Source organism: Sphingobium scionense, assembly GCF_014197035.1.
In the GTDB taxonomy this organism is placed as follows: Bacteria; Pseudomonadota; Alphaproteobacteria; order Sphingomonadales; family Sphingomonadaceae; genus Sphingobium; species Sphingobium scionense.
The window spans coordinates 170266-280946 of record NZ_JACIEU010000002.1 but is presented as its reverse complement, the minus strand read 5'-3'; the positions used below and the strand labels follow the sequence as shown (position 1 = coordinate 280946).

Genomic DNA, 110681 nt, shown 5'->3' with positions numbered 1-110681 from the left:
CTGGGAACGCAGTTGGCTCGCCTATGCCTGGATGGCGCCGCTGTTCGGCCGGGCCGTGTCGGAATGGACCCATGTGCCGGTCAATTTGATCGCCGCGATCGCGGTGCTGGCGCTGGCGATGCGGCGCGCCATCCTGCTGGACGGCGCGCTCGCTTATAGTCTGCCCGGCCGGACGAAGATCGCCTGACCGGGCCGTCGGTCAGATCATCGCCATGCCGCCGTTGACGTGCAGGGTCTGGCCGTTGACATAGCCCGCTTCCTTGCTCGCCAGATAGGCGACCGCCGCGCCGATATCGTCGCCATCGCCCAGGTCCCCGACCGGGATCTTGGCCAGGATCGTGCCCTTCTGCGCATCGTTCAGCGCATCGGTCATGGCCGAACGGATGAAGCCCGGCGCCACGCAGTTGACGGTGATGCCGCGGCTCGCCAGTTCCTGGCCCAGCGACTTGGACATGCCGATGATGCCCGCCTTCGACGCGCAATAGTTGGACTGGCCCGGATTGCCGGTAACACCCACGACCGAGGTGATCGAAATGATGCGGCCAAAGCGCGCCTTCATCATCGGCTTGGCGGCGGCGCGGCACAGGCGGAAGGCGGCTTCCAGATTGACCGCGATCACCTGCGACCATTCCTCGTCCTTCATGCGCAGGATCAAATTGTCGCGGGTGATGCCCGCATTATTGACCAGGATGTCGAGCTTGCCGCCCAGCGCTTCCACCGCCTGTGGCACCAGCGCATCGACGGCGGCCGGATCGGACAGGTTGCACGGCAGAATCGGATGTTCGATTGAGCTTCCATCGAACCCATCAACAGAAAAGTGGACCGCCTCCCCATCGCGCAACACCTGCGTCCGTTCCCGCGCAGCAGAGAGCTTTTCCTCACTAGTGCCAGAAAGCGCGACTTTTGCGCCCTGTCGCATAAGAGCGCGCGCAATTTCAAAACCAATGCCCCCCGAAGCGCCAGTCACCAGCGCGGTCATTCCCGTCAGATCGAACATTCTAATCTCCCTTGAAGTGTGGCGGCCGGCGGTCGAAGAAGGCGGTGATCGCCTCGTCATGATCCGCGGTCGCATGGGCCAGTGCCTGCATGGCGCCCGCCATTTCCAATATTTGTGAAAGTTCGGCCGTCTGCGCCGCACGTAGCAGCCGCTTGGTCATCCGCGTCGCATGCGGCGGATTGGCGGCGATGGCATCGGCCTGCGCCCGCGCCACCGTCATCAAGTCCGCGTCGGGCACGACATCGCCGACCAGCCCGATCCGCAGTGCCTCGCCCGCGCCGATCGTTTCGCCGGTCAGCGAGAGTTGCGATGCCTTGGAAAAGCCGATGATGCGCGGCAGCAGCCAGGCCCCGCCATCCCCGGAGACGAGGCCGAGCTTCACGAAGCTTTCGGCAAAGCGCGCGCTCTCGCCCGCGATGCGCAGGTCGCACATGCAGGCCAGGTCCAGCCCCGCGCCGATCGCCGGGCCATTGACCGCCGCGATCACCGGCAGTTCGATCGCCTGGAACAACAGAGGCAGGCGCTGGATGCCCGCGCGATAATTGCGCCGCGTCTGCGCCGGCAGACTGGCGCGCAGCCCCCCGGCATCCGGCCGCATCGCGTTGAGATCGCCGCCCGAGGAAAAGGCACTGCCCGCCCCGGTCAGGATCGCGACATGGATGCTCGCGTCCCGGTCTGCCGCCTCGAGCACTTCGCACAGCGCATCCACCATCGCCGGATCGGAGATGGGGTTGCGCCGGTCGGGCAGGTTCAGCGTGACCGTCAGGACGGCCCCGTCGCGGTGAGTAAGGACCGGACTCTCGCTCACAGCGCGCCCAGCACCGCCTCGATATCGTCCATCGTCACCACGCTGCGCACGGTGGCGTCCGGCGCGATGCGCTTGACCATCGGGCCGAGCACCTTGCCGCCCAGTTCGACGAAATCGGTGACACCCGCATCCCACATCGCACCGATCGACTCGCGCCAGCGGACGCGGCCGGTGACCTGCTCAACCAGACGCTCGCGAATGTCGGCGGGGTCGCTGATCGGCGCGGCCAGCACATTGGCATAGACCGGCAGCAGCGGCGCGTTGATCGTCGCCTTTGCCAGTGCTTGCGCCATCACGTCGGCGGCGGGCTGCATCAGCGGGCAGTGGAAGGGCGCCGACACCGGCAGCAGCACGCCGCGCTTGATGCCATAATCCTTGACCAGCGCGACGGCGCGCTCGATCGCACCCTTGTGGCCGGAAATGACGACCTGGCTCGGATCATTGTCGTTGGCGACGGTGCAGACTTCGCCTTCGGCGGCGGCATCGGCCAGCGCCTGCGCCTTTTCGATGTCGGCGCCCAGCAGCGCGGCCATCGCGCCCTCGCCCACCGGCACGGCGGCCTGCATCGCCTGACCGCGCAATTTCAGCAGGCGGGCGGTGGTGCCAAGGTCGAACGCCTCGACAGCGCAGAGCGCGCTATATTCGCCAAGGCTGTGGCCCGCGACATAATCGCCCTTGTCGGCCAGGCTGAAACCGCCTTCACGCTGCATCACGCGCAGCGTGGCGAGCGCATTGGCCATGATCGCCGGCTGGGCGTTCTCGGTCAGGGTCAGGTCGCTTTCCGGGCCTTCCACCATGATGCGGAACAAGTTCTGCTTCAGGGCGTCATCGACTTCCTGGAACAGTTCCTTCGCCGCCGGGCTTGCCTCGGCCAGCGCCTTGCCCATGCCGACCGACTGGCTACCCTGGCCCGGGAAAAGAAATGCCCTCATCTTCCATCCTCTGATCTACTGGTGCTTTTTCAAGGAAAAACACGGGAATTCACGCACGTTACACTTTGAGACATATATGGCATTGAGGCGTACATGGCTTTTCGGCACGTAACGACCTGACATAGCTGCCCCCTGTCTCTCCGGGGGAATATTGCTGGCCCCTTTAACGACGACGGAGTGCAAGGAAAAGGTGCGATATCGCATTGCATGGCTCACGGGATCGGTACTCGCCCTGTCCGCCTGCGCGGCGGGGCCGAACTATCACGCGCCGCAATCCGCTGCGCTGGGCGTGCCTGCCGGCTATAGCCAGGGCAGCGGCACCGCGCTGGACGACGCCACCCTCGCCACCTGGTGGACGCGGCTCAATGACCCGACCCTGAGCGGCCTGATCGACCAGGCGATCGCCGGCAATCTGGATATCGTCCAGGCGCAGGCCCGGCTGCGACAGGCGCGGGAGTCGCTGCGCCAGGCCAATGCGTCCTTCCTGCCGCAGGTGAGCGGATCGGCCAGCGGCGGCAAGAATTATCGCAGCCAGGCCGGCGGCACCCGTGTCGACGACAGCGGCAATGTCATCAGCACCGGTGCCAGCAACTGGTCCAGCAGCTATTCGGCCGGCGCCAATGCCAGCTGGCAGATCGACCTGTTCGGCGAATTGTCGCGCTCGGCCGAAGCCGCGCGAGCCGATCTCGCCGCGTCGGGCTATGACCTCGCCAATGTGCGGATGACCATCATTTCCGAACTGGTCACCAACTATGTCCAGGCCCGCGCATCGCAAGAGCAGCTGCGCATCGCCCGCGAGACGCAGAAGGTGCAGCAGGACAATTACGACATCGCCCGCTGGCGGCTGCAGGCCGGACTGGTGTCCTCCCTCGACGAGCAGCAGGCCAAGGCCCAGCTCGCCCAGACCAACGCCACCATCCCGCAGCTCGAAGCCAGCCTGAAGGGCAGCCTCAACCGCATCGCCGTGCTGACCGGCCAGGCGCCGGGCGACGCAACCCGCGCGCTCGAAACGCCGGCGCCGATCCCGACCGCCGCAACCGACATCGCGACCGGCATTCCCGCAGATACGCTGCGTCAGCGGCCCGATGTGCGGTCGGCCGAACGGGCGCTGGCCGCCGCCACCGCGCGGATCGGCGTCGCCCAGGCGCAGCTCTATCCCTCGCTCGGCATCAGCGGCAATATCGGCACAACCTCGAACGCCTTCAAAAACCTGTTCGACCTCATCACCGGCGGCGTCTTTGCCAATGTCGCCCAGACCATCTTCGATGGTGGCCGCCTCGCCTCGCAGGTCCGCGCGCAGAAGGCGGCGACCGATGCCGCCTTCGCCGCCTACAAGCAGAGCGTGCTCGGCGCGCTGGAGGATGTCGAAAATGGCATGGCCTCGCTCGACAGCGCGCGCCGGCGCAAGGTCGAGTTCGCCACCGCTTACGAAGCGTCGAACAATGCCGCGATCCTGGCGCGCAGCCAGTATCAGTCCGGCCTGATCGACTTCCAGACCCTGTCCAGCAGCGAAACCACGTTGCTGAACGCCCGCAACAGCCTTGCCAGCGCCCGATCGGACGAGATCCTGGCCATCGCCCAGCTCTACAATGCACTGGGCGGCGGCTGGCAGAATATGGATGACCGCCCCAATGAGCAATGACGCCAGCCCCGATCAGAACCTTAACGATTTTCTGGGCGCCCCGCCGGAAAAGCCGCATCGCAAATGGGTGATGCGCGGCATTATCGGCGTCGTGCTGCTGATCCTGGTGCTGCTTGTCGCCCGCTGCTTTGCCGGCGACGACAAGCCCAATTATGCCACGCGGGAGGCGCGTCAGGGCGATCTGACGGTCAGCGTGTCGGCCACCGGCAACCTGAAACCCATCAACCAGGTCGATGTGGGGTCCGAACAGTCGGGCAAGATCACCGCCGTCTATGTCGACGTCAATGATCGCGTGACCAAGGGGCAGAAGCTCGCTGAACTGGACACCCGCCGTCTGGTAGACACGATCAACCAGAACAAGGCTCAGGTCGCGTCGTCCCAGGCGGGCGTTGCCCAGGCCCAGGCCCAAGTCGCGCTGGCCAAGGCGACGCTCGATCGTCAGCTCAACGTCTTCCAGCTTTCCGGCGGCCGCGTGCCGGCCAAGACCGAACTGGATGCCGCCCGCGCCGATTATAATCAGGCGCTTGCCACGCTGCGATCGTCGCAGGCCCAGGTCGATGTGTCCCGCGCCCAGCTGTCGACCGCCCAGACCAACCTGTCGATCGCCCAGATCGTCTCGCCGGTCACCGGGGTCGTCCTGTCACGCGATATCGAGCCGGGCCAGACCGTCGCCGCTTCGCTGAACGCGCCCGTCCTCTTCACCATCGCCGAAGACCTGACCCAGATGGAGGTCGAGGTATCGGTGGACGAAGCGGATGTCGGCCAGGTCAAGGAAGGCCAGAGCGCCAATTTCGCCGTCGACGCCTTCCCCGGCCGTACCTTCCCGGCGAAGGTCACGCGGGTCAATGTCGGATCGAACAGTTCCAGCAGCAGTTCATCCTCATCGACCAGCACGACCACCAGCACCACCGGCACGGTCGTCGCCTATACCGCCGTGCTGTCGGTCGACAATCAGGACGAGACGTTGCGTCCGGGCATGACCGCGACCGCCGATATCGTCACCCAGGAACTGCATGACGTGCTGCTGGTGCCCAACAGCGCGCTGCGCTTCAAGCCCGCCACCGCAGCACAGGGTGGCGGTATCACCAGCGTGCTGCCCGGCCCCGGCCGCATGCGCCGCAGCGGCGCCAACCGCCAGGTCAATTTCGGCGCGGGTAGCAGCCAGACCCTCTATGTCCTGGACGAAAAGGGCGATCCCAAGGCGGTTCAGGTGACCGTCGGTGCCAGCGACGGAACCCGCACCGTCATCACCGGCGGCGACCTCAAGCCCGGCATGAAGGTGATCACCGGGCAGCTTGCCGCCGGTGCGCAGCAGCCCGCCGAGGATCAGAAGGCCGATCCTGGCGCCGGCGGAACCAAGGACCGCCCGCGCAATCCGGCCGCTGACGGCAAGCCGGCCAGCATCAAGTCGCTCGGCAATTCAGGCGATGCAGCGCCCGAAACCGCGCCGGTCACGCCTGGCCCCGACACCCCCCAGGGCAACGGCACGGGCAGCCGGGGCACCGGCCGCCAGAGCGGAACCTGAGCCGATGGTCCCCGACCCGATCATCTCGCTGCGGGGGATCACCAAGATCTTCGGCAGTGGCCCGACGGCGTTCCAGGCGCTCAAGGGCATTGATCTCGACATTGCGCAGGGCGATTTCGTCGCCGTCATGGGGCCTTCGGGCTCGGGCAAGTCGACGACGATGAACATATTGGGCTGCCTCGACGTGCCCACCGGCGGCGAATTCCTGTTCAAGGGCCGCCATGTCGAGACGCTGGACCGCGACCAGCGCGCGCTGCTGCGCCGCCGCTATCTCGGCTTCGTGTTCCAGGGCTTCAACCTGCTGTCGCGCACGACCGCGCTGGAGAATGTCGAACTGCCCCTGCTCTATCGCGGCGAGGACAAGAAGACCCGCTACGACATGGGCATGGCCGCGCTCGACAAGGTGGGCCTGAAGGACTGGTGGGACCATACGCCGGCGGAACTGTCCGGCGGCCAGCAGCAGCGCGTCGCGATCGCCCGCGCCATCGTCACCCAGCCCGACGTGCTGCTGGCGGACGAACCGACCGGCAATCTCGACTCCGAACGGTCGGTGGAGATCATGCAATTGCTGACCGACCTCAACCAGAATAGCGGGATCACCGTCCTGATGGTCACGCACGAACCGGACATGGCCGCCTTTGCCCACACTATCGTCCATTTCAAGGACGGGCTGGTCGAACGGATCGAGGACGGCCAGGGCGCGGCGCAGAAAGGAATGATCGGCTGATGCTCGGGACGACCGTCATCCTCGCCTTCCGGGCGATCAACCGGCACAAGATGCGCAGTTTCCTGACGACGCTGGGCATCATCATCGGCGTCGCCGCGGTCGTGACCATGGTGACGCTGGGCAATGGTGCCACCGCGGCCGTGCGCGAACAGATCAGCTCGCTGGGTGCCAATGTGCTGCAACTGCGCCCCGGCCAGGGTTTCGGCCGTGGCGGCGGCGGCCCGCGCCCGCCCAATTTCAAGGAAGCCGACCTCACGGTCATCGAAAACCAGCTGACCGGCGTGCGCGCGGTCGCGCCGATCGTGCAGTCGAGCGGCACCGCCATCTATGAAGGCAATAACTGGTCGACCACCGTCTATGGCACGACATCGGCCTATTCGCAGGTCCAGTCCTGGAACGTCGCCGAAGGGCGCCTGTTCATGCCGGAGGAAGAGGAAGCCGGCAAGGCGGTGTGCATCATCGGCAATACGGTGCGCACCAACCTGTTCCAGGGCGCCGACCCCGTCGGCAAGCGGATGCGCATCAAGGGCGTATCCTGCCAGGTGATCGGCGTGCTGGCGACGCGCGGCCAGGGCGGTTTCGGCGACCAGGACGATGTCGTCGTCATGCCGATCAAGTTCGTCCAGCGCCGTTTCACCGGCGACCGCGACATCAGCCAGATCATGGTGGCGGTCGACGACGCCTATGACACCTCGACCGTCCAGAGCAGCCTGGAAGAGCTGATGCGCGAACGGCGCAAGATCAAGGCGGGCGCGGAGGATAATTTCAACGTCTTCGACACCAAGCAGATCAGCGACACGCTGACCGGCACAACCACCATCCTGACCCAGATCGTCGCGGCGGTGGCGGCGATCTCGCTGCTGGTCGGCGGCATCGGTATCATGAACATCATGCTGGTATCGGTGACCGAACGGACCCGCGAGATCGGCATTCGCCTGGCCATCGGCGCGGTCGCGCGCGAAGTGCTGATGCAATTTTTGGTGGAGGCGATCGTGCTGTCCTGCATGGGCGGCGTCATCGGTCTGGTCATCGCCCTGATCGCGTCGGTCGGCATCGCGCCGCTGATGAAGGTGCCCTTCACCTTCGATCCCCAGGTCAACCTGATCGCCTTCCTCTTCTCGGCCGCGATCGGCGTGGTGTTCGGCTATTTCCCGGCGCGCCGGGCGGCAAGCCTCAATCCGATCGACGCGCTGCGGCACGAATAGGCTGATACATTTTCCGACAAAAGGGCGGTCATCCGGGATAATGCTGCGACATCTTCTGCCTAATCCCTCCTTCCATGGCGCCGCTCTGGCGCCGTGGAAGGAATGCCTCCATGAAGATGATCGCCGCCAGCCTCATCAGCAGTGCACTGTTGCTCGGGGTCAGCCTCACCCCCTTTGCCGACGCGCAGGCACCGCAAACGGCGCAATTGCTGGAGGGCAAGGATCATCCCATCCTGCTCGCCCGCATGACCGTCACCGCCACGCCCCTGCCCGCCTCCGCCGACTGAGCCGCCGCCGCGCGCCGGAGCGGCGCGCATGAACGGCGTCATCGGCCTGCTCGGCACGCTGGCGCTGCTGCTGGCCGCAGGCGGCGCGATCGGCCTGATCGACCGGCGCCGCTTTCGCCCCGGCTGGCTGCTGGTCGCCGCCGCTTTGGTCGCTGCCAATGACGCGCTGCTGACCCGCGCCTATCGCCATATCCCCGACCTGATCCCTGCCGCCGACTGGAACTGGCAGGGCAAGTTGCTGGCTCTCATCCTCACCTTGCTGATCGCATCCCTGCCTACCTTCGGCTGGAAGCGGGTCGGCCTCACCCTTCAGCAGGCGCGCGGCAGCCTGACCGCCGCCCTGCCCGTCGCCCTGCTCTATTGCGCCTTCTTCACCGCGCTCGCCCTCTATTTCCCCGATGATCCCAGCAGTGCCGAGGAAATCGCCTTTCAACTCACCATGCCGGGGCTGGAGGAAGAACCCTTTTATCGCGGCATCCTGCTTTTCGCGCTCGATCGCGCCTTTACCCGCCGGGTCCGCTTCCTGGGCGTCGACTGGGGCTGGGGCGCCTTACTGTCCTGCGGCCTGTTCGGCCTCGCCCATGCGTTCGGCTATTCCGGCGGCCATTTCAGCTTCGATCCCGTCGTGATGGCGCTCACCGCCATCCCCTCGCTGCTCGCCGTCTGGCTGCGCCTGCGCACCGGCAGCCTGCTGCTGCCGATCCTGCTGCACAATTTCGGCAATGCCATCTCGCTGATGCTGTGAGTCGCGCAAGATATTGAAAAAGCGCCATTTATGAACCGATATTCAGGTTAAATCGGCTTTTGATACAATTTCCGACAAACTCGCCCCACCCTTGGGACAGGCTTGCGACAAGCGCGGCCTATCTCTGTCTTCGACGCCGGAAGCGGCGCCCTCGATTGAAACAAGAGGAGTGAAGACATGTTCAAGAAGATCATCCTGGCCCTGGCCGCCACCGCCGTTGCCGCCAGCCCGATCGTCACCGCCCAGGCCCAGGCCGCGCCCCATCGCGAGACCGTCCGGGTCGTGAAGCAGACGCCGCACCGCACCGTCGTCCAGAAGAAGACGGTCGTGCGCAACGACCATCGCTGGGCCAAGGGCCAGCGCTTCGACCGCCGCCAGGCAAGCAATTATCGGGTCGTCGACAATTATCGCGGCTATCGCCTGTCGGCCCCGCCGCGCGGCTATCACTGGGTCCGCTCGGGCAATGACGCAGTGCTGGTCGCCATCACCAGCGGGATCATCGGCGCAGTGGTCGCCGGCGCCATCCGCTAAGCACACCATGTCCTGAAAAGCGCCCTGGAGCCACCGCTCCGGGGCGTTTTCGCGTTCAGACCAGGCCAGTCAGATAATAAACGGCGATCACGACGAAGACGGTCATGGTCTTGATGAGCGTCAGCGCGAATATGTCCTTATAGGCCTGCCGATGGGTGAGGCCCGTCACCGCCAGCAGGGTGATGACCGCGCCATTATGCGGCAGGCTGTCCATGCCCCCCGATGCCATCGACGCGACCCGGTGCAGCACTTCGCGCGGGATACCGGCCGCATCGCCCGCCGCCACGAACTGGTCCGCCATCGCCGCCAGCGCGATCGACAACCCGCCCGACGCCGATCCGGTGATGCCGGCCAGAGTTGTCACCGTTATAGCTTCGTTGATCAGCGGGTTGGGCACCGCCTTCAGCGCGTCCTTCACCACCAGGAAACCCGGCAGCGCCGCGATCACCCCGCCAAAGCCATATTCGACCGCCGTGTTCATCCCCGCCAGCAAGGCGCCGCCGACCGCCGCCTTCGATCCTTCCGCAAAGCGCCGCGCCACGACCGGGAAAGCGAAGATCAGGATGGTGGCGATGCCCATCAGCAGCGCCCCCTCCACCGCCCAGAGTGCTGCTTGTTGTGTCACTTTCGCTGTCACCGGATCGGGCAGCCCCGCCAGCCGAATGCTCACCGTCTCCGCCCCGCCGGTGATGCGCGGGATTATCAACGTCAGCGCCAGATTGCCCAGCCCCACCACCAGCAGCGGCAGCAGTGCGACCAGCGGATGGACGGTCACCGCCGCCTCCTGCCGATCAGGTTCGTTGACCAGCGTCTCGGGCGCGCCATAGCCTTCCCCCGCGGCCGCCATCGCCCGGCGCCGCCAGTTAAGATAGGCAAGGCCCGCCGCCGCGATCACGACCGATCCGATCACGCCCAGCACCGGCGCCGCCCAGGCGGTGGTGCCAAAGAAGCTGGCCGGAATGACATTCTGAATCTGCGGCGTGCCGGGCAGCGCATCCATGGTGAAGGTCAGCGCGCCAAGGCCGATGGTCGCGGGCACCAGCCGCTTGGGGATGTCGGCGCGGCGGAACATCTCGGCGGCGAAGGGATAGACGGCAAAGACCGCGACGAACACCGACACGCCGCCATAGGTCAGCAGCGCCGTCACGATCATGATCGCCGGGATCGCCCGCCCCGCGCCGACAAAGCCGATCACGGCCGTCACGATCGCACGGGAAAAGCCCGATATCTCGACCAGCTTGCCAAACAGCGCACCCAGCAGGAAGACCGGGAAATAGAGTTTCAGGAACGTGGCGACCTTGTCCATGAACAGGCCGGAAAAGGCCGTAGGCACCGCCGCCGGATCGGTCAAAAACACCGCCAGCATCGCCAGCAATGGGGCCATCAGGATCACACTCATGCCGCGATAGGCCGCCAGCATCAGCAATATCAGCGCCAGTGCCGCAATCGCGACCGCCATCCGTCTCTCCTTCTCTTTTTCTGGAGGGCAGGATAGAGACAGGTGAAGCCTGACTGCAAGCAGGGCCGCTGCCGCCCGTATCTGCACCGATGCCGCTTGCCTTTCCCCCGCTTTTCCGTCATAGGCGCGCCTTCGCTCGGCCCCGGATTCGGACGTCGGACGATTTCGAATGCTTGAGACGACAGCCGGAGGGGCGTTCCACATGGGGTGGGCGTCAGCGATCGGCCAACAGATGAGGCAATACCCATGGCTCTTTACGAGCATGTGTTCCTTGCGCGCCAGGATCTGGCACAGGCGCAGGTGGACGCTCTGGCGGAAACCGCCACCAAGATCGTCGAGGAAAATGAAGGCAAGGTGACCAAGGTCGAGACCTGGGGCCTGCGTTCGCTCGCGTATAAGATCGCCAAGAACCGCAAGGCGCACTACGTCATGCTGAACATCGACGCCCCGGGCAACGTGATTGCCGAGCTGGAGCGTCAGACCCAGATCAACGAAGACATCATCCGCTACATGACCATCAAGGTCGAAGAGCTGGAAACCGGTCCGTCGGTGATGATGCGCAAGCAGGAGCGTTCGGAGCGCGGCGATCGTGGTGATCGCGGCCCCCGTGGTCCTCGCGAAGATCGTGGCCCGCGCCGCGACCGCGAAGAAGCCGCCCCGGCTGCCGAATAAGGAGATCTGAAACATGGCACGCCCGTTTTTCCGCCGCCGCAAGAGCTGCCCCTTCGCCGCCAAGGATGCGCCGAAGATCGATTATAAGGACGTCCGTCTGCTGCAGGGCTTCGTGTCCGAGCGCGGCAAGATCGTCCCCAGCCGCATCACGGCCGTTTCGGCCAAGAAGCAGCGTGAGCTGGCCCAGGCCATCAAGCGCGCCCGTCACCTGGGCCTCCTGCCCTACATCGTGAAGTAAGGGAGTAGATACCCATGGAAATCATCCTGCTCGAGCGTATCGAGAAGCTGGGCGCGATCGGCGACATCGTCACCGTGAAGGACGGCTATGCCCGTAACTTCCTGCTGCCCAACAAGAAGGCGCTTCGTTCGAACGCCGCCAACAAGAAGGTCTTCGAAGCCAACCGCGCGAAGATCGAAGCCGACAACGCGGCTCGCCGCTCGGACGCCGAGACGGCTGCCGAGGGCGTCAACGGCACGCAGATCGTCCTGATCCGCCAGTCGTCGAACGCCGGCGCGCTCTACGGTTCGGTTGCCGTTCGCGACATCGTCGACGCGCTGCATGCTGATGGCATCACCAACGTCTCCAAGGCGATGGTCGTGCTGGAACGCCCGATCAAGACCCTGGGCGTCTTCGACGTCAAGGTCGCGCTGCATCCGGAAGTCGCCGTCACCATCACGGTGAACGTTGCGCGCTCGCCGGAAGAAGCCGAACTGCAGTCGCAGGGCGTGGACGTGATGGCCGACCTGTTCGAAAAGGACGAGAGCGGCTTCACCGAGGATTATGATCCGAACGCCGAGCCGGGCGAAATCGCCGTCGAGGCGGAAGAAGCCCCGGCCGAAGAAGCCTGAGCCTCTTCGCTCTGAAAAACGAAAAAGCCGCCCGTCACCGGGCGGCTTTTTTGTTGCCTTGAAGAGAGCGGACGCGGCTCAGATCTGCGCGAAGCCGCCATCGACGAACAGTTCGACGCCGTTGACATAGCTGGCGTCGTCGGAGGCAAGGAAAGCCGCCGCCTTGCCGATCTCGCGCGGGTCGGCCAGCCGGCCGAGCGGGATTTGCGCCGCCAGACCACCTTCCAGCGCCTGCCATTCCGCGTCGTCAGCAGCCAGTCCCTGTAGCCCCGGCGTGCGGGTGGCGCCCGGCGCGATCGTGTTGACCCGGATATGCCGGTCCTTGAGGTCCAGTATCCAGTGGCGCGCAAAATTGCGAATCGCCGCCTTGGTCGCACCATAGACGCTGAACGCCGGCAGCGCGCGCACCGACTCCGTCGATCCGGTCAGGATGATCGAAGCCCCGTCGCGCAGCAGCGGCAGCGCCTTCTGCACCGTAAACAGCGTCGCCTTCACATTCAGGCCGAAGGTGCGATCGAACTCCTCCTCGGTAATGGCGCCGATCGGCTGGAAGCTGCCGCCGCCGGCATTGGCGACCAATATGTCGATCTGGGCGCCATGCTGCTGCACGACATCATAGAGGCGATCGAGATCGGCGAACTGGGTCACGTCGCCCTGCACCCCGACGGCGCCATGGCCAATGGTGCGGACCGCCGCGTCCAGTTCCTCCTGCCGTCGGCCGGCGATGAACAGCCTGGCCCCTGCTTCGGCCAGTTCCTGCGCGATACCCAGGCCAATGCCGGTCGTCCCGCCGGTCACCACCGCGACCTTGTTTTCCAATTTGCGTGCCATGATCATTTCCTTTCTGTCCGGCGATGCACCCTGCACTGCCTGTGTCATTGGAAATAATCCTGGAACGATTTTCGCTGTAGACAGCAAAATTGACATCCATCGTTCCATAATTAGAACAATGATATGCAGGATATGAATGATCTTCGTCTGTTCGCGGCGGTCGTGACCCATGGCGGATTTGCCGCCGCCGGCCGGGCGCTGCGCCTGCCAAAGTCGAAGCTCAGCCGACGGGTTGCGGAGCTGGAACAGCGACTGGGCGTGCGACTGATCGAACGCTCCTCCCGCCGGTTCCGGGTCACCGAGCTCGGCTTGTCGGTCTATGACCAGTGCCGCATCGCCGTGGCCGCCGCGGAACGCGCAGAAGCGCTGGTCGAATCCAGCCTCAGCGAACCCAGGGGCACTGTGCGCTTTTCCTGCCCGACCGGCCTCACCCCGTTCGTCGCCGCCATATTGCCCGATTTCCTGACGCTCTATCCCAAGGGCCATGTCCAGATCGTCGCGGTCGATCGCCCCGTCGACCTCATCGGCGAGCGGATCGACGTCGCCCTCCGCGTGCGCATCCGGCTGGACACCGATGCGGAACTGACCATGCGCACCCTGGCGCGCAGCCGCCGTATCCTGGTCGCCAGCCCCGCGCTGGCCAATCAGATGGCAGGACAGGACATCGATGCCCTGCCAACCCTGCCGACGCTCAGTTCATCGGGGGAGGATGGCGCGGTGAGCTGGCATCTCGAAGGCCCCGATGGTGCGGCACGGGTGATCGAGCATCATCCGCGCCTGAGCTGCGGCGATTTCGAGACCATCCGCCGCGCCGCCATTGCCGGACTGGGCGTGGCATTGCTGCCCGATCATGTCTGCATGGCCGACCTGCGCTCGGGCGCCTTGGCACTGCCTTTCCCCGAATGGCAGGCGCAGGAGGGGATCGTCCACCTCGTCTTCACCACCCGCACCGGGCTGCCGCCGCTGGTGCGGGCCTGGATCGATCATCTCGCCGCCCATTTCAGCAACGGCGATATCTTCTCGCCCTGATTTCAGCCCTGCGCCCGGTGGCGGCGCGTTTCCCAGCCCTTCTTCGCCGCGGCCGATCGATCCGCAGCCTTGCGCCGCTCGGCGGCATGGCTGTCGGGCTTGCCCCGCCCCGATCCCGACAGGTTTCCGCCGCCCGAATCCTTGTTCACCGTCGCCCAGGCCCGCGCCTCCGCCTCGTCATGCGACACACCACGCCCTTCATAGCTTTCGGCGATATGCGCAGCCTTGCGTTTCTGCTTGTCGGTGTAACGGCCCTTGTCGCCTCGTGGCATGCCTGCCTCCTTTTTCTGCGCCATATCGGTTCAAATCCCGAGGGGCATTTCCGTTCGATCGCCATTAGGTTGCGACACGAGAAGATGAGGAACGGAGAGTCGCCATGAACGTTCCGGACGTCATGGATCAACGCACCCTGCTTGAGCGCCTCGCCCGGCATCTGGCCGCCGGCGCAACGCATAACTGGCCCTATTGGGTAGAGGATGCCGCCAGCATATTGGCGCTGCTCAAGGAACCCGATCCGGCGATGCGCGAGACAGGGGACGTTACCGCCTGGCAGGCGATGATCGATACTGCCCTGCAGCAACGCTGGACCATCTTCCCACCCGGCATGACCGGCGCCGACGAGGATCATTCCGGCAGTGCAGACGAGGAGGGCGAAATTCGCCTGCCCCCCGAAGCCATCGACCAAGACGCTGCCAAATGGGTCCATCTGCACAGCCCGCCAAAGGAAGCACCATGAAGGGATTGTTGAAACTGGCCTTTCTGACCGGACTGGGCGCCGTCGCCTGGAAAAGCCTGAAGGACCGGTCCGCGACGGATTGCAACGCCGATCCCAAGGATGTGGACGATCGCGGCCCGGTCGGCTCATCGGGCATCGTTCGCGACGCCGGCCCGCAGACGGGAGACAGCGATTGGGACATGATCGACGAACAGTCCGACGAATCCTTCCCCGCGAGTGATCCGCCGGGCAATTACTGATATAGCCGACGCCCGGTCACGAACCGGCAATCATCGCTCCATTGCCCATACCCTGCCCGCGCATTAAGAAGCGCGCACGGACGATATCCGTCCGTTTCAACAGGGGAATTATTCAACCATGCCTTCGGGTCTGATCGCGTTGCTCGACGACGTCGCCGGTATCGCCAAGATGGCGGCCACGTCGCTGGATGACGTCGCCGCTGCGGCCGGCAAGGCCGGTACCAAGGCCGCCGGCGTCGTCATCGACGATACTGCCGTCACGCCCAATTATGTCATGGGCCTGACACCCGACCGCGAACTGCCGATCATCTGGAAGATCGCGCGGGGATCGCTGCGCAACAAGCTGCTGTTCTTGCTGCCAGCCGCGCTGGCGCTCAGCGCCTTTGCCCCCTGGCTACTGCCGCCGCTGCTGATGCTGGGCGGTGCATTCCTCTGCTTCGAGGCCGCAGAAAAGCTGCTGGAAGCGATCCAGGGTGGCCATGACGAAGTGGCAGATGCCGCCGCGACATTGACGTCCAAGGAACTGGAGGACCAGAAAGTCGCCAGCGCGATCCGCACCGATTTCATCCTGTCGGGTGAAATCATGGCGATCGCGCTCGGCACGGTGGCCAGCGAGCCGATCTGGGAACAGGCGATCATCCTGGTCGTCGTCGCCATCGGCATCACGGCGGGCGTCTATGGCGTCGTCGGCCTGATCGTGAAGATGGATGATATCGGCCTGCACCTTGCGGAGCGCAGTGCGGCCGTCACCCGCGCCATCGGCCGCGGCATGGTGAAGGCGATGCCGGTCGTGATGAGCGTGCTGGGCGTCGTTGGCACGGCGGCGATGCTGTGGGTCGGCGGCGGCCTGATCGTTCATGGCCTGCACGAATTTCATTGGGATCTGATCCCCGGCACCATCCATCATCTGGCGCAAGGTGCAGCCCATGCCGTGCCTGCGATCGCCCCGGTGGTCGACTGGCTGGTGAATGCGATCGGCGCAGGCATCGTCGGGCTGGTGATCGGCGGCATCATCGTTGCCGTGCTGCATCTGTTCAAGAAGCATTGAGGCGATTAAGGGGAGCGCCCGCCCCCTTGCCGGCGCCTCCCTCGTTCCGGACCTTCCAAGTGACCCAATCTTCCCCCTGGCGCATCGAGGCGCGCGCGCTCGTCACGCTCGCCATTCCCATGATCGCGGGCAATGTCGCCTGGTCGGGGATCGCCGCGACCGACCTGCTGCTGGTCGGACGACTGGGGGCGGAAGCGGTCGCCGCCGGCGCTCTTGCGATCAACCTCTTCAACGCGCTGCTGATCTTTGGCCTCGGCCTCGTCACCGCTGCCGCGCCGCTGATCGCCAGTGAGCGCGGCCGTCGCCGCCATTCGGTGCGCGACGTGCGCCGCACCGTCCACCAGACACTGCGCGCCGCCGCCTTCTTCGTGCTGCCGGCATGGCTGATCCTGTGGCATTGCGAGGCGATCCTGCGCGCCATGGGCCAGGAGCCCGATCTGGCGCGCGAAGCTGGCCACCTGATGCGCGGGATGCAATGGGCGCTGCTGCCCTTCCTCTGCTTCACGACGCTGCGCAATTTCATCTCGGCACTGGAACGGCCGCTCTGGGGCCTGATCATCATGCTGCTCGCCATCCCATTCAATGTGCTGGTCGGCTGGGTGCTGATCTTTGGTCATCTGGGGTTCCCCGCCCTCGGCCTTCTGGGCGCCGGCATCGCCAGCACCCTGTCCTCGACCTTCCTGTTCCTGGGCCTGCTGACCGTCATATTGGTCGACCGCCGCTTCCGCCGCTATCGCCTGATGGGCCGCTTCTGGACGCGTGATCGCGAGCGGCAGCGGGCGGTGTGGACGCTGGGCCTGCCGATCGCGATTACGCTGGGGCTGGAAGTCACGGTGTTCAACGCCTCAGCCTTCCTGATGGGGCTGATCGACCGGGAATCGCTCGCCGCCCATGCCGTGGCGATCCAGATCGCCTCGCTGGTGTTCATGGTGCCGATGGGCATCGGCCAGGCTGCGACCGTGCGTGTCGGTGTAGCCCATGGCCGGGCCGATCCCGCCGCGATCGGCCGCGCAGGCTGGCTGGCGCTGATCGTCGGCACCGGTTTCGCCATGGCGGCCGCTCTGATGCTCGTGCTCATCCCGCGTCCGCTTGTGTCGATCTTCCTCGACGTCCATGATCCGGCCAATCTCGCCACGGCTAATCTGGCGGTCAGCTTCCTGGCGGTCGCCGCGCTGTTCCAACTGGTGGATGCCGCGCAGGCCGTGGGCGCTGGCGTGCTGCGCGGGATTCAGGACACCAAGGTGCCGATGATCTTCGCCCTGGTCGGCTACTGGATTATCGGTATCGGTGTCGGTGCCCTGCTCGCCTTCCCGCTCGGCCTGCGCGGGGTCGGCATCTGGTTCGGTCTGGCTGCCGGCCTGGGCACCGTAGCCGTCCTCCTGATCGCGCGCTGGTCGCTACGAGACCGACTGAACCTCGTCTCGCATGACCGCAAATAGCACACACGATTCGTCGTAAAAATCCGGCTGGTTGCGTCGCGGGCATATGCTGCGACGCACAAAGCAATTGAAACGAGTCCCGGTTTTTTGATATGGGCGGCTCATCATGGACTCCCCGACCCCTATCTTCGAAGCAATCGCGCTTCAGAAGTGCCTCAAGGCGACCTATAACAAGATGGTCGTCACGCTGGCCCCGCACATTCTCTACACGCGCCATGACGAGATGTTCATGGACGCCGTGACCGTCGACCGCGATGGCCGCCCGCCGCGCGAGTTGAAGCTGGGCACCTTCAAGCTGGCGGGCCTGAGCGATGTCGAAACCCTGGACGAGACGTTCGAGGCGATGCACGGCCTCTACGATCAGGGCGACGACAAATATAAGGGCGTGACACTGTTCGCGATCGATCCGCAGAGCGCGGCCGCCTGATCGACAGCAACATCGCATCGACCGGAATGAAGAAGGGCGGCCAATGGCCGCCCTTTTCTTGTACCGTTACTTCTTGAGCCTATAGCCGGTGCGGAACACCCAGGCGATGATGCCTAGGCAAACTGCCAGCATGCCCCCTACGAACAGCAAGCTGAATTCGATCCCGACATCACCCTTGCCGAAGAAGGTCCAGCGGAAGCCCGAAATCAGATAGACGATCGGGTTGAACAGGGTGATCGTCCGCCACGGCTCGGCCAGCATGTGAATCGAGTAGAAGGCGCCGCCCAGAAATGTCATCGGCGTGATGATGAGCAGCGGGATCACCTGCAACTGCTCGAACCCCTGCGCCCAGATGCCCAGGATGAAGCCGAACAGGCAGAAACTCACCGCGATCAGCAGCATGAAGCCGACCATCGCGAACGGGTGCGCAACCTGGAGATCGACGAACAGATGCGCCGTCGCAAAGATGATGAAGCCGACGATCAGCGCCTTGGTCGCCGCAGCACCGACATAGGCAATCACCGTCTCCATCGCCGATACCGGCGCCGACAGCAGTTCATAGATGGTCCCCGTAAATTTGGGCATGTAGATGCCGAAACTCGCGTTGAAGATGCTTTCGGTGAACATCGACATCATGATTAGGCCAGGGACGATGAAGGCTCCATAGGGGATGCCGTCAATCTCCGTCATGCGCGACCCGATCGCCCCGCCGAACACGATGAAATAGAGCGAGGTAGTGATGACCGGCACCAGCAGACCGGTCAGCCAGGTGCGCCGGAACCGGTGCAGCTCGAACTTGTAGATGGCGGCGATGGCGCGCAGATTGGGGCCGTTCATGCCGCCTTCTCCTGATGAACCAGGCTCACGAAAATATCCTCCAGGCTGCTCTGCCGCGTGTTGAGATCCTTGTAGCCGATGCCCAGGTCGCCAAGCTTGCGCAACAGCGAGGAAACGCCGGTGCGTTCGGCGCGGGTGTCGAACAGATATTCGATCTCCTGCCCTTCCGCCTTCAGGGCCACATCCCAGTCGGCCAGTTCGGGCGGCAGCGCCTCGATCGGCTCCGCCAGCATGATCGACAGCGTCTTCTTGCCCAGCTTCTCCATCAGCGCGGTCTTGTCCTCGACCAGCATCAGCTGACCATGGTTGATGACGCCCACCCGGTCGGCCATCTCCTCGGCTTCCTCGATATAATGGGTGGTGAGGATGATGGTCACGCCGGTCTGCCGCAGTTCGCCGATCAGCTTCCACATGTCGCGACGCAGTTCCACATCAACACCGGCGGTCGGTTCGTCGAGGAACAACACGCGTGGTTCATGGCTCAGCGCCTTGGCGATCATCACGCGGCGCTTCATCCCGCCGGACAGCTCGCGGATCTTGTTGTTGCGTTTGTCCCACAGCGACAGGTCGCGCAATATCTTTTCGACATAGGCATCGTTGCGCGGCTTGCCGAACAGGCCGCGGCTGAAGGTGACGGTGTCGATCACCCGCTCGAACTGATCGGTATTGAGTTCCTGCGGCACCAGCCCGATCGCCGAACGCGCACCGCGATAGTCGCGGATGATGTCATGGCCGGCGACCGTCACGGTGCCGCCAGAGGGGCGGACATTGGCGCAGATGATCGAGATCATCGTCGTCTTGCCCGCGCCATTGGGACCGAGCAGCGCGAAAATCTCGCCCTCCTCGATATTCAGGTCGACGCCCTTGAGCGCCTGAAAGCCCGACGCATAGCTTTTCGTCAGGCCCTTGATTTCGATGATGGATGCCATGCGGCAGCGCCCCCTTTCCTTGTGCCGGGAAGATAGGAGGCAGACCGCGCCATGCAACCGGCGACGTGGCAAATAGCGAAGCGGGGCAACATATTGGAAAAAGATTGAAGCGGACCAGCGCCGGGCATAGGCTTTACGCCCCACCATGTGGAGAAGGCTATGAAAAAGGCAGTTCTCTATCTTTCGATCGCGTTGATCGTCGTTCCCGATATCGCCATCGCCCAGCAGGGCAACAGGCCGCCATCCGGCAATGGCGGCGCACGACCTGCGCCTTCGACGCGGCCTGCCCCCGCCCCGTCACGCCCCGGCGGATCGGCACAGCCTTCCCGCCCACCTCGTCCCTCGCCCCAGCCCACGCGCCCTGGCGGTCCCTCAACCCAGCCATCCCGACCCGGCGGTTCCCATCCGCAGCCGCCCCGTCCCGGATCTGGACAGCCAGGTGGGCCGGCAATCCAGCCACCGCGGCCGGGCGGTCCTTCGCCTCAACCGCCGCGCCCCGGTGGTCCCGGCGTGCAGCCGCCACGGCCCGGCCAGCCCCATCGTCCGGGTGCCGGCCGTCCACCCAATTTCCGCCCACTCCCTGGCCCCGCCTATCGCTATCCGCACGGCTATCGTTATCGGCGCTGGACGGTCGGCCTGTTCCTGCCGGCGGTCTTCTTCTCCAGCTATTATTATTACAATGATTATTGGCGCCTGGGCCTGGGCGCGCCGCCCTACGGCTATCGCTGGGTGCGCTATGGCCCCGACCTGCTGCTGGTCGAGGTCCGGTCGCGCCGCGTGGTCGATGTCGTCTATGGCGCCTTCTACTGAGGCAGAAACAGGAAGGGCCGCATCCTGCGATGCGGCCCTTTCCTCTTGTCCCGACTATTCGCCGCGCCGGGTGAAGCGAAAGACCGTTGCCGGCGGGAAATTGCGGACCGTATGGCCGGCGCGGACAACCTCCAGGCCTAGCTGATCCAGCACCGCACGGCTGACTGGCGGCCGCGTCGAATAGGTGAACTGCACCAGGCTGCCGCCCGGCTTCAGCATGCGGAAGGCTTCGGACAATATGTCGATGTGCATCGCGCGGTCCATCGCCAGCAGCGGCAGGCCGCTGACCACGGTCTGATAATCGCCAGGGCCACCGGCGGCGGCGACCGAGACGATCTGTGCCGGCGTCTCCAGGATCGACACATGAGGAAAATGGCGACGCAGCCCGCGCGCGAAGGCGGGGTTGATCTCCACCACCTCCAGCATGTCGGCCGGCAGGCCGGTCTCCAGGATGGCGCGGGTGAAGACACCAGTGCCGCCGCCCAGTTCCAGCACGCGGCCGCCCTGCGGATCAATGTTGGCCACCATCAGCCGCGCCAGATAGCGGCTGCTCGGCACGACAGACGCAGTCTGCCGGGGCTTCTTCACCCAGGCGGCGAGGAAATCGAGATATTCGGTGGCGCGGGCGCGAAACTCGCTGTTCGGCAGGGCGATTGCCCGGCTGCGCTTCGGCTTGTGCTGCATGGGCGAAATGCGACCGCTCCTTTCTGGTGCCGACTCCCCTTAGCGGGCCGGAACGCCCCCGTCGATTGGCTTAACAAGATTTCATGCCGGACCAGCAACGTCCGGTCCGGCATATGTCGTTATTTTTGCTTGGCAGCCTCGGCTGCGGCCAGCACCCGCAACACGTTGCCGGACCAGATTTTCTGTACGTCAGCCTCGCCATAGCCGGCCTTCAGCAAAGCGTCGGTGATCTTGGGAAGATCGACCACATCCTCCATGCCGACGACACCGCCGCCGCCATCCCAGTCAAGGCCAATGCCGACATGATCAGGGCCGACCACCTTCAGCGCGTGCAGCATATGCGCCATGAAATCGTCGAAGGTCGGCCGGTCGGTGTCGGGATAGAGCCTGTCGATCTCCTGCCGCTTGGCGAGCATCGCCGCCCGCGCCTCGGGCGAAATCTTCGCGTCCTCCCGCATCTGACTGTAAAGCGCCATCAGCGCTTTCTGCCGTTCCGGATTGGGCTTGGATGCGCGCAGATAGGCGCCATAGGCGTTCATCTGGATGACGCCACCCTTGGCCGCCAGGGCTTTCAAGTGGTCATCATCGATGTTGCGCGGATGATCATAGACCGCCTTGCAGCCCGAATGGGTCAGCAGCACCGGCGTGGTCGACAATGCCAGCAGATCGTCCAGCACCTGGTCACTGCTGTGCGAGGCGTCGGGCACCACGCCCAGCCGGTTCATTTCCTTCAGCAATTCCTTGCCGAGCGGACTGAGCCCACCATAGCGCGGCTTCTTCGACGGATCGGTCGAGCTGTCGGCGAACTGGTTGTGCGCGAAATGGGCAAAGCCCGACACGCGCACGCCCATGTCGTAGAATGTCTTGATCAGCGAAACATCCTCGCCGAGCGGATAGGCATTTTCGATCGACATATAGACGATACGCTTGCCCGCCGCGGCGATCGGCGCGGCGTCCTTCGCCTCCAGCGCCAGCGTGAAATTGTCGGGATCGGCCGCCACCATCGACCGGATCGACATGCCGCGCAGCAACGCGAAGTCGCGCGCCTTGCGGAATCCCTCGATCGTCAGCGGCCCCTGCCCGGTGTAGATCGCCCAGAAACCGCCATCCAGGCCGCCCTTCTTCATGCGCGGCAGGTCGACCTGGGTATAGTCGCTATGGACGCCATGCTCCTCGTCGATCGACCAGTCGGGCAGGTCGAGCGAGGCCGGCGTGTCGAGATGGCTGTCGAGCGTGATCAGCTTCTGGTGCAGCTGATAGACTTGTTTCGACACGCCCCCAGACGCAGATTTTGACTGGGCCTGCGCGGTGATCGGGAGCAGCGCGACCAGCGCTGCCCCCATCAGATAATAGTTGCGCATCAGATCTCGCCCGAGATGGTGAACTGGAAGGTGCGAGGGGACAGCGGCCGGAAATTGCCGTCACCCGTCACCGAGGAGGAGATGTAGGACAGCGTATCCTTGTCGAAGATATTGTCGATGTTGAAGCGCGCCTTCACCCCCTTGACCGGACCCAGGCTGATGCCGTCGCCAATATCCACATAGGCGCTGAACACGGTATAGCCCTTCACGCTCGACCCGGCAGAATTGTCGAAAGTCGACCAGCGCCGCGACGTATATTTGCCGCTGAAATTGCCCACCAGCCAGCTTGCCGGCTCGATCGTGACGCCGCCACTGACGATCCACTTGGCGCTGTCGGGAATATATTTGCCGTCGGTCTGGTAGGTGGTCGTCGCGGTTACGATGTCATCCTTGAACTTGGCGATATTATAGGTGGCGTTGAGGTTGAAATAGGCCAACCCATCCAGATAGCCCGGCTTGTAGGTGCCGCTGAATTCCGCGCCATAGGCCGTAACCCGGCCGACATTCTGGTAGAAGGTTTCGATGACGTTGGTCGTGCCGGGCAGGATCGACCCGATCGACTGGATGCGGTTCTTGAACTTGGTGTAATAGACGGCATAGGACGCGTAGAATTCGCCCTGATTGGTGCGGATGCCTGCCTCGAAATTCTGCGACCGCTCTGGTGCGGGTGCAGGTACGCCTGCCGCCGTGCTGGCGAGCGAAACCGAGAAGATATCGTCCATCCCCTTGGGCAGCGCCATATTCTCTGCATAGGAAGCGAAGATCTGGCTCTGATTGTCCAGCTTGTAGAGGACGCCCGCCTGCGGCAGGAAGCCGTCGCTGTAACTGGCGCGCAGCGTCTGCGGCCCCCAGCCGGCAACCCAGACGGGTGCCGCCGTCGTGCCGGCATTGCGATAATAATCGTTGAAGTCGCGATAGCCGCTGTATCGATAATCGATGTTCAGCGCCTTGATACCAAGATCGAAAATCAGGCTGTCATCCAGCAGGGAAATCCGGTCCTTGACGAACGCCTGCGTCGTATTACGCTGGCTCTGATAGTCGCGGCGAACATAGACGAGTTCGTCCAGATTGGGAGTGCTGGCGGGCGAACCGTCGGTCGTGTTGTAGCGTGCCTGGGTCCGGTTATAAGTATCGACCTCGCCCCACAGGCCCACTTCCAGCGTCTGCGCACCGATTTCCCAATGCAGCTTGCTGGTCAGACCATAGCGATCGCCACCGACTGTAGAGAGGCCATATTGAGTGCCCTTGGGTGCGGTGAGCGCGATGCCGGCCGCCGTCTCCCGCGTATAATAAAGCAGGCTATTGGCATAGGTGTCGGGCGAGACGCCATATCCTCCCTTGTCCTCATAATAGGCGGTCGCTTCAGCCCAGACACCGTCGGCAATACCGGCATGAATCGTGCCACCATAGAGCTTGTCGTCGCGCACGTTGATGGCGAGGGTGTTGGTATAGGCGTAATTGGCGTTGCTGTAGGCGGGGCCGCCCGCGACCGGCGCGAAGCCCGGCGTGGTGTTGGGCACGACCGAGATATAGCCGCGATCCCGGCCGCTCTTGCCGCCGACATCGGTGCCGGTCAGATACTGGCTGCGGCTGAGCGAAGGCGAGTCGAAGTCGTTGAACTTGTTCGAGACGAACTTGAAGCGAGCCCAGCTGTCGCCGCCCAGATCGGCATGGACCATGCCTTCCCAATGTTCACGATCAACCGTACCATCACCGCGCCACAGGTCGGTGTCCAGCTTGGTGCGGCTGACATAGGCGCGGAACGGTCCGACTTGGCCGGTGCTGGCACGGATGAAGGTGCGCTTCATGTTGAAGTCGCCGAAGCTCTGCGACACGAACAGGCCCATCTCTTCCTGGGGCTGGATGCTGTTGTATTGCACCACCGGGCCAAGCGTCGAATAGCTGGGCAGGCCGACATCGCCCGCGCCGACCGCAGCCTCCACCACGCCCAGATTTTCATTATCGACATAGCGGAAGACCGGGCTGCCGCCGAAGGCATCGCTGCGGCCGGTGGGAATGCCGTCGACCACGAAGCCGATCTGGTCGAGGTTGAAGGCGCGGGTCTGAACGCTGTTGCCGAATTCATAGAGGCCCAGCGCACCATCGGTCTGGACGTTGAAGCCGGGCAACTGCTCCAGCATCTTCAGGCCCGAAATGCCCGACGGCGCGGACAGCAGCGCCTCGCGCGTGACCGCCACGACGTTGGTGACCCTGTCTTCTCCGATCGCTTCCGACGATTGCGAGATACGGCGACCGGTTACGGTGATGCCGTCATTTTCGTCCGTTGGAGCGACCTCCTGCGCCCAGGCAGCAGTAGATAAGGCACCCGCGCAGCAGGCAATCAGCAGGGCAGCGCGAGACACGCGATGAACAGACGAAATCGAAGGCATAGAGGCTCCCTGTAGGCCCTTAAATAGGGGCAGTGCGCGCCAATCAGGAGCGCCCGCTCCTTCGAACTATCGCGCCGTTCCTCCCCGGACCCCGCCCTGTCGATCATCCCTTCGGGCGACCGCAGATCATGTCATCCATTTGTCATCTGAAACGAGCCCTTCGGGAAAATCCACCACGCGCTTATGATGATTTCCTAACCAGAACGAGACATCTCAAAGTATTGAGATTGCTCAATCAATGCCCGCTTCCTCGCACACGCGCACAAAAAATCCTCCCCAGGCCTGGCCTGGAGAGGATCGAAAAATCGCATACCCTCTCCTTTCCGGAGAGGATCGTTTTTTAGGTCTTTATCGCCCTTTCCAGACGCCCGGACGCTTCTCGACGAAGGCGGTCATGCCTTCCTTCTTGTCCTGCGTGGCGGTCAGTATCTGGAACAGGCGGCGTTCGGTCAGGATGCCCTGGGCCAGGTTGGTCTCGAAGGCTATGTTGACCATTTCCTTGTTCACCATCGCCGCCATCGGCGGCATCGCGGCAATCGCCGCTGCCGTCTTGAGCGCATCATCGAGCAACTCGGCCGCCGGCACGATCCGCGCCACCAGCCCCGCACGCTCGGCTTCTTCAGCCCCCATCATCCGACCGGTCAGGCACATTTCCATCGCCTTGGCCTTGCCGACGGCACGGGTCAGGCGCTGCGACCCACCCATGCCCGGCGCCACGCCCAGCTTCACCTCGGGCTGGCCGAACCTGGCGGTATCGGCTGCCAGGATGAAGTCGGCCATCATCGCCAGCTCGCACCCGCCGCCCAGCGCAAAGCCGGCCACCGCCGCGATCCACGGCTTGCGGGTGGCGACCACCTTGGTCTGCCAGTCGGAGAAGAAATCCTGCAGGAAGAAGTCGGCCGCTTCCTTGTCGACCATCTCCTTGATGTCGGCGCCGGCGGCAAAGGCCTTCTCGCTGCCGGTCAGCACCGCGCAATGCTGGGTCGGGTCGGCATCATAGGCGGCAAAGGCCGCTCCCAAATCCGCCAGCACCTGGCTGTTGAGCGCGTTGAGCGCCTGCGGCCGGTTGAGCGTGATCAGCGTCACCGCGTCCCGCTGTTCCACCAGGATCGTTTCATATGCCATTGCCGTCTCCCTAAGCTGTCAGCGCCGATCTATGTCGGCCAAAAACGGATCGCCAGTCATTGCGACGCGGCGATTTTGCCGATCCTATCGTCAAAGATGCATGAAATCCTGATCATAGCTGCGCATATGGGCGCCGCCATCGACATAGAGGGTCTGGCCCGTCACCGCCGTCGCCCCGGCCAGATAGAGCACCGCCTGCGCGATCTGCTCTGCCTGCGGCAGCCGGCCGAGCGGCATCAGCTGCTCCAGCCGCGCCATCTGATCCGCATCATAATCGGGCGTGGCGATGGTGAGGCCCGGCGCCACTGCATTGACGCGCACCTGCGGCGCCAGGCTGCTGGCCGCCGTTTTCGTCAGGCCGGCGAGCGCCAGCTTGGACAGGGTATAGGCCAACTGGTCGCCATGGGGATGGTCGATCCGCTGGTCGAGGATATTGACGATGCAGCGATCGCCCGTCCCGGCCGGCACAGTCGCGAACGCCTTGGTCAGCATCGTGGGCGCGGCGCAATTGACCGCATAATGGCGCATCAGATCGTCGGCTGTCACGCTGTCGATCCGGTCCTGACCAAAGATCGCGGCGCTGTTGACCAGCAGGTCGGGCGGCCGGCCAAAGCGCTCGGCAACCTGCGCGACCAGTTCCTCGGCCGCTTCGGGATCAGCGAAATCGACGACGAAGCCTTCCCATTCCGCGCCATTTTCCTCCAGCGCAAGCGCCAGATGGGAATCGAGCCGCGTGTCATGGCTACCGTGGATGGCAAGCGAATAGCCGGCCTTCGCCAGCGCTGCCGAAATGATGCCGCCCAGCCGCCGATGACCGCCGGTCACCAGCGCCAGCCGGCGCGAGGCGAGCGGCAAGGGGCCGGTCGCCCCCCCATCCTTCTTAGTGCCGCCGATCGGGCGATAGGCGGGCTCCGCGACTTCCTCCTGTTCGCTCACCCCTTCACTCACGAGGCGATGAGCTTCAGCACTTCCTCGCGCGACTTCTCGTCGTCGCGGAAGACGCCGAGCATGCGGCTGGTCTTCATGATGACGTTCGGAGTGCGCACGCCACGCCCGGTCATGCAGCCATGGGTCGCCTCGATCACCACGGCGACGCCTTGGGGCTTGAGGTTTTCCCAGATGCAGTTGGCAACTTCGGAGGTCAGTCGTTCCTGCACCTGCAGCCGGTTGGCATAGGCGTGCAGCACACGGGCCAGCTTGGAAATGCCGACCACATAGTCGCCGGGCAGATAGGCAATATGCGCGCGACCGACGATCGGCGCCATATGATGTTCGCAATGCGACTGGAACGGGATGTCCTTCAAGAGCACGACATCGTCATAGCCCCCCACCTCGTGGAAGATACGCGAGAGGTGATAGGCCGGATCGTCATTATAGCCGCGGCAATATTCGCGCCAGGCGCGCGCCACACGCTCGGGCGTTTCCATCAGCCCTTCGCGCTCCGGCGCATCGCCCGACCAGCGGATGAGGGTGCGGATCGCCTCCGACACTTCGGCCGGGACCGGCTCCTTCGAGCCTTCGCCTACGGTTTCCGCATCGGGATCATATGCCATGAACTGGGCCACTCCATAATTGTTGGCCCCGGCATATGGCGACTGCGGGTCCGTCTGACCAGCCCTTTTGCCCCGGCTGGACACAACATCGCTGTGGTGGCAAATCACAGGGCAACGGGAACGCACCACAGAAAAATGTCATTACAATCGCACGATCATGCGCACTGAACGCATCGCCGCCGTCCTGCTGGCAGCCGGCATGTCCACACGCTTCGGCGAGGAAGACAAGCTGATGGCCGACCTGCGCGGCAAGCCGGTCGCCGCGCACACGCTGGAAACGGTCGCGTCCATGGCCTTTGCCGAACTGGTCGCCGTCGTCCGGCCGATCGAATTTGCGCCGGTGCTGCACCGCAAGCTCGATCGGCGCGGCTATGACATCCTGGTCAATGCCCATCCCGAGGAAGGGATTTCGAGCAGCATCCGCCTGGCGGTCGAGCATCTCATGGACAAGCGCAAGGTACGCGGCATCCTGATCTGCCTGGCCGACATGCCCGACGTGCCGCAGACCCATTATAACCATATCTGCATGGCGGCGGAGGATATCCGCTCGGTCGTCGCCAGCACCGATGGCTTTTCCTCAACCCCGCCCGCCTTCATCGGGCGCAAGCATTTCCCCGAACTGCTGGCGCTCAAAGGCGACCAGGGCGCGCGCGCGCTGCTGAGCCACGGCATCCAGATCGAAACGATCGGCAATGTGCTGCACGACATCGACACGCCGGAGGATCTTGGCCGCCCCCCGGTGACACCGACCTGAGGCACAAAAAGAGCAGGCGAAGCCGCTTTGCCTTGCCCCGCTTCAGGTCGATCGCGTCGGATCGGTCAGACCGTCGCCCATTTCTCGCGGATCAGGAGCACGACTGAGCGGCAGCGATCCGGTCTGGCGTTCCAGCATGCGATGCACCACCGGCGCCTTGCCCCCGCTGTGCAGCGCGTGGATCGTCTCACTATTGGTGACGTCGGCGATGGTGCGCCGCTGGTTATGGCGGACATAGTCGAGCCAGGTCGACACATGATAGCGCTCGACCCAGAGTTCCGGATCGCCCAAGTCGCGCATCAGCGACCAGCCATGTGCGCCGTCCCGCTTGCGGATGCGGCGGCGCTCGCTCATCGCGCTCAGGAACGGCACGACCGATCCGGCCGGAATGCGATATTCGATCGTCACGACCACCGGGCCGCTGCGCGGCTCTACCGGCACCGCCGTTTCCGGCTCGCGCCAGCGGTTCTGCAGGTCCAGATTATCCTCGCCGATCTGCGGCAGCGGTCGGACCAGGCCGATCATGGCGGCAAAAAACTGGACGGCGGCCGAGACGTAAAGCGCGACATCGACGCCATGGCCTTCGGCCAGATTGCCGAACAGCCAGGCGCCGATCGCCATGCCGCCGAAAGCGGTCATCTGGTAAATGGCGACGGCGCGGGCGACGACCCAGCGCGGCGCCGACATCTGCACGGAGACGTTGAAGGTCGACAGCGCCATGACCCAGCCAGCGCCCGCCAGCAAATAGCCCAGCAGCGCCAGCGCCAGATAGCCGGACATGGCGGTGATAGCCGTACCCGCCGCCAGCGACAGCGCTGCCGACCGAACGATCGTCTCGATCGAAAAGCGCGTCCGCAATCGCCGGGTCGACAAAGCCCCTGCCACCGCCCCGACGCCAAAGGCGCCGCTGGTTAAACCGAAGGTCAGTGCGCCGCCGCCGAGCACATCGCGCGCCACCAGTGGCATCAGCGCCGACACCGCACTCGCCCCGATGCCAAAGGCCCCGCCACGCAGCAGCACCAACTGGATATTGGGCGACATGGAGACATAACCGAGTCCGGCCCACATCGCGACGCCCAGCCGCTCGCGCGGAAGCAGCTTGGGTGGCAATTCCGGCCGCCAACGCGCCAGCACCGCGACCAGGCCGATATAGCTGACCGCATTGGCGAGAAACGCCGCTGCCGCCCCCGCCGCCGCGACGATCACGCCGCCCAGCGCTGGGCCGGTGCTGCGCGCCAGATTGAAACCCATGCTGTTCATCGCGACGGCACTGGGCAGCACGGCGCGCGGCACCATGTCGCCGACCGACGCCTGCCAGGCCGGACCGTTGACCGCCGTTGCGCAGCCGATGAGGAAGGTGAAGCCCAACAAGGTCCAGGGCGTCAGCGCGCCGAGCCAGGCGACCAGCGCAAGCGCCGTCGACACCAGCAGCATGACGATCTGGCAGGCCATCATAACCTTGCGCCGATCCAGATTGTCGGCGACCGCGCCGGCCCAGAGCGAGAGCAGCATGATCGGCAGCGTCGTCGACGCCGGCACCAGCGCCACCAGCACCGGTGAGGCGGACAGAGAGGTCATCATCCAGGCCGCACCGACCGACTGGATCAACCCGCCGAAATTGGACGCCAGGCTCGCGATCCAGATCGCGCGAAAGATGGGAATGGCAAAGGGCGAGGAAGGCTGGGGGGACTCGGTGTCAGGCACGCAAACCATCAAGCGGATTTAGGAACGTCGGTCAAACCCGCGACTCGACCTTTGGTTCATATCCGTCCGGTGCGCAGCGCCCGGCCCCAGTCGGGCCGTCCCCGTGCATCGGCCGTGACGGCGGCACGTTCGACGTCATAGGTGACCAGGACGATCTCCGCATGCCAATCGTCAGCCGTCCGCTCGACCAGCGCATAGCGGGCCTCGGGCGATCCGGTCTCCACCTTGTGCGGCCAGGGACGATCATCGTCATAGGCCGGCAGGCCGACGCTGCCCGGATTGACGATCAGCCCACCATCGGCGCGACGATGGATGCGCGGCACATGGGTATGGCCGCACAGGATCAGCGGCGCGACAACGCCCCCTGCCCGCGCCTCGACCTCCGCCTCGGTCGCGCCGCGTAAGCCGGTCGGCTCGATCGTTTCGAGCCAATAGTCGAGGTCGCTGCCCGGCGTGCCATGGACCATCAGCACCTCGTCGGTCAGCCACAATGTCTCGGGCAAGGCGGCGATCCAGTCGCGATGGCGCGGCGCCAGCCGATCATGAGTCGCCCGGTCCGACGCGCCCATCCGGTCGGGCGCCAGCGTCAGCAATTGCCGCTCATGATTGCCCCGGATCGTCGGCAGGTCCATCGCCATCAGCCGATCGGCGGTCTCGCAGGGGAAGAGCGGCCCCGACAGGATGTCACCGAGATTGACACATAGATCGACATTGCGTGCGGCCACGTCCGCCAGCACGGCGTCGAGCGCATCGATATTGCCGTGGATGTCGGAAATAACCGCAATCTTCATCTGGCGCTTGCCCCGCTGAAATCCGGCCCCACATCAGGTCCGCACCTGACCTTACGGCAAGGCCATGTCGGCGGAAACCGACCATTTCGGGCTTGCACTTTACGTAAACGTAAATACATTCAGGGCCACTTCCGGTGCGCCAAAAGCCGCCAACGGAGAGGGAAAAGGAACCATGGAAGCCTATATCTACGACGCCGTCCGCACGCCCCGTGGCCGGGGCAAGAGCGACGGTTCGCTCCACGACATCACCCCCATCCAGCTTGCGACGCAGATGCTCGAAGCGGTGCGCGACCGCACCCAGATCGACACCGCCGACGTCGACGACGTGATCCTGGGCTGCGTCAGTCCGGTCGGTGAACAGGGCGCGGATATCGCGCGCGTCGCCGTGCTCAATGCCGATTATGCCCAGACCGTGCCGGGCGTGCAGATCAACCGTTTCTGCGCATCGGGGCTGGAAGCGGTGAACATGGCGGCGGCCAAGGTCTATTCGGGCGAAGCGATGTTCGCGATCGGCGGCGGCGTCGAATCGATGAGCCGCGTGCCGATGGCATCGGACGGCGGCGCCTGGGCAATGGACCCGGCGGTCGCCTACAAGACCTATTTCGCGCCCCAGGGCATCGGCGCCGACGTGATCGCCACCAAGTTCGGCATCAGTCGCGACGATGTCGACGCCTATGCCGTCGAGAGCCAGCGCCGCGCCAAGGCCGCCTGGGACGAAGGCCGCTTCAAGAAGTCGATCGTGCCGGTCCGCGACGTGATCGGCGGCATCGCGCTCGACCATGACGAACATATGCGCCCCGACGCGACGATGCAGTCGCTCGGCAGCCTGAAGCCCAGCTTCCAGGCGCTGGGCGAGGACATGCCCGGCTTCGACACGGTCGCCCTGCTGCGCTATCCCGAGCTGGAAAAGGTCAACCATGTCCATCATGCCGGCAACAGCAGCGGCATCGTCGATGGCGCCGCCGCCGTGCTGGTCGGCAACAGGGAAATCGGCGAGAAATACGGCCTGAAGCCGCGCGCGAAGATCAAGGCGATGGCCTCGATCGGCTCCGAACCGCTGATCATGCTGACCGGCCCGGAATTTGTCGCCGGCAAGCTGCTGGCCCGTGCCGGCATGACCACCGCCGACATCGACCTGTGGGAACTGAACGAAGCCTTCGCCTCGGTCGTGCTGCGCTACATGCAGGCGATGAACCTCGACCACGGCAAGATCAACGTCAATGGCGGCGCGATCGCCATGGGCCATCCACTGGGCGCCACCGGCGCCATGGTGCTGGGCACCGCGCTCGATGAGCTGGAACGCTCGGGCAAGGGCACCGCGCTCATCAACCTGTGCGTCGGCGCGGGCATGGGCACCGGCATCATCATCGAGCGCGTGTAAGCGGCGGATTTAGGAGAGACACATATGGAAACCATCCGCTTCGACATCGATGCCGACGGCATCGCCACCCTGACGATCGACGTGCCCGGCCAGTCGATGAACGTCATCGGCCCCGACTTCCTGGCCGATCTCGACGCCGCCATCACCCGCATCGCGTCGGAAGAAGGCATCAAGGGCGCGGTCATCGCATCGGGCAAGGACAGCGGCTTCATGGCCGGCATGGACCTGAAATATTTCGGGTCGATGCTTGCCAGCGCCGATGGACAGCGCCCCGCCCCCACCGCGATCTTCGACAATGTGTTCGTGCTGAACCAGCTGTTCCGTCGCCTGGAAACCGCCGGCAAGCCGGTCGCCTGCGCGATCGAGGGCACCTGCGTCGGCGGCGGCTTCGAACTGGCGCTGGCCTGCCATCGCCGCTTCGTCGGTGACAGCCCCAAGACCCAGCTCGGTCTGCCCGAGATCCTGATCGGCCTGTTCCCCGGCGGCGGCGGTTCGCAGCGCCTGCCGCGCATCATGGGCGTGCAGGCGTCGCTGATGTATATGCTGCAGGGCAAGTTGTTCCGCCCGGCCGAAGCCGCGATGCTGAAGGTCGTGGACGGCGTGGTGCCGCAGGGCACGGCGCTCGCCGCTGCCAAGGACTGGGTCAAGGCCAACCCGACCGCCAGCACCCAACCCTGGGACGTCAAGGGCTTCAAGGTGCCCGGCGGGGCCGGCGGCTTCAACCCCGCCTTCGTCCAGACCATGGCCGGCGCCCTGCCGATGACGCTCAAGCAGACCCAGCGCAACATGAACGCGCCGATCGCTTTGCTGTCGGCGGTCTATGAGGGCATCACCTTGCCGATGGACCGGGCGATCCGGATCGAAAGCAAATATTTCGCCAAGGTCGCCGCCGATCCTCAGGCGTCGAACATGATCCGCACCCTGTTCGTCAACAAGCAGGCGGCCGAACGCGGCGCGCGTCGTCCCAAGGACGAGGCCAAGGCGCCGACCACCAAGCTCGCCATGCTGGGTGCCGGCATGATGGGCGCGGGCATCGCCACCGTCGCGGCGCAGGCCGGGATGGACGTGGTGCTGTTCGACCGCGACCAGGCCTATGCGGAAAAAGGCAAGGCCCATGTCGAGGCGGTCCTCTCCAAGCGTCTGGGCCGTGGCATGACGCCCGAGAAGATGGCCGCCACCCTGGCCCGCGTCACCCCGACCACCGACTATGCCGCGCTTGCCGGCGCTGACTTCGTGATCGAGGCGGTGTTCGAGGATGTCGCGATCAAGGCGGAAGTCACCAAGCAGGTCGAAGCCGTGCTCGGCGCCGACACCATCTTCGGTTCCAACACCTCGACCCTGCCGATCACCAAGCTGGCCAATGCCTGGTCCAAGCCCGAGAATTTCATCGGCGTCCATTTCTTCTCGCCGGTCGAGAAGATGCCGCTGGTCGAAATCATCCTGGGTGAGAAGACCGGCCCGGCGGCGATCGCCAAGGCGCTCGACTTCGTTGCCCAGATCAAGAAGACGCCGATCGTCGTCCATGACAGCCGCGGCTTCTACACCTCGCGCAGCTTCGGCACCTATGTCCAGGAAGGCGCGGAGCTGGTCGGCGAAGGCATCAACCCGGCGCTCATCGAAAATGCCGGCAAGCAGCTTGGCATGCCGACCGGCCCGCTGGCGGTCAGCGACGAGGTATCGATCGAACTGGGCGTCAAGATCATGACCGCGGCCAAGAAGGAACTGGGCGATGCCTATGTTCCCCAGGGGTCGGACGACATCATGCTCAAGATGGTCGAGGCCGATCGCCTGGGCCGCAAGAATGGCAAGGGCTGGTACGACTATCCCGAAGGCGGCAAGAAGCATCTCTCGCCGGTGCTGGGCGATCTGTTCCCGCGCGCCGACGCCCAGCCGGACGTCGAGGAAGTCAAGGAACGCCTCCTCTATCGCCAGCTGATCGAATGCGCCCGCTGCTTCGAGGAAGGCGTGCTGGAAACGCCGGAAGATGGCGATATCGGCGCGATCTTCGGCTGGGGCTTCGCGCCCTATACCGGCGGTCCGTTCAGCCATATGGACACGGTCGGCATCGCCCATGTCGTGGCCGTGCTGGACCGGCTGGCCGCCGCCCATGGCCCGCGCTTCGCCCCCACGGCGCAACTGCGGGAAATGGCGGCCAACGGCGCGACCTTCTATCGCCCCGTTCCGTCTCGCGCTGCAGCATGAGCGATTTGTAAATCGTAACGCTTCTGTATTAGGTCTCCTTGGACATATTCGGGGAGACCTTTTTCTTATGAGCAAGCCAACGGTTCTGGTCACGGGCGGCGCCGGCTATATCGGCAGCCATGCGGTGCTGGCGCTGAAGGATGCCGGCTATGGCGTGGTGGTGATCGACAATCTGGTCACCGGCTTCCGTTGGGCCGTGCCGCAGGATGTCCCCTTCGTGCAGGGTGATATCGCCGACCAGGTGCTGGTGCAGGCGACGCTGCGTGAGCATGGCGTCCAGGCGATCATGCATTTCGCCGGATCGGTAGTGGTGCCGGAATCGGTCGAAAACCCGCTCAAATATTATAACAATAACAGCGCCAAGACCCGCGACCTGCTGGAGAGCGTGGTCGCCGTCGGCGTGCCCCATTTCATCTTCTCCTCGACCGCTGCCACCTATGGCATCCCCGAGGAAAGCCCGGTCAGGGAAACGACGCCGCAGCGGCCGATCAATCCCTATGGCATGTCGAAGCTGATGACGGAGTATATGCTGCGCGACGTCGCCGCCGCCCACGCCATGAACTTCTGCGCGCTACGCTATTTCAACGTCGCCGGCGCCGATCCGCAGGGTCGCACCGGCCAGTCGACGGCGGGCGCCACCCACCTGATCAAGGTCGCGGTCGAGGCGGCGCTGGGCAAGCGCAGCCATGTCAGCGTCTTCGGCACCGATTTCGCCACGCCCGACGGCACCGGCGTGCGCGACTATATCCATGTCAGCGATCTGGCCGCCGCCCATGTGCTGGCGCTCGAAGCGCTGATCGCCCATCCCGATCGCAACTATATGCTCAATTGCGGCTATGGCCGGGGCTTCTCCGTGCTCGAAGTGCTGGACGCGGTCGACAGGGTCACCAACATGACGATCGAGCGCCGACTGGAAGGGCGCCGTGCGGGCGACCCCGATGCGCTGATTTCCGACAATAGCGCGCTCATGGCCGAATTTCCCTGGCAGCCGCGTTATGCCGATCTCACCCAGATCGTCGATCATGCGCTCGCCTGGGAACGCAAGCTCAGCGACATTCAAAAGGGATGAGGCAGAAGGCATGAGCGAAGCCAGCGTCCGCGCCTTCTTCGCCGCGCAGGCCCCCGATGTCGTCATCATCGATCAGGGCGTCAGCACCGCAACGGTGATCGAGGCGGCGGCCGCGCTCGGCGTCGAACCCGCGCGCATTGCCAAGACCTTGTCGCTGCGCGTCGGCGACAGCGTCGTGCTGGTCTGCGCGCGCGGCGACGCGCGCCTGTCCAATGGCAAGGCGAAGGCCGCGCTGGGCGCCAAGCCGCGCATGCTGGGCGCGCATGAGGTGGAGGAGATTACCGGCCATCCGGTCGGCGGCGTCTGCCCCTTCGGCCTCGCCAGCGCCCTGCCCGTCTATTGCGATGCCTCCTTGCAGGCGTTCGACACCGTATTTCCGGCGGCGGGATCGCGCACCGCCTCGGTCGAACTGACGCCCGACCGGCTTGCCGCCTTGACCGGGGCGCAATGGATCGACATCTGCACCCTTCCAGAAATCGTCGAGTGAGAGCCATGCCGACCGAACATCTTTTCGCCACCGGGGCGCAGGCCGCCACCGATATCGCCGCCCGGATCGCCACCCTGTTGTCGGACGCGATCGCCCAGCGCGGTGTCGCGACGCTGGCCGTGTCGGGCGGCCGCTCGCCCCGCCCGGTGCTGGAAGCGCTGTCGAAAGTGCCGCTCGACTGGACCAGGCTGATCGTCACTCTGGTCGACGAACGCTGGGTCGATCCGGTCAGCGCCGACAGCAATGAACGGCTGGTGCGCGAAACCCTGCTTCAGGGTCCGGCCGCCGCCGCCCGCTTCGTGCCGATGAAGAACAGCGCCGCCGACGCCTATGCCGGCCAGAGCGCGGTCGAGGCGGACGTCGCCGCTTTGCCCTGGCCATTCGACATCATCCTGCTGGGCATGGGCGATGACGGCCACACCGCATCGCTCTTCCCGGAGGGCGAGGAACTGGCCGAGGGGCTTTCCACTCAGGCTTATACCATCGCCGCCACCCCGCCGGTCGCGCCGCACCAGCGCCTGTCGCTGACCGCGCACGCGATCCTGCAAAGCCGCCACATCTTCCTGCAGATCGGCGGCGCGGGCAAGAAGGCCATCTATGACCAGGCTCTCGCCGGCGGCCCGGTCGAGCAACTGCCGATCCGCCTTGCCCTGCTGCAGGACAAGGTGCCGGTCGAGGTCTGGATCGCCGAAGCCTAAAAACATCCTCCCCTGCAAGGGGAGGGGGACCATTTGCGCAGCAAATGGTGGAGGGGTATCCCGTTTGCGATAGGGCGACACCCCTCCGTCACGCGCTACGCGCGCGCCACCTCCCCTTGCAGGGGAGGATTATCGGTCGCGCAGCGCATGTTTCGAGATCAGATAGCGCCACACGCCAACCCCGTTGATCGCCAATAGAGCAACATTCTGCCAGCCGATGCCCTCGCTATCCTTGTCGAGGAAGCCCCAGCCGATCAGCGCGATGGAGCTGGTGACGAACAGCACAAAGGCCCAGCCGGTGATCCGCCTTCCCAGGTTCAGCGACACCAGCAGCGCCGCGAGCGTGGCGGCGCCAGCACCATAATATTGCAGGGCGGTGAGCAGCGCTTGGTTCATGCCAGACAGAACGTAGCGGCCATGGACATGGTTGCCCGCACAGAATAGGCACCCCGCATGATTGCCCAGATCGATCCCTTCCACGCCATCGCCATCAGCCGCGAAGCCCATGCCCTCAAGGCTGCGGGCCGCTCCATCCTGCACATGGAATTCGGCCAGCCCTCGACCGGCGCGCCCGCCGCCGCCATCGCGCTGGCGCACGAGGTGCTCGACACCGATCCGATGGGCTATTGGGAAAGCCCGGCGCTCAAGGAACGGATCGCCCGCCTCTATGCCGATCGGCACAATGTCGCCGTCGATCCTGAACAGGTGCTGCTGACCTGCGGCGCCTCGCCCGGTCTGGTGCTGGCGCTCACCAGCCTGTTCGCGCCCGGCGCCCGCGTCGCCACCGCGCGGCCGGGCTATGTCGCCTATCGCAATACGCTCAAGGCACTCTATCTGGAGCCGGTCGAGATCGCCTGCGGTCCGGCCGAACGCTATCAGATCAGCGCCGACGCGCTGGCCGCGCTCGATCCAGCGCCAGACGGCCTGATCCTTGCCAGCCCGGCCAACCCGACCGGCACGATCATCCCGGCCGACGAACTGGCGGCGATCGCCAGGGTCTGCGCCGACCGCGGTATCCGCATCATCTCCGACGAAATCTATCATGGCCTCAGCTTCGGCGAGCCGGCCCGGTCGATGCTGGAATTTGCCCCCGACGCGGTGATCGTAAACAGCTTCTCCAAATATTTCAGCATGGCCGGCTGGCGGCTGGGCTGGATCGTCGTGCCCACCGACCTGATCGGCGCGGCGCGGGCGCGGATGGGCAATCTGTTCCTCACCCCCCCGGTGCTGGCGCAGCAGGCCGGCCTTGCCGCCTTCGACTGCACCGATGAGCTTGAAGGCCATGTCGACACCTATCGCCGCAACCGGCAATTGCTGCTCGACGCCCTGCCCGCGCTCGGCCTCGCCAGCATCGCCCCACCCGACGGCGCCTTCTACATCTATGCCGATATCAGCCATCTCACCAATGACAGCCTGGCCTTCTGCCAGAAGCTGCTGCGCGAAACCGGCGTCGCCACCGCGCCGGGGATCGATTTCGATCCGGTCGACGGCCACCGCTTCATCCGCTTCAGTTTTGCCGTCTCGACCGACCGGGTCGAGGACGCGATCGCGCGAATGATCCCCTGGTTCCAGGCCCAGCCAAACCGCTGATCAAAGAAAAGAGAAATAACGGATCCGAAAGGGTCCGCAAGGGCGCCAAAATGATTATGGCGGCCGCCCGAGCTTATGCGAGGAAAGCCAAGCGGGCGGATGCCCGCGCCGGCGCCTGAGGCTAATCAAAGATGGTGCGGGCGGTCGGAATCGAACCGACACTCCTTGCGGAACCGGATTTTGAGTCCGGCGCGTCTACCAGTTTCACCACGCCCGCATCTGATCGTGGAAGGGGGCACCTAGCAGGTCGCGAACCGGCTGCAAAGCCCCCAAAATCACTCCCGCAACAAAGCCGCCAGGCAGGCGAAACAAGGGCCTAGCGGCGGGCGCGCAGCCGGGCGCGCAGAGAGAGGCCGTAGCCGATCGTCACGGCCATCCCCGCCCCCACCGCGATGCAGCCGCCGACGACCGCCACCGGTATCGGCGCGAACGCCCAGAAGCCGGCATAGACGATGCCGCTGAGCGCCATCGACCAGCCGCCGACCCGCGCCATCTGCCGCGCGCAGGCGTCCGGCAGGAAAGCCTTGGGCATGCGATTGCCATACCAAGCGATCATCACCCCGTTGGCGCCGATCACCAGCCGCGTGACCATGTCACCGTCCAGCCAGTCGAGCTTGCGCCCCTGGCTGGCGGCCAGCGCCAGCAGCAAGATACCGCCACCCCAGAGCAGGCCCGCCTTCAATTCCCTGTCCATCCTGCCTTCTCCCGTTGCTGATCCGGCGCCCCCACACCGATGCCGAACGACTGGGCGAAGCCCAGCAGCGCCTCTTCCAGCACCGACAGCTTGAGATGATAGATGACCGACTTGCCGGCCTTTTCCGCATGGACCAGGTCAGCCTCCTTCAGCACCGCGAAATGCGCCGACATGGTCGGTTTGGAGACATCGAACTGGTCACTCAGGTCTCCCGCGCTCATCGGCCCCTGCCGCAGCAATTGCAGCACCCGGCGACGGGTCGGATCGGACAAGGCGCGGAAGACCTGGCTCATGATGAGATAATTAGCTAAATATCGAAATGAGTCAAGCGGCCATGACGATCCCCGTGGCGCTCCCGCGCCGGCTGCGATAGGGAGCGGCCAAAGTTTCCTTCAATCCAGGCAGAGATATGGCCCGCAAATATTCCAAACATGGCCCCTATGAAGATGTGCATCGCGAGGAAGAGGAAGCGCCGCCTCCGCCGCCCTGCTGGCTGTGCGGGCGTCCAACGGGCACGACCATCGTGTGGCACCATCCCGTTCCCAAGAGCCGGGGAGGCCGCGACGTCGTGCCGATGCATGGCATCTGTCAGCAGACGCTGATCGCCAATTTCACCAATTCCGAATTGCAGCGCCACGGCATGGACGTGGAGGGCCTGCTGCTCCATCCGCCGATCCGCAAGTTCGTCGACTGGGTGGCGAACAAGGATCCCGATTTCACCGCGACCATCACCAAGAAGCAGCGCTGAGCGAAGTCAGCGCTGCCGCCTGATCGGCCAGTCGGTCAAAACAGACCCGGCACCTCGCGCTGGGCCGGATTGGGCCGCTGCGGCGCCAGCAATTCGCGCGGAGCGGAAACCGGCGACGTCACTGCCTTTCGGCTGAGCGTCGCCACCGCGCCGCCGATCGGCGTGCAGCTACGCCCGGCGATGAAGTCCAGCGCCTGGCGGGTCGCCGCCTCGCGCGGATCGCCCAGCGGATAGCTGATATCGTCCCACGCCTGGCAACTGGCCTTCATGCTGCTCGCCAGCCCATCATAATAATCGGCGTTGCCCGCGCCATTCTGGGTCGCAAAGGCAACCACCCGCAACCGGTCGTCACAGGCCTCGCGATCGATCGCGATCTGCCCGACCGGCTTGCCATAGGTGTTGGCGCCGATCAGCGCCGCCTGCGTGCCGAGCAAGGGGATGAAGGCGTTGATGACGCCTTCGCTGGCCGATGCCGTGCCGCCGCTGCCGATGAAGGCGATGCGGGTGGGCGCAACGGACTGCGCCAGCGGTTCGAAATAATGGGTCTGGTTCTGGCCGCTCTTTTCCGTGCGATAGGTCATGCGCATGAAGATGTCGGTGGGCGCCCGGTTCGCGCCGAGCAGATCGCCCAGCACCTTGGCGGTCGAGACAAGGCCGCCGCCATTATAGCGCAGGTCGAGGATGATGTCAGTCACGCCCTGCGCCTTGAAACCGGCGAAGGCGTCGCGCAGCGGCTGTTCGGCCGACAGGATGAAGGTGCGCAGATTGACATAGCCGACACGGCGGCCGCCATCGTCGATCACCCGCGCGCCATAGCGGTTCGATACCGGCATCAGGTCGAAGTCGCGCTTGGTCACGGATACGGTGCGGGTGCTGTTCGCGTCGGCGATGCGCAGCAGCCGCGTGGTTCCGGCACTGTCCGGCCCCATCGCATCGGCCACGGCATTGGCGCCGCCCGACGCGAACAGCGACGACACGCTGCGCATGTTGGTGATGCTGGTGCCGATCTCCAATATCTCCGCGCCGCGATCGATGCCGGCGGCCAGCGCCGGGCCGTTCTCGAACGATTCGATGACGAACAGGCGGGTCGCCCCGCTGTCGGTCGCGAAGCGAAGGCCGAAACCGGCACTCGACCCCGACTGATAATAGGCATCCTCCGCCTTGATGGAGGTGAGATAGGTGAAATAGCGATCCCGCCGCTGCGACCGCGCGCCCTGCGTCAGCGCGTCGATATAGCTGTCGACGCTGGCATAGCCGGCCGGGCTGAGCGCAGACGGCAGGGTTTCGGGGAAAAGATACCATTCCTTGAGCGTCGCCGCCGCCCAATCCTGCCGCTCCCGCACCGAACAGCTTGCGGTCGGCGTGGGCGTTGGCGTCGCCGTCGGCGGTGCAGTGCCCGCGCTGTCGGACCCGCCACCGCCGCAAGCCGCCAACATCGCCAGCCCACCCGCCAGCAACGCCAGCCGCGCAACTCCATGCTTCATCGATATTCCCCCCAAAGACCGCGGACGGGATAATCGGCGCGCCGTGGCGCGGCAAGACAGCCTTGAAACAAAAGAGCTTTCCGGGCCGGAAACCAATGGCTCCGACAGCGTATTCCGCCCTCGCCCTTGACTTCCCATGTCCCCATATCGATATGCGGGGAATAAATGTAATATTATATCATTCAGGAAAAATCATGCCCCATTGCGAAGCGCCGGACCACGGCCCGGCCGGCCGCCCCCGCTCCTGGCTCGACGGCTTCGCCGTCTGCGCCTCCGCGCTCTGCACCGTCCATTGCCTCGGCCTGCCGCTGCTCTTCGCCTTGCTGCCGACCATCGCTGCGCGGATTGATCCGGGCGAATCCTTCCACCTACTGATGCTCGCCATCGCCGTGCCGACCAGCCTGTTCGCGCTGTTGCAGGGCTGGCGCCGCCACCGCGCCGCCCTGCCATTCGGCATCGGCCTGACTGGCCTGTCGCTGATGGCGGTCGGCGCACTGGTCGCCCGTACCCCGCTCGGCGAAGCGATCTGGACCGTCGGCGGCAGTGCCCTGCTGGCCGGCGCACACATCCTCAACTGGCGCCGGGGCCTGCGCACCGCCTGTTGATCGCGGCTCTCGGCCGCCCGACCCCACCGCGAGTCGTTCGCAGTTGCAGCATCATTTTCCTGCCTATAGCCTGCTTGCGTAACAAAGCACGGCCGGTATAAGGACCGCATCGTGCAGATATAGATAACTAACGGAGAAGGACTGTCCTTTGACCGAACCGTCTGCCACGTTCCTGTTGTTCGGTGCCACCGGCGATCTCGCCCGGCGCATGATTTTCCCATCGCTCTACAATCTTCTGTCGGACGACTTGCTGCCCGACGACTTCCTGATCATCGCATCGGGCCGGACCGAGATGGCGGACGAGGCGTTCCGCGACGAAGTGTGCGCCGCGCTCAAGCAGTTCCTGCCTGCCGACCGCTATGATAGCGACATCGCCACGCGGTTCCGCACAATGATCATCTATCAACCTGTGGACTCCAGCAACGGCGCCCATTTCGCCGAACTGGCCGAGCGGGTAGACGGACGCCTGGAACGCGGCATCTCCGTCTATCTCTCGACCCCGCCCTCACTGTTCGGCCCGACCGCTCAGGGACTGGCCGACGCCGGCCTCATCACGCCCAAGACGCGGATCGCGATGGAAAAACCGATCGGCAAGGATCTCGAATCCTCGAAGGTGGTGAACGACAGTATCGGCCACCTCTTCGCCGAAGAACAGATTTTCCGCGTCGACCATTATCTGGGCAAGGAGACCGTCCAGAATCTGCTCGCCCTGCGCTTTGGCAATCTCATGTTCGAACCGCTGTGGAACGCGACCGGCATCGACCATGTCCAGATCACCGTCGCCGAAACCGTCGGGCTGGAGGGCCGCGTCTCCTATTATGACGGTGTCGGCGCGCTGCGCGACATGGTGCAGAACCATATCCTCCAGATCCTGTCGATCATCACCATGGAGCCGCCCGCGCGGATGGACCCGACCGCGGTGCGCGACGAAAAGGTGAAGGCACTGCGTTCGCTGCGCCCGATGACGGCCGAAACGGTCAAGACCCACAGCGTGCGCGGCCAATATACGCCCGGCGCCGTCGGCGGCCAGATCGTCACCGGCTATGCCGACGAACTGGGCCAGCCGTCCGACACCGAAACCTTCGTCGCATTGAAGGCCTATATCGACAATTGGCGCTGGCAGGGCGTGCCCTTCTACCTGCGCACCGGCAAGCGGCTGCCCGCGCGCCAGTCGGAAATCATGATCCAGTTCAAGCCGGTCCGTCATTCGATCTTCGGCCGCGACGGCCAGCATTCTGGTGGGGGATCGGGCCTCGAACCCAATACGCTGATCATCCGCCTGCAGCCGGAGGAATATATCCGCCTGCTCATCATGTCGAAGCGGCCGGGCCTGGAACAGCAGGTCCATCTGGAGGAAGTGACGCTAGACGTGTCGCTGACCGCCGCCTTTGCCGGCCAGCGTCGCCGTATCGCCTATGAACGGCTGATCCTCGACCTGCTCGCCGGCAACCAGACCCTGTTCGTCCGCCGCGACGAGGTGGAAGCCCAATGGGCCTGGATCGATTCCATTATCGACGGATGGAAGGAGGCCCACATGAAGGTGTCGCCCTATTCCTCCGGGAACTGGGGGCCGTCCTCGGCCATTGCCCTTATCGAACGCGACGGAGCCAGCTGGCATGACTGATCTTCACCCCGTGATCGCCAAGGTCACAGACCGCATCACCGAACGCAGTGCGGCGACGCGCCTCAAATATCTCGACCTGATCGAACGGGGCCGCAATGCGGGCACCAACCGCGACCAGCTGTCGTGCGGCAACCTCGCCCATGGCTTTGCCGCCAGCGGCGAGGACAAGGCTGTCATCCGCACTGGCCGGGCGATGAACATCGGCATCATCACGGCCTATAACGACATGCTTTCGGCGCATCAGCCCTATGGCCGCTACCCCGAGCAGATCAAGATCGCCGCGCGCGAGATCGGCGCCACGGCGCAGGTGGCAGGCGGCGTGCCCGCCATGTGCGACGGCGTGACCCAGGGCCAGGCCGGCATGGACCTTTCCCTGTTCAGCCGCGACACCATCGCGCTCTCCACCGCCGTATCGCTCAGCCATGCGATGTTCGAAGGCAATCTGATGCTCGGCATCTGCGACAAGATCGTGCCGGGCCTGTTGATCGGCGCGCTGCGCTTTGGCCATCTGCCGACCATCCTGATCCCCGCCGGACCGATGCCCTCGGGCCTCGCCAACAAGGAAAAGGTCCGCATCCGCCAGCTCTATGCCGAGGGCAAGGTGGGGCGCGACGAACTGCTCGAAAGCGAAAGCGCCTCCTATCATGGCGCGGGCACCTGCACCTTCTACGGCACCGCCAATTCCAACCAGATGATGATGGAAGTCATGGGCCTGCACATGCCCGGCGCCGCCTTCGTCAATCCGGGCACGAAACTGCGCAGCGAACTGACCCGCGCCGCCACCCATCGCATCGCCGACATCGGCTGGGACGGCAATGACTATCGCCCGCTCGGCCACTGCGTCGATGAAAAGGCGATCGTCAACGCGATCATCGGCCTGATGGCCACCGGCGGTTCGACCAACCATGCGATCCACCTACCCGCTATCGCGCGCGCGGCCGGCATCCATATCGACTGGACCGACTTTGCCGAACTGTCGGACGTGGTGCCGCTGCTGGCGCGCGTCTATCCCAACGGATCGGGCGACGTGAACCATTTCCACGCGGCCGGCGGCATGGCCGTCATCATCCGGGAACTGCTCGACGCCGGCCTGCTCCACCGCGACATCATGACCGTCGCGCGCCAGGATCTGACCGACTATGGCAAGGAACCGGTGCTACAGGATGAGGCGCTGGTGTGGCAGGACGTCCCCGCCAGCCGCGACGAGGCGATGCTGCGCCCGGCCTCCAACCCGTTCCAGCCTGACGGCGGCATGAAGCTGCTCCAGGGCAATCTTGGCCGCTGCGTGATGAAGGTCAGCGCGGTCGACAAGGAACGCTGGACGATCGAGGCGCCGGCCGCGGTCTTCCACGATCAGGACGATGTGCTGCGCGCCTTCAAGGCGGGCGAACTGGAACGCGACGTGATCGTCGTCGTCCGCTTCCAGGGCCCGCGCGCCAACGGCATGCCCGAACTGCACAAGCTGACCCCGGCGCTGGGCGTGCTGCAGGATCGCGGCTTCAAGGTCGCGCTGCTGACCGACGGCCGCATGTCGGGCGCCTCGGGCAAGGTGCCCGCCGCCATCCACCTGTCGCCCGAGGCGCTGGGTGGTGGTCCGATCGGCAAGCTGCGCGATGGCGATCTCGTCCGCGTCTGTGCGGAGAGTGGCCAGGTCGAGGCGCTGGTCGATGCCGCCACCTGGGACGCGCGCGACATTCCCGCCGCCCCGCCGCCGCCCTATGACACCGGCCGCGAACTCTTCGCGCTGTTCCGCCACAATAGCGACCTCGCCGAACAGGGCGCTTCCCCGATCCTCGCCGCGATGGACGCAGAACTCGCGATATAAGCACAGCCATTCGCGCTGCGCTCGCCTGTCCGATGCGCCGGCGCGGATGTCCGGAGAGAGAGACATATGACCGACATCATCGCCGCCGACATTGGCGGCACCAATGCGCGCTTCACCCGCGCCTCGCTGGACGACAAGGGCGTGCCGACGCTCGGCACCGTCCGCAAGTACAAGGTCGCCGACTATCCCAGCCTCCAGGCCTGCTGGGAGGCCTTTGCCGATGATGAAGCGAAGGCCGGCGCAGGCCCGTTGCCCGACGCCGCCTCGATCGCCTTCGCCACCGCCATCGGCCGCGAAGTCATCAAGCTGACCAACAGCAACTGGGTGATCCGCGCCGATACGCTGGCGGAGGATCTGGGCCTGCGCACGGTGCGCCTGGTCAATGATTTCGAGGCCGTCGCCCATGCCGTCTCGCGCCTGCCCGACGAAAATCTGCCCCTGCTGTTCGGCGAGGACCGCCCCTTCCCGCGCGACGGCGGCGTCACCGTGGTCGGCCCCGGCACCGGCCTTGGCGTCGCGATGATCGCCTATGACGATGGCCATCCCCATGTCATCGCGACCGAGGGCGGCCATCTCGACTTCGCCCCGCTCGACCAGATCGAGGTGAAGATCCTCGACTATCTGCGCGACAAGTTCCTGCGCGTCTCGACTGAACGGATCGTGTCGGGGCCGGGCCTCAACTATATCTACAAGGCGCTGGCCACCATCGGCCATGACCGGGTGATGCTGATGGAAGACCCCGAACTGTGGCAGGCCGCGCTCGACGGCAGCGACGAGTTCGCCCGCCGCGCGCTCGACCGCTTCTGCCTCTGCTATGGCTCGGTCGCGGGCGATCTGGCACTGGCGCATGGCCCCCATGCGGTGGTACTGGCCGGCGGCCTCACCCAGCGGATGAAGGATTTTCTCGAACAAAGCGGCTTCCACACCCGCTTCAAGGCCAAGGGCCGGTTTGAGAGCCTGATGGCGACCGTGCCGATCCGCTGCGCGATCCATGAAGAAATCGGCCTGTTCGGCGCTGCCGCGGCCTTTAGGGAGAAGAATGCATGAGCTTGACCGTCGAACAGGTGATGGAACTGGCCCCGGTGATCCCGGTGCTGGTGGTCGATCGGGTCGAGGATGCGCTCCCCATTGCCCAGGCGCTGGTGAAGGGCGGCCTGCCCGCCCTTGAAGTCACGCTGCGTACCCCCGCCGCGCTCGACGTCATCCGCGAGATGGCGAAGGTCGAAGGCGCGGTCGTCGGCGCCGGCACGGTGCTGAACCCGGCCCAGCTCGACGCCGCGATGGAAGCGGGCGCCCGCTTCATCGTCAGCCCGGGCCTCACCGAACCGCTGGGCAAGGCCGCGATCGCCGCCAACATTCCCTTCCTGCCGGGCACCGCCACAGCCGGCGACATCATGCGCGGCATGGACATGGGCCTTTCCCACTTCAAATTCTTCCCCGCCGAAACCTCGGGCGGCCTGCCGGCGCTCAAGGCGCTGGCCGCGCCGCTCCACACTGCCCGCTTCTGCCCGACCGGCGGCATCACCGCCCAGAGCGCGCCCGAATGGCTGGCCCAGCCCTTCATCAAATGCGTCGGCGGCAGCTGGGTCGTGCCCAAGGGGCCGATCGATCCCGCGGTGATCGAGGCACTGGCGCGCGAAGCCGCCGCCCTGCCCCGCTAATCTATAGCCGGGACGGGGTTACGCCATTGCGCCTCCCCCCGTCCCGCCCTAGATGCAGATCATGATCACGCGCCGCTTCCTTCCCACCATCGCCCTGATCCTGTCGGGCTGCGCCGGCGCGCATGAAAGCTATCCCTCGCTCGCCAAGCGCCCGGTCGAAAGCGCGCCGATGGCAGAGGCGCCCGCCGCGCCGATCCCGCAGCCGGCCGACGACAAGCTCAAGGCCCAGATCGGCCAGCTCACCAGCCAGGCACAGAGCGGCGGCGCCCATTTCGACAAGGCCTATGCCAGCGCCGACCGCGCCGTGAACAGCGCCGGCCGCGCATCGGTATCGAGCGACGCCTGGGTCGCCGCGCAGGTCGCGATCAGTGCCGCCGAAGCCGCCCGCAACGACAGCGTCTCCGCCCTCGCCAGCCTCGACACCCTGTTCATCGAACGCTCCAACGCGGTCGCCGATGGATCGGAAAAGGGCGGCGTCGCGGATATCGACGCAGCGCGCGCCAGCGTCCTGTCGATGGTCGACAGCCAGAATGACCGCATCGACGCCCTGAAAAATCGCCTGCCCCAGCCTTAAGCCTTCACTGACCATTTGGGCGCATAGCGAATATGTGTCCGGAGACCATCCGCGCGATGGCAGGGGGTGATGATGCAACGATTTTTGCTGGCTGCGCTCATGAGCGCCATATGCGGATCGACATCCGCCCATGCGCAAATATCAGTTGCCACCCCCCTGCCGCCGCCACCGGAGAATATGACCATCAATTCTGAAGGGCGCGGCAGCAGTCTGGGCTATGTCGTCAGCCTGGGCTATTTTACCGAGGCGGAGATGCAAGATCCGGAATGGGAATTTGCCCGGGCGAAAACCGCAAACATATGGTGGTGCCGGTCGGAGGCGCGTCTGAGGCGGCGTGACATACGATGGGTTCCCGCCAATGACGGCTCCGGCAAGCAATGCGCGATGGCGATTTACACCTCGGAGTGCCTGGAACCGCGCGACATGGCGGAAAATGTCGATCCCGGATTTTCAGACAGGCTGGAACAGGACAGGCATGAACTGATGACCAAGCCCGTTCCGGGACCATCGGGTGTGGGCTGCGGCGAGAAGGATCGCGCATTGCGGCATGATCCACCTTCCAAATAGAGCCTTAGACTTTCGCATCCGGAAGTGACTGTCGGATAAGACAAGGCCTCACGCCTGTAGGGCATAGGCCACGACTGTCCCGCCTTCACCCCATCTGTCGCACCGCGCCCTTATGCGCTTTCCCGTTATGGACATAATGGTCCACGCCTTCCCGCATGGTGATGATCGCCTCGTCGGTCAGGTCGCGCATATATTTGGCCGGGCGCCCGGCCCATAGCTGCCGATGCAGCACCGTCTTGCCGGGCGAGAGCAGCGCGCCCGCCGCCAGCATCGCGTCGCTTTCCACCGTGCAGCCGCTCATCACGATCGCCCCCAGCCCGACGAACGCCCGGTCCTGCAGCACGCAGCCATGGACCATCGCCATATGGCCGATCAGCACATCCTCGCCGATGATGGTGGGATAGCCCTCCGCCGGATAGCCCGGACGGCCGTCGCCGGGGCTGTCGCAATGGACGACCGCGCCGTCCTGGATGTTGGTACGCGCGCCGATACGGATATGGTTCACATCGCCCCGGATCACGCAATTATACCAGATACTGGCGTCCGCGCCGATCTCGACATCGCCGATGATCCGGCATCCCGGCGCGATGAAGGCGCTGGGGTGGATCAGCGGCGCCTTGCCGTTCAGCGGGATGATCGAAACATCAGGATGGTCGGCGGGATGATCGGTCATCTACGCCTCAACCGTTCAGCAGTCGCGCCGCGTGCAGCGCATGATAGGTCAGCACGCCCGAACAGCCCGCCCGCTTGAACGCCATCAGCGTCTCCAGGATCAGCGCATCGCGATCGCCCGAGCCGGCGGCGGCGCCATGTTCGATCATCGCATATTCGCCCGACACCTGATAGGCGAAGACCGGCACGGAGAAACGGTCGCGCACCCGCGCGACGATATCCAGATAGGGCAGGCCCGGCTTCACCATCACACTGTCCGCGCCCTCGGCCAGGTCCAGCGCAACCTCACGCAGCGCTTCCTCGCCATTGGCCGGGTCCATCTGGTAATTTTTCTTGTCGCCCTTCAGCAGCCCGCGCGATCCCACCGCGTCGCGGAACGGACCATAGAAGGCGCTGGCATATTTGGCGGCATAGGCCATGATCTGGACATTGGCGTGGCCGGTTTCCTCCAGCGCCTCGCGGATCGCGCCGATCCGGCCGTCCATCATGTCGCTGGGCGCGATGATATCGGCGCCCGCCGCCGCCTGATTGAGCGACTGGCCGATCAGCATGTCGATCGTCGCGTCATTGATCACATAGCCGGTCTCGTCGAGCAGCCCGTCCTGACCATGGGCGGTATAGGGGTCGAGCGCCACATCGGTCAGCACGCCGATGTCGGGCACCGCATCCTTGATCGCACGGATCGCCCGGCACATCAGGTTGTCGGGGTTCAGCGCCTCGGCGCCATCGTCGCTACGGCGATCGGCCTGGGTATTGGGGAACAGCGCCAGGCAGGGAATGCCGGCGTCGCGCGCCTCCTTCGCCCGCGCCACCATCAGGTCGACCGACCAGCGCGACACGCCGGGCAACGCCGCGATCGGTTCTTCGACGCCATCCCCTTCGGTGACGAACAGGGGCCAGATGAAATCGCTGGGCGACAGGCGGTTTTCGGCATGCATCGCCCGGCTCCAGGCGGTGGCACGGGTGCGGCGCATACGCAACGCCGGATAGGAGGCAAGTGTCATGGCCCGGGTGTAGGCCGCTGCCCCAAGGGGATCAAGCCGGACCGATTGTCCTGCCCTGGCGGGATTGGGTGGTTTCCTGCCATTCCCCTCCCGCTGGCGGGAGGGGCAGCGAGACTTGCGCGCGCAGCGCGTTAGTCGCAGCGGGGTGGGCTGGACGTTTCTTGTCGGTCACAGCCGGCGTCATCCTGACGAAAGTCAGGATTCATTCTGCGCTACGACGGGTGGGACGCGCTGAATGGATCCCGGATCAAGTCCGGGATGACGACGATGGAGAGGGCAGCTTCTGAGCGCTACCCGACCTCCGGCACCTCAACGCCCGTCGTCATCCGCGCCGGCGCTGCCACCAATAACCGTTCGGGTATAATCGATGCGGATGCGCACCCAGGCGCCGACCTGGGGCTTGCCGTCGACGCGGGGCGGGCGCACCAGGAATTGCCAGGCGGCCAGGCGCACGGCACGGCCAAAGCCCGATCCGGTCGGATATTCGCTGATCATCTGGCAATTTTCGACATGATAATGGTCGATCGTCTTGCACGCGACCAGGCCATAGCCCTGCGCCGGCGCATTGGCGGGCAGGTAGCTCGACAATTCGGCATGGGTCGGCCGGCGATACCATTCCGCCTCGAACAATTGCACGCCGCCCGGTCCCTCGCCCGGCCCGACGATCGCCTTGGCATTGCCGGTGCCACTGTCGCCGACGCCCGCGGTTTTCTTTTCCATCTTGCCGATGTCGGCCGCCGCCATCTGGCGGCTGTCGAGCGTGATGAAGGGGAAAGGCGATGGCGGCTGCACGCTCGGCGTCTCGACCGGCCGGGGTGGCGTCACCACCGGCTCGCTCTTCTGCTTGGGCGCGGCGGTATCCCGCTCGCGCTTTTCCGCCTTCTGCGCCTTGGACTTTTCCTTGTTCGCCTGCTTGGCCGGCTCGATGTCGAAGCTCACCGGGTTGCGGTCATCGACCTTCTTGGGGTCCAGATGCGGTGCCATCGTCAGCAATGCGAGCAGCAGGATCGCGTTCAGCACCAGCGCGAACGCCAGGCCGCCGGCCCGCTGCCGCAACTTGTCCCAGGGAATATGCGAAATTATCAAGCGTGCCGACCGGTCTCTATGCGTTGCGCGTCATGCCCAGACGGCACCGCACAGTCAACGCCGTGGCGACTGACAAATCGGTAATGTGGTGGGATTGGCCGGCCGATGGCCTGCCCGTCAGCAGACATCCTCTTCGCGCACCACCGGCCGGCTCTCGCGCGTTGCCCGCATCCGGCTGGCCTTGTCATCGACATCGGAAGTCAGCACGACATGATCGTCATGCACTTCCAGCAGTACCCCGGCGAAGGGAAAGCCCTCCAGACTGCCGGTCACGCGATAACTGACCGAATCGCCGACCTTGAAGCTGGCCGGGTCCATGTTGAAGCTGAAAGGGCAGCTGCCCTCCCCCATATCCTGCATCGCACTCTCCTGTTTGCGCCGATCCTATCGCGGCCGGAGCATCCCGATCAAGCATCGCCGCGTCCATTCTTCAGGGCTTTTGCAGCCATCGCCGGCCCGTTAAAGGCGAGTCCATGGATATCTGCCTTGCCGCCCCCGCCGACCTGCCCCTGCTCCACCGCGTGATCGAGCGCGCCTATCGCGGCGATGAGGCGCGGGCCGGCTGGACCTTCGAATCCGACCTGCTGACGGGCGCCCGCACCGATATCGAGGAATTGCAGGCCATCCTCGCCAGTCCGACCGACCGGCTGCTGGTCGCGATCGACGACAAGGGCGCACCGATCGGCTGCGTCCAGATCAGCAAGCGCGACGAAGGCGTTGCCTATCTCGGCCTGCTCTGCATCGATCCGCAGCTTCAGGCCGCCGGGCTTGGCCGCCGCATGATCGCCGCCGCCGAAGACCAGGCCGCGCGCGATTTCGGCGCCACGACGATCGAGATGACGGTGATCGACCAGCGTCCCGAACTGATCGCTTATTATCAGCGACGCGGCTATGCGCTGACTGACGAGAAGCGCCCCTTCCCAGTGCCGTTCGTTCCGCCGCTGGAAATGGTCGTCCTGGCAAAAGCGCTGGCGGCTCCCGTGCAACTGGGCTAGGCCCGCTCGCGATGCTCACCAAGCTCTATCAGTGGATGCTGGCCAAGGCCGCTCACCCGCACGCCGAACGTTGGCTTTTCGCCTTCAGCTTCATGGAATCCAGCTTCTTTCCGATCCCGCCGCATCCGCTGCTGGGCCTGATGTGCCTGGCGCGGCCGGAAAAGGCGATCCGCTATGGCCTCATCTGCACCATCGCCTCGGTGCTGGGCGGCCTGCTCGGCTATGGCATCGGCCATTTCCTCTACCAGGCGGTCGGCGCGCAGATCCTGCACTTCCTGGGCCTGTCGGCGAAATTCCCGGTCGCGGCCTGCTATCTGCGCGACTATGGCGCGGAGATCATCCTGATCAAGGGCGCGACCCCGATCCCGTTCAAGCTGATCACCATCACCGCCGGTTTCATCGGCCTGTCGCTGTTCACTTTCCTGTGGGCCAGCATCCTGTCCCGCGCCTTCCAGTTCATGATCGTCGGCTTCCTGTTCTGGAAGTTCGGCCGCCCGATCAAGGCGTTCATCGAGAAATATCTGGCGCCGCTCTCGGCCCTGTTCCTGGTGCTGGTAGTCGGCGGCTTCATCGCGGCATCGATGCTGTCGGGCGGCGGGCAGAAGAGCGATCGCTGCTCCAACGCCACCTTGTCCAGCGTCTCCTGATCCCCCGCACGTGACCGTTCTCTCCATGAACGCCCTGCTCGCACGCCGTCCCCGGCTTGCAGCCCTGCTCGTTGGCTTCCTCTCGGCCGTCGGCTTTGAGCCGCTGAAACTCTGGCCGGTCACGATCGGCTGCTTCGCGCTGCTGATCCTGCTGATCGAGCGCGCGCCTGATCGCCGCGCCGCCTTCTTGCGCGGCTGGCTGTTCGGGGTCGGGCATTTCACCCTGGGCCTCAACTGGATCGCCCATGCCTTCACCTATCAGGACGCGATGCCGCACTGGTTCGGCTATGGCGCGGTGATCCTGCTCTCGCTCTATCTCGCCGTCTATCCCGGCCTCGCCATATTGGGCGCATGGTGGGCCGGGCGCCGTTTCGCCTTGTCCGGCACCGCTTTCCTGCTGCTGTTCGCCGCATGCTGGATCGCGAGCGAATATGTGCGTGCGACCCTGTTCACGGGCTTTGCATGGAACCCGCTGGGCGTCACCCTGCTGCCGACCGGAGCGGCCATCGCCGCGACGCTGATCGGCACCTATGGCCTGGGCGCGCTCGTGCTGCTCGCTGCCGGCGCCTGCCTGCTGGCCGTGCGCCGCCAGTATCGCCACGCCGCCGCCATCGCCACGCCGCTCGTCGCCCTTGCGCTCTGGGGCCAGCTCTCGCCGGCCCCGGTGGCGCCCGCCGGCGCGCCGCTGATCCGCGTGGTTCAGCCCAATATCGGCCAGGACGAGAAATATTCGGCCGAACTGGAACAGGTGCATTTCCGCACCCTCGCCACCCTGTCGGGCAAGCCCCGTCCGGCACCGCGCCTGATCTTCTGGCCCGAAGCGGCGATCCCCGCCTATCTCGACATGGAGCCCGAATGGCGCTGGCGCCTTGCCGATCTGATGGGTCCGGGCGACCTGCTGATGACCGGCGCGACCAAGGTCTATTTCAAGGACAAGGGGCCTTATGGCACGACCGAACTGGCCGGTGCCAACAACAGCCTGTTCGTCGTCACGCCCGATGCCCAGCTTGCCGCCCGCTACGACAAGGCGCATCTCGTCCCCTATGGCGAATATCTGCCGATGCGCAGCATCCTCGAGCCTATCGGCCTGTCGCGGCTGGTGCCGGGCGATGTCGATTTCTGGCCCGGCCCCGGCCCGCAGAGCCTGACCCTGCCCGCTACCCTCGGCCGCCCCGCGCTCAAGATGGGCGTCCAGATCTGCTATGAGATCATCTTTTCAGGGCAAGTGGTCGACCGCGCCAACCGCCCGGACTTTCTGTTCAACCCGTCCAACGATGCCTGGTTCGGCAGTTGGGGGCCGGTCCAGCATCTGGCCCAGGCCCGCCTGCGCGCGCTGGAGGAAGGATTGCCGATCATCCGCGCGACCCCGACCGGCGTATCCGCCATCGTCGATGCGCGCGGCCATATTCTCCACGCCCTGTCCAGTCATCGTGCCGGCTATCTCGACAGCCGCCTGCCGCCGCCGCTGCCCGCCACGCTGTTCGCGCGGATCGGCAACTGGGCGCCCTTCGCCTTCCTCCTGATCCTGGTCGGGACGGCTCTTGCCTTGCGCAAAGGCAAAAGCTAATAACCACATAAAGTTTTCTTTATATCTATTCGTCCGCAAGCACCTTACGGGAGTCTCATGCGTAACCAATTCCTCTTCACGTCGGAATCCGTTTCCGAAGGCCACCCCGACAAGGTCGCGGACCAGATTTCCGACTCGATCGTCGATCTGTTCCTGTCCAAGGATCCCGAAGCCCGCATCGCGTGCGAAACCCTGACCACGACCCAGCTGGTCGTCCTTGCCGGCGAAATCCGCTGCAAGGGCGTCTATGAAAATGGCGAATGGGCACCGGGCGCCAAGGAAGAAATCGAAGCGACCGTCCGCGCCACCGTCAAGCGCATCGGCTATGAGCAGGATGGCTTCCACTGGGAAACCTTCCGCTTCGAAAACAACCTCCACGGCCAGTCCGCCCACATCGCGCAGGGCGTCGATGAAAGCGGCAACAAGGATGAAGGCGCCGGCGATCAGGGCATCATGTTCGGCTATGCGTCGGACGAAACTCCCGACCTCATGCCCGCCACCCTCTATTACAGCCACAAGATCCTGGAACGCATGGCGGATGATCGCCACAACAAGGTCGTGCCCTTCCTTGAGCCCGACGCCAAGAGCCAGGTGACGCTCGAATATATCGATGAAAAGCCGGTCCGCGCGACCGCCCTCGTCGTGTCGACCCAGCATGCCGCCGGCATGGACAATGACGACAGCCGCGCCGAACTGCGCGCCTACGTCAAGGGCGTGATGGCCGACATCCTGCCCGAAGGCTGGCTGCCGGGCGACGAAAGCATCTACGTCAACCCGACCGGCCTGTTCGAAATCGGCGGCCCGGACGGCGACGCCGGCCTGACCGGTCGCAAGATCATAGTCGACACCTATGGCGGCGCTTCGCCCCATGGCGGCGGCGCGTTCAGCGGCAAAGACCCCACGAAGGTCGACCGTTCGGCAGCCTATATCACCCGCTACCTCGCGAAGAACATCGTCGCCGCCGGCCTCGCCCGTCGCTGCACGATCCAGCTCAGCTACGCCATCGGCGTCGCCGAGCCGCTCTCGCTCTATGTCGACCTGCACGGCACCGGCACGGTGGAAGCGTCCGCGATTGAGGCCGTCCTGCCGACCCTCGTGCGCCTGACGCCCAAGGGCATCCGCACCCATCTCGGCCTCAACAAGCCGATCTACCAGAAGACCGCCGCCTACGGCCATTTCGGCCGCACGCCCGAAGGCGACTATTTCCCCTGGGAAAAGACCGACCTGGTCGACGCGCTCAAGGCGAAGCTGGCCTGATACCGGCCGCCGCGTGAATCACGGGAAGGGCGTCGGAGCATGGCTTCGGCGCCCTTCTTCGTTGCAGGCCTTCCTTGCCGGAACATGACGAAAAGTTCATTGGCCTGCGCCCGCCGAACCGCGCATAGAGAGGGCGTCGGGCTCGCACCCCTGTCGAGCCCGGCACCCTCCACCCAGGGCAACGCCATGACCCGTCCTCTTGCTACCGCCTTCATAAGTCTTGCATTTCTGGTTGTCAGTGCCGCTCCTGCACTGGCAGCTCCCTGCAAGGATGCGAAGGGCAAGTTCGTCAAATGTCCGCCCAAGGGCGCTCCTAAAAAAGGCCCCTGCAAGGACGCCAAAGGCCGCTTCACCCAGTGCGAGTGACCTGACGGATTGAAGACGTCGGTCGGACCTTGACCATCCGGCCAGCCTTCGGGTCGCACCATGGCTAGCCAGCTTCAAGGGCCATCCTGCCGCTCTCCCCTGTTCGGCATCCCATGGCTCTTGTCCCCTGCCCCCTTCCCGTCACCTTGCCTGCATGCATGGCGGAAGGGGGCAGATATGCCTTCCCGGCTTGCTCCATCGGCCCGCCCCCGCTATCGGCGCACCCCATGACCGCGCATAAATCGGGCGACCCGACCACCCTCAACCGCCTTTATGGCCGCCAGTCCGGCCCCAAGCTCCGCAAGGGGCAGCAGGAGCTAGTCGACACCCTCCTGCCCGCCGTGTCGGTGCCGGCCGAAGGCGACGTCACCGCCGCCGACCTGTTCGGCTATGACCGCCCGCTCCATTTCGAGATCGGCTTCGGCGGCGGCGAGCATATGGCCTATCGCGCCGACATGCTGCCCGACCATGGCTTCATCGGTTGCGAGCCGTTCCTGAACGGCGTGGTCCAGGCGCTCGGCCATATTCGCGACGGCGCGCTCGGCAATGTCCGCCTGCACATGGGCGATGCGCTCGACGTGTTGTCGCGCATCCCCGACGGATCGCTCAGCTTCGTCTATCTGCTCCATCCCGATCCCTGGCCCAAGGCCCGTCATGCCAAGCGCCGGATGATGAACCCCGGCCCGGTCGAGATGATCGCGAAGAAGCTCAAGCCCGGCGGCGAATTCCGCTTCGGCACCGATCATCCCGTCTATCTGCGCTGGGCGCTGATGGTGATGAACGGCCATCCCGAATTTGACTGGCTGGCGAGCGAGCCGAAGGACTTCCTGACCCGTCCGGGCGGCTGGCCCGAAACCCGCTATGAGGCAAAGGCCCGGCGCCTGGGTCATGAGGTCTGGTATTTCCGCTATCGCCGGAAATGAGGCGCGGGCCGTTTCGCGCGGCCCGTTCCTGTGCCATGGTGGCCGACCCTGTATAGAGGCCCCATGACCGATATCGACCAATTCATCGCCGGACTGCCCAAGGCAGAGCTTCACCTCCATATCGAAGGGACGCTGGAGCCCGAACTGATGTTCGCGCTGGCCCGGCGCAACGACGTGACGCTGCCCTACGGCTCGATCGACGAGATCCGCCAGGCCTATGATTTCGGCAATCTCCAGGATTTCCTGGACATCTATTATGCCGGCACCAATGTGCTGCGCACGCCGCAGGATTTTCACGACCTGGCCGCCGCCTATTTCGATCGCGCAGCGCAGGACAATATCGTCCATGCCGAAATCATGTTCGATCCGCAGGCGCATACATCGCGCGGCGTGCCCTTCGTCCATGTGATCGAAGGGCTGCTATCAGCCATGCGGGACGCGGAAGAACGCCATGGCATCACCAGCGACCTGATCCTGAGCTTCCTGCGCCACCTCAGCGAGGAAGAGGCGTTCGAGACGCTGCGCGCCGCCACCCCCTGGCTGCCGCAGATCAAGGCGGTGGGACTGGACTCCTCCGAAGTTGGCCATCCGCCCGAGAAATTCGCCCGCGTCTTCGCGGCCGCGGCCGACGCCGGCCTCAAGCTGTGCGCCCATGCGGGTGAGGAAGGCCCGCCCGCCTATGTCTGGGAAGCGCTCGACCTGCTCAAGGTCGACCGGATCGACCATGGCAATCGCGCGCTGGAAGAGGATGCCCTGGTCAAACGGCTGGTGGACGAGCAGATGGTGCTCACCGTCTGCCCGCTCTCCAACCTCAAATTATGCGTGATCGACGATATCGCCAGCCATCCACTCGACCGGATGCTGGACATGGGCCTGCGCGCGACGGTCAATTCCGACGATCCCGCCTATTTCGGCGGCTATCTCAACGACAATTATCGCGCCGTTGCCGCAGCCAGAAACCTGACCCGCGAGCAGATCGCCCTGCTGGCGCGCAACAGCATCACCGGCTCCTTCCTGCCTCAGGAGGCCAAGGACGCCCATCTGGCGACCATCGACGCCTATATCGCCCAGGCGCATTGAGGCCCTGATTTACCGGCCCCTTCCCCGATGATATAGCCTGTCTCACAGGATGGCAGGCTTTTGGGAAAGGGCCGGACGCATGGCTGACTGGGTGAAGGCGGCGAGCGCGCTGGGCATCGGCCTGTCGCTCGCCTCGCTTTCGATCGAACCCGCCTTTTCGCCCGCGACGCTCGCCGCGCTCGATCCCGTCCGCCTCGCCCGCAGCCTGTGCAGCGGCCCACGGGTAGGCTCCGCGCTCGCCCGCGAATTGCTGATCGCGGCCGCCGCTGCCCAGCCGATCGCCGACGCCCCACCGATCCCGTTGTTCGACGACCTCACCCGGTCCCCCTTCCCGTTGACCACCGCAAATCCGCAGGCGCGCCGCTATTTCAGCCAGGGCCTGCTGCTCATGTATGGCTTCAACCATGCCGGCGCGGTCCGTTCCTTCCGGATGGCACAGCGGCTCGATCCCGCCTGCGCGCTGTGCTGGTGGGGTGAGGCGGTGGCGCTCGGCCCCAATATCAACGCACCGATGGACGCCGGCGACCGGGGCGCCACGCTCGCCGCGATGGACCGGGCGATGGCGCTGCGCGATCGGGCGTCGCCGATGGAGCGCGGCCTGATCGCGGCGGCGGCGCTGCGCTATGCCCGTGATCCCGATGCCGACCGCGCCGCGCTCGACGGCGCCTATGCCGATGCGATGCTGGCGCTCGCGGCGCGCTTCCCGGCCGATGACGATGTCGCCGTGCTGGCGGCCGAAGCGGCAATGGACACCAGCCCGTGGAATTATTGGGAGGCCGACCGCAAGACCCCGATCGGGCGTGCCGGCGCGGCCATCCACCTGGTCGAAACGGTGCAGGCGCGCAATCCCGCCCATGTCCAGGCCGCGCATCTGATGATCCACCTGCTCGAAGCGAGCGATGCAAAACGCGCCGAAGCGGCGGCCGATCGCCTCTCCGCGGATGGCGCGCCCAGCGCCGCCCATCTCGTCCATATGCCGAGCCACATCTATCAGGTCGTCGGCCGCTATCGCGACTCGATCCGCGTCAACATCGCCGCCGCCCGCGCCGACGAAGCCTTCATCCGCGCCACCGACGACCGCAGCCTGGTGCGCTACGGCTATTATCCGCACAATGTCCATTTCATCGTCGCCTCCGCCCAGATGGCGGGCGACATGGATAGCGCCGTGCGGGAGGCGCGGCGGCTGCGCACCATCCTCGATCCCGCGACCTCGGCCGCCATCGCCTGGATTCAGGCGATCGACGCCGCCCCCTATCTGGCCATGGCGCAATTCGCCGCGCCCGCCGACATCCTCGCCCTGCCCGCGCTCGATCCGCGCCTGCCCTACGCCATCGCCATGCGTCATTATGCCCGCGCCGTCGCCTTCGCCCAGCAGCGCGACCAGCGCGGCTTCGATGCGGAGATCGCAGCGATGAGCGCGCTCGCCCGCTCCGACGCTCTGGCCCCGATGATCGCGCAGGGCGTCCCCGCCCCCGACCTGATCGCGCTCGCCATCGCGGTCGCGCGCGGTCGTCTCGCCACCGCCCAGCGCCGCTACGCCCAGGCTGCCGATCATTATCGTGCCGCCATCGCGCTGGAGGGCAAGATACCCTATCAGGAACCGGCCTATTGGTATTATCCGGTGCATCAATCGCTCGGCGCCGCCCTCTTCCTTGCCGGCCGCCCCGACGAAGCCGCCGCCGCCTTCCGCCAGGCGCTGATCCAGGCCCCCAACAATGGCTGGGCGCTCTACGGCCTCGCCCGCGCCGAAGCCGCCCAGGGACACAAGGCAGAGGCCGCCGCCGCCCGGAACGCGTTCGACAGGGCCTGGTCCGGCAACCCGGACTGGCTGCGCATCGATCGGCTCTAAGGGCCTCCCCCGCACAAACCCCGATTGACGCCACGGTCCTGCACGATGCAGCCAGAAGCCATCGGATCGATGGCCGTGGAGTGTCCCGCATGCGCAAGCCCACCCTGTTGCTCGCCGCCGCGCTGGCCCTTGCCAGCAGTCCCGCCCGCGCCGACGAGGCCTATATCGAATTGACCGGCGGCCTCAGTTGGAATGGCGAAGGCACCGATGCCATCAGCGGCATCGCCGGCGGCTATGATGTCGATCTGGACGAACGCTTCTTCGTCGGCGTCGAGGCGGTCGCGGAAAAGCTGCTGGTCCGCGACACGCGGGTCGCCTGGGGCATTGGTGGCCGTATCGGCGTCGAACTGGTGCGCGAGAACAAGCTGTTCGTCGGCGCCAACTGGCAATCGAAGGATTGTCGCGAATGCAGCGACGCCATCGGCATCGGCACCGGCTGGGAACATAATCTGACAGAGAAGCTCTATCTCAAGGTGGAATATAAGAGGCTGCTGATCGGCAATGGCGAGCCCGACGCCAATGTCGGCATCCTCGGCATCGGCGTGATGTTCTGACCACGGCCCGGCTTTATCCGCGAAAATAGCCCGGAAAATACTGGCCATCGCCCATTTTGCTGGTAGGGACGGCGCGTCCAGCCCACCGGGATCGATATTTCGCGCCATGGCATCCGCGCCGCCCCCTTTCCGCGTCCTGCGTCAATCGCGCCCCAGCGCGCAGCGTCCGTCATGAGCCGTCAGAGCCAGCGCTGGAGCCGCCGCCGCGCCCGCGCGCTTCTGCGCCATAGCGGGCCGACGTCATTGCTGTTCCGCCGGCGCCTCGCCCTGATCGGCGGCGCCGTGCTGGTCGGCCTCGCTGCCCTCGCCTTCGCCTGGGCCGCGGACGAGGCGACCGAGGCTTTCCATCGCCTGGCCACCGCCAATCGCTGGCTGCCGCTGCTGCTGACCCCGCTCGGCTTTGCCGCCCTGGCCTGGATCACCCGCAGCGTCGCGCCCTTTGCCGGCGGATCGGGCATCCCGCAGGTGATCGCCGCCACGCAATTGCCCGAAAAGGTCGGCCGCTGCCTCGTTGACCTGCGCATGGCCCTGCTGAAGGTGGTGCTGACCATCGCCGGCCTGCTGGTCGGCGCCTCGGTCGGCCGCGAAGGCCCCACCGTCCAGATTTCCGCCGCCATCCTGGCCCGTGTCCATGCGCTGCTGAACGTGCCGTTGCGCGCATCCGTCATGGTCGCGGGCGGCGCGGCCGGCGTCGCCGCCGCCTTCAACACGCCGCTCGCCGGCATTGCCTTCGCGATCGAGGAACTTGCCTCCGCCTATGAGCAGCGCATGACCCTGCTGGTCATCACCGCCGTCATCATCTCGGGCATGGTCAGCCTCGGCCTCGCCGGCGACTATGTCTATTTTGGCGCCGTCGCCGCGCATTTGCCGCTGCAATCGGCTGTGCCGATCGCGCTGCTGGCTGGGCTGCTGGGCGGCATGTCCGGCGGCCTGTTCGCCCGGCTGGCCCTCGATGCCGCCACCGCACGCAATCGCATGACCGACTGGATGCGGGCCCATCCGGTGCTGTTCGCCGGTGGCTGCGGCCTGCTGGTGTCGGCGATCGGCGTGGCCACGGGCCTCACCTGGGGCACCAGCTATGCCCCCGCCCGCACCATGATCGCGGGCGGCGACCAGCCGCTCTGGTTCGCTCCCGCCAAATTCCTCAGCACCCTCGCCACCAGCGTCTCGGGCATTCCCGGCGGCATCTTTGCCCCCTCGCTCGCCACCGGCGCGGGGTTCGGCAATCTGCTGCGCTGGGTCTTCCCCGGCGAACCGGCGAGCGCCGTCGTGCTGTTGGGCATGGTCGCCTATTTCACCGGGGTGGTGCGCGCGCCGCTGACCGCCGTCATCATCATTTCGGAAACCACCGGCAGCCGCGGCTTCATGCTGCCATTGCTCGGCGCCGCACTGGTCGCCGACGCATCGGCGCAGATCTTCTGTCGCGAGCGCCTCTATCACGGCCTGTCCCGCAACTTCCTGGAGCGGGCCAAGGCCGCCGAAACGGGCCGCTGACATGGCGGCGCTCGGCTGCCTGCTCCTGATGATATTGCCGATTATCGGCTTTCTCGCCGGCCAATATATGGCGGGGCTGGACGGCGCCTGGGTCGGCGCCGCTATCGGCCTTGTCGGCGCGATCGGCTTTTCGGCGGTGACCTTCTACGCTCTGCTCCAGGCCGGCCGCCGCCGCTAACTCAGCCCTCGGCGCGCAGCTTGTCCGCCAGTTGCTGGATTTCATCGGGATGGAGCAGCCAGGTCCGGGTCTTCTGCCCCTCGCGATGCACCGGCTGGGTCAGCAGCACCCGCGCCTGTTCCTTGGCAAAGGGCTTGAACAGGCCATAATGTATGACGCAATCGCGCACCGTCGCGATCAGCGGCGCCTTGCCATCCAGGTCGATCATGGTGGCAGGCTGGTCCCAGGGGATGGTCGAGATAATCATGGATATTCCATGACCACCCACCGCGCGCGAAATCAAACGAAAAGCATCCCGCCAGATCACAAGAGCAGATTACGCGCCCTATAGGCACCAGCCAGCTTTTCCCTTACGATAGCGCAACAAGACGTAAAGTCGGGAGGGATTGTGGCACGGCATTCGGCGTTATCCGTTTCTGCCCTGCGATGCGGCCTGTCGCTTGCCTTGTTGGCAGCTATCCCGGTCCGGTCCCAATCCACCCTGCCCGTTCCGGCCGAAAATGATATCGTCGTCATCGCCCGCAAGATGCGCCAGGTGAAGATCGACTATGCCGCGTTCGGCACCGACCTGCGCCAATGCGTCATCACCAGGTCGAGCGGCGACGCCCGGATCGACCGGATCATGTGCGCGATGCTCAGCGCCTGCGTGCGCGAGGGCGTCAGCGACCCGGCCGGTGGCAAGGCCTGCATCAACGCCAAGATCGCCAGCTTCGAGGATGAGGTCGTGCCGGTGCCTGCGCCCGTCGTCGTCACCGAACAGGTTGGACTGATTCCCAAGGAAGCGCCACCAGCCCCGCCAAAGGGGCCGCCGATCGTCGTCACCGGCCGTCCCAACCCGATCCTCGCGGGCCAATGGGCATTCAGCCAGCACCAGACCGTGATCCGTGATTACAGCGCCCATACATTGCCGATCCGAACCTGGAACCTCTGTATCCCCGATGGCACGCTCGACGCCACGATCGAGGTGATGCTGCAGGACAGCTTCGCCGGACCCGGCACGTCCAGCCATTGCTCCCGCCTGACACTGGCGGGCGACGGGCCGACCATTCGCGGCGACCAGCGTTGTTGGATCGGGCCGGGCGTGCGAATGCGGGGCAAGATCGAAGGCGAGATCGGCCCGCGCAGTGTCGAGGTCAGGCGCAACATCCGCCTGACAGAAATTCTGAGCAAGCCCATTCGGGATCTGGGCACATCCATCGACGGTGATGTGGAATTTCTGATGTCGATCACCGGCACCCGCGTCGGCAATTGCAGGCCCCAGCGCTGACCCCGCGGTCAACCGCCCCGGCCGCAACCATGATGCAACCGCGCCAGGGGCAACAGGTCATGCGCCCAATCCCATCGACCAAGCCAAGCCCATAACCAATCGATTATCGTATTTCGTCCATCTGTTCCCTGGCCGCCCTGGCTTCGGCGCAAAATAACTTCGCCTCCCGGCAGCGCCGCTCCATCTTCTCGACGGCCGCCTTCCATTGCTGCAGGACATAGGGGTCTCCCGCGATCGACGGAGAGAATATCCGTCGGCCCGATGGCGCCGATGCCGGCCCGCCCGACGACACGGCAGAAGGCGGTGCCTCCTGCCGATGCGCCGCGCGCTGCGACACCCCTATACCCAGCAGGAAACAGCCAGCCGCCCCCACCACCAGGCCGCATCCGGTCAGCATGCGCCTGGCCCGGCTCATGATCGTCTCCGCCGCTCGACCTGCGCCCTATTTCACGAACCGCCTATTTCACGAACCGCTTGAAGAAGCTGTCGCTGTTCCAGCTCGGCCGCGTGTCCGCATTGGCGACACGCAGCGTCACCGCGGTCACATAATCGTTCAGCTTCGCCGTCTCGGCCGGCATCACCGGCTGGTTCGCGTCGTCGAAGGGCGAATGATAGATATTCGCGCGCCACGCCTTCTCCACCGTCGCTTCCGGCGTCCCGGCCTTGAAACCATATTTGAAGAACAGCGCCGGTATCCCCTCGCGGATGAAGGCATATTGGTCGGACCGGATGAAGACATTGCGGTCGGGGAAGGGATCGGGCGTGATTGGCAGGCCCATCGCTTCGCTCACCGCCGCCGCATCCTGGCCCAGGCTGCTCTGGTCATAGCCGACCGGGGTCACGCTGGTCAGCTTGAAGATCGGCAGCGCCATGTCGAAATTGAGGTCGGCCACGATGCTCTTGCTCGGCACGGTCGGCCGCCGCGCGAAATAGCGCGATCCCAGCAGGCCCTTTTCCTCGCCGGTGACGATGGTGAGCAGGATGGATCGTTTCGGCTTGACCTTGCCTGCCTTCAACGCCTTCGCGATCTCGATAAGGCTCGCGACACCCGACGCATTGTCCAGCGCGCCATTATAGATGGCGTCGCCCTTGATCGGCGTGCCGACGCCATAGCCGTCCAGATGCGCCGACAGCACGACATAGTCCTTGGCCAGCTTGGGGTCGCTGCCCGGCATCACCGCCACCAGATTGGGCGAGGACAAGGCCACCCGCTTGGCCGCGACCGCCGCCTTGAGCCGCAGTGTCAGCGGGAAGCTGGCGACCGGCTTCGACGCATCGGCCGCCGCCGCGATCGCGGCGAAATCCTGGCCGGTGCCGGCGAACAGATCGGCCGACCGGGCCGGGTCGAACTGGGCATTGAGGAAGGGCGTCTGCGTGTCGCGCATCGCCACATCCTCATAATAGACCGCCGGCGCGCTCGCCAGCGCCTTGCGCCGGTCCCAGGGAATCTCGACCTGTCCCGGCGTCACCAGGCTGATCATGCCGACCGCCCCCTGCGCCGCCAGCCAGTGCCCCCGTTCCGATCGGGCATGGGATTTGAGCGCGCCGCTGATCTCCGCCGGCCCGCCCGAGACGACCACCACGATCTTGCCCTTCAGGTCCAGCCCGGCAAAATCGTCATGGCCCACTTCGGGCAGATGCAGGCCATAGCCGGCAAACACCATCGGCGCGTCGATCGCGCCGGGCACCGGGCCGCCGCTGCCGGAAAAGATGATGTCGCCCGGCACCGACAACGCCGTCTCGCCACTAGCGCCGGCCAGGCTGGCGCTGCTCTCGCTCGACAGCACCGTCTGCTCGACGAAGGCGATCGGCTGCTTGTAGCCCTCGACCCCGGCGGGTTTCAGCCCCAATGCCTGAAACTGGCCGATCACATAGTCGGCCGCCTTGTCATAGCCCGGCGTGCCGGTGCCGCGCCCCTGCATGTCGTCCGCCGCCAATATCTGGACATGGCGCCACCATGTCGCGCCGCGCGCCGCCAGATCATCCTCAGCCGGCGCGGCGCTGGCCGCCGCTCCCATCATCGCGATCAGCGGCAGGGCGGAAAACAGCTTGCGCATCGGTGGAATACCCTTCTTTTATCCTGCAGATATCATGCCTTATCCTGCCCGACGAACAAGGGGGCTTGGAACCGCCACGGCAAGAGTGTATTGTAAAGGCAATACAGCATGGAGATAATGATGCCGCGCCTGCCCCTGCCCCGCCACCTGACCCTGGCCACCCTGCTCGCCATCGGCCTTGCCACCAGCGCCTGCTCGCGCGGCAACGATCATCAGTCCGACGGCGGCAACGGCGAATCCCCGGCCTCCACCAGCACCCCGCAGGACTGGGCAAAGCTCAGCCAGTTCAGCCGCATCGACGTGACCGGACCTGACAATGTCGTCGTCACCATCGGCCCCAAATTCTCGGTCACCGCCGATGGCGATCCCAAGTCGGTCGCCCTGCTCGACATCCGGGTGAAGGCCGACACGCTCCAGATCGGCCGCAAGTCCGAAGGCATGTGGAACAAGGTCGATGGCGGCAAGGGCGCGACCATCCATGTCACCCTGCCCTCGATCAGCGCGATCGACGTCACCGGCTCGGGCGACTTCACCCTCGACAAGGCAGAAGGCGGCGACCTGGCCCTCTCGCTCACCGGCTCGGGTGACCTCGACATCGCCCAGGTAAAGCTTGGCAGCCTCAAGGCGGAAATCACCGGATCGGGCAGCATCACCCTCGCCGGCACGGCCGATCAGGGCGAATTGTCGATCACCGGCACCGGCGACATCGATGCCGCCGGGCTGAAGCTCGGCCGCGCCGAAGCCGATATCATGGGCACAGGCGACATGGACTTTGCCTCCGACGGTCCGGTCGCTATCAAGATCATGGGCACTGGCGACGTCAAGGTGAAGGGCAAGGCGCAATGCACGACGAACACGATGGGACCGGGCGAGGCGCATTGCGGCCCCTGATGCTGGCAGCGGCGGCGGCACTGGCCGGGGCTTCCCCCGCCGGCGCCGCCACCCGCGGCTATACCATCACCAGCTTCGACCAGATCCGCGTCGACGCCCCGGTCACGGTCATCATCACCACCGGCACCGGCGTTTCGGCACGGGCGGAGGGGGACCAGCGCGCGCTCGACCGGCTGCGCGTCGATGTCTCGGGCCGGCTCGCCATCATCTCGATGGAACGGCCCGAACCGGGCGAAAAGGGCCTTGGCCCCGCCACCATCCGCCTCTCCACCGGCGAAGTGAACCGCGTCGTCCTGACCGGCGGCGGCGCCGTCGCGGTCAGCGCGATGAAGGGCCTCAATGGCGAGATCGTCCAGGGCGGCAATGGCGATGTCAGCGTCGCCTCGCTCCAGCTCGACAATCTTCAGGTCACGCTCGCCGGTGGTGGCCGCACCACGCTCGCCGGCACCGCCGGCGTCGCCAATCTGCGCATCAGCGGCCCCGGCGCGATCGTCGCCGACCATCTGGTCGCGCGCCAGGCCGCGATCCTCAACGACGGTTCGGGCAATGTCGCCCTCTCCGCCAACGGCCCGGTCAGCATCCGCTCGACCGGATCGGGCGATGTCAGCGTCGCCGGCCGGCCGATCTGCACCGTCGAAAATGAAGGCACCGGCCGCATCCAGTGCGGCACCGAGGCTTTCTGACCTGCGCGGCGGCGGACCACCGCGCAGGAACATTGCCATGCTTATCGAAGTCTTTACCCTGCCAAGGCTAGTCAGGGCGACCTGACCCCAACCGGACCTTCCTCCATGCGCCCAGCCCTTGCCCTGCCCGTCCTTGCCGCCCTGTCGCTGGCCCAGCCGGCCGCGGCCCAGGTGGCGGCGCCCGACAGCGGCGATACCGGCTGGATGATCGCCTGCGCCCTGTTGCTGCTGCTCGCCGCGCTACCGGGCCTGATGCTACGTCATGCGGGGCTGGCCAATGTCCGCCACGGGCTTGCCGCCATGGCCCAGACGCTGGTCGCCAGCGCGACGATCCTGCTCGGCTGGGGCCTTGCGGGCTACAGCCTTGCCTATGCGCCGGGCAGCGACTGGCTGGGCGGCGGCAGCAATCTGCTGCTCGCCAATCTCGCGCCGCTGCGCGACGGCCTCACCGTGCCCGAATCCGCCTTCGTCCTGTTCCAGATGGGCTTTGCCGTGCTGGCCGGGGCGATCGCAGTCGGCGCGATCGCCGGCCGCGCCCGCCTTGGCTGGGTCGCCGCCTTCGCGCCGCTCTGGCTGCTGCTGGTCTTCGCGCCGATCGTCCACTGGATGTGGGGTGGTGGCTGGCTCGCACAGCTCGGCGCGATGGACTTTTCCGGCGGCCTGGTCGTCCATGTCCTGGCCGGCTTTTCCGCCCTTGCCCTGGCGCTCGTCGCCGGGCGTCCCCGCGATGCGCAGGGTGGCGGCCACGCCCATATCCTCGCCATCGCCGGTGGCGCGCTCTTCTGGGTCGGCTATGCCGGCGCGGTCGGCGGCTGGGCACTGGGCGCCACCGACGATGCCGCCACCGCCATCCTCAACCTCTTCTTCGCCGCCTGCGCCGCCAGCCTCGGCTGGGCGCTGGTCGACCGGCTGCTCGGCGCCCATGCCAGCGCCACCGGCTTTCTGTCCGGCGCCATTGCCGGCCTCGCCGCCATTTCCGCCTCGGCCGCGCTGGTCGGCACCGGCGGAGCGATGCTGATCGGCCTCGCCGCCGCGATCATCGCCCGCATCGGCGCCGGTTTCGTCAGCGCCTGGATCGACGATCCCGCCCATGTCTTCGCCGTCCATGGCCTGGGCGGCGCGACCGGCGCGCTGCTGCTGCCGCTGTTCGTCCTGCCGCTGCTGGGCGGGGTCGGGTTCGACGCCGGCATCAGCGCCACCGCCAGCCTGCTCGCCCAGGCGATCGGCCTGGTCGTGATTGCGCTGTGGGCGCTGGTCGGCACCGCCATCGCCGCGCTGATCGTCTCGATCCTGGTGCCGCTGCGCGCCACACCCCAGGCCGAAGCCGATGGCCCGGATGCAGTCGAGCATGGCCAGCAGGGCTGGGACTTCCGCTGATCCCGCCATGGTCGTCGCCGTTGCCATCTTCGCCCATCAGGAGGAACGCCGGATCGCCGGCTGCCTCGGCTCGCTGCCGCTCGACCGCCCGGACACGATCTTCCATGTGCTGGTGAACGGCACCACCGACCGCACCGTGGAGCGCGCCCGCGCCGCCGCCGCCGGCCGCGCCCATGTGATCGTCCATGACATCGTCGCGGGCGGCAAGTCACGCACCTGGAATTATTTCGTCCATCACCTGCTCACCGGCACCGAGGATGCCGTCATCTTCCTCGACGGCGATGCCCAGATCGCGCCCGGATCGATCGACGCGCTGGTGGCAGACCTTGCCGCCCATCCCCAAGCCAACGCCGCCGCCGGTATGCCGGTCAATGGCCGCGAAGTGGAAACCTATCGCCGCAACCTGCGGATCGAGCGCGGCATCTTCGGCGATCTCTATGCCCTGTCCGGCCGCTTCGTCGCCGCGATCCGGGCGAGCGGCCTGCGCCTGCCCGATGACCTGATCGGCGATGACGGGCTGGTCGCCTCCTGGGCACATACGGACCTGGCGAGCGATGCCGACTGGCAATTGGAGCGCGTGCTGGCCTGTGAGGGCGCAGGCTTTGCCTGCGAACCGGTCGGCCTCACCCGGCCGCTCACCTGGCGGATGCATTATAAGCGGCTGATCAACTATTCGGTCCGCTATTATCAGAACCGCATCGTCTCCGACATCATGAGCCGGGACGGCCCCACCGGCCTGCCGCGCGAACTGGTCAGCCTCTATCCCGACTGGCTGCCGCGCTGGCGCCCGCGCCCCGGCCCGATCGGCTGGTTCGACCGCAAGGGCCTCGCCCGGATGAAAGCACGGGTCGCCGCCACAAAAAAAGCGTGATCGGCCAGGCCGATCACGCTTCTCATTCTGGCAAGGCCGTCGGCCGGGATCAGCGATCCCGCGCCGCCAGCTCCTTGTTGACGTAGAGCGCCACCATCGTCGCGATCGCACCCGACAGCAGGTAGATGCCCGACGCGGCGAGGCCGAACTTCACCGACAGCAGCAGCGCCAGCAGCGGCGCGAAGCCGGCACCGACCAGCCAGGCCAGATCCGACGTCAGCGCCGAACTGGTATAGCGCGCTTCGGTCGCGAAGTTGGATGCCACCACGCCCGACGACTGGCCGAAGGCCAGGCCCAGCAGCATGAAGCCCAGGATCATGAAGGCAACCTCGCCCAGATCGCCGCCATTGAGCAGCAGCGGCGCGACCACCGCGAAGATCGCGATGCCCAGCGCCGACCAGCCGAGCAGCGAGCGACGGCCGATCTGGTCAGCGATGAAGCCCGACACCACAATCGCCAGCAGGCCGACCGACGCGCCGATCATCTCGATCACCAGGAAGCGTTCGATCGGCTGGTCGGTGAACAGCACCACCCAGCTCAGCGGAAACACGGTGACCATGTGGAACAGGGCGAAGCTCGCCAGCGGTGCGAAAGCACCGATGATGATGTTGCGTCCCTCCGCCTTGACCGTCGGCAGCACTTCGGACGGCACCAGATCCTTCTGCTCGAACAAACGCTCGAACTCATGCGTCACCACGATGCGCAGCCGGGCGAACAGCGCCACGACGTTGATCGCGAAGGCGACGAAGAAGGGATAGCGCCAGCCCCAGTCGAGGAAGTCCGCTTCCGACAGGGTCAGCAGGAAGAAGGCGAACAGCCCGCTCGCCACCAGCAGCGCCAGCGGCGCGCCGAGCTGCGGCACCATCGCATACCAGCCCCGCTGGTGCGGCGGCGCGTTGAGCGACAGCAGCGAAGCGAGGCCATCCCATGTGCCACCCAGCGCAATGCCCTGCGCCGCCCGCAAAACGACCAGCACGACCGCAGCATAGTGGCCAATCGTCGCATAACCGGGCATAAAGGCGATCGCCGCGGTCGATCCGCCCAGCAGGAACAGGGCGGCCGTCAATTTGGTGCCGCGGCCATAATGCCGGTCGATCGCCATGAAGATCAACGACCCGATCGGGCGCGTGATGAAGGCGACGGAAAAGATCGCGAAGGAATAGAGCGTCCCCGTGAGCGGGTCGACATAGGGGAATACCAGGCTCGGGAAAACGATCACCGAGGCAATGGCATAAACGAAGAAGTCGAAAAATTCGGAGGTGCGGCCAATGATCACACCAATGGAGATATCCCCCGGTGCAATGCTGTGGTCGCGTGCATTGATTTTGCGCGCATCATCCTCAAGCTGGCTTGAAGTGAAGGCAATGGCCTGTGAACTCATAGGCATCCGCTCCCTGGCTGGGCCGACGGTGCCTATTTTGGGTCTCCCGACGGCCAGAGGATGGCAACATAACAGAAAACCCACAGAGTCTAAGCAGTATCCCACATCCGAAACATTTTTTGCGCGCGCACAACATTGGACAAATTGCCCTCTATCCGACTCCCTGCGGAACCGGTAGGCGCGCGCCATGTCACAGCCACCCTCCCCCCTCTGGACCCGCCTCCTGCGCTGGTCCGCTCCGATCCTTGCGGCGCCGCTGGCGGGCTGCAACTGGGTCGTGATGAACCCGTCGGGCGATATTGCGGTGCAGCAGCGCGATCTGATCCTGATCTCGGTCGCGCTGATGCTCCTCATTGTCGTGCCCGTCATGGCACTGGTCGTCTATTTCGCCTGGCGCTACCGCGCGACGAACGAGGCCGCCGAGAAGGAATATGACCCCGACTGGGATCATTCCACCAAGCTGGAGCTGCTGATCTGGTCGGCCCCGCTCCTGATCATCATCTGCCTCGGCGCGCTGACCTGGGTGAGCACGCACAAGCTGGATCCCTATCGTCCGCTCGACCGGATCAACGCGACCACCGCGATCGATCCCAAGGTCAAGCCGCTGACCGTCCAGGTCGTCGCGCTCGACTGGAAGTGGCTCTTCATCTATCCGGACCTTGGCATTGCCACCGTCAATGAACTGGCGCTGCCGACCAATGTCCCGGTCCGCTTCGACATCACCGCCTCGACCGTGATGAACAGCTTCTACGTCCCCGAACTGGCCGGCCAGATCTACGCGATGCCCGGCATGCAGACGCAGCTTCACGCCGTCGCCAACAAGCCCGTCACCGGGATCGGCTTCTCGGCCAACTATTCGGGCGCGGGCTTTACCCATATGCGCTTTGGCTATCATGCCTTCGACCAGGCCGGCTTCGATGCCTGGGTCGCCAAGGTGAAGGGCAGCGGCGCGGCACTTGACCGCACCGTCTACCAGACCCTGGCCAAGCCGAGCGAGAAGGCGCCCGTCGCCTATTTCGCCACCAGCGAACCCAAGCTGTTCGACGCGATCGTCAACCTCTGCCCCAAGCCTGGTCAGCGCTGCATGAGCGAGCTGATGCACATCAACCAGATGGGCGGCGCGGGCAAGGAATCGGCCAAGGAGACCGAAGGCCTCCAGTATGACTTCCCCAACAGCCATGTGATCGACCAGGAAGACCGCAACAAGGGGCAGGAAACCGCCCCTGACGCGCCGGGCGCTGGTGCGGCTGCACCTGCGGCCGATCACTCCTCTCACAGCGGCGCTGACGCGCACGCGCAGCATCGGTAAGGCCCATGACTGGCACACTCACAACAGCACAGATGATCTTTGGTCGTCTGACATGGGACAGCTTCCCATGGCATGAACCCATCGTCGTCGCGACTTTCTGCGCGGTGATGCTGGGCGGCGCGGCGCTCGTCGCCGGGCTGACCTATTTCAAGCTCTGGGGCTATCTCTGGAAGGAATGGTTCACCAGCGTCGATCACAAGAAGATCGGCATCATGTACATGGTGCTGGGCCTCGTCATGTTCCTGCGCGGCTTTGCCGACGCCGTCATGATGCGCCTGCAACAGGCTTTGGCCTTCAACGGGTCCGAGGGTTACCTCAACGCCCACCATTATGACCAGGTGTTCACCGCGCACGGCGTGATCATGATCTTCTTCGTGGCGATGCCGTTCATCACCGGTCTGATGAACTATATCGTCCCGCTGCAGATCGGCGCCCGCGACGTCAGCTTCCCGTTCCTGAACAATTTCTCGTTCTGGATGACCACGGGCGGCGCGGTGCTGGTGATGGCTTCGCTGTTCCTGGGTGAATTCGCCCAGACCGGCTGGCTCGCCTATCCGCCGCTCTCGGGGATCGACTATAGCCCGGCCACGGGTGTCGACTATTATATCTGGGCACTACAGGTGGCCGGTGTCGGCACGACATTGTCGGGCATCAACCTGATCGCGACCATCGTCAAGATGCGCGCGCCGGGCATGTCGCTGATGAAGATGCCGGTGTTCACCTGGACCTCGCTCTGCGCGAACATCCTGATCGTCGCGTCCTTCCCGATCCTGACCGCCACCCTGGTCCTGCTCTCGCTCGACCGCTATATCGGCACCAACTTCTTCACGAACGACTTCGGCGGCAACCCGATGATGTACGTGAACCTGATCTGGATCTGGGGTCACCCGGAAGTCTACATCCTCATCCTGCCGCTGTTCGGCGTCTTCTCGGAAGTCACCTCGACCTTCTCGGGCAAGCGCCTGTTCGGCTACACCTCGATGGTCTACGCGACCTGCTGCATCATGGTGCTGTCCTACCTCGTGTGGCTGCACCACTTCTTCACGATGGGCTCGGGCGCCAGCGTCAACAGCTTCTTCGGCATCACGACGATGATCATCTCGATCCCGACGGGTGCGAAGCTCTTCAACTGGCTCTTCACCATGTATCGCGGCAAGATCCGTTTCGAACTGCCGATGATGTGGACCGTCGCCTTCATGCTGACCTTCACCATCGGTGGCATGACCGGCGTCATGCTGGCCGTTCCGCCGGCCGACTTCGTGCTGCACAACTCGCTGTTCCTGATCGCGCACTTCCATAACGTGATCATCGGCGGCGTGCTGTTCGGCCTGTTCGCCGCAATCAACTACTGGTGGCCCAAGGCCTTCGGCTTCAAGCTGAACGTGTTCTGGGGCAAGGTCAGCTTCTGGTGCTGGCAGGTCGGCTTCTGGCTTGCCTTCACGCCGCTCTACATCCTGGGCTTCATGGGCGTGACCCGCCGCATGCGCGTGTTCGACGATCCCAGCCTGCACATCTGGTTCATCATCGCCGCCGTCGGCGCCGCCATCGTTGCGGCCGGCATCGGCGCCATGCTGGTCCAGTTCGCAGTGTCGATCTGGAAGCGCGACGAACTGAAGGTGGAAGGCGATCCCTGGGATGGCCGTACCCTGGAATGGGCGACCAGCTCGCCCCCGCCGGAGTATAACTTCGCCTTCACCCCGGTCGTCTACGATGCCGACAGCTGGGCCGACATGAAGAAGAATGGCTATCAGCGTCCGCTGACCGGCTATCAGCCGATCCACATGCCCAGCAGCACCGGCACCGGTGTGATCCTCGCGGGTCTCGCTACGGTCTGTGGCTTCGCCCTGATCTGGTACATGTGGTGGCTGGCAGCCCTCAGCTTCGTCGGCATGATCGGCTTCGCCATCTTCCACACCTTCAACTACAAGCGCGACTTCTACATCCCGCAGGATGTCGTCACGCGCACCGAGGAAGAGCGCACACGCATCCTCGCGGCGGGAGTCTGACCCACATGAGCAGCACAACTGCGACCCTGGAACCTCGGGCATATCATTTGCCCGAGGAACCCCACCTCCACGAAGGCCACAGCACCATGCTGGGCTTCTGGATGTACCTGATGAGCGATTGCCTCATCTTCGCCATCCTGTTCGCCACTTACGCCGTGCTCGGCGGCAATTTTGCCGGCGGCCCCGGCCCCAAGGATCTGTTCGACCTGCCGCTCATCGCGCTCAACACCGCGATGCTGCTCTTCTCGTCGATCACCTATGGCTTCGCCATGCTGGCGATGGAAAAGAACAAGGTCAGCGCCACCCAGGGCTGGCTGTTCATCACGCTCCTCTTCGGCGGCGCGTTCCTGTTCATCGAACTCTACGAATTCTCGCACCTCATCCATGAGGGCGCGGGTCCGTGGCGTTCGGCCTTCCTGTCGGCCTTCTTCACCCTGGTCGGCACCCACGGCCTGCACGTCACCTTCGGTTCGATCTGGCTGATCACGCTGATGGTTCAGGTGGCCAAGAAGGGCCTGATCCCGGCCAACAAGCGTCGCCTGATGTGCCTCAGCATGTTCTGGCACTTCCTCGACGTCATCTGGATCGGCGTCTTCACCTTTGTCTATCTGATGGGAGTCCTGCGGTGAGCGATGCTGTCCATCCCCACGGTCATGACCATTCGCACGGGCATCACGATGACCATCATGAAGAAGGATCGCATGGCAGCTTCGGCAGCTACATGATCGGCTTCGGCCTGTCGGTGATCCTGACGGCCATCCCCTTCTGGCTGGTGATGTCGAACGTGCTGGGCAATCCCGCGCTGACCGGCGTCATCATCATGGCCTTCGCCGCGGTGCAGGTGGTCGTCCACATGATCTACTTCCTGCACATGAACACCCGCATCGAAAGCGGCTGGTCGTTCATGGCGATGATGCTGACCATCGTTCTGGTCGTCATCGTCCTCTCGGGCTCGATGTGGGTCATGTATCATATGAACAACAACATGATGCCGCACGGCGATATGAACATGAGCGCCACGCACGACATGAGCGACATGCAGAATATGAGCGAAATGCCGTGACATCACAAAAGATCGGGGGGCGCCGCCGGCGCTCCCCGGGCTTTACGATCGGCCTGACGCTGATCGCCCTCATCCTTTTCTCCGGTCTTTTTGCGCTCGGCAGCTGGCAAGTCTATCGCCTCGCCTGGAAGCGCGATCTGATCGCCCGGGTCGACGCCCGCATCCATGCCGCGCCCGTCCCCGCCCCCCGCAGCGCCACCCGTGACGACGAATATCGCCGCATCACCGCATCGGGCCATTTCCTGCATGACAAGGCGGTGCTGACCCAGGCCGTCACCGTGCGCGGCCCCGGTTTCTGGGTGATGACGCCGCTGGTGACCGATGCCGGCTTCACCCTGATGGTCAATCGCGGCTTCGTGCCGCAGGACAATCGCACCCGCTACAGCCGGCCCCAAGGCACGGTCCAGATCGTCGGCCTGCTGCGCCTCACCGAACCGAAGGGGGGATTCCTGCGCAGCAATGATCCCGCCGCGGGCCGCTGGTATTCGCGCGATGTCGCCGCGATCGCCGCCGCGCAGCATGTCGCCCCGCCGGTCGCGGACTATTTCGTCGATGCCGGCGCCAATTGCACGCCCGACACCGCGCCGGTCGGCGGCCTGACCGTCGTCCGCTTCCCCAACAACCACCTCCAATATGCCATCACCTGGTTCATACTGGCGGCGATGGTCGCAGGCGCCTACATCTTCCTCATGCGTCGGGATCCAGAAGACAGCGCGGAATGAGCGAGACCCAAGCCGTCAGGCGCCGCTGGCTGCCCAGCCAGTGGCCCGCCGATGCCGCCGGTCGCAAGAATATGGCGCTGCTGATCCAGCTGCGCTGGATCGCGATCGCCGGGCAGCTGGTAACTATCCTGATCGTCCAGTTCCTGATGGGGGTGCGCCTGCCCCTCGCCCCGATGCTGCTGGTCGCGGCCGTCGCCGTTCTGGTCAACGCCGCCAGCTTTGCGGCGCTGCGCCCCCGGACCGACATCACCCGCGCCGAACTGTCGGTATCGCTGCTGTTCGACGTGCTGCTGCTGACCGCCCAGCTCTATCTGTCGGGCGGCGCGACCAATCCCTTCGTCTCGCTCTATCTGCTCCAGGTCGCGCTCGGCGTGCTGCTGCTCGACCGGGCCAGCGCCTGGGGCATCACCGCCGTGTCGGCGCTGTGCGCCGGCCTGCTGGCGCTCGACTATCGCCCGCTCGACCTTAGCGACCGGCTGGCGGGCCGGCTGTTTGACCTGCACATCATCGGCACCTGGATCTGCTTCACCATGATCGCGGTGCTGCTGGTGCTGTTCATCACCCGGATCAACCGCAATCTTCAGGCGCGCGAAGCCTATCTGGCCAGCATGCGCCAGCATGCGGCGGAGGAAGAACATATCGTCCGCATGGGCCTGCTCGCCTCGGGCGCCGCGCATGAACTGGGCACCCCCCTCGCCCAGCTCGCCGTGGTGCTGGGCGACTGGCGCCGCATGCCCGAAATCACCGAGCATCCCGCCCTGGTCGAGGAAGTTGGCGAGATGCAGAGCGCGGTGCTGCGCTGCAAGGCGATCGTCACCGGTATCCTCCTCTCCTCGGGCGAAGCGCGCGGCGAGGCGCCGGCCGTGACCAATGTCCGCGACTTCATCGAAGGGATTGCAGCGGAATGGCGCCGCGCCAATCCGGGCATGCCGTTGCGCTGCGACTTCGGCCCGCATGACTATCCGCGAATCATCGCCGACCCGGTGATCCGCCAGGCGGTCGGCAATCTGCTCGACAATGCGCGGGAGGCCGGCGCCACCTATATCGACCTGCTGGTCGGACGCGACAGCGCCTCGCTCAACATCGCCGTGCGCGACAATGGCAGCGGTTTCTCCCAGACCATGCTCGAGGATTTCGGCAAGCCCTATCGCTCCAGCAAAGGCAAGGAAGGCCATGGCCTTGGCCTCTTTCTTGTGGTCAATGTCGTCCGCAAGCTGGGCGGCAGCGTATCGGCCAGCAATGGCGCCGATGGCGGCGCGCTGATCCTGCTGCGCCTGCCGCTGGAAACGGTGGCGCTGGAAGAAGAAGGTGACAACGAAGATGACAGCTGAACGGCTGCTGGTGATCGTGGAGGATGACGAGGCATTCGCAAAGACGCTCAAGCGCTCCTTCGAGCGGCGCGGCTACAGCGTGCTGACTGCCGCCAGTCATGGCGCGCTGGAAGAGGTGCTCAAGGACAATCGTCCCGGCTATGCCGTGGTCGACCTGAAACTCGGCCCGGAATCCGGGCTGGTCTGCGTCCAGATGCTACACGCCCATGATCCTGCCATGCTGATCGTGGTGCTGACCGGCTTTGCCAGCATCGCCACTGCGGTCGAGGCGATCAAGCTTGGCGCTACCAACTATCTCGCCAAGCCGTCCAACACCGACGATATCGAAGCCGCCTTCGCCCGCTCCGGCGGCGATCCGGGCGCGCCACTCGCGCCGCGCCCGACATCGATCAAGACGCTGGAATGGGAACATATCCACGAGGTGCTGAAGGATTGCGACTTCAACATCTCCGAAACCGCCCGGCGCCTGGGGATGCATCGCCGCACCCTCGCCCGCAAGCTGGCGAAACGCCAGGTCGGCTAATTTCGCGCGCGCCCATCAAGCCCCGTTGACCACGCGCCATGGCCATGCCATGGCCGGTCGCGACGCGGGTGTAGCTCAATGGTAGAGCAGCAGCTTCCCAAGCTGACGACGGGGGTTCGATTCCCCTCACCCGCTCCAGACAGCCCCGTCCTGTCCTACAGCGCGCCCGCGCGCTATCATCCCCACAGCCTCTTGCATCGCTTTCCGATAGGATCAGGCGGACGCAACATAATGTCAGAATGTGCGGGAAATATGCGAAGTTAAGCGCGCGATTTCCAACATTTACCCGATCACACTCGCGCCGCCCGCGTTGCATATATCTGAAGCAACAGCGTTAAAGCGCCGTTTACGTGATCGCGCTCACGGATTGATCGTTGCGAAAGCGATATTCCCTGCCCTGCAGTCGAACGGAAAAGGGCGGACGGATCAATGACCGAAGGCAAGAGTCCGGAAGATATCTGGCACATCATCAGCGAACAGCGGCGCATGATGCGCGACCATTTTCGCCGCGATCCCACCGGCTATTCGGTGCGTCGGGAAATGTCGCGCCGGCAGATGGCGCAGAAGCAGGACGATCAGACGCAGGACGTCTGAGCGCCGTCCTCGAACGCCGCGATGATCGGGCACGGCCCCTCATCGGAGGCATGGCATTGCCGGGCCAGCCGCGTCAGCGCCGCCCGCGCCGCCTCCAGTTCAGCGATCTTCAAATCCAGCGCCGCGATCCGATCGGCCGCCAGTTCACGCGCCCGCTTGCGATCCTGCCCGGCATCGAGTTGCAGCAGCTCGCCAATCTGTTCCAGCGTAAAGCCCGCCGCCTGCGCCGACCGAATGAAGCGCAGTCGGCGGATATCGCCCTCGCCATAGCGGCGCACACTGCCCTCCGGCCGATCGGGCGCATCCAGCAGGCCGCGCCGCTGGTAGAAGCGCACCGTCTCCACCCCGACATCGCCCGCGCGGGCCAGTGCGGAAATTGTCATGCTCATGCCTTGACTCCGTACCATGGTACAGACCCTATATGCGGGGCATCGCACCAGAAACAAGCCTGACAAAGGATGATGCAATGCCCACAGCCTCGGAAAATTCGGGCGCGGAAAAGACGGCCCAACTTTATCGCATGGTGATGCCCGGCCATGTCTGTCCCTATGGCCTCAAAGCGCGCTGGCTGCTGCGCCGCCATGGCTATCAGGTCGAGGACTATGCCCTCGCCAGCCGGGCCGAGACCGACGCCTTCAAGGCGCAGCATGAGGTCAAGACGACGCCGCAAATCTTCATCGATGGCCGGCGGATCGGCGGCCATGACGATCTGCGCCGCTTCCTGGGCCTCAAGGTGCCTGTGCCCGGCGCGACCAGCTATGTGCCGGTGCTGGCCGTCTTCGCCGTCGCCGCCTTGATGGCACTGGCGATCAACTGGCTGACCTTGGCACCACTGGTCGGCCTGCTGGCGCTGGAGCGGTTCATCGCCATCGCCATGATGCTGCTCGCCATGCTGAAGCTGCAGGATGTGGAGCGGTTCGCGACCATGTTCCTGAACTACGACCTGCTCGCCCGCCGCGTCATTCCCTATGGCCGTGTCTATCCCTTCCTGGAACTGGGCGCGGGCGCGCTGATGCTGACCGGCCTTGCCCCCTGGCTGTCGATCCCGGTCGCCCTGTTCATCGGCGGCATCGGCGCGATATCGGTGTTCAAGGCGGTCTATATCGAGAAGCGCGAACTCAAATGCGCCTGCGTCGGCGGCAGCAGCAACGTGCCACTCGGCTTTGTCTCGCTGACCGAGAATGTCATGATGGTCGCCATGGCCCTGTGGATGCTGGCAGGCATCCACTGATCCAACAGCGCGGATGCTGGCCGGCATCCACTAAATCGGCAGGACGGGGAGGCTACTCCCCGTCCCGTCCGTAATCGTCGGGCAGGAACTGCACCCCGTCCGCCGTCGGCACCGCCGTCAGATAGGTGAGATAGACCGGCACTGGCCGGGGCAGCGGCACATATTGTTCGGGCGCATCGCTGTCGGCCGTCGGCGTCTTGCCGAAGAACCAGCGCCCGAGCCGCTGCGCATCCTCCAGCCGGACGCAGCCATTGCTGAAATGGCGTACCGGCTTGGCGAACAGGCCCCGGTCGGGGGTGTCGTGCAGATAGATGCCCAGGTCATTTGGGAACATGAACTTGATCTTCCCCATCGCATTATTGCCGCCGGGCAACTGGCGCACGCGCAATTCGCGCTGCCCCGCTGCCACCGCCTGCCAGTCGATCTCGCTCTGGCTGAGCGTCTGCGCGTCGGCGGTCCAGTCGTTCAACGCCTCATAGCGCATCTTCCTGAGCGTCGCCCCGTCCAGGATCTTGGGAGCCACCTTGCGCTCGACCAGGTCGGGCGGGATGTTCCAATAGGGATTGAGCGTCGCATAGCGGATCATGCCCGCCATCATCGGCGTCTGGCTTTCCTTCGCACCAGCCACGACCTTCATCGATCCGTCCAGTTCGCCGCCGCTATAATAATAGAGCCGCGCCGATGCCGCATCGACCTCGACATGGCGCACCCATGGACCGGGCAACAGCCGCGCCCGCTCCAGATTGAGCGTCAATATCCGGCCATAATAGCCTGGACCACGATTGAGCGCCTCGATCGTCTGCGCGCCGGCAATGCCGTCGGCATCCAGCCCGTGATCGGCCTGGAACAGCTTGACCTTTGCCGCCAGCGCCTTGTCATAATCGACCCCGTCGGGCAGCCCCAGCCGATGCCGCAGGATCGCGATCTCGCCGCTCGATCCGCCCGGCCGCAGCTTGACGTCGGTCGGCACAATCACCGCCGGCAGACCACCCCAGCGCTTCTCATAGGCGCCACTCGCCGCGCGCAACTTCATGTAGGTCGGGCTCATCCAGCCCGCCTTCTCGACATAGGTCGCCAGCGACGGCGCCACCGCCGCCGCGCGCAGCACCTCGGCCGCATCGGGCGCCTGCGGCTCCACCTCGGGGTCGAGATAGCGCATCTTCACCGCCTTCGATGGGCGGCGGACATCGGCGACATAAGTGGCCAGCGCTTTCGACAGGGCGACATCGACCCGCGCCAGCGCCTTGGGGTCGCCCGAAGCATCAGCCTCCTTGATCGCCCGCAACAATCCCCTGGCATCATAGTCGCGCGACCGCAGCCCGTCCTGATCGGCACTGTCGAGCAGCGCCAGCAGAGCTTGCGCCGGTTCGGCCCGGACCTTGCCCTTCTCGCTCCACAGCGGCCAATAGCCGCGCGTGCCATAGAAATCGCGCAACTTGCCGCTGGCCGCCGCCCGGATTTCGGCGGCCACGCTGGATCGCGCCGCCGTATCGCTGGCGACCGGCTGCGCAGCCGCCATCCCCGGCACGGAACCGGCGATCAGCATGGCGAGGATCAGGGAAGCAGCATGTCGGGGGGCGCGGCGGAAATGCCGCGCCCGGAAAGAAAGATTGCTCAGCCGCGTTCTCCGGAACGGGGCGGTGCCGGCGGCGGCGGGGGCGGCGGACAGGGCGGTCCCTGGACCGGGTGATAGATGCCGTCCGACGTGTAATAGCCGTCGACATAGCCATCGCCATTGCGGTCTGCGGCCACCGTGCCGGCAATCGCGCCCGGCCCGAGCGGCGGCGCGCTGGTCACCGGCGCATCATTTTTCGAGCAGGCGCTCAGCGCCAGCAAGCTACCGGCGACCAGCGCCATTGTCTGGATTTTCATATCATCTCCCTGTGCGCCACGATCCTGTCGCAACGCCAATTGGACCCACTGCCGGGATGCAGTGCGGGGACAACGGTTCAGGGGCGAAATGGAATCCATTACCCTTGTGCAATGACGGCAGGACGTGCCCCAAGCACGCCCAGCCGTTAAGCATATGGGATTAGTCGCGGACCCAGTCGGCCGAAGCGATGCCCTGCGCATAGAGCAGCACCGACAGGTCGCCATGGACGATCTCGGCCGCCGCCGCTTCGCGGGTCTTGGGCTTGGCATGATAGGCGACGCCCAGCCCCGCCGCTTCGATCATCGGAATGTCATTGGCGCCGTCGCCCACCGCCAGCGTCAGCCCACGGTCGATCCCGCCGTCGATCGCGGCCTCCAGTTCGGTGCGCTTGCGCGCGGCATCGACGATCGGCACGGTAACGGTGCCGAGCAGCGCGCCGTCGGCAATTTCCAGCACATTGGCGACATGGACGTCGAAGCCGATTTCTGCCGCGACCGGCCCGGTGAAGCGAGTGAAGCCGCCAGAAACCAGCAAGGTGCGCGCGCCGCGCGCCTTCATCGTACGCACCAGTTCGCGGGCGCCGCCCATGATCACCACCCGCTCCTCGCGGCACTGGTCGATCGCGCTGTCGGGCAAGCCTTTCAACAGGGCGACGCGGCCGTGCAGCGCGCCTTCGAAATCCAGTTCGCCGCGCATCGCCCGTTCGGTGATCTCGGCAATCTGCGGCTTGATCCCGGCATAGTCGGCCAGCTCGTCGATGCACTCGACGGTGATCATGGTCGAATCCATGTCGGCGATCAGCAGCTTCTTCTCGCGGCCCGCCGCCATCTGCACGATCACGTCGACCCGATCGCCAATGTCGGTCAGCGCTGCGCGGGCGGTAACGGGATCGCTGCCGAAGAAAATATCGGCCGCCTTGCCCTCGTCCAGCCAGACGCTATCGACCGGAGCGCAGCCGGCAGAGGCCAGCCGTCCGGCCGCTTCGGCAATATCCGCCTGTTTCAGGGTCTCAACTGCCACTAAGGTCGCGACGAACATGAACACTCCCGCACATATGCCGGGCGAATCCCGCCCACCGGTCGCGCTTATTGCCGGGCCGACCGCCAGCGGCAAGAGCGCGCTCGCCGTCCGCCTGGCCCAGATCGCCGACGGCGTCGTCATCAATGCCGATGCCAGCCAGGTCTATGCCGACCTTGCGATCCTGTCCGCCCGGCCCTCGCAAGAGGAAATGGGCGGCGCGCCCCATCGCCTGTTCGGCCATATCGACGGAGCGGAAGCCTGCTCCGCCGCGCGCTGGGCCGCCGAGGCCAGGGCAGAGATCGACGCGGCTCATGCCGCCGGCAAGCTGCCGGTGCTGGTCGGTGGCACCGGCCTTTATATACGGACCTTGCTCGACGGCATCGCGCCGGTGCCGGACATCGACGCCGATATCCGCGCCGCCGTGCGCGACATGCCGGTGGCGCAGGCGCATGAAGCGCTGCGGGTCGAAGACCCGGAAGCCGCCGCCCGCCTCGCCCCAGCCGACACCACCCGCGTCGCCCGCGCGCTGGAGGTGGTGCGATCGACCGGCAAACCACTCAAGCAATGGCAGCAGCACAAGCAGGGCGGCATCGCCGATCGCATCAACCTTTCCCCGATGATCCTGCTGCCGCCGCGCGACTGGCTGATCGAACGCTGCGACCGGCGTTTCGAGCTGATGATCGATCAGGGCGCGGTCGCCGAAGTGGAGGCCCTGCTGCCCCGCAATCTCAATCCCGACCTGCCGGTGATGCGGGCGATCGGCGTGCCTGAAATCGCCGCCTGGCTCAAAGGTGACATCGATCGTGACACGATGATGGCGCGCGGCCAGCTTGCCACGCGCCAATATGCCAAGCGGCAATATACCTGGTTCTCCAACCAGCCGCCGCAGGACTGGCACCGCGAAAACAGACCGATTAATGCCGAAATTGCCAGTGAATTAGCAATTAAATTACAACAATAGGGGTTGACCACGCATTTTATGTCCTCTAGACGCTGGCGCCTTGCCAATGCGGGCGCGACGGCGCAGACCCGCGAGCCAGCATCTTAAAAAAGAGGAGTTTCATCGTGGCCGAAAAGAGCGGCGCGGACATTTTGGTCGAGTGCCTGGTTGATCTGGGCGTCGAAGTTGTGTTCGGCTATCCGGGCGGCGCCGTGCTGCCCATCTATGACGCGCTCTATAATCACCCCACGATCAAGCATGTCCTAGTGCGCCACGAACAGGGCGCGACCCACATGGCGGAGGGCTATGCCCGTTCGACCGGCAAGCCCGGCGTCGTCCTGGTCACGTCCGGCCCGGGCGCGACCAATGCCGTCACCGGTATCACCGACGCGCTGCTGGATTCGATCCCGATGGTCGTCATCACGGGCCAGGTTCCCACGCAGCTGATCGGCACCGACGCCTTCCAGGAAGCGGACACGGTCGGCATCACGCGCCACTGCACCAAGCATAATTATCTGGTGAAGACCCCCGGCAAGCTGGCCGAAGTCGTTCATGAGGCTTTCCACATCGCCACCACCGGTCGCCCCGGCCCGGTCGTCGTCGACATTCCCAAGAATGTCCAGATCGCGACCGCGCCCTATGCCCGGCCGGAGCTGAGGGTCCATGCCAGCTATCATCCGCAGACCAAGGCGGATGCCACCGCGATCGACGCGGCGGTCGAGATGCTGGCGGCGGCCGAGCGGCCGATCTTCTACACTGGCGGCGGCGTCATCAATTCGGGTCCGCAGGCCAGCGCGCTGCTGCGCGAACTGGCGGCGATGACCGGCGCGCCGGTCACATCGACCCTGATGGGCCTGGGCGCCTTCCCCGCATCCTCCGACCAGTGGGTCGGCATGCTGGGCATGCACGGCACCTATGAAGCCAATTGGGCGATGAACCAGGCTGACCTCATCCTCTGCATCGGCGCGCGTTTCGACGATCGCGTCACCGGCCGGCTGGACGCCTTCGCGCCCAACAGCCGCAAGGTGCATATCGATATCGACCGCAGCTCGATCAACAAGATCGTCGATGTCGATGTCGCGGTCGTCGCCGATGTCGGCAGCGCGCTGGAGGACATGATCGCCCTGTGGAAGCAGCGCGCCCATGAAAAGGCGGACCTGTCGGCCTGGTGGGCGCGGATCGCCGAATGGCGCGCCAAGAAGAGCCTGTCCTACCCCGAAAGCGGCAGCGAGATCATGCCGCAAAAGGCGATCGCAGACCTCTACAAGGCTACCCGCGCAACCGGCAAGGACATCATCATCACCACCGAAGTCGGCCAGCACCAGATGTGGGCGGCCCAGCATTTCGGTTTTGAAGACCCCAACAAATGGCTGACCTCGGGCGGCCTGGGCACGATGGGCTATGGCTTCCCCGCTGCCATCGGCGCGCAGATGGGCAATCCCGACAGCATCAGCATCTGCATCGCCGGCGACGCATCGATCCAGATGAACATCCAGGAAATGGGCACCGCGACCCAATATCGCCTGCCGGTGAAGATCTTCATCCTGAACAATGAATATATGGGCATGGTCCGCCAGTGGCAGGAACTGACCTATGAAAGCCGCTATTCCAACAGCTATTCGGACAGCCTGCCCGACTTCGTGAAGCTGGGCGAAGCCTATGGCTGGACCGGTATCCGCATCGAAGGACCGCAGGAACTGGAGGCCGGCATCCGCCAGATGCTGGAAACCGACGGCCCCGTGATCGTCGACTGCCGCGTCGCGAAGCTCTCCAACTGCTTCCCGATGATCCCGTCGGGCGCGGCCCATACCGACATGCTGCTCGATCCCAACCAGATCGAAGGCGTGATGTCGGACGAGGCGAAGGCACTGGTGTGACCGCCACCGCCAAGGTCCGCATTTTCGTGACCGAACCCTGGGATTTCGAACGGATCACAGGCGCGACCGAACTCACCGGCTGGACCAGCGACCATGCTGACCCCGACAATGAGGAATGGGAAGTGCATCTGGATAGCGGGTTCGAATATCATGGCTTGCAGGTCGATCGGCTGCTGGCCGGCCCACGCTATGTGGGCGAACATCTCCTGCGGATGTTCGACGCGGTGACGGCCTTCCCCGTCCGCCTCGCCCACCCGCAGGACGATGATTGGCACTATGCCTTTATCGGCATGATCTCGCCGCGCCCCGAGCGCGAAGAAATGGAAGACGGGAACAGCATCTGATGCATATCCACGAAGAACAGAGCGAGCGGCACGTCCTGTCGCTGACGGTGTCGAACGAGGCGGGCATATTGGCCCGCATCGCCGGCCTGTTCACCGCGCGCGGCTATAATATCGACAGCCTGACCGTGGCCGACATTACCGACGACCATGCGATCAGCCGCATCACCATCGTCACCAACGGCCCGCCCAAGGTGATCGACCAGATCATCGCCCAGCTCGACCGGCTGGTCCCGGTCCACAAGGTCACGGACCTGACCGACGCCGGCCCGTTCGTCGAGCGCGAGCTGGCGCTGGTCAAGGTTGCCGGCACCGGCGATCACCGGATCGAAGCACTGCGCCTGGCCGATGTGTTCCGCGCCAAGGTGGTCGACACCACGATCGAAAGCTTCATCTTCGAGATCACCGGCACGACCGAGAAGATCGACAATTTCGTCGGCCTGATGCGCCAGGTCGGCCTGGTCGAGGTCGGTCGCACCGGCGTCGCCGGCCTGATCCGCGGCAAGGAGCCGGCCTGACATTCCATTCCGCGCTGTTTCGGCAGCGTTCCGTTCCACCACTATTGTCTAACGCCCCCTGCATGGGGGGACGAGAAGGGGTTTTCCAATGAAGGTTTATTACGATCGCGACGCGGACATCGGCCTGATCAAGGGCAAGAAGGTCGCCATATTGGGCTATGGCTCGCAGGGTCATGCCCATGCGCAGAACCTGCGCGACTCCGGCGTTGCCGAAGTCGCCATCGCGCTGCGTCCCGGTTCGCCCAGCGCCAAGAAGGCCGAAGGCGCCGGCTTCAAGGTGCTGCCGAACAAGGAAGCCGCCCAGTGGGCCGACGTGCTGATGATCCTGGCGCCCGACGAGCATCAGGCCGCCATCTATGAAGCCGACATCAAGGGCAATCTGCGCCCCGGCGCCGCGCTCGCCTTCGCCCATGGCCTGAACATCCATTTCGGCCTGATCGAAGTCCCCGCCGACATCGACGTCATCATGATCGCGCCCAAGGGTCCGGGCCACACCGTGCGCGGCGAATATCAGCGCGGCGGCGGCGTCCCCTGCCTGATCGCCGTCCATCAGGACGCGACCGGCAACGCCCATGACATCGCCCTGTCCTACGCCTCGGGCGTCGGCGGCGGCCGCAGCGGCATCATCGAAACCAACTTCCGCGAGGAATGCGAAACCGACCTGTTCGGCGAGCAGGCCGTTCTGTGCGGCGGCGCCACCGCGCTGGTCCAGGCCGGTTTCGAAACCCTGGTCGAAGCCGGCTACGCCCCGGAAATGGCCTATTTCGAGTGCCTGCACGAGCTGAAGCTGATCGTCGACCTGATGTATGAAGGCGGCATCGCCGACATGCGCTACTCGATCTCGAACACCGCCGAATATGGCGACATCAAGACCGGCCCGCGCATCATCACCGAGGAAACCAAGAAGGAAATGAAGCGCGTTCTGGCCGACATCCAGTCGGGCCGCTTCGTCAAGGACTTCATCCTCGACAACCGCGCCGGCCAGCCCGAACTCAAGGCCAGCCGCAAGCAGGCTGCCGCCCACCAGATCGAAAAGACCGGTTCGCAACTGCGCGCCATGATGCCCTGGATCGGCGCCAACAAGCTGGTCAACAAGGACAAGAACTAAGCGGATAGCAGCCCCTCCCTTCCAGGGAGGGGTTGGGGTGGGTGCGAGCGAAGCGAGCCCGTCGCTCAGCGAATTGGCGCCGCAAGTGCGGCGCACCCACCCCCTGCCCCTCCCTGAAAAGGGAGGGGAGAAATAGCGGCAAACCGGAACGATCCGTTTCCGGTTACGCCTCTGGAACAATCGAGGGACGTGGCATATTCTGTGCCGCGTCCCTTGAATGCTTTTGGAGAGCGTTTCCCATGCGCAAATATCTGATCTCTGCCGCTGCCCTGATCGCGGTCGCCGGCGGCACTGTTGTCATCGCCCAGGCCCCGATGGCCGTCCCCGGCAGCAAGGATGCCGCCAAGGTCACCGGCGGCACCTACAGCGTCGAACCCAGCCACACCCAAGTCGTCTTCGCCTATGACCATATGGGCTTCACCAACAATATGGGCGTCATCACCCAGCCGACCGGCACGTTGACGCTGGACAAGGCCAACCTCTCCGCATCGAAGGTGTCGATCGAACTGCCGATCGCCAACCTCACCACCGGCATTCCGGCGCTGAACGAGCACCTCGCCAAGCCCGAATTTTTCGACGCCGCCAAGTTCCCGACCGCGACCTTCGTGTCGACCGGCGTGAAGGCCGACGGCGCGACCGGCGCGGACATCACCGGCAACCTGACCATCAAGGGCATCACCAAACCGGTGACGCTGGACGCCGAATTCTACGGCGCCGGTGCGAACCCGATGAACAAGAAGGAAAATGTCGGCTTCGTCGCGACCGGCACGATCAAGCGCAGCGACTTCGGCATGGGCGGCTTCGTTCCCGTCGTCGGCGACAATGTCGAACTGAAGATCATCGTCGCCTTCCAGAAGTGATGCGATGATCCCCCGCACGGCCCGCGCGATCCTGCTTCTGAGCCTGATCGCGTGCGTGCCGGCGGCGGCCAGTCCTGCTGGCGGCCCTGCGCTCTATGCGCCGGGCCGCTATGCGGTCGACAATAATGCGACCAAGGTCCACTTCCATGTGAAGGCCCTGGTTGGCGGCTATGAAGGCGATTTCACCCAGCCTGAGGGCATGGTGATGATCGACCCCGCCCGGCCCGAGCGGGCCGACGTCGACATCAACTTCCCGGTCGAGAAGATGACCACGGGCGATGCTTCGACCGACGCCATGCTGAAAGGCGACAGCTTTTTCGACATGGCCCATTTCCCGACCGTGCGCTTTACCGCCAGGGACGCGCCACTGGCCGGCAGCGACAGCGCAACGACCATTCCCGGCGAACTCACCATGCACGGCCAGACCCGCGCGGTCGCCCTGTCCGTCCGACTGACCGGGGTCACGCCCGACGAAGCGCCCGGCATCGCCACCCTCCACTTCACCGGCAGCATGAGCGTCGAGCGCAGCCACTATGGCATGGGCTTTGGCCGCCTCTTCGTGTCCGACAAGGTCGATCTGACCATCGACGCAATTTTCCATCGCGCCTGAGCCCCCTTTCGCAAGAAACGGCTTTACGCTCCCCCTGTCGGCGTTTATGGGGACAGCATCATGCAGAGCGTCGCGCTTCTTACCCTGCTACGACTTACACGCCCTTAGGCGTGGCTTTTGTGCTGCCTTCCGGCTAAGGGCAGCGTCGATCCGCCTAAGGGCATTCATCACAGTCAAGTCGTACCCCGGAGCGCACAATAGCGTCCCGTGCCAGGAAGTAGTTTGATCCCATGATGCTGACCGATCCTTCGCAGAAATACCGTCCCTTCCCCCAGGTGGACCTGCCCAATCGCCAATGGCCGTCCAAGGTCATCACCAAGGCGCCCCGCTGGCTGTCGACCGACATGCGCGACGGCAACCAGTCGCTGATCGACCCGATGAACGCGGAAAAGAAGCGCCGCTTCTTCGACCTGCTGGTCAAGGTCGGCGTCAAGGAGATCGAGGTCGGCTTCCCCGCCGCCGGCGCCACCGAGTTCGATTTTATCTCCGGCCTGGTCAAGGACGGCGCGATCCCCGACGATGTCATGCCCCAGGTGCTGACCCAGGCGCGCGAGGATCTGATCGCCACCACCTTTGAAAGCCTGCGCGGCGCGAAGCAGGCGATCGTCCATGTCTATAACGCGATCTCGCCGGCCTGGCGCAACATCGTGTTCCAGATGGAACGCCCGGAAATCAAGCAGATCGCGATCAACGCCGCCAAGCTGCTGCGCGACAATGCGGCGCGGATGCCCGACACCGACTGGCATTTCGAATATAGCCCCGAAACCTTCTCGACCGCCGAGCTGGATTTCAGCCTGGAATGCTGCGAGGCGGTGATGGACATTCTCCAGCCGACGCCGGAACGGCCGCTGATCCTGAACCTGCCCGCCACGGTCGAGTGCGCGACCCCCAATATCTATGCCGACCAGATCGAATGGATCTGCCGCAACATCTCGCGCCGCGACAGCGTCGTGATCTCGCTGCACACCCATAATGACCGTGGCACCGGCGTTGCCGCCGCGGAACTGGGCATCATGGCAGGCGCCGACCGTGTCGAAGGCTGCCTGTTCGGCAATGGCGAGCGCACTGGCAATTGCGACCTGGTGACCGTCGCGCTCAACATGTACACGCAGGGCATCGATCCGGAACTGGACTTCAGCGACATCGACGAGGTCATCCAGACCGTCGAATATTGCAACCAGCTGCCGGTCCACCCGCGTCACCCCTATGCCGGCGAACTGGTGTTCACCGCCTTCTCAGGGTCGCATCAGGACGCGATCAAGAAGGGCTTTGCCGCACAGGAAGCGCGCAACGACCTGTTCTGGAACGTCCCCTATCTGCCGATCGATCCCAAGGATCTGGGCCGCGACTATGAAGCGGTGATCCGCGTCAATTCGCAGTCGGGCAAGGGTGGCGTCGCCTGGGTGCTGCAGCAGGACAAGGGCTATAAGCTGCCCAAGCGGATGCAAGCCGACTTCTCGAAGGTGGTGCAGGCGCTGGCCGACCAGTCGAGCCGCGAACTCAACGCCGCCGACATCTCGGCCGCGTTCGATGATTATTATCACCAGACCGGCGACCAGGCCTATAGCCTGATCGACTATCATGAGAGCGGCAGCGCAGGCGACCGCATCTTCACCGGTAAGATCGTCCATGAAGGCGGCGAACGCTCGATCTCGGGTCGCGGCAACGGCCTCATCTCGTCGGTGTTGGCCGCGCTGCGCGACGAACTGGGCGTGGTGCTGGAGGTCGCCGACTATAATGAGCACGCCATCGGCGCCGGCACTGATGTGAACGCCGCCGCCTATGTCGAATGCCGCACCGCCGACGGCCGCACCGTCTTCGGCATCGGCACCGACAGCGACGTCGCGACCGCATCGGTCAAGGCCGTCCTCTCGGCCGCCAATGCGGTGGCCGTGCGGGGCTGATATTCCGCCCCCGCATTCATGAATGCCCGTCATTCCCGCGAAAGCGGGAACCCATCTCCTAGCCTTGCCCAATAGACCGACGTTCGGGAGATGGGTCCCCGCTTCCGCGGGGATGACGAGAATTTAGCGGCCGGAGCTACTTCGACAGCGCCCGCACCACGCTGTCCCACTGGGCCAATGAAGCGGCAATGCCCGCCACCGGCACCCGTTCATTAAGGCCATGGGCAAAGCCATCCTCGGCCTTCATGAACAGGCTGGAGACGCCATAGCTGGGCACGCCCAGCGCGCGGAAATAAAGGCTGTCGGTCGCGCCGGCCGACATGCCCGGCATCACCGTGATCGCCGGCGAGCGCGCCTTAATCGCGGCCGCCACGGCCTTCACCACATCGTCGCGCAACGGCGAGGCATCGCTGCCGGTCGGGTCGTTGAGCGTGGTGAAGGTCGCGCTTTGATCATCCACCACCTTGACCAGCTGCGCCTTCACATCCTCGATCTTCACGCCGGGGAAGATGCGGCAATTGACGCTGACCTTGGCGCTCTGCGGCAGGGCATTGAGCGCATGACCGCCCGACAACATGGTCGCGACGCAGGTGGTGCGCACCTGTCCCACAAATTCGGGCCGGCTCGACAATAGTTCCGCAGAGGCCGGATCCTGGGTCGCGGCATAGAGGCGCATCGCCTCCCCCACATCGCCGCCGATCCGCTGCGCCGACAGGCTGAGCGACGCCTTGGTCAGCTCGTTGATCATCGGTGGGAACTGATAGGCCGCGATCCGGTCTATCGCCTTGGCCAGCCGATAGATCGGATTGCCTGGCGTCGGCGCGCTCGAATGGCCGCCCGGATCGGTGAAGCCGATCTCGAAATCGGCATAGGTCTTCTCGCCCGCCTGCAACTGGTAGAGGACGGGCTTGCCCGTCTCGTCGAGCAGGCCGCCGCCGCCATCGCCGTTCAGCAGCAGCTCGGCATCCTTATATTTGGCCGCCAGCGCCTTGGTGGTGACCATGTTGGTCTCCTCGTCGCCCGACAACAGAAGGATGACGGTGCGGCGCGGGGTCCAGCCCTCCTTCTTGAGCTGCGCCAGCGTCGCGACCATCATCGCCACGTCATATTTATTATCTTCCGACCCGCGCCCGAAAATATAGCCATCCTCCTCGACCGGGACGAAGGGATCGCGCGTCCAGTCGGCGCGGTTGGCGGCCACCACGTCCATATGACCGATCATCAGCATCGGCTTGAGGCTGGGGTCGCGCCCCTTGATCGTCGCCGCCAGCGTCGCGGTCTCGCCCATCGGGGTGATGACGATATCGCCATCGGCAAAACCCGCCTGCTTCAGCACCGAGGCATAATAAGCGGCGAGCGCGGGCACCTGCCCCGCCCCCTCGACCGTCTTGAACGCGACCGATCGATTCAGTATCTCCTTGGCCGCGCCGGCATCCGCCGCCGCCTGCGCCCCGATCGGCATTGCCAGCATTGCTCCCGCCAGCAATATCCCCCGCAATTGCATATATTTATACTCCCTGATGGACCCGAACGGTGATTGTGGCATAGCGGATCGCGTCGTTCCATGCGTTTGATCGGACGGCACGCGGAAAGAGGGCCACCTTATCCGCACTGAACCCCTTGAAAGAATTGCTTGCGCGCAATCGGATCGATGCCATCCGATATAGCGCGCCGGTCGTCCAAAGGAATAAAGCCATCATGGCCCTCAATTATCGCAGCTTCGGCTTCCAGGTTCTGCTCGGCATGGTCGTGGGCCTCGCCCTCGGTCTCGTCGCGCGCCAGATCGGCGCGGGTCCGGATGGGGACCTCAACTGGCTGGCGACCACGCTCAAGACAGTCGGGTCGATCTTCGTTTCGCTGCTAAAGGCGATCGTGCCGCCGCTGGTCTTTGCCGCGATCGTCGCGTCGATCGCCAATCTGCGCGCGCTCGACAATGCCGCCCGCCTGGCCGGCCAGACCCTGCTCTGGTTCGCGATCACCGCGCTGATCGCGGTCGCCATCGGCATCACCATCGGCGTGATCGTGCAGCCGGGCGTCGGGATCAGCAGCGCGGCGCTGGCCGCCAAGCAGCCGGACTCGGTCGGCGGCTGGCTCGATTTCCTCAAGGGCCTGGTGCCCGGCAACAGCCTGGCCCTTTCCGCCGGCACCAAGATCACCGACGGCAGCGCCAGCACCAGCATCTCGTTCAACATCCTGCAATTGCTGGTCATCTCGATCGCGGTCGGCCTTGCCACGCTCAAGGTCGGTGACAAGGCAGAGCCCTTCCTCTCCTTCGTCCGCTCGCTGCTCGCCGTCGTCCGCGCGATCCTGGGCTGGGTCATCCGCCTGACGCCGATCGGTTCGGCCGCGCTGATCGGCACCGCCATCGCCACCTATGGCTGGAGCGCGCTGGCGCAGCTCGGCACCTTCACCGCCGCCATCTATCTTGGCCTCGGCCTCGTCCTGCTGGTGGTCTATCCGCTGCTGCTGATCGCCAATGGCCTGAAACCCGGCCCCTTCTTCGCCAAGGCCTGGCCGGCGATCCAGCTTGCCTTCGTCTCGCGCTCGTCGGTCGGCACGCTGCCGGTGACCGAGACCGTGACCGAGCGGCTGGGCGTCGACAAGGGCTATGCCGCTTTCGCGATCCCGCTCGCCTCGACCACCAAGATGGATGGTTGCGCCTCCATCTATCCGGCGCTGGCGGCGATCTTCGTCGCGGGCTTCTATGGCATCCCGCTCCACTTCATCGACTATGTGCTGATCGTCTTCGTCTCGGTCATCGGCTCGGCCGCGACCGCCGGCCTGACCGGCGCGATCGTGATGCTGACGCTGACCCTCTCGACGCTGGGCCTGCCGCTCGAAGGCGCCGGTCTGCTGCTGGCGATCGACCCGATCCTCGACATGGGCCGCACCGCCGTCAACGTCGCGGGCCAGGTGCTGGTCGGCGTAATCGTCGCCAAGCGCGAGGGCATCCTCGACGAGAGCGCCTATTATGGCGAGGGCGAACTGGTCGCCGCCTGATCGAAAACCGGGCGGCGCGGGCGTTCCGCGCCGCCGTCAGGGCAGCTGGCCGCGCCCGGTCGCCGTCCAGTAGATGCCGCCCATCAGATGGTCGAGATAGCGCTGATCGCGATACATCTCGCCATTATGGCCCAGCGCGGTGACGAACACCCGCCCCTTCTCATAAGCATGATACCAGGCGACGGGATGCTCCCGCCCCATCGGCCTCGCCACCTGTCCCGGCCAGATCTTGGTCGGGTCGTAGCTGCTTTCCTCGACATTCAGCACGGGATGGATCGTCACCTTATAGGGGTTGGCGGTGACATAATATTCGTCGGTCCAGATCCAGCGATCGGGCAGGCCATAGGTGGCGGGGAAGCCCTTGTCGGTCGGCGTCACCACCGCCGTCTGCACCATCGGATGGATGACGAAGCTGCGCCCGACCATCTTCTCGTACCAGGCCCATTCGCCCGGCGGGGTGATGAGCGCGCGATGCACGACGATGGCATTGCCGCCCGCGCGCATATAGGCCTCGAACTTGGCGCGCTGGGCCGGGTTCAGTTCCTCGCCCGGCGTGTTGAGGAACATCACCGCCGCATATTGGCTGAGATCACCATCGAAAGCCGACGTGTTGTTCGCCCAGGTGAAGCTGAAATCATGCAGCTTGCCCAGATGCTCCAGGCTGTCGCGCGCGATCGGTATATATTCATAATGATATTTGTTGGGAATGGCGAGGACGAGCAGCTTATACTGATCCTCCGCCCGCACCGCTGCGGGCACCGACAGCGCCAGCAGGGCCATGAGCGCCCCGGCCTTGTTTCTCATCCGCCTGTCTCCTTCGCTCACCTATCGCTAGGACAGGCGGCGACGGAAAGATAGCGCTCCCATGGTTGTAGTCAGCCCGGCAGCAGCCCGATCGCGTCGACCTCGACCAGGCAGTCATGATGGAGTTCGGGCGCCGGCACCACCGTGCGCGCCGGTCGGGCATCACCCATCATCTGCGCATAGATGGCGTTGAAACGCGGCCAGTTCTCGACGCCGACGATATAGGCGGTGACGCGCACGATCCGCTCCGGCCCGCATCCTGCCTCTGCCAGGATCGCCAGCATATTGCCGATCGCCAGCCGTGCCTGATCCTCGAACGACAGGTCGCTGCGTGGCCCCTGCCCCGCCACCACCGGCAATTGCCCCGACACGAAGACGAAGCCATTCGCGATCGTCGCCTGCGCATAATGACCGGCGGGCGCCGGCGCCTTGTCGGTCTCGATCCGCTGCACGTCCATCACCATCCTCCAAATCGCGGCCAGACCGCTTCCACCGTATCGCTGCCGGCCCGCACCACATGATAGCGATCATGCTGCGCCCCGGTGGCACAGGCATGATTGGGCAATATCCGCACCCGATCGCCCACCGCCAGGTCCGGCAGCATACCGGACGCACCGGGCCGCAGCGCGATGATGCCATGTTCCTGATTGGCATCGACCAGGATCAGATCGCCATAGGGCCGCCCGTCCCGGTCGCAGACCAGGCCATAGCCCTGATCGACATCCTGTTTCGCCGTGCCGCGATCGCGCGACATCGCCATCCAGCCGGCATCGACCAATATCCAGCCCTTTTCCCGCTGATGCCCGATCACCGTCGCCAGCACCGACAGGGCGATATCGTCCACCGAGCAGATGCCGATCCCGGCCATCACCAGATCGAAGAAGACGAAGACGCCGGCGCGCACCTCGGTCACGCCGCTCAGGTCCGTGGCATGATGCGCGGTCGGGGTCGATCCGACGCTGATCACCGGGCAATCATGCCCCGCCGCCCGCAAGGTCCGCGCCGCTGACAGCACGGCATCCCGCTCGGCATCGGCGCAGGCGCGCAGTTCCGCCGCACCCCGCGCGCGATAGCTGCCGCCGGCATGGGTCATCACGCCGCGCAAGGCGCCGCCCTGCGCCAGCGCCGCGCCGATCGCCCGCAACCGCACCGCATCGCCGGGCTGCACGCCCGACCGATGGTCGTCGCAATCAATCTCGATCAGCGCCGGAATGGCGGTGCCGGCCGCGCGCGACGCGGCCGCGACCGCCTCCGCCTGCTCGACCGAATCCAGCACGATCGCCAGGTCCACCCCCTGCGCCCGCAGCGCCAGGATCTCGGGCAATTTGGCCGGGCTGATGCCGACCGCATAGAGAATGTCGCGCACCCCGGCCTCCGCAAAGCGGCGTGCCTCCTGCAGGGTCGATACCGTCGCCGGCCCCTGCGGCGTCGGCATCAGCCGCTGCGCGACCTCGACCGACTTGGCGGTCTTGAGATGCGGCCGCATCCCCACGCCCAGCCCGTCAAGATGCCCGCGCAACCGCGTAATGTTGCGATCCATCCGGTCGGCATCCAGCACCAGGCAGGGCGTCGGCAATGTATCGAGGGAGGAGGGATCGTCGGAAAGGACTGGCATAAGGGGCTCCGTTGCTGATCCGCAGATTGCCGAGATGCTGCGGCTTTTCAACGGGCTCGACGGATTTCGGCGATTTTTCCTCCGCCGTCGCCGCCCTCTTGCCCGACTCACTCTATTCCGTTATTTCTGTTTTTACAGAAAGGAACGTCATGCCACTTCTCGACCATCCCGATGCCAAGGCGTTCCTGCTCCATTGGGGCGAGATGGGCACACAATGGGGCGTCAACCGGTCGGTCAGCCAGGTCCATGCGCTGCTCTATCTGTCCGACCATCCCCTGCCCGCCGACGAGATTGTCGACCAGCTAGGGCTTGCCCGCTCCAATGTCTCGACCGCGCTCAAGGAACTGCAATCCTATGCGATCGTCCGCCGCGTTCATGTCGAGGGCGACCGGCGCGACCATTTCGTCGCGGAAACCGATCTGTGGGAAATGCTCACCCGGATCGCCGCCGAGCGCAAGCGGCGGGAGATCGACCCGACCATCGCCCTGCTGAACGATCTCGCCCAGCGCCTCGCCAAGGATGAAAGCTGTCCGCCCCATGTGCGCGAACGCATCACCCGCATGCATGAATTCATGTCAACGCTCGGCAACTGGTATGAGCAGGTCAACAAGCTGCCCAAGTCGACCCTGGTCGCTCTCATGAAGCTCGGCAACAAGGTCGCCCGCTTCATCCCCACCGGCAAGAGCAAGAACTAGCCGCTGCTGATCGATGCGCCCAGACGCCCGATCGCGCCAGCCAGTTTCGGAGTTTACAGAAATGTCTGACACGAACGACAAGAACCCCGATCCCATCGCCCCGCCCGTTCGCACCGGATCGGCGGCGCTGCGCATCGCCTCGGCCGTCGCGCTGGCCATGGCCTTTGCGATCGGCGTCTATCTGCTGCTCGACGCCACCCGCGTGAACGGCCTCGTCAGCTTCACCTTCCTGCTGCTCCTGCCCGCCGCGCTCACCGCGTTCGTCGCCTATGTCGGCGATCCCTGGGCGGAGCGGTCGCGCCGCTATTATATGACCATGCCGCTCTGGCTGCTGGGCGCAACCATCCTCCTGTCCGTCCCGGTGCTGAAGGAAGGGGTGATCTGCATCGTCATGCTCGCCCCGCTCTGGATCGCCAGCGGCATGGCCGGCGCCTATGCCACCTATCGGCTGCGCGGCCGGGCCGGCGATCGCGGCACCAGCTATTGCATGGCCGTGCTCGCCATGCCGCTGATCGCGATGCAGGTCGAACCGATGATCCCCCTGCCCGACGCCACCGCCACGGTCAGCCGCTCGATCATCGTCGAGGCCAGCCCGGACCGGATATGGCCGTTGCTGCGCGGCATTCCCGATGTCCGGCCGGGCGATGGCACATGGACCTTCACCCAGGATGTGCTGGGCGTGCCTCGCCCGCTCGGCGCCCATATGCTGGGCGAGGGGATCGGCGCGGTCCGCATGGCCGACTGGGGCCGGCAGGTGCGGTTTCGCGAACATATCATCGACTGGCAACCGGGCCGCAGCATCGGCTGGCGCTTCGACTTTCGCGGGCTCGACGCCTGGCAGTTCACCGACCGGCACCTGATGCCCGACAGCGCCTATTTCAAGGTGACGACCGGCGGCTATCGCATGGAACCGGCCGGCCCCGGCCGCACCCGAGTCATCATCGACACCCATTATTGGATGCAGACCCCGGTCAATGGCTATTCCCGGCTGTGGGGCGAAATCTTCCTGGGCGACATCGAAAAGAACCTGCTCGCCCTCATCAAGCAGCGCGCCGAACGGCCGGTCGCGTCCACCATTCTCTGACTGCCAAAAGGAGATGAACCATGGTTGAAACCGCCTATGCCCTCTATCTGGTCATCACGCTCGCCATCACCATCTGGGTCGCGCGCACCCTGTCGAAAAATGGCGAGGTCTTCCTGACCCAATGTTTCGGCCATGATGCGCAACTGGCCCGGTCGACCAACCATCTGCTCGTCGTCGGCTTCTACCTCGTCAACATCGGCTTCATCACCCTGACGCTCAGCCTGGGGAAGGAACCGACCAGCTATGCAGAAACGATCCGCTTCCTCAGCGCCAAGATCGGCCTCGCCGTGCTCGTGCTGGGCGGGATGCATTTCTTCAACATGGGCGCGATCGCCCATTTCGGTCGCAAGGTGAATGGCTGGCTGAACGACGGCCATCCCCAGGCCGCCTGATCGCTTGGCGGGAGGGTGCCCCACACCCTCCCCTTTTCCGGGAGGTTCCGATGTCCCATGCCGATCCTGCCCATCTTAGCGGCGCCGGCCGCGCGATCCTGACCGCCGGCCCGCTGTTCATTACGCTCTATCTGGCCGCAGCGACCTATCGTCGCATACCCGATGCGATCACGGTGGATTGGGGCATTTTCATCGTCCTGCCCCTCATATTGCTGTTCGCGCTGATCTTCGGACCGCTGATCGCCGCCATTCCGATCATTATCGGGACGACGACGATGCGCGTCCTGGCATATCATTGCCCTGTTTTCGCCGCCCGCGCTTTCTGGCTGCTCGCCGGTGCCGCCATCGGCTTCGGCGTGGCTTATGGCTGCAGCCTGCTCGGGGAAGTCCCCGATTTGAGCTTTGCCCTGATCGCCACCAGCGGTCTCAGTGGCTGGCTGGCCTACACGCCGGAATAGAATTTCGCGCGCCCTGTCCTATTGGACCATGCCCCGCTATACTGATTGCATCTCATAACAATATGTCCCACTGGCGTTCGGAAATTGCCGAATGTGCGGAAAAAGTGCGAAGTTAAGCGAAATATGTCCAATCATCAGATCCATGTCATCGGCGGCGGTCTCGCCGGTTCGGAAGCCGCCTGGCAGCTCGCCCAGGCCGGTATCAAGGTCCGCCTGTCAGAAATGCGTGGCACCGGAGAGATGACCCCGGCGCACCAGACCGACGGCCTTGCCGAACTGGTCTGTTCCAACAGCTTCCGCTCCGATGACGCAGACAAGAATGCCGTCGGCCTGCTGCATCAGGAAATGCGGCGCTTGGGCTCGCTGATCATGGACCGCGCCGAACCGGCCAAGGTGCCGGCCGGCTCCGCCCTGGCGGTCGATCGCCATGTCTTTTCCGACGGCGTCACCCGTGCGCTCGCCGAACATCCCAATGTCGAGATCGTGCGCGAGCGGATCGACACGCTGCCGGCACAGGGCATGACCATCGTCGCCACCGGGCCGCTGACCGCCGCGGCACTCGCCAGCAGCATCGGCGAAGCGGCCGGCATGGAGCATCTCGCCTTCTTCGACGCGATCGCGCCGGTCATCCATTTCGACAGCATCGACATGGAAGAATGCTGGATGGCCAATCGCTGGGACAAGATCGGTCCCGGCGGTGGCGAGGGCAAGGACTATATCAACTGCCCGATGAACAAGGAGCAGTATCAGGCCTTCGTCCAGGGACTGCTCGACGGCGAAAAGACCGAGTTCAAGGAATGGGAGGCGAGCACCCCCTATTTCGAGGGCTGCATGCCGATCGAGGTGATGGCCTCGCGCGGGCCGGAGACGCTGCGCCACGGCCCGATGAAGCCGATGGGGCTGGACAATCCGAAGACCGGTCGCTGGCCCTATGCCGTGGTCCAGCTGCGCCAGGACAATGCGTCGGGCACGCTGTGGAACATGGTCGGTTTTCAGACCAAGCTGAAGCATGGCGCACAGGTCGAGCTGCTGCGCACCATTCCGGGCCTTGAAAAGGCCGAGTTCGCGCGGCTGGGCGGGCTGCATCGCAACACCTTCATCCAGAGTCCCAAGCTGCTCGACCCGACGCTGCGCCTGAAAAGCGCGCCGCATATCCGTTTTGCCGGGCAGATGACCGGGTGCGAGGGCTATGTCGAGAGTGCCGCCATCGGCCTCATCGCCGGGCGCTTCGCCGCAGCCGAGATATTGGGCCAGGAACTGGCGCCGCCGCCCGCCGATACGGCACTGGGCGCGCTGCTCGGCCATGTCACCGGCAATGTCGAGACCGCCGACTATCAGCCGATGAACGTCAATTTCGGCCTTTTCCCTACGCTGGACGACGTCAAGAAGAAGCAGCGCAAGGAAGCCTATACCGCCCGCGCCCGCGCCTCCTTCGGTCGCTGGCTGGGTGAGGTGGTGGAACCGGCCTGATCCGTCCCGGACAGGCTCAGCATTTGCAGCGTGGTCTCGCCGCCCGCTTCGGCGCGGTGGTGGCGAATTCGGCCGGGGTCAGCTTGCCGTCCTTGTCCGCATCGGCCCCGGTGAAGCGATCCGCCGTCGCCACTGCCCATTCCTCGAAAGACAGGAGATTGTCCCTGTTCGTATCGAGCTGTTTGAACGCGGCGGTGCGGCTGCCCAGCATCTCGATCCGGCTGATGATGCCGTCGCGATTGCGGTCATAACGGGCAAAGCGCTTTTCCTCGCGGCTCTGCGGGCTGGCCTCGCCCGGCATCGGCGGCGCCTCCCCGACCGCATCGGGGTCGCCCTCGGGCAGGGCTTCATTTGCGGGTGGCGGCGGTGGCGCGAGCAGCGCCTTGGGCGGCGGCTCATTGCTTGCACGCCCCTGCCACCAGAACAGGCCCGCCGCGACCAACAGCAACGCCCCCATGCCACCTGCCAGCAACCGTCCCATCGCCCGCTCCCCCCTTTGTGACGGCAGCGAACCTATCGCGATCGACTAGCGCCCGACAAGCGCGATCCGCATCAGCCGCCAGGCCATGCTCCGCGTCAGCCCGACCGACGCCCGCTGCCCCCGCTCGACATCGTGCCGCGCAAGCAGATACGCGATGCGCAGCGGCTTCCACGCCCTGGGCCACACTGGATCGCCCACCTGCGGCAACAGGTCGCGGGCCAGGCCGATGGCGGCGTCCGCCAGTGCTTCGTCGCCACTATGGGCGGACAGATCCCACAAGGCCCAGACCTTGCCCGCCGCGATCAGCCAGTCGGGCGCCTCGGCCACATCGGCCAATGCCTGGAACAGCCCGCCGCCGCGCCCGGCGGCATAGTCGCGCAGGCCGGTGAGGTCGATCTCCGGCTCCACCACCAGCACTTCCCAGCCATCGAGCATCGCCGGGATACCGGGTGCGTCCAGCGCACCGATCGCGCGCAGCCAGTCGACCACCGGTTCGCCCTGTCCCTTGACACCCGCCTCGTCCGTGACGACGCCCAGCCACCAGGCAAGGCGCATCTGCCCGATCGCCGGATCGCTGGTGGTTCGCGCAATTTGCGCAAAGCGCTGGTCCAGCGCCCAGAGCGCCCGATGCCGCTCGGCAAAGCGCCCGGCATGCCCGGAAAGCAGGCGCGCCAGCGGCGCCAGATCGTCCGTGCGATCCATCATTTCGATCCCGATCTAAAAATGGCTTATCAATCCTTTAACCAGACTTCGCATAGAGACCCTAACCAGTCCCGTTGCATGGCCGACGATGGCCCTGTCCAGAGTTCTGGGGGGAAACGGGCGACATGGGTGAATGCGGAACATGGGCAAGCAGATCAAGCGCGCGATGACATTCCTCGGCCGGCTTCGGCGCAACCAGGCGGGCAACACGCTCGCCATGGTGGCCGCAGCCGTCATTCCGCTTGCAGCGCTGATCGGCGGCGGCGTCGACATGAGCCGCGCCTATATGGCCAAGGCGCGTCTGCAGCAAGCCTGTGACGCCGGCGCCCTTGCCGGTCGACGCTCCATGACGACCTCGGCCATGACGTCCACGGACATTGCGGAAGCGCAGAAATTCTTCAATTTCAACTTCCCGCAAAACACGTTCCAGACGGACAGCTTCACGCCGAACATCCGCAGCGATCCGAGCCTGACGACCACCGTGCTGGTGTCCGCCGACACGCGCATCCCGACCACTATCATGCGGATATTGGGCTTCCAATATCTCGACCTGTCGGTATCGTGCAGTTCGAAATTCGACATCGGCAATACCGATGTGATGCTGGTGCTGGACACCACCGGATCGATGAGCAGCAATATCAGCGACGGCGCGGGCGGAACCACGACGCGGATCGCAGCCCTGCGCCAGGCCGTCCGTGCCTTCTACGACACGCTCGGGCCCGGCAATACGAATACCGGGCGGGTGCGCTATGGCTTCATGCCCTATGCCAGCAACGTCAATGTCGGACGCCTGCTGCCTACGACGGCATTGGTCGGCGGAACCGCTGGCGACGCCTGGGGCTATAATAGCCGCCAGATGACCTATTATAATGATACGCCCGCTTCGACCAGCACCTGCTATCGGGGCTACAAGAGCAGCGGAAGCAATAGCTGTCGAACGGGTTCAAATGGTCCAACTAATGCCCAGAGCGATTCCAGCAATGGGGACCTCGCCACCTGCAGATCATGGGCGCAAGCCACCACCTCGATTAGCGGCAATTATCCCAACACGATCACCAGGATCACCTATTCCGCCTATTCGTGGGACGGGGTCACGCCATTCCCATCCTCTGGCAATAACAACAAGAAATGTGTTCGCCAGGAAGTGACGACCACGCATACGAGCAATGTGACCGGTGGTACCGGCAACACGTCGCTCGACAAATGGTCCTACAACAAGATCAACCTCACGGTCTCCGACTATGTCCGCGGCACGGCCATTCCAAACCCCGCCTATAATGACGGCACGACGTCGACCTGGGGCGGCTGCATTGAGGAGCCGGATACGATCAACACGATCAATTCGAGCACCTCGTCCAGTTCCGTCCCCACCGGCGCGAACGACCTGAACATCGACCTGATCCCCGATTCCAACGCGACCCGCTGGCGCCCATTCTGGCCGGACGTATCCTGGTATCGCACCTCGACGCCTGCCACCTCCCCTTATTGGAGCAGTTGGGGCGGCGATCAGGCAGCCTGCCCGGCCGCAGCCCGACCGCTGGCGGAATATACGTCGCGCGATGCGGCTCCCAGCAACGATCCCAGCGCTACATCGTTCAACGCCTATGTGAACTCGCTGGAACCCTGGGGTTTCACCAATCATACCACCGGAATGGTCTGGGGCGCCCGCATGATGTCGCCGAACGGGATTTTCGCCGCCAATAATGGCGCGGCCCCCAACGGCTTCACCATTTCGCGACACGTCATCTTCATGACGGACGGTGCGATGACCGCGGCGGACGGCAATTATGACGGCTGGGGCATCAACAGGCTGGACGGCCGACTTGCGCCGACCGGCACCAGCACCGATGATCTGGTGACGATCCAGAACAAGCGGTTCTCGATCGCCTGCGAAGCAGCCAAGCGCAGGGGTATCACCATCTGGGTGATCGTCTTCGCTAGCGCGTCCAATGCCACGCTCAACAGTTGCGCTTCGAGCACCGACCATGTCGCCGTGTCCACCAACGCGGCCGCATTGACCACCCAGTTCACGACCATTGCCCAGAATATCGGCGGGCTGAGGCTCTCGCAATGATCGCGCGGCTCCTGCCTGTCCGCAACCTTGCGACTGACAGCCGCGGCGCGACGCTGGTCGAGTTCGGCTTCGTCATAGGGCCGCTCTGCCTCATCATCATGGGCATCGCGGACCTGGGCTATCAAAGCTATCTGAACGCCGTCACCAAGGGCGTCCTGGACCAGGCTGCCCGCGCAGCCTCGGTCGGCACGATGACCTCGGCCCAGATCGACACCTATATCAATCAGCGCATGACCCCCATCGTGTCGAAAAAGGGCAGCGTGGATATCACCAAGACCAGCTATTATAATTTCTCGCGGATCGGGAAGCCCGAGAAGATCCTGACCGACACCGCGCCATTGGGCACCTATAACGCAGGCGACTGTTTCGAAGACAGCAACGGCAACGGCATCTACGACACCAGCGCCGGTGCGACCGGCCTCGGCAGTGCCGACGACGTCGTCTATTATCAGGTCACGGTCACCATGCCCCGCCTATTTCCCATGGCGAAAATCCTTGGCTGGCCAGCGACGCAAACAGCCAAATCATCGGTCATTCTTCGCAACCAGCCCTGGTCGAACCAGATCACTCCGACGAAAGTCTGCACCTGACATGCGCATGCCTTCGCGCCCCCTTCTGCGCCGGCTGCGGCAGGATCAATCAGGCCTGGCCCTGATCGAGTTCGCCTATTCGCTGCCTATCCTGCTGGCGTTGACGCTAGGCGGACTGGAAGTCGCCAATCTGGCCATCACCCATATGAAGCTCAGCCAGCTCGCCATGCTGGTCGCGGACAATGCCTCGCGCGTGCGCGCGTCAATCGACGAGGCCGATATCAACGAGATATTCAGTGGCGCGGCTCTGTCCGCCAATGGACTCAATTTCGCCGCCAATGGAAAGATTTTCCTGTCGGACCTGGAACCCAACAAGCAGGATGCGCCCAACACAGGCCAATATATCCGCTGGCAGCGCTGCTATGGCAGCGGCAGTTTTACCTCCACCTATGGAACCACAGGCAATGGCGCATCCGATGCCAGCATGGTCGACGGCATGGGACCAACCGGCCGAAGAATCAGCGCGGGTAACGGCACGGCAGTGATGTTCGTCGAAGTCGCCTATAAATATCAGCCGCTCATTTCGAACAGCATCTTCGGCGAAAAGACCATCCGCTACACCAGCGCGTTCAACGTGCGCGAACGGACCGATCAGGCGATGAAAAATGCCGGCAACCTGTCCGCCACGCAGACAGCAGCCTGCTCCTGATAGCCGGCGGCCATAGGTCCGATAGAAAAAGGGGCGATCCATCCGGACCGCCCCTTTTCTGTGCTTACTTGTAGCAGACCTTCTTGGCCGCTTCGACCACGCGGGCCGCGTCGATCAGCGCCAACTTTTCGAGGTTGGCGGCATAAGGCAGCGGCACATCCTCGTTGGTGACGCGCAAGACCGGGGCATCGAGATCGTCGAAGCCCTTTTCCATCACGACGGCGGCGATTTCCGACGCGATCGAGCAGGTCGGCCAGCCTTCTTCCACCACCACCAGGCGGTTGGTCTTCTTGAGGCTCTCCAGCACCGTCGCGGTGTCGAGCGGACGCAGCGTGCGCAGGTCGATCACTTCGGCGTCGATGCCTTCGGCAGCAAGCTGCTCGGCCGCGTCGAGCGCCAGCCCCACGCCGATCGAGTAGCTCACCAGGGTCACGTCCTTGCCCGGACGCATGATGCGCGCCTTGCCGATCGGCAGGACATAGTCGTCGACCTTGGGCACGTCGAAGCTGCGACCATAGAGAAGTTCATTCTCCAGGAACACGACCGGATCGGTCGAGCGGATCGCGGCCTTCAGCAGGCCCTTGGCGTCGGCCGCGTCATAGGGCGCGATCACGATCAGGCCGGGGACGGCGGCATACCACGGCCCATAGTTCTGGCTGTGCTGCGCGCCGACGCGGCTGGCTGCGCCGTTGGGGCCACGGAACACGATCGGGCAGCGCATCTGGCCGCCGGACATGTAGTTGGTCTTGGCCGCCGAGTTGATGATGTGGTCGATCGCCTGCATGGCGAAGTTGAACGTCATGAACTCGATCACCGGACGTAGGCCACCCATGGCCGCGCCCGAACCGATGCCGGCAAAGCCATATTCGGTGATCGGCGTATCGATCACGCGCTTGGGACCGAATTCGTCGAGCAGGCCCTGGGTCACCTTGTAGGCGCCCTGATATTCGGCGACTTCCTCGCCCATCACGAAGACGCGCGGGTCCGACCGCATTTCCTCGGCCATGGCGTCGCGCAGCGCTTCGCGCACGGTGGTCTTGACGAACTCGGTGCCGGCCGGGAGGTCCGGATCCTGCACGGTCGCCTTGGCTTCCGACGCCAGCTTCGACGTGCCGCTTTCCGCCTTCTTGGGGGCTTCTTCGGCCTTGGGAGCCTCGGCCTTGGGCGCAGGTGCCGGAGCAGCCTCGCCGCCCTCGCCCGCCATCGTCGCGATGACGGTGCCGACCTTCACGCCTTCGGTGCCTTCGGCGATGACGATCTGGCCGATCTTGCCTTCGTCGACGGCTTCGAATTCCATCGTGGCCTTGTCGGTCTCGATCTCGGCGAGGATATCGCCGGACTTCACTTCATCGCCTTCCTTCACCAACCACTTGGCCAGCGTGCCCTCTTCCATCGTCGGCGAGAGCGCCGGCATCTTGATTTCGATACCCATTAATATTGCTCCACCAGCACGTCGGTATAGAGTTCATGCATCTCAGGTTCGGGCGAGGTTTCGGCGAAATCGGCCGCTTCGGCGACGATCTTGCGGATATCCTGGTCGATGACCTTGATCTCGTCCTCGCTGACGCCGGCGTCGATCAGATATTTCTTCACGCCCTCGATCGGGTCGCTGTTCTCACGCACCGCCTGAACCTCGTCACGCGAACGATATTTGGCTGGATCGGACATGGAGTGACCACGATAGCGGTAAGTCTTCATTTCGAGCAGGATCGGGCCATTGCCGCCCTGGACCCACTTGAGCGCTTCCTCGGTCGCGCCACGCACGGCCAGAACGTCCATGCCGTCGACCTGGATGCCGGGGATGCGGAAGCTCTCACCGCGGCGATAGAGCTGGTCTTCCGACGAGGCGCGGTTGACGCTGGTGCCCATGGCATATTGGTTGTTCTCAATCACGAAGATGATCGGGAGCTTCCACAGCTCGGCCATGTTGAACGATTCGTAGACCTGGCCCTGGTTGGCCGCGCCGTCGCCGAAATAGGCAACACACACGCCGCCATCGTCATTATATTTGTGGCCGAAAGCCAGGCCAGCGCCCAACGATACCTGCGCACCGACGATGCCGTGACCGCCGTAGAATTTATGCTCGACGCTGAACATGTGCATCGAACCGCCCTTGCCGCGCGAAATGCCGGCTTCGCGACCGGTCAGTTCGGCCATGATCACCTTGGGATCGATGCCATAAGCGAGCATGTGGCCATGATCACGATAGCCGGTGATGACGCTGTCCTTGCCGGGCTTGAGCGCCGACTGGATGCCGACCGCTACCGCTTCCTGGCCGATATAGAGATGGCAGAAGCCGCCGATGAAACCCAGACCATAAAGCTGGCCGGCCTTTTCCTCGAAGCGGCGGATCAGAACCATCTGCCGATAGAATTCCAGCAGCTCTTCCTTGCTGGCCTTGTAGTCGGTGGGCGTTTCGGGGCGCGGACGATTATGGTCCGCACCGGCCGGCACTGCGGCCTTTGCCTTTGCGCTGTCGGCGCGCGGCGTGGTTGGTTTCGCCAAGGCTATTATCCTTTTGCGTGGGTAGGATGGAAGGAAGCCCGATATGCGTCAGAGTTGCATAGATTGCAACGGCGGACCCCACGGAATCCCGGCATAATGAATGTCCCGAGTGCAAAATCGACAATCGATGACAACGCTGTCGAAAACAGGTCGCGAACCACCGGCAACAAAATGTTGCCGCAGCCTGATTTTGCCGAACAAATGGAAAGCACGCACTGTCGGCACATAGGTCAGTTCAGCGGAACGATCACTTCGTCATGGTGAATCACACCAAGCTGGCGGCGGATCAATTCGTCTGAAAGGTCGGGATCGACACGGCGCGGATTGAGCAGGTCGACCCGGTTGCGCAACTCCTGGCGATGCAACTGGACGATCTTCAGTTCAGCCTTCGCGTCGCGGAGCTGGCGCGAATAATCACCCCAGGCGAGGACGCCATTGGAGCCCAGCACGACATAACCGGCAAAGAACAGCAGCAACAGCACCGCGATTGCCGGCCCGAGGGCCGACATCAATAGCATGCGGAGCTTCGCGATATGCGCCATGGACTGCTTGAATCACAGGATTCGGCGGGTCGCAAGCAAAAACATACCCGATGCGACCAGCCGAATCTCTAATTGGAAATTAGCCGCGGATCAGCGGAAGATCGAACGACCGGCATAGACCGCCATGTCGCCCAGCTCCTCCTCGATGCGGATCAGCTGGTTATACTTGGCAAGCCGGTCCGAACGGGCGAGCGAGCCAGTCTTGATCTGGCCGCAATTGGTGGCGACTGCAAGGTCAGCGATGGTCGAATCCTCGGTCTCGCCCGAACGGTGCGACATCACCGCCGTATAGCGGGCGCGGTGCGCCATATCGACGGCAGCCAGCGTTTCGGACAGCGTGCCGATCTGGTTGACCTTCACCAGCAGCGAGTTAGCCAGCCCCTTGCCGATGCCCATCGACAGGCGGGCCGGGTTGGTGACGAACAGGTCGTCGCCAACCAGTTGGACCTTGTCGCCGATCTTGTCGGTCAGCGCCTTCCAGCCCTCGAAATCATCCTCGCTCATGCCGTCCTCGATCGACTTGATCGGATAATCGGCAGCCAGCGCGGCGAGATAGTCAGCCATCTCGACCGGCGTCAGCGACAGGCCTTCGCCCGAAATCTCGTACTTGCCGTTCTTGAAGAATTCGGTCGCGGCGCAGTCGAGCGCCAGCACGACGTCGTCGCCCGGCTTGTACCCGGCCTTTTCGACCGACAGCATGATGAAGTCGAGCGCATCGCGGGTCGAGGCGATGTTGGGCGCAAAGCCGCCCTCGTCACCAACCGAGGTAGCGAGCCCCTTGTCGTGCAGCCCCTTCTTGAGGGTGTGGAAGATTTCAGATCCGATCCGCACGGCGTCGGCGATGCTTTCCGCACCGACCGGCATGATCATGAATTCCTGGAAATCGATCGGGTTGTCGGCATGCTCGCCGCCGTTGATGATGTTCATCATCGGCACAGGCAGGACGTGCGACGAGACGCCGCCCACATAACGATAGAGCGGCAGGCCGCGCGCATCTGCCGCAGCCTTGGCGGTGGCGAGCGACACGCCCAGGATTGCGTTGGCGCCCAGACGCGACTTATTCTCGGTGCCGTCGAGCGCGATCATCGTGGCATCGACTTCGCCCTGATCCTCGGCGTCGAGGCCAATGAGCTGCCCGGCAATCTCGTCATTGACGGCGGCGACAGCGGCCAGCACGCCCTTGCCCATATATTTACTCTTGTCGCCGTCGCGCTTTTCGACCGCCTCATAGGCACCGGTCGACGCGCCCGAGGGCACGGCGGCGCGGCCGAAGCTGCCATCTTCCAGCATCACATCGACTTCGACGGTCGGGTTGCCACGGCTGTCGAGAATCTGGCGGGCGTGAATATCGAGAATGGCGGTCATGATCGCTCCCTGATCTGGGCCCGGACAACCGCCGGGCGGCCTTTTCGCGGCCCCGCTTAGCCAGCGGCCTCAAACTTGGCAATGCAGGGACTTGCCACGGACCAAAAAATGCCGATGCTCAAAATAGTAACGGCGCCGGAACTGTAGGCCGCCGCCAAGCATTAGGATCATGATAGCCCGCCCTGCGCGGGACCATGAGGTTGAGCTTTAGGGAGACTTTGGACGATGGCCGACACCCCGGAAACCCCGCCCGTCAAGCGCGTGAAGAAGGCGGTTGCCGCCAAGGCGAAGCCGGCGTCGGCCAAGGCTTCCACCCCGGCCGTCAAAGCTGCACCGGTGAAGAAGGCTGCTACCCGCAAGGCAGCCGCAAAGCCCGAAAATGGCGCCGCCCACGGCTGGTCCGCGCAAATCGCACCAATCAAGGCGCAGGCCGAAAAGGCCGCCAAGGCAGCAACCGACAAGATCAATTCGGTCGACTGGAAGGCGCATATCGACCCGATCAAGGAACAGGCCGGCAAGACTGCAAAGTCTGCGGCGAGCAGTGCCAAGGAAAAGACCGGTTCGGCGATGCAGAGCCTGTCGAAGCTGATCGCCGACACCGCCGGGACGGTCGATGCGAAGCTCGGCCCCCAATATGGCGACTATGCCCGTCAGGCCGCGGAATCGGTGGCCAGTGCCGCAGATACGCTGGACAGCAAGGATGTTGACCAGTTGATGACCGAAGCGCGCGATTTCGTGCGCAAGAGCCCGGCCGTTGCCATCGGCGCGGCGGCTGTGGTGGGCTTCGTGCTGATGCGCCTTGCCAAGGGATCGTCCGACAGCGACGCCTGATTGACGCGAGACAGGATTATCGTGACGGCTAACCGCAGGCCCCGGTTGACGGGGCGGAGGGGCAATTGACGCAGGAACCAGCGGATACGGTGGCGACACCGCAGACCGGGGGCGACGAGGAGTCTGTCCGCGCGACATTCGCCCGGCTCTACACCGACGGTCGCGCCTATGCGCAGGCAGAGGTCGAGCGGCAAAAGCTGCGCGCCGGCATTGCCGGTGCCGGCGTGCGCAATGCCGCGATTTTGGCGATTGTTGCGCTGATGCTGCTGTTCGCCGCGATCGTAACGCTACTGATCGGGTTGGTCATCGCGTTGTCCGCAATGATCGGGCCACTGTGGGCGACGCTCGCGGTCTTTGGCGGGTCCGTGCTGATCGCAGTTCTGCTGCTGCTGCTGGCCAAAGGGCAGATCAGCCATATGCTGAAGGCAATCAAGTCATGAGCCGTGAACTCGCCTATCGCGCGGCGACCGAACGGGCCGCCCATCTCCGCTCTCAGGCCTTCCTCAGCCTGGCCGATGCCAAGGCGCGGATTGCGCCCGGCCGGCTGAAGGCCGATGTAGAGGCGAAGGTCACGGCTACAGCGCTTAACGGCGTCGCCTATGTCGGTGCCAAGGTGCGCCGGCGGCCGGTTGCCACCGGTGCGGCGGCAACCGGCATCGTCCTGTTTCTCTTCCGCCGCCCCCTCACGGCACTTTTCGGACGCCTGTTCGTTCGACTGAGGAACCGTAACACGGAAATTTCGGAGATTGATGATGGCTGACATCCGCGCCCAACTGACCCGCGTCCGCGAAGCGGCCAATGATGCCGCCGGCAGCGCGACCGACATGATCAAGGACGGCACCGGCAAGGCGCGCGAAAGCGCCGGCGAACTGATCCAGACCGGCAAGGACAAGGCGAGCGAAGCCTATGGCGACGCGCGCGACCGGGGTCAGCGGGTCGCCGCCCGCGCCAACGAGATCATTCAGGAGCATCCGGTGGTGGCAGTCGCCGGCGCGGTGGCGGCCGGAGCGGTCATCGCCTGGATGTTCCCCAAGAGCCGCAAGGTGATGAAGGCGCTTCCGGGCCTGGCCGCTACCGCCGGGGCACGTGTGCTGGAAGCCGCCGCCACCGCCCGCACCAC

121 protein-coding genes and 2 tRNA genes (2 of these 123 only partly in view) are annotated in these 110681 nt (G+C 64.8%); 80 read left to right on the top strand and 43 right to left on the bottom strand.

Annotated elements, in window-relative coordinates; genetic code table 11:
• Window positions 1-187 carry the final stretch of a glycosyltransferase family 87 protein gene (locus GGQ90_RS03260; RefSeq protein ID WP_188080802.1) on the top strand. Its footprint begins 1037 nt before the window's first position, so the window shows 187 of its 1224 coding nt (coding positions 1038-1224); the start codon falls outside the window, past its left edge; it ends in the stop codon at window positions 185-187.
• 12 nt (window positions 188-199) lie between these two features.
• On the opposite strand, the gene fabG is transcribed toward GGQ90_RS03260, so the two are convergent.
• The 3 genes from fabG to fabD are packed head-to-tail and all read right to left on the bottom strand — an operon-like array spanning window position 200 to window position 2737.
• Window positions 200-997 carry a 3-oxoacyl-[acyl-carrier-protein] reductase gene (gene fabG, locus GGQ90_RS03255; protein WP_188080801.1) on the bottom strand — a complete coding sequence of 266 codons (798 nt, stop codon included), beginning with the start codon at window positions 995-997 and terminating at the stop codon, window positions 200-202.
• A 1-nt stretch (window position 998) separates the two neighbouring features.
• Entirely contained in the window at window positions 999-1805 is an 807-nt protein-coding gene (locus tag GGQ90_RS03250; protein ID WP_188080800.1) for a crotonase/enoyl-CoA hydratase family protein, read from the bottom strand.
• Entirely contained in the window at window positions 1802-2737 is a 936-nt protein-coding gene (gene fabD, locus GGQ90_RS03245) for an ACP S-malonyltransferase (RefSeq protein ID WP_188080799.1), read from the bottom strand. Before fabD ends, GGQ90_RS03250 begins: the two co-directional genes overlap by 4 nt.
• Window positions 2738-2927: 190 nt before the next feature.
• Between fabD and GGQ90_RS03240 the strand changes: the two genes are divergently transcribed.
• The 7 genes from GGQ90_RS03240 (at window position 2928) to GGQ90_RS03210 (ending at window position 9399) form a co-directional block, all read left to right on the top strand.
• Window positions 2928-4379, top strand: a complete 1452-nt coding sequence (locus GGQ90_RS03240; protein WP_188080798.1) for an efflux transporter outer membrane subunit — start codon at window positions 2928-2930, stop codon at window positions 4377-4379.
• Window positions 4369-5904, top strand: a complete 1536-nt coding sequence (locus tag GGQ90_RS03235; protein WP_188080797.1) for an efflux RND transporter periplasmic adaptor subunit — start codon at window positions 4369-4371, stop codon at window positions 5902-5904. Before GGQ90_RS03240 ends, GGQ90_RS03235 begins: the two co-directional genes overlap by 11 nt.
• A 4-nt stretch (window positions 5905-5908) precedes the next feature.
• Window positions 5909-6631: an ABC transporter ATP-binding protein gene (locus GGQ90_RS03230; protein ID WP_188080796.1), complete on the top strand. Its 723-nt coding sequence runs from the start codon at window positions 5909-5911 to the stop codon at window positions 6629-6631.
• Window positions 6631-7836 carry an ABC transporter permease gene (locus GGQ90_RS03225; RefSeq protein WP_007708829.1) on the top strand — a complete coding sequence of 402 codons (1206 nt, stop codon included), beginning with the start codon at window positions 6631-6633 and terminating at the stop codon, window positions 7834-7836. Before GGQ90_RS03230 ends, GGQ90_RS03225 begins: the two co-directional genes overlap by 1 nt.
• 110 nt (window positions 7837-7946) lie before the next feature.
• On the top strand, window positions 7947-8123 hold the full coding sequence (locus GGQ90_RS03220) for a hypothetical protein (RefSeq protein WP_188080795.1): 177 nt from the start codon (window positions 7947-7949) through the stop codon (window positions 8121-8123).
• 28 nt (window positions 8124-8151) lie between these two features.
• Window positions 8152-8868: a CPBP family intramembrane glutamic endopeptidase, BDIM_20840 family gene (locus GGQ90_RS03215; protein WP_188080794.1), complete on the top strand. Its 717-nt coding sequence runs from the start codon at window positions 8152-8154 to the stop codon at window positions 8866-8868.
• Between the two features lie 177 nt (window positions 8869-9045).
• The gene (locus GGQ90_RS03210; RefSeq protein WP_188080793.1) at window positions 9046-9399 is read left to right on the top strand and encodes an RcnB family protein; all 354 of its coding nucleotides are present in this window, start codon (window positions 9046-9048) and stop codon (window positions 9397-9399) included.
• A 55-nt stretch (window positions 9400-9454) separates the two neighbouring features.
• Here GGQ90_RS03210 and GGQ90_RS03205 read toward each other — a convergent pair whose 3' ends face one another.
• Window positions 9455-10858, bottom strand: coding sequence for a GntP family permease (locus tag GGQ90_RS03205; RefSeq protein WP_188080792.1), 1404 nt, complete (start codon window positions 10856-10858; stop codon window positions 9455-9457).
• 246 nt (window positions 10859-11104) lie between these two features.
• Between GGQ90_RS03205 and rpsF the strand changes: the two genes are divergently transcribed.
• The 3 genes from rpsF to rplI are packed head-to-tail and all read left to right on the top strand — an operon-like array spanning window position 11105 to window position 12379.
• Complete coding sequence (rpsF, locus tag GGQ90_RS03200) at window positions 11105-11530, top strand: 30S ribosomal protein S6 (protein WP_007708840.1); 426 nt, start codon at window positions 11105-11107, stop codon at window positions 11528-11530.
• Window positions 11531-11543: 13 nt separating this feature from the next.
• Complete coding sequence (gene rpsR, locus GGQ90_RS03195; RefSeq protein WP_004212076.1) at window positions 11544-11768, top strand: 30S ribosomal protein S18; 225 nt, start codon at window positions 11544-11546, stop codon at window positions 11766-11768.
• Window positions 11769-11782: 14 nt separating this feature from the next.
• On the top strand, window positions 11783-12379 hold the full coding sequence (gene rplI, locus GGQ90_RS03190; RefSeq protein ID WP_188080791.1) for a 50S ribosomal protein L9: 597 nt from the start codon (window positions 11783-11785) through the stop codon (window positions 12377-12379).
• A gap of 78 nt (window positions 12380-12457) precedes the next feature.
• Here rplI and GGQ90_RS03185 read toward each other — a convergent pair whose 3' ends face one another.
• Window positions 12458-13210, bottom strand: a complete 753-nt coding sequence (locus GGQ90_RS03185) for an SDR family NAD(P)-dependent oxidoreductase (protein WP_188080790.1) — start codon at window positions 13208-13210, stop codon at window positions 12458-12460.
• Window positions 13211-13342: 132 nt separating this feature from the next.
• On the opposite strand from GGQ90_RS03185, the gene GGQ90_RS03180 reads away from it, so the two are divergent.
• The gene (locus tag GGQ90_RS03180; RefSeq protein WP_246428104.1) at window positions 13343-14239 is read left to right on the top strand and encodes a LysR family transcriptional regulator; all 897 of its coding nucleotides are present in this window, start codon (window positions 13343-13345) and stop codon (window positions 14237-14239) included.
• Window positions 14240-14241: 2 nt separating this feature from the next.
• Here GGQ90_RS03180 and GGQ90_RS03175 read toward each other — a convergent pair whose 3' ends face one another.
• Window positions 14242-14511: a plasmid stabilization protein gene (locus GGQ90_RS03175; RefSeq protein WP_188080788.1), complete on the bottom strand. Its 270-nt coding sequence runs from the start codon at window positions 14509-14511 to the stop codon at window positions 14242-14244.
• A 104-nt stretch (window positions 14512-14615) separates the two neighbouring features.
• On the opposite strand from GGQ90_RS03175, the gene GGQ90_RS03170 reads away from it, so the two are divergent.
• From GGQ90_RS03170 to GGQ90_RS03150, 5 genes are all read left to right on the top strand, one after another.
• Window positions 14616-14975: a hypothetical protein gene (locus GGQ90_RS03170; RefSeq protein WP_188080787.1), complete on the top strand. Its 360-nt coding sequence runs from the start codon at window positions 14616-14618 to the stop codon at window positions 14973-14975.
• The gene (locus GGQ90_RS03165) at window positions 14972-15214 is read left to right on the top strand and encodes a hypothetical protein (protein ID WP_188080786.1); all 243 of its coding nucleotides are present in this window, start codon (window positions 14972-14974) and stop codon (window positions 15212-15214) included. Before GGQ90_RS03170 ends, GGQ90_RS03165 begins: the two co-directional genes overlap by 4 nt.
• Before the next feature lie 118 nt (window positions 15215-15332).
• A complete protein-coding gene (locus GGQ90_RS03160; RefSeq protein ID WP_188080785.1) occupies window positions 15333-16262 on the top strand; it encodes a DUF808 domain-containing protein in 930 nt (309 codons plus the stop codon).
• 119 nt (window positions 16263-16381) lie between these two features.
• On the top strand, window positions 16382-17701 hold the full coding sequence (locus GGQ90_RS03155; protein WP_223178078.1) for an MATE family efflux transporter: 1320 nt from the start codon (window positions 16382-16384) through the stop codon (window positions 17699-17701).
• Window positions 17702-17807: 106 nt separating this feature from the next.
• A complete protein-coding gene (locus GGQ90_RS03150; protein ID WP_188080783.1) occupies window positions 17808-18128 on the top strand; it encodes a hypothetical protein in 321 nt (106 codons plus the stop codon).
• Window positions 18129-18194: 66 nt separating this feature from the next.
• Here the strand turns inward: GGQ90_RS03150 and GGQ90_RS03145 are convergent, their stop codons facing one another.
• Window positions 18195-18965 (bottom strand): ABC transporter permease, encoded by a 771-nt coding sequence (locus GGQ90_RS03145; RefSeq protein WP_188080782.1) that lies wholly within the window; start codon window positions 18963-18965, stop codon window positions 18195-18197.
• Window positions 18962-19894 carry an ABC transporter ATP-binding protein gene (locus GGQ90_RS03140; RefSeq protein ID WP_188080781.1) on the bottom strand — a complete coding sequence of 311 codons (933 nt, stop codon included), beginning with the start codon at window positions 19892-19894 and terminating at the stop codon, window positions 18962-18964. The genes GGQ90_RS03145 and GGQ90_RS03140 overlap by 4 nt, the downstream gene beginning before the upstream one ends.
• A gap of 510 nt (window positions 19895-20404) precedes the next feature.
• Between GGQ90_RS03140 and GGQ90_RS29805 the strand changes: the two genes are divergently transcribed.
• A complete protein-coding gene (locus GGQ90_RS29805; RefSeq protein ID WP_343053526.1) occupies window positions 20405-20704 on the top strand; it encodes an RcnB family protein in 300 nt (99 codons plus the stop codon).
• A 54-nt stretch (window positions 20705-20758) separates the two neighbouring features.
• Here GGQ90_RS29805 and GGQ90_RS03130 read toward each other — a convergent pair whose 3' ends face one another.
• The 6 genes from GGQ90_RS03130 to folE all read right to left on the bottom strand — a co-directional run bounded on the left by GGQ90_RS03130 (window position 20759) and on the right by folE (window position 27817).
• A complete protein-coding gene (locus GGQ90_RS03130) occupies window positions 20759-21388 on the bottom strand; it encodes a class I SAM-dependent methyltransferase (protein WP_188080779.1) in 630 nt (209 codons plus the stop codon).
• Between the two features lie 119 nt (window positions 21389-21507).
• On the bottom strand, window positions 21508-22749 hold the full coding sequence (locus GGQ90_RS03125) for a dipeptidase (RefSeq protein WP_188080778.1): 1242 nt from the start codon (window positions 22747-22749) through the stop codon (window positions 21508-21510).
• Entirely contained in the window at window positions 22749-25139 is a 2391-nt protein-coding gene (locus GGQ90_RS03120) for a TonB-dependent receptor (RefSeq protein WP_188080777.1), read from the bottom strand. The genes GGQ90_RS03125 and GGQ90_RS03120 overlap by 1 nt, the downstream gene beginning before the upstream one ends.
• Before the next feature lie 348 nt (window positions 25140-25487).
• Entirely contained in the window at window positions 25488-26264 is a 777-nt protein-coding gene (locus GGQ90_RS03115) for an enoyl-CoA hydratase-related protein (RefSeq protein WP_188080776.1), read from the bottom strand.
• A gap of 90 nt (window positions 26265-26354) precedes the next feature.
• On the bottom strand, window positions 26355-27200 hold the full coding sequence (locus GGQ90_RS03110; protein WP_188080775.1) for an SDR family oxidoreductase: 846 nt from the start codon (window positions 27198-27200) through the stop codon (window positions 26355-26357).
• An 8-nt stretch (window positions 27201-27208) separates the two neighbouring features.
• Window positions 27209-27817 (bottom strand): GTP cyclohydrolase I FolE, encoded by a 609-nt coding sequence (folE, locus tag GGQ90_RS03105; protein ID WP_188080774.1) that lies wholly within the window; start codon window positions 27815-27817, stop codon window positions 27209-27211.
• A 157-nt stretch (window positions 27818-27974) separates the two neighbouring features.
• On the opposite strand from folE, the gene GGQ90_RS03100 reads away from it, so the two are divergent.
• On the top strand, window positions 27975-28571 hold the full coding sequence (locus GGQ90_RS03100; RefSeq protein WP_188080773.1) for a nucleotidyltransferase family protein: 597 nt from the start codon (window positions 27975-27977) through the stop codon (window positions 28569-28571).
• 42 nt (window positions 28572-28613) lie between these two features.
• Here GGQ90_RS03100 and GGQ90_RS03095 read toward each other — a convergent pair whose 3' ends face one another.
• Entirely contained in the window at window positions 28614-30284 is a 1671-nt protein-coding gene (locus tag GGQ90_RS03095; RefSeq protein WP_188080772.1) for an MFS transporter, read from the bottom strand.
• 47 nt (window positions 30285-30331) lie between these two features.
• Window positions 30332-31066, bottom strand: a complete 735-nt coding sequence (locus GGQ90_RS03090) for a metallophosphoesterase family protein (protein WP_188080771.1) — start codon at window positions 31064-31066, stop codon at window positions 30332-30334.
• Window positions 31067-31238: 172 nt separating this feature from the next.
• Between GGQ90_RS03090 and GGQ90_RS03085 the strand changes: the two genes are divergently transcribed.
• The 5 genes from GGQ90_RS03085 to pgl all read left to right on the top strand — a co-directional run bounded on the left by GGQ90_RS03085 (window position 31239) and on the right by pgl (window position 36903).
• The gene (locus tag GGQ90_RS03085; RefSeq protein ID WP_188080770.1) at window positions 31239-32447 is read left to right on the top strand and encodes an acetyl-CoA C-acetyltransferase; all 1209 of its coding nucleotides are present in this window, start codon (window positions 31239-31241) and stop codon (window positions 32445-32447) included.
• 24 nt (window positions 32448-32471) lie between these two features.
• Entirely contained in the window at window positions 32472-34649 is a 2178-nt protein-coding gene (locus GGQ90_RS03080) for a 3-hydroxyacyl-CoA dehydrogenase NAD-binding domain-containing protein (protein WP_188080769.1), read from the top strand.
• A gap of 67 nt (window positions 34650-34716) precedes the next feature.
• The gene (galE, locus tag GGQ90_RS03075; RefSeq protein WP_188080768.1) at window positions 34717-35718 is read left to right on the top strand and encodes a UDP-glucose 4-epimerase GalE; all 1002 of its coding nucleotides are present in this window, start codon (window positions 34717-34719) and stop codon (window positions 35716-35718) included.
• 10 nt (window positions 35719-35728) lie between these two features.
• A complete protein-coding gene (locus tag GGQ90_RS03070; protein ID WP_188080767.1) occupies window positions 35729-36205 on the top strand; it encodes a YbaK/EbsC family protein in 477 nt (158 codons plus the stop codon).
• A 5-nt stretch (window positions 36206-36210) separates the two neighbouring features.
• Complete coding sequence (gene pgl / locus GGQ90_RS03065) at window positions 36211-36903, top strand: 6-phosphogluconolactonase (protein ID WP_188080766.1); 693 nt, start codon at window positions 36211-36213, stop codon at window positions 36901-36903.
• Window positions 36904-37032: 129 nt separating this feature from the next.
• Here the strand turns inward: pgl and GGQ90_RS03060 are convergent, their stop codons facing one another.
• Window positions 37033-37299: a hypothetical protein gene (locus GGQ90_RS03060; RefSeq protein ID WP_188080876.1), complete on the bottom strand. Its 267-nt coding sequence runs from the start codon at window positions 37297-37299 to the stop codon at window positions 37033-37035.
• Window positions 37300-37356: 57 nt separating this feature from the next.
• On the opposite strand from GGQ90_RS03060, the gene GGQ90_RS03055 reads away from it, so the two are divergent.
• The gene (locus tag GGQ90_RS03055) at window positions 37357-38493 is read left to right on the top strand and encodes an aminotransferase class I/II-fold pyridoxal phosphate-dependent enzyme (RefSeq protein WP_188080765.1); all 1137 of its coding nucleotides are present in this window, start codon (window positions 37357-37359) and stop codon (window positions 38491-38493) included.
• 132 nt (window positions 38494-38625) lie between these two features.
• On the opposite strand, the gene GGQ90_RS03050 is transcribed toward GGQ90_RS03055, so the two are convergent.
• From GGQ90_RS03050 to GGQ90_RS03040, 3 genes are all read right to left on the bottom strand, one after another.
• Window positions 38626-38710, bottom strand: a tRNA-Leu gene (locus tag GGQ90_RS03050).
• A gap of 99 nt (window positions 38711-38809) precedes the next feature.
• Complete coding sequence (locus GGQ90_RS03045) at window positions 38810-39187, bottom strand: ammonium transporter (RefSeq protein WP_246428103.1); 378 nt, start codon at window positions 39185-39187, stop codon at window positions 38810-38812.
• Entirely contained in the window at window positions 39172-39480 is a 309-nt protein-coding gene (locus GGQ90_RS03040; RefSeq protein ID WP_188080764.1) for an autorepressor SdpR family transcription factor, read from the bottom strand. Before GGQ90_RS03040 ends, GGQ90_RS03045 begins: the two co-directional genes overlap by 16 nt.
• 116 nt (window positions 39481-39596) lie before the next feature.
• Between GGQ90_RS03040 and GGQ90_RS03035 the strand changes: the two genes are divergently transcribed.
• Window positions 39597-39935, top strand: coding sequence for a hypothetical protein (locus tag GGQ90_RS03035; protein ID WP_010337980.1), 339 nt, complete (start codon window positions 39597-39599; stop codon window positions 39933-39935).
• 35 nt (window positions 39936-39970) lie between these two features.
• On the opposite strand, the gene GGQ90_RS03030 is transcribed toward GGQ90_RS03035, so the two are convergent.
• Window positions 39971-41419, bottom strand: a complete 1449-nt coding sequence (locus tag GGQ90_RS03030; RefSeq protein WP_188080763.1) for a S41 family peptidase — start codon at window positions 41417-41419, stop codon at window positions 39971-39973.
• 194 nt (window positions 41420-41613) lie between these two features.
• Between GGQ90_RS03030 and GGQ90_RS03025 the strand changes: the two genes are divergently transcribed.
• From GGQ90_RS03025 to GGQ90_RS02995, 7 genes are all read left to right on the top strand, one after another.
• Window positions 41614-42024: a MerC domain-containing protein gene (locus GGQ90_RS03025; protein WP_188080762.1), complete on the top strand. Its 411-nt coding sequence runs from the start codon at window positions 41614-41616 to the stop codon at window positions 42022-42024.
• A gap of 148 nt (window positions 42025-42172) precedes the next feature.
• Window positions 42173-43648, top strand: coding sequence for a glucose-6-phosphate dehydrogenase (zwf, locus tag GGQ90_RS03020; protein ID WP_188080761.1), 1476 nt, complete (start codon window positions 42173-42175; stop codon window positions 43646-43648).
• Window positions 43641-45473, top strand: coding sequence for a phosphogluconate dehydratase (edd, locus tag GGQ90_RS03015; protein ID WP_188080760.1), 1833 nt, complete (start codon window positions 43641-43643; stop codon window positions 45471-45473). Before zwf ends, edd begins: the two co-directional genes overlap by 8 nt.
• A gap of 66 nt (window positions 45474-45539) precedes the next feature.
• The gene (glk, locus tag GGQ90_RS03010) at window positions 45540-46520 is read left to right on the top strand and encodes a glucokinase (protein WP_188080759.1); all 981 of its coding nucleotides are present in this window, start codon (window positions 45540-45542) and stop codon (window positions 46518-46520) included.
• Window positions 46517-47134: a bifunctional 4-hydroxy-2-oxoglutarate aldolase/2-dehydro-3-deoxy-phosphogluconate aldolase gene (gene eda / locus GGQ90_RS03005; protein ID WP_004212030.1), complete on the top strand. Its 618-nt coding sequence runs from the start codon at window positions 46517-46519 to the stop codon at window positions 47132-47134. The genes glk and eda overlap by 4 nt, the downstream gene beginning before the upstream one ends.
• A 52-nt stretch (window positions 47135-47186) precedes the next feature.
• Window positions 47187-47708, top strand: a complete 522-nt coding sequence (locus GGQ90_RS03000; RefSeq protein WP_188080758.1) for a hypothetical protein — start codon at window positions 47187-47189, stop codon at window positions 47706-47708.
• A 177-nt stretch (window positions 47709-47885) separates the two neighbouring features.
• On the top strand, window positions 47886-48275 hold the full coding sequence (locus GGQ90_RS02995) for a hypothetical protein (RefSeq protein ID WP_188080757.1): 390 nt from the start codon (window positions 47886-47888) through the stop codon (window positions 48273-48275).
• Between the two features lie 85 nt (window positions 48276-48360).
• Here the strand turns inward: GGQ90_RS02995 and GGQ90_RS02990 are convergent, their stop codons facing one another.
• The 4 genes from GGQ90_RS02990 to GGQ90_RS02975 all read right to left on the bottom strand — a co-directional run bounded on the left by GGQ90_RS02990 (window position 48361) and on the right by GGQ90_RS02975 (window position 51397).
• Window positions 48361-48948, bottom strand: a complete 588-nt coding sequence (locus tag GGQ90_RS02990) for a gamma carbonic anhydrase family protein (protein ID WP_188080756.1) — start codon at window positions 48946-48948, stop codon at window positions 48361-48363.
• 7 nt (window positions 48949-48955) lie between these two features.
• Window positions 48956-49951: a porphobilinogen synthase gene (hemB, locus tag GGQ90_RS02985; RefSeq protein ID WP_188080755.1), complete on the bottom strand. Its 996-nt coding sequence runs from the start codon at window positions 49949-49951 to the stop codon at window positions 48956-48958.
• A gap of 309 nt (window positions 49952-50260) precedes the next feature.
• Window positions 50261-51037 carry a hypothetical protein gene (locus GGQ90_RS02980; RefSeq protein WP_188080754.1) on the bottom strand — a complete coding sequence of 259 codons (777 nt, stop codon included), beginning with the start codon at window positions 51035-51037 and terminating at the stop codon, window positions 50261-50263.
• A 117-nt stretch (window positions 51038-51154) separates the two neighbouring features.
• Window positions 51155-51397, bottom strand: coding sequence for a reeler domain-containing protein (locus GGQ90_RS02975; RefSeq protein ID WP_004212020.1), 243 nt, complete (start codon window positions 51395-51397; stop codon window positions 51155-51157).
• Between the two features lie 113 nt (window positions 51398-51510).
• Between GGQ90_RS02975 and GGQ90_RS02970 the strand changes: the two genes are divergently transcribed.
• From GGQ90_RS02970 to GGQ90_RS02920, 11 genes are all read left to right on the top strand, one after another.
• Complete coding sequence (locus GGQ90_RS02970; RefSeq protein ID WP_188080753.1) at window positions 51511-52032, top strand: GNAT family N-acetyltransferase; 522 nt, start codon at window positions 51511-51513, stop codon at window positions 52030-52032.
• A gap of 11 nt (window positions 52033-52043) precedes the next feature.
• A complete protein-coding gene (locus GGQ90_RS02965; protein ID WP_188080752.1) occupies window positions 52044-52679 on the top strand; it encodes a YqaA family protein in 636 nt (211 codons plus the stop codon).
• A gap of 25 nt (window positions 52680-52704) precedes the next feature.
• Window positions 52705-54246, top strand: coding sequence for an apolipoprotein N-acyltransferase (gene lnt / locus GGQ90_RS02960; RefSeq protein WP_188080874.1), 1542 nt, complete (start codon window positions 52705-52707; stop codon window positions 54244-54246).
• A 57-nt stretch (window positions 54247-54303) separates the two neighbouring features.
• Window positions 54304-55503: a methionine adenosyltransferase gene (gene metK, locus GGQ90_RS02955; protein WP_188080751.1), complete on the top strand. Its 1200-nt coding sequence runs from the start codon at window positions 54304-54306 to the stop codon at window positions 55501-55503.
• 186 nt (window positions 55504-55689) lie between these two features.
• Window positions 55690-55869: a hypothetical protein gene (locus GGQ90_RS02950; RefSeq protein WP_188080750.1), complete on the top strand. Its 180-nt coding sequence runs from the start codon at window positions 55690-55692 to the stop codon at window positions 55867-55869.
• 227 nt (window positions 55870-56096) lie between these two features.
• Window positions 56097-56792: a tRNA (guanine(46)-N(7))-methyltransferase TrmB gene (gene trmB / locus GGQ90_RS02945; protein WP_188080749.1), complete on the top strand. Its 696-nt coding sequence runs from the start codon at window positions 56097-56099 to the stop codon at window positions 56790-56792.
• A 63-nt stretch (window positions 56793-56855) separates the two neighbouring features.
• Window positions 56856-57872 carry an adenosine deaminase gene (locus GGQ90_RS02940; protein WP_188080748.1) on the top strand — a complete coding sequence of 339 codons (1017 nt, stop codon included), beginning with the start codon at window positions 56856-56858 and terminating at the stop codon, window positions 57870-57872.
• Window positions 57873-57951: 79 nt separating this feature from the next.
• Complete coding sequence (locus tag GGQ90_RS02935) at window positions 57952-59721, top strand: tetratricopeptide repeat protein (RefSeq protein ID WP_188080747.1); 1770 nt, start codon at window positions 57952-57954, stop codon at window positions 59719-59721.
• An 89-nt stretch (window positions 59722-59810) separates the two neighbouring features.
• A complete protein-coding gene (locus GGQ90_RS02930) occupies window positions 59811-60275 on the top strand; it encodes an outer membrane beta-barrel protein (protein ID WP_188080746.1) in 465 nt (154 codons plus the stop codon).
• Between the two features lie 171 nt (window positions 60276-60446).
• A complete protein-coding gene (locus tag GGQ90_RS02925; RefSeq protein WP_188080745.1) occupies window positions 60447-61769 on the top strand; it encodes a chloride channel protein in 1323 nt (440 codons plus the stop codon).
• A gap of 28 nt (window positions 61770-61797) precedes the next feature.
• Window positions 61798-61947, top strand: a complete 150-nt coding sequence (locus tag GGQ90_RS02920; RefSeq protein ID WP_223178083.1) for a hypothetical protein — start codon at window positions 61798-61800, stop codon at window positions 61945-61947.
• Between the two features lies 1 nt (window position 61948).
• Here the strand turns inward: GGQ90_RS02920 and GGQ90_RS02915 are convergent, their stop codons facing one another.
• Complete coding sequence (locus tag GGQ90_RS02915) at window positions 61949-62194, bottom strand: hypothetical protein (protein ID WP_188080743.1); 246 nt, start codon at window positions 62192-62194, stop codon at window positions 61949-61951.
• Between the two features lie 201 nt (window positions 62195-62395).
• Here GGQ90_RS02915 and GGQ90_RS02910 point away from each other — a divergent pair, with 201 nt between their 5' ends.
• A complete protein-coding gene (locus GGQ90_RS02910) occupies window positions 62396-63214 on the top strand; it encodes a hypothetical protein (protein WP_246428102.1) in 819 nt (272 codons plus the stop codon).
• Window positions 63215-63317: 103 nt separating this feature from the next.
• On the opposite strand, the gene GGQ90_RS02905 is transcribed toward GGQ90_RS02910, so the two are convergent.
• Together GGQ90_RS02905 and GGQ90_RS02900 are read right to left on the bottom strand one after the other, a co-directional pair.
• Entirely contained in the window at window positions 63318-63629 is a 312-nt protein-coding gene (locus GGQ90_RS02905; RefSeq protein ID WP_188080741.1) for a hypothetical protein, read from the bottom strand.
• 43 nt (window positions 63630-63672) lie between these two features.
• On the bottom strand, window positions 63673-65271 hold the full coding sequence (locus GGQ90_RS02900) for a M28 family metallopeptidase (protein WP_188080740.1): 1599 nt from the start codon (window positions 65269-65271) through the stop codon (window positions 63673-63675).
• Window positions 65272-65379: 108 nt separating this feature from the next.
• Between GGQ90_RS02900 and GGQ90_RS02895 the strand changes: the two genes are divergently transcribed.
• The 4 genes from GGQ90_RS02895 to GGQ90_RS02880 all read left to right on the top strand — a co-directional run bounded on the left by GGQ90_RS02895 (window position 65380) and on the right by GGQ90_RS02880 (window position 69093).
• Window positions 65380-66162: a head GIN domain-containing protein gene (locus tag GGQ90_RS02895; protein WP_188080739.1), complete on the top strand. Its 783-nt coding sequence runs from the start codon at window positions 65380-65382 to the stop codon at window positions 66160-66162.
• On the top strand, window positions 66114-66845 hold the full coding sequence (locus GGQ90_RS02890; protein WP_188080738.1) for a GIN domain-containing protein: 732 nt from the start codon (window positions 66114-66116) through the stop codon (window positions 66843-66845). Before GGQ90_RS02895 ends, GGQ90_RS02890 begins: the two co-directional genes overlap by 49 nt.
• Before the next feature lie 105 nt (window positions 66846-66950).
• Window positions 66951-68222 carry an ammonium transporter gene (locus tag GGQ90_RS02885; RefSeq protein ID WP_188080737.1) on the top strand — a complete coding sequence of 424 codons (1272 nt, stop codon included), beginning with the start codon at window positions 66951-66953 and terminating at the stop codon, window positions 68220-68222.
• 7 nt (window positions 68223-68229) lie between these two features.
• On the top strand, window positions 68230-69093 hold the full coding sequence (locus GGQ90_RS02880; protein WP_188080736.1) for a glycosyltransferase: 864 nt from the start codon (window positions 68230-68232) through the stop codon (window positions 69091-69093).
• A 49-nt stretch (window positions 69094-69142) separates the two neighbouring features.
• Here GGQ90_RS02880 and GGQ90_RS02875 read toward each other — a convergent pair whose 3' ends face one another.
• Window positions 69143-70474: an MFS transporter gene (locus tag GGQ90_RS02875; protein WP_188080735.1), complete on the bottom strand. Its 1332-nt coding sequence runs from the start codon at window positions 70472-70474 to the stop codon at window positions 69143-69145.
• A 187-nt stretch (window positions 70475-70661) separates the two neighbouring features.
• Here GGQ90_RS02875 and cyoA point away from each other — a divergent pair, with 187 nt between their 5' ends.
• From cyoA to GGQ90_RS02830, 9 genes are all read left to right on the top strand, one after another.
• On the top strand, window positions 70662-71783 hold the full coding sequence (gene cyoA / locus GGQ90_RS02870; protein ID WP_188080734.1) for a ubiquinol oxidase subunit II: 1122 nt from the start codon (window positions 70662-70664) through the stop codon (window positions 71781-71783).
• Between the two features lie 5 nt (window positions 71784-71788).
• On the top strand, window positions 71789-73789 hold the full coding sequence (gene cyoB / locus GGQ90_RS02865; protein WP_188080733.1) for a cytochrome o ubiquinol oxidase subunit I: 2001 nt from the start codon (window positions 71789-71791) through the stop codon (window positions 73787-73789).
• A gap of 5 nt (window positions 73790-73794) precedes the next feature.
• On the top strand, window positions 73795-74418 hold the full coding sequence (cyoC, locus tag GGQ90_RS02860) for a cytochrome o ubiquinol oxidase subunit III (RefSeq protein ID WP_188080732.1): 624 nt from the start codon (window positions 73795-73797) through the stop codon (window positions 74416-74418).
• Window positions 74415-74852 (top strand): cytochrome o ubiquinol oxidase subunit IV, encoded by a 438-nt coding sequence (gene cyoD / locus GGQ90_RS02855; RefSeq protein ID WP_188080731.1) that lies wholly within the window; start codon window positions 74415-74417, stop codon window positions 74850-74852. Before cyoC ends, cyoD begins: the two co-directional genes overlap by 4 nt.
• Window positions 74849-75574, top strand: a complete 726-nt coding sequence (locus GGQ90_RS02850) for an SURF1 family cytochrome oxidase biogenesis protein (RefSeq protein WP_188080730.1) — start codon at window positions 74849-74851, stop codon at window positions 75572-75574. Before cyoD ends, GGQ90_RS02850 begins: the two co-directional genes overlap by 4 nt.
• A complete protein-coding gene (locus GGQ90_RS02845; RefSeq protein WP_188080729.1) occupies window positions 75571-76905 on the top strand; it encodes an ATP-binding protein in 1335 nt (444 codons plus the stop codon). The genes GGQ90_RS02850 and GGQ90_RS02845 overlap by 4 nt, the downstream gene beginning before the upstream one ends.
• Entirely contained in the window at window positions 76895-77428 is a 534-nt protein-coding gene (locus GGQ90_RS02840; protein WP_188080728.1) for a response regulator transcription factor, read from the top strand. Before GGQ90_RS02845 ends, GGQ90_RS02840 begins: the two co-directional genes overlap by 11 nt.
• A 64-nt stretch (window positions 77429-77492) precedes the next feature.
• A tRNA-Gly gene (locus tag GGQ90_RS02835) sits at window positions 77493-77566 on the top strand.
• A 291-nt stretch (window positions 77567-77857) separates the two neighbouring features.
• Window positions 77858-78022, top strand: coding sequence for a transporter (locus tag GGQ90_RS02830; protein ID WP_188080727.1), 165 nt, complete (start codon window positions 77858-77860; stop codon window positions 78020-78022).
• Here the strand turns inward: GGQ90_RS02830 and GGQ90_RS02825 are convergent.
• On the bottom strand, window positions 78004-78411 hold the full coding sequence (locus tag GGQ90_RS02825; protein WP_188080726.1) for a MerR family transcriptional regulator: 408 nt from the start codon (window positions 78409-78411) through the stop codon (window positions 78004-78006). The genes GGQ90_RS02830 and GGQ90_RS02825 overlap by 19 nt on opposite strands.
• A 77-nt stretch (window positions 78412-78488) precedes the next feature.
• Here GGQ90_RS02825 and GGQ90_RS02820 point away from each other — a divergent pair, with 77 nt between their 5' ends.
• Window positions 78489-79253, top strand: coding sequence for a MauE/DoxX family redox-associated membrane protein (locus GGQ90_RS02820; RefSeq protein WP_188080725.1), 765 nt, complete (start codon window positions 78489-78491; stop codon window positions 79251-79253).
• 52 nt (window positions 79254-79305) lie between these two features.
• Here GGQ90_RS02820 and GGQ90_RS02815 read toward each other — a convergent pair whose 3' ends face one another.
• The 3 genes from GGQ90_RS02815 to serB all read right to left on the bottom strand — a co-directional run bounded on the left by GGQ90_RS02815 (window position 79306) and on the right by serB (window position 82164).
• Window positions 79306-80799, bottom strand: coding sequence for a L,D-transpeptidase family protein (locus tag GGQ90_RS02815; RefSeq protein WP_188080724.1), 1494 nt, complete (start codon window positions 80797-80799; stop codon window positions 79306-79308).
• A 68-nt stretch (window positions 80800-80867) separates the two neighbouring features.
• The gene (locus tag GGQ90_RS02810) at window positions 80868-81125 is read right to left on the bottom strand and encodes a hypothetical protein (protein ID WP_010337163.1); all 258 of its coding nucleotides are present in this window, start codon (window positions 81123-81125) and stop codon (window positions 80868-80870) included.
• 160 nt (window positions 81126-81285) lie between these two features.
• The gene (gene serB, locus GGQ90_RS02805; RefSeq protein ID WP_188080723.1) at window positions 81286-82164 is read right to left on the bottom strand and encodes a phosphoserine phosphatase SerB; all 879 of its coding nucleotides are present in this window, start codon (window positions 82162-82164) and stop codon (window positions 81286-81288) included.
• On the opposite strand from serB, the gene miaA reads away from it, so the two are divergent.
• The 8 genes from miaA (at window position 82163) to leuA (ending at window position 90304) form a co-directional block, all read left to right on the top strand.
• On the top strand, window positions 82163-83107 hold the full coding sequence (miaA, locus tag GGQ90_RS02800; protein WP_188080722.1) for a tRNA (adenosine(37)-N6)-dimethylallyltransferase MiaA: 945 nt from the start codon (window positions 82163-82165) through the stop codon (window positions 83105-83107). The genes serB and miaA overlap by 2 nt on opposite strands.
• Before the next feature lie 104 nt (window positions 83108-83211).
• Window positions 83212-84963 (top strand): acetolactate synthase 3 large subunit, encoded by a 1752-nt coding sequence (locus GGQ90_RS02795; RefSeq protein ID WP_188080721.1) that lies wholly within the window; start codon window positions 83212-83214, stop codon window positions 84961-84963.
• Window positions 84960-85307 carry a hypothetical protein gene (locus GGQ90_RS02790; protein ID WP_188080720.1) on the top strand — a complete coding sequence of 116 codons (348 nt, stop codon included), beginning with the start codon at window positions 84960-84962 and terminating at the stop codon, window positions 85305-85307. The genes GGQ90_RS02795 and GGQ90_RS02790 overlap by 4 nt, the downstream gene beginning before the upstream one ends.
• A complete protein-coding gene (gene ilvN / locus GGQ90_RS02785; protein ID WP_007707522.1) occupies window positions 85307-85822 on the top strand; it encodes an acetolactate synthase small subunit in 516 nt (171 codons plus the stop codon). Before GGQ90_RS02790 ends, ilvN begins: the two co-directional genes overlap by 1 nt.
• An 88-nt stretch (window positions 85823-85910) precedes the next feature.
• Entirely contained in the window at window positions 85911-86930 is a 1020-nt protein-coding gene (gene ilvC, locus GGQ90_RS02780; RefSeq protein ID WP_004211826.1) for a ketol-acid reductoisomerase, read from the top strand.
• 239 nt (window positions 86931-87169) lie between these two features.
• Complete coding sequence (locus GGQ90_RS02775) at window positions 87170-87790, top strand: YceI family protein (RefSeq protein WP_188080719.1); 621 nt, start codon at window positions 87170-87172, stop codon at window positions 87788-87790.
• 4 nt (window positions 87791-87794) lie between these two features.
• Window positions 87795-88400 (top strand): YceI family protein, encoded by a 606-nt coding sequence (locus tag GGQ90_RS02770; protein ID WP_188080718.1) that lies wholly within the window; start codon window positions 87795-87797, stop codon window positions 88398-88400.
• 230 nt (window positions 88401-88630) lie between these two features.
• On the top strand, window positions 88631-90304 hold the full coding sequence (leuA, locus tag GGQ90_RS02765; protein WP_188080717.1) for a 2-isopropylmalate synthase: 1674 nt from the start codon (window positions 88631-88633) through the stop codon (window positions 90302-90304).
• Between the two features lie 136 nt (window positions 90305-90440).
• On the opposite strand, the gene GGQ90_RS02760 is transcribed toward leuA, so the two are convergent.
• Window positions 90441-91808: a M20/M25/M40 family metallo-hydrolase gene (locus GGQ90_RS02760; protein WP_188080716.1), complete on the bottom strand. Its 1368-nt coding sequence runs from the start codon at window positions 91806-91808 to the stop codon at window positions 90441-90443.
• A 194-nt stretch (window positions 91809-92002) separates the two neighbouring features.
• Here GGQ90_RS02760 and GGQ90_RS02755 point away from each other — a divergent pair, with 194 nt between their 5' ends.
• Window positions 92003-93304: a dicarboxylate/amino acid:cation symporter gene (locus GGQ90_RS02755; protein WP_188080715.1), complete on the top strand. Its 1302-nt coding sequence runs from the start codon at window positions 92003-92005 to the stop codon at window positions 93302-93304.
• 36 nt (window positions 93305-93340) lie between these two features.
• On the opposite strand, the gene GGQ90_RS02750 is transcribed toward GGQ90_RS02755, so the two are convergent.
• The 3 genes from GGQ90_RS02750 to GGQ90_RS02740 form a co-directional block, all read right to left on the bottom strand.
• Window positions 93341-94108 (bottom strand): ThuA domain-containing protein, encoded by a 768-nt coding sequence (locus GGQ90_RS02750; protein ID WP_188080714.1) that lies wholly within the window; start codon window positions 94106-94108, stop codon window positions 93341-93343.
• A 71-nt stretch (window positions 94109-94179) separates the two neighbouring features.
• A complete protein-coding gene (locus tag GGQ90_RS02745) occupies window positions 94180-94566 on the bottom strand; it encodes a RidA family protein (protein WP_188080713.1) in 387 nt (128 codons plus the stop codon).
• Window positions 94566-95723: a DSD1 family PLP-dependent enzyme gene (locus GGQ90_RS02740; protein ID WP_188080712.1), complete on the bottom strand. Its 1158-nt coding sequence runs from the start codon at window positions 95721-95723 to the stop codon at window positions 94566-94568. Before GGQ90_RS02740 ends, GGQ90_RS02745 begins: the two co-directional genes overlap by 1 nt.
• Window positions 95724-95872: 149 nt before the next feature.
• On the opposite strand from GGQ90_RS02740, the gene GGQ90_RS02735 reads away from it, so the two are divergent.
• The 5 genes from GGQ90_RS02735 to trmFO all read left to right on the top strand — a co-directional run bounded on the left by GGQ90_RS02735 (window position 95873) and on the right by trmFO (window position 99822).
• On the top strand, window positions 95873-96418 hold the full coding sequence (locus GGQ90_RS02735; RefSeq protein ID WP_188080711.1) for a GbsR/MarR family transcriptional regulator: 546 nt from the start codon (window positions 95873-95875) through the stop codon (window positions 96416-96418).
• A gap of 61 nt (window positions 96419-96479) precedes the next feature.
• Window positions 96480-97502 (top strand): SRPBCC family protein, encoded by a 1023-nt coding sequence (locus GGQ90_RS02730; RefSeq protein ID WP_188080710.1) that lies wholly within the window; start codon window positions 96480-96482, stop codon window positions 97500-97502.
• Window positions 97503-97522: 20 nt separating this feature from the next.
• Window positions 97523-97894 (top strand): hypothetical protein, encoded by a 372-nt coding sequence (locus tag GGQ90_RS02725; RefSeq protein WP_188080709.1) that lies wholly within the window; start codon window positions 97523-97525, stop codon window positions 97892-97894.
• A 50-nt stretch (window positions 97895-97944) separates the two neighbouring features.
• Window positions 97945-98352: a hypothetical protein gene (locus tag GGQ90_RS02720; RefSeq protein WP_188080708.1), complete on the top strand. Its 408-nt coding sequence runs from the start codon at window positions 97945-97947 to the stop codon at window positions 98350-98352.
• Window positions 98353-98475: 123 nt separating this feature from the next.
• Window positions 98476-99822, top strand: coding sequence for a methylenetetrahydrofolate--tRNA-(uracil(54)-C(5))-methyltransferase (FADH(2)-oxidizing) TrmFO (gene trmFO, locus GGQ90_RS02715; RefSeq protein WP_188080707.1), 1347 nt, complete (start codon window positions 98476-98478; stop codon window positions 99820-99822).
• Between the two features lie 16 nt (window positions 99823-99838).
• On the opposite strand, the gene GGQ90_RS02710 is transcribed toward trmFO, so the two are convergent.
• Both GGQ90_RS02710 and GGQ90_RS02705 read right to left on the bottom strand, forming a co-directional pair.
• Window positions 99839-100303, bottom strand: a complete 465-nt coding sequence (locus tag GGQ90_RS02710; protein WP_188080706.1) for an EF-hand domain-containing protein — start codon at window positions 100301-100303, stop codon at window positions 99839-99841.
• A gap of 45 nt (window positions 100304-100348) precedes the next feature.
• Window positions 100349-101008, bottom strand: a complete 660-nt coding sequence (locus tag GGQ90_RS02705; protein ID WP_188080705.1) for a hypothetical protein — start codon at window positions 101006-101008, stop codon at window positions 100349-100351.
• Between the two features lie 139 nt (window positions 101009-101147).
• Here GGQ90_RS02705 and GGQ90_RS02700 point away from each other — a divergent pair, with 139 nt between their 5' ends.
• Genes GGQ90_RS02700 through GGQ90_RS02690 form a run of 3 tightly spaced genes read left to right on the top strand, consistent with a single transcriptional unit; the run spans window position 101148 to window position 104318 of the window.
• Window positions 101148-103079, top strand: a complete 1932-nt coding sequence (locus GGQ90_RS02700) for a TadE/TadG family type IV pilus assembly protein (protein ID WP_188080873.1) — start codon at window positions 101148-101150, stop codon at window positions 103077-103079.
• The gene (locus GGQ90_RS02695; RefSeq protein WP_188080704.1) at window positions 103076-103669 is read left to right on the top strand and encodes a TadE/TadG family type IV pilus assembly protein; all 594 of its coding nucleotides are present in this window, start codon (window positions 103076-103078) and stop codon (window positions 103667-103669) included. Before GGQ90_RS02700 ends, GGQ90_RS02695 begins: the two co-directional genes overlap by 4 nt.
• A gap of 1 nt (window position 103670) precedes the next feature.
• Complete coding sequence (locus GGQ90_RS02690) at window positions 103671-104318, top strand: TadE/TadG family type IV pilus assembly protein (protein WP_188080703.1); 648 nt, start codon at window positions 103671-103673, stop codon at window positions 104316-104318.
• A gap of 64 nt (window positions 104319-104382) precedes the next feature.
• Here the strand turns inward: GGQ90_RS02690 and GGQ90_RS02685 are convergent, their stop codons facing one another.
• The 4 genes from GGQ90_RS02685 to eno form a co-directional block, all read right to left on the bottom strand.
• Entirely contained in the window at window positions 104383-105750 is a 1368-nt protein-coding gene (locus GGQ90_RS02685; protein WP_004211797.1) for a pyruvate dehydrogenase complex E1 component subunit beta, read from the bottom strand.
• Window positions 105750-106823, bottom strand: coding sequence for a pyruvate dehydrogenase (acetyl-transferring) E1 component subunit alpha (gene pdhA, locus GGQ90_RS02680; protein ID WP_188080702.1), 1074 nt, complete (start codon window positions 106821-106823; stop codon window positions 105750-105752). Before pdhA ends, GGQ90_RS02685 begins: the two co-directional genes overlap by 1 nt.
• Window positions 106824-107053: 230 nt before the next feature.
• Window positions 107054-107365, bottom strand: a complete 312-nt coding sequence (locus GGQ90_RS02675; RefSeq protein ID WP_004211795.1) for an FtsB family cell division protein — start codon at window positions 107363-107365, stop codon at window positions 107054-107056.
• A 90-nt stretch (window positions 107366-107455) separates the two neighbouring features.
• Window positions 107456-108730 carry a phosphopyruvate hydratase gene (eno, locus tag GGQ90_RS02670; protein ID WP_188080701.1) on the bottom strand — a complete coding sequence of 425 codons (1275 nt, stop codon included), beginning with the start codon at window positions 108728-108730 and terminating at the stop codon, window positions 107456-107458.
• A 225-nt stretch (window positions 108731-108955) separates the two neighbouring features.
• On the opposite strand from eno, the gene GGQ90_RS02665 reads away from it, so the two are divergent.
• From GGQ90_RS02665 to GGQ90_RS02650, 4 genes are all read left to right on the top strand, one after another.
• Window positions 108956-109561, top strand: coding sequence for a hypothetical protein (locus GGQ90_RS02665; protein ID WP_188080700.1), 606 nt, complete (start codon window positions 108956-108958; stop codon window positions 109559-109561).
• Window positions 109562-109626: 65 nt separating this feature from the next.
• Window positions 109627-110001 (top strand): phage holin family protein, encoded by a 375-nt coding sequence (locus GGQ90_RS02660; RefSeq protein WP_188080699.1) that lies wholly within the window; start codon window positions 109627-109629, stop codon window positions 109999-110001.
• A complete protein-coding gene (locus GGQ90_RS02655) occupies window positions 109998-110321 on the top strand; it encodes a hypothetical protein (protein ID WP_188080698.1) in 324 nt (107 codons plus the stop codon). Before GGQ90_RS02660 ends, GGQ90_RS02655 begins: the two co-directional genes overlap by 4 nt.
• Window positions 110314-110681, top strand: the 5' portion of a protein-coding gene (locus GGQ90_RS02650) for a hypothetical protein (protein ID WP_188080697.1). The gene runs 286 nt beyond the window's last position; 368 of the gene's 654 nt are visible here — the first part of the coding sequence; it begins with the start codon at window positions 110314-110316; its stop codon lies beyond the right edge, outside the window. Before GGQ90_RS02655 ends, GGQ90_RS02650 begins: the two co-directional genes overlap by 8 nt.

Bases quoted from the DNA above. Each gene is read 5' to 3' on its own strand.
- fabG (WP_188080801.1), bottom strand. From the start codon at position 997: ATGTTCGATCTGACGGGAATGACCGCGCTGGTGACTGGCGCTTCGGGG.
- fabD (WP_188080799.1), bottom strand. From the start codon at position 2,737: ATGAGGGCATTTCTTTTCCCGGGCCAGGGTAGCCAGTCGGTCGGCATG.
- GGQ90_RS03235 (WP_188080797.1), top strand. From the start codon at position 4,369: ATGAGCAATGACGCCAGCCCCGATCAGAACCTTAACGATTTTCTGGGC.
- GGQ90_RS03230 (WP_188080796.1), top strand. From the start codon at position 5,909: ATGGTCCCCGACCCGATCATCTCGCTGCGGGGGATCACCAAGATCTTC.
- GGQ90_RS03225 (WP_007708829.1), top strand. From the start codon at position 6,631: ATGCTCGGGACGACCGTCATCCTCGCCTTCCGGGCGATCAACCGGCAC.
- GGQ90_RS03220 (WP_188080795.1), top strand. From the start codon at position 7,947: ATGAAGATGATCGCCGCCAGCCTCATCAGCAGTGCACTGTTGCTCGGG.
- GGQ90_RS03215 (WP_188080794.1), top strand. From the start codon at position 8,152: ATGAACGGCGTCATCGGCCTGCTCGGCACGCTGGCGCTGCTGCTGGCC.
- GGQ90_RS03210 (WP_188080793.1), top strand. From the start codon at position 9,046: ATGTTCAAGAAGATCATCCTGGCCCTGGCCGCCACCGCCGTTGCCGCC.
- GGQ90_RS03205 (WP_188080792.1), bottom strand. From the start codon at position 10,858: ATGGCGGTCGCGATTGCGGCACTGGCGCTGATATTGCTGATGCTGGCG.
- rpsF (WP_007708840.1), top strand. From the start codon at position 11,105: ATGGCTCTTTACGAGCATGTGTTCCTTGCGCGCCAGGATCTGGCACAG.
- rpsR (WP_004212076.1), top strand. From the start codon at position 11,544: ATGGCACGCCCGTTTTTCCGCCGCCGCAAGAGCTGCCCCTTCGCCGCC.
- rplI (WP_188080791.1), top strand. From the start codon at position 11,783: ATGGAAATCATCCTGCTCGAGCGTATCGAGAAGCTGGGCGCGATCGGC.
- GGQ90_RS03185 (WP_188080790.1), bottom strand. From the start codon at position 13,210: ATGGCACGCAAATTGGAAAACAAGGTCGCGGTGGTGACCGGCGGGACG.
- GGQ90_RS03180 (WP_246428104.1), top strand. From the start codon at position 13,343: ATGAATGATCTTCGTCTGTTCGCGGCGGTCGTGACCCATGGCGGATTT.
- GGQ90_RS03175 (WP_188080788.1), bottom strand. From the start codon at position 14,511: ATGCCACGAGGCGACAAGGGCCGTTACACCGACAAGCAGAAACGCAAG.
- GGQ90_RS03170 (WP_188080787.1), top strand. From the start codon at position 14,616: ATGAACGTTCCGGACGTCATGGATCAACGCACCCTGCTTGAGCGCCTC.
- GGQ90_RS03165 (WP_188080786.1), top strand. From the start codon at position 14,972: ATGAAGGGATTGTTGAAACTGGCCTTTCTGACCGGACTGGGCGCCGTC.
- GGQ90_RS03160 (WP_188080785.1), top strand. From the start codon at position 15,333: ATGCCTTCGGGTCTGATCGCGTTGCTCGACGACGTCGCCGGTATCGCC.
- GGQ90_RS03155 (WP_223178078.1), top strand. From the start codon at position 16,382: ATGATCGCGGGCAATGTCGCCTGGTCGGGGATCGCCGCGACCGACCTG.
- GGQ90_RS03150 (WP_188080783.1), top strand. From the start codon at position 17,808: ATGGACTCCCCGACCCCTATCTTCGAAGCAATCGCGCTTCAGAAGTGC.
- GGQ90_RS03145 (WP_188080782.1), bottom strand. From the start codon at position 18,965: ATGAACGGCCCCAATCTGCGCGCCATCGCCGCCATCTACAAGTTCGAG.
- GGQ90_RS03140 (WP_188080781.1), bottom strand. From the start codon at position 19,894: ATGGCATCCATCATCGAAATCAAGGGCCTGACGAAAAGCTATGCGTCG.
- GGQ90_RS03130 (WP_188080779.1), bottom strand. From the start codon at position 21,388: ATGCAGCACAAGCCGAAGCGCAGCCGGGCAATCGCCCTGCCGAACAGC.
- GGQ90_RS03125 (WP_188080778.1), bottom strand. From the start codon at position 22,749: ATGCGCAACTATTATCTGATGGGGGCAGCGCTGGTCGCGCTGCTCCCG.
- GGQ90_RS03120 (WP_188080777.1), bottom strand. From the start codon at position 25,139: ATGCCTTCGATTTCGTCTGTTCATCGCGTGTCTCGCGCTGCCCTGCTG.
- GGQ90_RS03115 (WP_188080776.1), bottom strand. From the start codon at position 26,264: ATGGCATATGAAACGATCCTGGTGGAACAGCGGGACGCGGTGACGCTG.
- folE (WP_188080774.1), bottom strand. From the start codon at position 27,817: ATGGCATATGATCCCGATGCGGAAACCGTAGGCGAAGGCTCGAAGGAG.
- GGQ90_RS03100 (WP_188080773.1), top strand. From the start codon at position 27,975: ATGCGCACTGAACGCATCGCCGCCGTCCTGCTGGCAGCCGGCATGTCC.
- GGQ90_RS03095 (WP_188080772.1), bottom strand. From the start codon at position 30,284: ATGGTTTGCGTGCCTGACACCGAGTCCCCCCAGCCTTCCTCGCCCTTT.
- GGQ90_RS03090 (WP_188080771.1), bottom strand. From the start codon at position 31,066: ATGAAGATTGCGGTTATTTCCGACATCCACGGCAATATCGATGCGCTC.
- GGQ90_RS03085 (WP_188080770.1), top strand. From the start codon at position 31,239: ATGGAAGCCTATATCTACGACGCCGTCCGCACGCCCCGTGGCCGGGGC.
- GGQ90_RS03080 (WP_188080769.1), top strand. From the start codon at position 32,472: ATGGAAACCATCCGCTTCGACATCGATGCCGACGGCATCGCCACCCTG.
- galE (WP_188080768.1), top strand. From the start codon at position 34,717: ATGAGCAAGCCAACGGTTCTGGTCACGGGCGGCGCCGGCTATATCGGC.
- GGQ90_RS03070 (WP_188080767.1), top strand. From the start codon at position 35,729: ATGAGCGAAGCCAGCGTCCGCGCCTTCTTCGCCGCGCAGGCCCCCGAT.
- pgl (WP_188080766.1), top strand. From the start codon at position 36,211: ATGCCGACCGAACATCTTTTCGCCACCGGGGCGCAGGCCGCCACCGAT.
- GGQ90_RS03060 (WP_188080876.1), bottom strand. From the start codon at position 37,299: ATGAACCAAGCGCTGCTCACCGCCCTGCAATATTATGGTGCTGGCGCC.
- GGQ90_RS03055 (WP_188080765.1), top strand. From the start codon at position 37,357: ATGATTGCCCAGATCGATCCCTTCCACGCCATCGCCATCAGCCGCGAA.
- GGQ90_RS03045 (WP_246428103.1), bottom strand. From the start codon at position 39,187: ATGGACAGGGAATTGAAGGCGGGCCTGCTCTGGGGTGGCGGTATCTTG.
- GGQ90_RS03040 (WP_188080764.1), bottom strand. From the start codon at position 39,480: ATGAGCCAGGTCTTCCGCGCCTTGTCCGATCCGACCCGTCGCCGGGTG.
- GGQ90_RS03035 (WP_010337980.1), top strand. From the start codon at position 39,597: ATGGCCCGCAAATATTCCAAACATGGCCCCTATGAAGATGTGCATCGC.
- GGQ90_RS03030 (WP_188080763.1), bottom strand. From the start codon at position 41,419: ATGAAGCATGGAGTTGCGCGGCTGGCGTTGCTGGCGGGTGGGCTGGCG.
- GGQ90_RS03025 (WP_188080762.1), top strand. From the start codon at position 41,614: ATGCCCCATTGCGAAGCGCCGGACCACGGCCCGGCCGGCCGCCCCCGC.
- edd (WP_188080760.1), top strand. From the start codon at position 43,641: ATGACTGATCTTCACCCCGTGATCGCCAAGGTCACAGACCGCATCACC.
- glk (WP_188080759.1), top strand. From the start codon at position 45,540: ATGACCGACATCATCGCCGCCGACATTGGCGGCACCAATGCGCGCTTC.
- eda (WP_004212030.1), top strand. From the start codon at position 46,517: ATGAGCTTGACCGTCGAACAGGTGATGGAACTGGCCCCGGTGATCCCG.
- GGQ90_RS03000 (WP_188080758.1), top strand. From the start codon at position 47,187: ATGCAGATCATGATCACGCGCCGCTTCCTTCCCACCATCGCCCTGATC.
- GGQ90_RS02995 (WP_188080757.1), top strand. From the start codon at position 47,886: ATGACCATCAATTCTGAAGGGCGCGGCAGCAGTCTGGGCTATGTCGTC.
- GGQ90_RS02990 (WP_188080756.1), bottom strand. From the start codon at position 48,948: ATGACCGATCATCCCGCCGACCATCCTGATGTTTCGATCATCCCGCTG.
- hemB (WP_188080755.1), bottom strand. From the start codon at position 49,951: ATGACACTTGCCTCCTATCCGGCGTTGCGTATGCGCCGCACCCGTGCC.
- GGQ90_RS02975 (WP_004212020.1), bottom strand. From the start codon at position 51,397: ATGCAGGATATGGGGGAGGGCAGCTGCCCTTTCAGCTTCAACATGGAC.
- GGQ90_RS02970 (WP_188080753.1), top strand. From the start codon at position 51,511: ATGGATATCTGCCTTGCCGCCCCCGCCGACCTGCCCCTGCTCCACCGC.
- GGQ90_RS02965 (WP_188080752.1), top strand. From the start codon at position 52,044: ATGCTCACCAAGCTCTATCAGTGGATGCTGGCCAAGGCCGCTCACCCG.
- lnt (WP_188080874.1), top strand. From the start codon at position 52,705: ATGAACGCCCTGCTCGCACGCCGTCCCCGGCTTGCAGCCCTGCTCGTT.
- metK (WP_188080751.1), top strand. From the start codon at position 54,304: ATGCGTAACCAATTCCTCTTCACGTCGGAATCCGTTTCCGAAGGCCAC.
- GGQ90_RS02950 (WP_188080750.1), top strand. From the start codon at position 55,690: ATGACCCGTCCTCTTGCTACCGCCTTCATAAGTCTTGCATTTCTGGTT.
- trmB (WP_188080749.1), top strand. From the start codon at position 56,097: ATGACCGCGCATAAATCGGGCGACCCGACCACCCTCAACCGCCTTTAT.
- GGQ90_RS02940 (WP_188080748.1), top strand. From the start codon at position 56,856: ATGACCGATATCGACCAATTCATCGCCGGACTGCCCAAGGCAGAGCTT.
- GGQ90_RS02935 (WP_188080747.1), top strand. From the start codon at position 57,952: ATGGCTGACTGGGTGAAGGCGGCGAGCGCGCTGGGCATCGGCCTGTCG.
- GGQ90_RS02930 (WP_188080746.1), top strand. From the start codon at position 59,811: ATGCGCAAGCCCACCCTGTTGCTCGCCGCCGCGCTGGCCCTTGCCAGC.
- GGQ90_RS02925 (WP_188080745.1), top strand. From the start codon at position 60,447: ATGAGCCGTCAGAGCCAGCGCTGGAGCCGCCGCCGCGCCCGCGCGCTT.
- GGQ90_RS02920 (WP_223178083.1), top strand. From the start codon at position 61,798: ATGATATTGCCGATTATCGGCTTTCTCGCCGGCCAATATATGGCGGGG.
- GGQ90_RS02915 (WP_188080743.1), bottom strand. From the start codon at position 62,194: ATGATTATCTCGACCATCCCCTGGGACCAGCCTGCCACCATGATCGAC.
- GGQ90_RS02905 (WP_188080741.1), bottom strand. From the start codon at position 63,629: ATGAGCCGGGCCAGGCGCATGCTGACCGGATGCGGCCTGGTGGTGGGG.
- GGQ90_RS02900 (WP_188080740.1), bottom strand. From the start codon at position 65,271: ATGCGCAAGCTGTTTTCCGCCCTGCCGCTGATCGCGATGATGGGAGCG.
- GGQ90_RS02895 (WP_188080739.1), top strand. From the start codon at position 65,380: ATGGAGATAATGATGCCGCGCCTGCCCCTGCCCCGCCACCTGACCCTG.
- GGQ90_RS02890 (WP_188080738.1), top strand. From the start codon at position 66,114: ATGCACGACGAACACGATGGGACCGGGCGAGGCGCATTGCGGCCCCTG.
- GGQ90_RS02885 (WP_188080737.1), top strand. From the start codon at position 66,951: ATGCGCCCAGCCCTTGCCCTGCCCGTCCTTGCCGCCCTGTCGCTGGCC.
- GGQ90_RS02880 (WP_188080736.1), top strand. From the start codon at position 68,230: ATGGTCGTCGCCGTTGCCATCTTCGCCCATCAGGAGGAACGCCGGATC.
- GGQ90_RS02875 (WP_188080735.1), bottom strand. From the start codon at position 70,474: ATGAGTTCACAGGCCATTGCCTTCACTTCAAGCCAGCTTGAGGATGAT.
- cyoA (WP_188080734.1), top strand. From the start codon at position 70,662: ATGTCACAGCCACCCTCCCCCCTCTGGACCCGCCTCCTGCGCTGGTCC.
- cyoB (WP_188080733.1), top strand. From the start codon at position 71,789: ATGACTGGCACACTCACAACAGCACAGATGATCTTTGGTCGTCTGACA.
- cyoC (WP_188080732.1), top strand. From the start codon at position 73,795: ATGAGCAGCACAACTGCGACCCTGGAACCTCGGGCATATCATTTGCCC.
- GGQ90_RS02845 (WP_188080729.1), top strand. From the start codon at position 75,571: ATGAGCGAGACCCAAGCCGTCAGGCGCCGCTGGCTGCCCAGCCAGTGG.
- GGQ90_RS02840 (WP_188080728.1), top strand. From the start codon at position 76,895: ATGACAGCTGAACGGCTGCTGGTGATCGTGGAGGATGACGAGGCATTC.
- GGQ90_RS02830 (WP_188080727.1), top strand. From the start codon at position 77,858: ATGACCGAAGGCAAGAGTCCGGAAGATATCTGGCACATCATCAGCGAA.
- GGQ90_RS02825 (WP_188080726.1), bottom strand. From the start codon at position 78,411: ATGAGCATGACAATTTCCGCACTGGCCCGCGCGGGCGATGTCGGGGTG.
- GGQ90_RS02820 (WP_188080725.1), top strand. From the start codon at position 78,489: ATGCCCACAGCCTCGGAAAATTCGGGCGCGGAAAAGACGGCCCAACTT.
- GGQ90_RS02815 (WP_188080724.1), bottom strand. From the start codon at position 80,799: ATGCTGATCGCCGGTTCCGTGCCGGGGATGGCGGCTGCGCAGCCGGTC.
- GGQ90_RS02810 (WP_010337163.1), bottom strand. From the start codon at position 81,125: ATGAAAATCCAGACAATGGCGCTGGTCGCCGGTAGCTTGCTGGCGCTG.
- miaA (WP_188080722.1), top strand. From the start codon at position 82,163: ATGAACACTCCCGCACATATGCCGGGCGAATCCCGCCCACCGGTCGCG.
- serB (WP_188080723.1), bottom strand. From the start codon at position 82,164: ATGTTCGTCGCGACCTTAGTGGCAGTTGAGACCCTGAAACAGGCGGAT.
- ilvN (WP_007707522.1), top strand. From the start codon at position 85,307: ATGCATATCCACGAAGAACAGAGCGAGCGGCACGTCCTGTCGCTGACG.
- ilvC (WP_004211826.1), top strand. From the start codon at position 85,911: ATGAAGGTTTATTACGATCGCGACGCGGACATCGGCCTGATCAAGGGC.
- GGQ90_RS02775 (WP_188080719.1), top strand. From the start codon at position 87,170: ATGCGCAAATATCTGATCTCTGCCGCTGCCCTGATCGCGGTCGCCGGC.
- GGQ90_RS02770 (WP_188080718.1), top strand. From the start codon at position 87,795: ATGATCCCCCGCACGGCCCGCGCGATCCTGCTTCTGAGCCTGATCGCG.
- leuA (WP_188080717.1), top strand. From the start codon at position 88,631: ATGATGCTGACCGATCCTTCGCAGAAATACCGTCCCTTCCCCCAGGTG.
- GGQ90_RS02760 (WP_188080716.1), bottom strand. From the start codon at position 91,808: ATGCAATTGCGGGGGATATTGCTGGCGGGAGCAATGCTGGCAATGCCG.
- GGQ90_RS02755 (WP_188080715.1), top strand. From the start codon at position 92,003: ATGGCCCTCAATTATCGCAGCTTCGGCTTCCAGGTTCTGCTCGGCATG.
- GGQ90_RS02750 (WP_188080714.1), bottom strand. From the start codon at position 94,108: ATGAGAAACAAGGCCGGGGCGCTCATGGCCCTGCTGGCGCTGTCGGTG.
- GGQ90_RS02745 (WP_188080713.1), bottom strand. From the start codon at position 94,566: ATGGACGTGCAGCGGATCGAGACCGACAAGGCGCCGGCGCCCGCCGGT.
- GGQ90_RS02740 (WP_188080712.1), bottom strand. From the start codon at position 95,723: ATGCCAGTCCTTTCCGACGATCCCTCCTCCCTCGATACATTGCCGACG.
- GGQ90_RS02735 (WP_188080711.1), top strand. From the start codon at position 95,873: ATGCCACTTCTCGACCATCCCGATGCCAAGGCGTTCCTGCTCCATTGG.
- GGQ90_RS02730 (WP_188080710.1), top strand. From the start codon at position 96,480: ATGTCTGACACGAACGACAAGAACCCCGATCCCATCGCCCCGCCCGTT.
- GGQ90_RS02725 (WP_188080709.1), top strand. From the start codon at position 97,523: ATGGTTGAAACCGCCTATGCCCTCTATCTGGTCATCACGCTCGCCATC.
- GGQ90_RS02720 (WP_188080708.1), top strand. From the start codon at position 97,945: ATGTCCCATGCCGATCCTGCCCATCTTAGCGGCGCCGGCCGCGCGATC.
- trmFO (WP_188080707.1), top strand. From the start codon at position 98,476: ATGTCCAATCATCAGATCCATGTCATCGGCGGCGGTCTCGCCGGTTCG.
- GGQ90_RS02710 (WP_188080706.1), bottom strand. From the start codon at position 100,303: ATGGGACGGTTGCTGGCAGGTGGCATGGGGGCGTTGCTGTTGGTCGCG.
- GGQ90_RS02705 (WP_188080705.1), bottom strand. From the start codon at position 101,008: ATGATGGATCGCACGGACGATCTGGCGCCGCTGGCGCGCCTGCTTTCC.
- GGQ90_RS02700 (WP_188080873.1), top strand. From the start codon at position 101,148: ATGGGCAAGCAGATCAAGCGCGCGATGACATTCCTCGGCCGGCTTCGG.
- GGQ90_RS02695 (WP_188080704.1), top strand. From the start codon at position 103,076: ATGATCGCGCGGCTCCTGCCTGTCCGCAACCTTGCGACTGACAGCCGC.
- GGQ90_RS02690 (WP_188080703.1), top strand. From the start codon at position 103,671: ATGCGCATGCCTTCGCGCCCCCTTCTGCGCCGGCTGCGGCAGGATCAA.
- GGQ90_RS02685 (WP_004211797.1), bottom strand. From the start codon at position 105,750: ATGGGTATCGAAATCAAGATGCCGGCGCTCTCGCCGACGATGGAAGAG.
- GGQ90_RS02675 (WP_004211795.1), bottom strand. From the start codon at position 107,365: ATGGCGCATATCGCGAAGCTCCGCATGCTATTGATGTCGGCCCTCGGG.
- eno (WP_188080701.1), bottom strand. From the start codon at position 108,730: ATGACCGCCATTCTCGATATTCACGCCCGCCAGATTCTCGACAGCCGT.
- GGQ90_RS02665 (WP_188080700.1), top strand. From the start codon at position 108,956: ATGGCCGACACCCCGGAAACCCCGCCCGTCAAGCGCGTGAAGAAGGCG.
- GGQ90_RS02655 (WP_188080698.1), top strand. From the start codon at position 109,998: ATGAGCCGTGAACTCGCCTATCGCGCGGCGACCGAACGGGCCGCCCAT.